This is a genomic window from Burkholderia sp. 22313, from assembly GCF_052045245.1.
Lineage (GTDB): Bacteria > Pseudomonadota > Gammaproteobacteria > Burkholderiales > Burkholderiaceae > Burkholderia.
On sequence record NZ_JBQEON010000009.1, the window covers coordinates 1 to 112,114 of the forward strand.

At 67.6% G+C, this 112,114-nt stretch carries 104 protein-coding genes, 1 tRNA gene, 1 other RNA gene, 3 pseudogenes and 1 riboswitch (1 of these 110 cut by a window edge); of the genes and pseudogenes, 67 read left to right on the plus strand and 42 right to left on the minus strand.

What is annotated here, in order from left to right; genetic code table 11:
- Positions 1–1,115 (minus strand): serine hydroxymethyltransferase (gene glyA / locus ACTJKF_RS09565; RefSeq protein ID WP_440623318.1); only part of this gene is annotated, 1,115 nt, incomplete at its 3' end.
- Positions 1,116–1,252: 137 nt separating this feature from the next.
- A riboswitch (ZMP/ZTP riboswitch) is annotated at positions 1,253–1,353 on the minus strand.
- 180 nt (positions 1,354–1,533) lie between these two features.
- On the opposite strand from glyA, the gene ACTJKF_RS09570 reads away from it, so the two are divergent.
- The 9 genes from ACTJKF_RS09570 to ACTJKF_RS09610 all read left to right on the plus strand — a co-directional run bounded on the left by ACTJKF_RS09570 (position 1,534) and on the right by ACTJKF_RS09610 (position 8,120).
- Complete coding sequence (locus ACTJKF_RS09570) at positions 1,534–2,280, plus strand: SDR family NAD(P)-dependent oxidoreductase (protein WP_440623319.1); 747 nt, start codon at positions 1,534–1,536, stop codon at positions 2,278–2,280.
- Between the two features lie 108 nt (positions 2,281–2,388).
- Positions 2,389–2,874 carry a tol-pal system-associated acyl-CoA thioesterase gene (gene ybgC, locus ACTJKF_RS09575; RefSeq protein ID WP_440623320.1) on the plus strand — a complete coding sequence of 162 codons (486 nt, stop codon included), beginning with the start codon at positions 2,389–2,391 and terminating at the stop codon, positions 2,872–2,874.
- 144 nt (positions 2,875–3,018) lie between these two features.
- The gene (gene tolQ, locus ACTJKF_RS09580) at positions 3,019–3,696 is read left to right on the plus strand and encodes a protein TolQ (RefSeq protein WP_021157170.1); all 678 of its coding nucleotides are present in this window, start codon (positions 3,019–3,021) and stop codon (positions 3,694–3,696) included.
- Positions 3,697–3,706: 10 nt separating this feature from the next.
- Positions 3,707–4,156 (plus strand): protein TolR, encoded by a 450-nt coding sequence (tolR, locus tag ACTJKF_RS09585; RefSeq protein ID WP_440623321.1) that lies wholly within the window; start codon positions 3,707–3,709, stop codon positions 4,154–4,156.
- The gene (gene tolA, locus ACTJKF_RS09590; RefSeq protein WP_440623322.1) at positions 4,153–5,223 is read left to right on the plus strand and encodes a cell envelope integrity protein TolA; all 1,071 of its coding nucleotides are present in this window, start codon (positions 4,153–4,155) and stop codon (positions 5,221–5,223) included. The genes tolR and tolA overlap by 4 nt, the downstream gene beginning before the upstream one ends.
- Before the next feature lie 109 nt (positions 5,224–5,332).
- The gene (gene tolB, locus ACTJKF_RS09595) at positions 5,333–6,628 is read left to right on the plus strand and encodes a Tol-Pal system beta propeller repeat protein TolB (RefSeq protein WP_440623323.1); all 1,296 of its coding nucleotides are present in this window, start codon (positions 5,333–5,335) and stop codon (positions 6,626–6,628) included.
- A gap of 17 nt (positions 6,629–6,645) precedes the next feature.
- On the plus strand, positions 6,646–7,155 hold the full coding sequence (gene pal / locus ACTJKF_RS09600) for a peptidoglycan-associated lipoprotein Pal (protein WP_006753270.1): 510 nt from the start codon (positions 6,646–6,648) through the stop codon (positions 7,153–7,155).
- A 24-nt stretch (positions 7,156–7,179) separates the two neighbouring features.
- Positions 7,180–7,929, plus strand: coding sequence for a tol-pal system protein YbgF (ybgF, locus tag ACTJKF_RS09605; RefSeq protein WP_440623324.1), 750 nt, complete (start codon positions 7,180–7,182; stop codon positions 7,927–7,929).
- A gap of 114 nt (positions 7,930–8,043) precedes the next feature.
- A tRNA-Lys gene (locus tag ACTJKF_RS09610) sits at positions 8,044–8,120 on the plus strand.
- 65 nt (positions 8,121–8,185) lie between these two features.
- On the opposite strand, the gene ACTJKF_RS09615 is transcribed toward ACTJKF_RS09610, so the two are convergent.
- On the minus strand, positions 8,186–9,133 hold the full coding sequence (locus ACTJKF_RS09615) for a cupin domain-containing protein (protein ID WP_440623325.1): 948 nt from the start codon (positions 9,131–9,133) through the stop codon (positions 8,186–8,188).
- 128 nt (positions 9,134–9,261) lie between these two features.
- Here ACTJKF_RS09615 and ACTJKF_RS09620 point away from each other — a divergent pair, with 128 nt between their 5' ends.
- The 3 genes from ACTJKF_RS09620 to ACTJKF_RS09630 all read left to right on the plus strand — a co-directional run bounded on the left by ACTJKF_RS09620 (position 9,262) and on the right by ACTJKF_RS09630 (position 11,623).
- Positions 9,262–9,591 carry a carboxymuconolactone decarboxylase family protein gene (locus ACTJKF_RS09620; protein ID WP_043189451.1) on the plus strand — a complete coding sequence of 110 codons (330 nt, stop codon included), beginning with the start codon at positions 9,262–9,264 and terminating at the stop codon, positions 9,589–9,591.
- Positions 9,592–9,733: 142 nt separating this feature from the next.
- Positions 9,734–10,567 (plus strand): class II glutamine amidotransferase, encoded by an 834-nt coding sequence (locus ACTJKF_RS09625; RefSeq protein WP_440623326.1) that lies wholly within the window; start codon positions 9,734–9,736, stop codon positions 10,565–10,567.
- Between the two features lie 243 nt (positions 10,568–10,810).
- On the plus strand, positions 10,811–11,623 hold the full coding sequence (locus tag ACTJKF_RS09630; RefSeq protein ID WP_440623327.1) for a mechanosensitive ion channel family protein: 813 nt from the start codon (positions 10,811–10,813) through the stop codon (positions 11,621–11,623).
- A gap of 77 nt (positions 11,624–11,700) precedes the next feature.
- Here the strand turns inward: ACTJKF_RS09630 and ACTJKF_RS09635 are convergent, their stop codons facing one another.
- A complete protein-coding gene (locus ACTJKF_RS09635) occupies positions 11,701–12,384 on the minus strand; it encodes a DedA family protein (RefSeq protein ID WP_440623328.1) in 684 nt (227 codons plus the stop codon).
- A 173-nt stretch (positions 12,385–12,557) separates the two neighbouring features.
- Here ACTJKF_RS09635 and mutL point away from each other — a divergent pair, with 173 nt between their 5' ends.
- Positions 12,558–14,558 carry a DNA mismatch repair endonuclease MutL gene (mutL, locus tag ACTJKF_RS09640; RefSeq protein WP_440623329.1) on the plus strand — a complete coding sequence of 667 codons (2,001 nt, stop codon included), beginning with the start codon at positions 12,558–12,560 and terminating at the stop codon, positions 14,556–14,558.
- The gene (gene miaA, locus ACTJKF_RS09645) at positions 14,555–15,532 is read left to right on the plus strand and encodes a tRNA (adenosine(37)-N6)-dimethylallyltransferase MiaA (protein ID WP_440623330.1); all 978 of its coding nucleotides are present in this window, start codon (positions 14,555–14,557) and stop codon (positions 15,530–15,532) included. The genes mutL and miaA overlap by 4 nt, the downstream gene beginning before the upstream one ends.
- 82 nt (positions 15,533–15,614) lie before the next feature.
- On the opposite strand, the gene ACTJKF_RS09650 is transcribed toward miaA, so the two are convergent.
- Together ACTJKF_RS09650 and purM are read right to left on the minus strand one after the other, a co-directional pair.
- Complete coding sequence (locus tag ACTJKF_RS09650; RefSeq protein WP_440623331.1) at positions 15,615–16,010, minus strand: YybH family protein; 396 nt, start codon at positions 16,008–16,010, stop codon at positions 15,615–15,617.
- Between the two features lie 109 nt (positions 16,011–16,119).
- Complete coding sequence (purM, locus tag ACTJKF_RS09655; RefSeq protein WP_057926698.1) at positions 16,120–17,175, minus strand: phosphoribosylformylglycinamidine cyclo-ligase; 1,056 nt, start codon at positions 17,173–17,175, stop codon at positions 16,120–16,122.
- A gap of 265 nt (positions 17,176–17,440) precedes the next feature.
- Between purM and hda the strand changes: the two genes are divergently transcribed.
- Genes hda through panB form a run of 6 tightly spaced genes read left to right on the plus strand, consistent with a single transcriptional unit; the run spans position 17,441 to position 22,524 of the window.
- The gene (hda, locus tag ACTJKF_RS09660) at positions 17,441–18,175 is read left to right on the plus strand and encodes a DnaA regulatory inactivator Hda (protein WP_060109377.1); all 735 of its coding nucleotides are present in this window, start codon (positions 17,441–17,443) and stop codon (positions 18,173–18,175) included.
- Between the two features lie 11 nt (positions 18,176–18,186).
- The gene (locus ACTJKF_RS09665) at positions 18,187–18,864 is read left to right on the plus strand and encodes an HAD family hydrolase (RefSeq protein ID WP_044844056.1); all 678 of its coding nucleotides are present in this window, start codon (positions 18,187–18,189) and stop codon (positions 18,862–18,864) included.
- 5 nt (positions 18,865–18,869) lie between these two features.
- A complete protein-coding gene (gene pcnB / locus ACTJKF_RS09670; protein ID WP_440623332.1) occupies positions 18,870–20,405 on the plus strand; it encodes a polynucleotide adenylyltransferase PcnB in 1,536 nt (511 codons plus the stop codon).
- A 35-nt stretch (positions 20,406–20,440) separates the two neighbouring features.
- Positions 20,441–20,983, plus strand: coding sequence for a 2-amino-4-hydroxy-6-hydroxymethyldihydropteridine diphosphokinase (gene folK / locus ACTJKF_RS09675; RefSeq protein WP_440623333.1), 543 nt, complete (start codon positions 20,441–20,443; stop codon positions 20,981–20,983).
- A complete protein-coding gene (locus tag ACTJKF_RS09680) occupies positions 20,980–21,666 on the plus strand; it encodes a deoxynucleoside kinase (protein WP_440623334.1) in 687 nt (228 codons plus the stop codon). The genes folK and ACTJKF_RS09680 overlap by 4 nt, the downstream gene beginning before the upstream one ends.
- A gap of 42 nt (positions 21,667–21,708) precedes the next feature.
- The gene (gene panB / locus ACTJKF_RS09685; RefSeq protein ID WP_440623335.1) at positions 21,709–22,524 is read left to right on the plus strand and encodes a 3-methyl-2-oxobutanoate hydroxymethyltransferase; all 816 of its coding nucleotides are present in this window, start codon (positions 21,709–21,711) and stop codon (positions 22,522–22,524) included.
- Between the two features lie 153 nt (positions 22,525–22,677).
- Here the strand turns inward: panB and ACTJKF_RS09690 are convergent, their stop codons facing one another.
- From ACTJKF_RS09690 to grpE, 5 genes are all read right to left on the minus strand, one after another.
- Complete coding sequence (locus tag ACTJKF_RS09690; protein WP_440623336.1) at positions 22,678–24,582, minus strand: chorismate-binding protein; 1,905 nt, start codon at positions 24,580–24,582, stop codon at positions 22,678–22,680.
- Between the two features lie 4 nt (positions 24,583–24,586).
- Complete coding sequence (gene dnaJ / locus ACTJKF_RS09695) at positions 24,587–25,723, minus strand: molecular chaperone DnaJ (protein WP_175686827.1); 1,137 nt, start codon at positions 25,721–25,723, stop codon at positions 24,587–24,589.
- 253 nt (positions 25,724–25,976) lie between these two features.
- A complete protein-coding gene (dnaK, locus tag ACTJKF_RS09700) occupies positions 25,977–27,929 on the minus strand; it encodes a molecular chaperone DnaK (protein WP_440623337.1) in 1,953 nt (650 codons plus the stop codon).
- A 147-nt stretch (positions 27,930–28,076) separates the two neighbouring features.
- Positions 28,077–28,517 carry a thioredoxin family protein gene (locus ACTJKF_RS09705; protein ID WP_440623338.1) on the minus strand — a complete coding sequence of 147 codons (441 nt, stop codon included), beginning with the start codon at positions 28,515–28,517 and terminating at the stop codon, positions 28,077–28,079.
- A gap of 10 nt (positions 28,518–28,527) precedes the next feature.
- On the minus strand, positions 28,528–29,073 hold the full coding sequence (grpE, locus tag ACTJKF_RS09710; protein ID WP_440623339.1) for a nucleotide exchange factor GrpE: 546 nt from the start codon (positions 29,071–29,073) through the stop codon (positions 28,528–28,530).
- A gap of 351 nt (positions 29,074–29,424) precedes the next feature.
- On the opposite strand from grpE, the gene ACTJKF_RS09715 reads away from it, so the two are divergent.
- Positions 29,425–29,586, plus strand: a complete 162-nt coding sequence (locus ACTJKF_RS09715) for a hypothetical protein (protein ID WP_175933006.1) — start codon at positions 29,425–29,427, stop codon at positions 29,584–29,586.
- On the opposite strand, the gene ACTJKF_RS09720 is transcribed toward ACTJKF_RS09715, so the two are convergent.
- The 3 genes from ACTJKF_RS09720 to hrcA all read right to left on the minus strand — a co-directional run bounded on the left by ACTJKF_RS09720 (position 29,558) and on the right by hrcA (position 32,278).
- Positions 29,558–29,965, minus strand: coding sequence for an RNA-binding S4 domain-containing protein (locus ACTJKF_RS09720; protein WP_440623340.1), 408 nt, complete (start codon positions 29,963–29,965; stop codon positions 29,558–29,560). The genes ACTJKF_RS09715 and ACTJKF_RS09720 overlap by 29 nt on opposite strands.
- Positions 29,966–30,043: 78 nt before the next feature.
- Positions 30,044–31,108 carry a ferrochelatase gene (hemH, locus tag ACTJKF_RS09725; RefSeq protein WP_440623341.1) on the minus strand — a complete coding sequence of 355 codons (1,065 nt, stop codon included), beginning with the start codon at positions 31,106–31,108 and terminating at the stop codon, positions 30,044–30,046.
- Between the two features lie 147 nt (positions 31,109–31,255).
- A complete protein-coding gene (gene hrcA / locus ACTJKF_RS09730) occupies positions 31,256–32,278 on the minus strand; it encodes a heat-inducible transcriptional repressor HrcA (RefSeq protein ID WP_027783618.1) in 1,023 nt (340 codons plus the stop codon).
- A gap of 142 nt (positions 32,279–32,420) precedes the next feature.
- Between hrcA and ACTJKF_RS09735 the strand changes: the two genes are divergently transcribed.
- Complete coding sequence (locus tag ACTJKF_RS09735; RefSeq protein WP_440623342.1) at positions 32,421–33,323, plus strand: NAD kinase; 903 nt, start codon at positions 32,421–32,423, stop codon at positions 33,321–33,323.
- Between the two features lie 19 nt (positions 33,324–33,342).
- Positions 33,343–34,992 carry a DNA repair protein RecN gene (gene recN / locus ACTJKF_RS09740; RefSeq protein WP_440623343.1) on the plus strand — a complete coding sequence of 550 codons (1,650 nt, stop codon included), beginning with the start codon at positions 33,343–33,345 and terminating at the stop codon, positions 34,990–34,992.
- A gap of 119 nt (positions 34,993–35,111) precedes the next feature.
- Here the strand turns inward: recN and glnE are convergent, their stop codons facing one another.
- Entirely contained in the window at positions 35,112–37,913 is a 2,802-nt protein-coding gene (gene glnE, locus ACTJKF_RS09745; RefSeq protein ID WP_440623344.1) for a bifunctional [glutamate--ammonia ligase]-adenylyl-L-tyrosine phosphorylase/[glutamate--ammonia-ligase] adenylyltransferase, read from the minus strand.
- A gap of 228 nt (positions 37,914–38,141) precedes the next feature.
- On the opposite strand from glnE, the gene ACTJKF_RS09750 reads away from it, so the two are divergent.
- The 7 genes and pseudogenes from ACTJKF_RS09750 to ACTJKF_RS09780 all read left to right on the plus strand — a co-directional run.
- A complete protein-coding gene (locus ACTJKF_RS09750; RefSeq protein ID WP_440623345.1) occupies positions 38,142–42,341 on the plus strand; it encodes a YhdP family phospholipid transporter in 4,200 nt (1,399 codons plus the stop codon).
- A 51-nt stretch (positions 42,342–42,392) separates the two neighbouring features.
- Complete coding sequence (locus ACTJKF_RS09755) at positions 42,393–43,220, plus strand: carbon-nitrogen hydrolase family protein (RefSeq protein ID WP_440623346.1); 828 nt, start codon at positions 42,393–42,395, stop codon at positions 43,218–43,220.
- Between the two features lie 93 nt (positions 43,221–43,313).
- Positions 43,314–44,780, plus strand: coding sequence for a metalloprotease TldD (gene tldD / locus ACTJKF_RS09760; RefSeq protein ID WP_440623347.1), 1,467 nt, complete (start codon positions 43,314–43,316; stop codon positions 44,778–44,780).
- Between the two features lie 4 nt (positions 44,781–44,784).
- A pseudogene (locus tag ACTJKF_RS09765) lies at positions 44,785–44,986 on the plus strand (hypothetical protein).
- A gap of 192 nt (positions 44,987–45,178) precedes the next feature.
- Positions 45,179–46,252 (plus strand): 3-deoxy-7-phosphoheptulonate synthase AroG, encoded by a 1,074-nt coding sequence (gene aroG / locus ACTJKF_RS09770; protein WP_059535397.1) that lies wholly within the window; start codon positions 45,179–45,181, stop codon positions 46,250–46,252.
- A 123-nt stretch (positions 46,253–46,375) separates the two neighbouring features.
- Positions 46,376–46,448 (plus strand): annotated as a pseudogene (locus ACTJKF_RS09775) (type II toxin-antitoxin system Phd/YefM family antitoxin); the annotation flags it as partial.
- Positions 46,444–46,612 (plus strand): annotated as a pseudogene (locus ACTJKF_RS09780) (type II toxin-antitoxin system VapC family toxin); the annotation flags it as partial. The pseudogenes ACTJKF_RS09775 and ACTJKF_RS09780, both read left to right, overlap by 5 nt.
- Positions 46,613–46,691: 79 nt before the next feature.
- On the opposite strand, the gene hmpA reads toward ACTJKF_RS09780, so the two are convergent.
- Entirely contained in the window at positions 46,692–47,900 is a 1,209-nt protein-coding gene (gene hmpA, locus ACTJKF_RS09785; protein WP_440623348.1) for an NO-inducible flavohemoprotein, read from the minus strand.
- A gap of 93 nt (positions 47,901–47,993) precedes the next feature.
- Positions 47,994–48,545 (minus strand): cob(I)yrinic acid a,c-diamide adenosyltransferase, encoded by a 552-nt coding sequence (locus ACTJKF_RS09790; protein ID WP_440623349.1) that lies wholly within the window; start codon positions 48,543–48,545, stop codon positions 47,994–47,996.
- A 140-nt stretch (positions 48,546–48,685) separates the two neighbouring features.
- On the opposite strand from ACTJKF_RS09790, the gene ACTJKF_RS09795 reads away from it, so the two are divergent.
- The 6 genes from ACTJKF_RS09795 (at position 48,686) to proC (ending at position 55,836) form a co-directional block, all read left to right on the plus strand.
- Positions 48,686–50,095, plus strand: coding sequence for an FAD-binding oxidoreductase (locus tag ACTJKF_RS09795; protein WP_440623350.1), 1,410 nt, complete (start codon positions 48,686–48,688; stop codon positions 50,093–50,095).
- A 20-nt stretch (positions 50,096–50,115) separates the two neighbouring features.
- A complete protein-coding gene (locus ACTJKF_RS09800) occupies positions 50,116–51,609 on the plus strand; it encodes an FAD-linked oxidase C-terminal domain-containing protein (protein WP_440623351.1) in 1,494 nt (497 codons plus the stop codon).
- A gap of 180 nt (positions 51,610–51,789) precedes the next feature.
- Positions 51,790–52,878 (plus strand): glycolate oxidase subunit GlcE, encoded by a 1,089-nt coding sequence (gene glcE / locus ACTJKF_RS09805; RefSeq protein ID WP_440623458.1) that lies wholly within the window; start codon positions 51,790–51,792, stop codon positions 52,876–52,878.
- 7 nt (positions 52,879–52,885) lie between these two features.
- Entirely contained in the window at positions 52,886–54,112 is a 1,227-nt protein-coding gene (gene glcF, locus ACTJKF_RS09810; RefSeq protein WP_440623352.1) for a glycolate oxidase subunit GlcF, read from the plus strand.
- A 162-nt stretch (positions 54,113–54,274) separates the two neighbouring features.
- Entirely contained in the window at positions 54,275–54,973 is a 699-nt protein-coding gene (locus tag ACTJKF_RS09815; protein ID WP_440623353.1) for a YggS family pyridoxal phosphate-dependent enzyme, read from the plus strand.
- Between the two features lie 50 nt (positions 54,974–55,023).
- Positions 55,024–55,836, plus strand: a complete 813-nt coding sequence (gene proC, locus ACTJKF_RS09820) for a pyrroline-5-carboxylate reductase (protein ID WP_440623354.1) — start codon at positions 55,024–55,026, stop codon at positions 55,834–55,836.
- 102 nt (positions 55,837–55,938) lie between these two features.
- On the opposite strand, the gene ubiA is transcribed toward proC, so the two are convergent.
- From ubiA to recG, 7 genes are all read right to left on the minus strand, one after another.
- Positions 55,939–56,811: a 4-hydroxybenzoate octaprenyltransferase gene (gene ubiA, locus ACTJKF_RS09825; protein WP_440623355.1), complete on the minus strand. Its 873-nt coding sequence runs from the start codon at positions 56,809–56,811 to the stop codon at positions 55,939–55,941.
- Positions 56,812–57,123: 312 nt separating this feature from the next.
- The gene (gene dpsA, locus ACTJKF_RS09830; RefSeq protein ID WP_440623356.1) at positions 57,124–57,612 is read right to left on the minus strand and encodes a non-specific DNA-binding protein DpsA; all 489 of its coding nucleotides are present in this window, start codon (positions 57,610–57,612) and stop codon (positions 57,124–57,126) included.
- Between the two features lie 95 nt (positions 57,613–57,707).
- Complete coding sequence (locus ACTJKF_RS09835; protein WP_440623357.1) at positions 57,708–57,863, minus strand: hypothetical protein; 156 nt, start codon at positions 57,861–57,863, stop codon at positions 57,708–57,710.
- Positions 57,864–57,976: 113 nt separating this feature from the next.
- A complete protein-coding gene (katG, locus tag ACTJKF_RS09840) occupies positions 57,977–60,163 on the minus strand; it encodes a catalase/peroxidase HPI (RefSeq protein ID WP_440623358.1) in 2,187 nt (728 codons plus the stop codon).
- Between the two features lie 230 nt (positions 60,164–60,393).
- Positions 60,394–60,531, minus strand: coding sequence for a hypothetical protein (locus ACTJKF_RS09845; protein WP_440623359.1), 138 nt, complete (start codon positions 60,529–60,531; stop codon positions 60,394–60,396).
- Positions 60,532–60,721: 190 nt separating this feature from the next.
- The gene (locus tag ACTJKF_RS09850) at positions 60,722–61,681 is read right to left on the minus strand and encodes a hydrogen peroxide-inducible genes activator (protein ID WP_009689274.1); all 960 of its coding nucleotides are present in this window, start codon (positions 61,679–61,681) and stop codon (positions 60,722–60,724) included.
- Between the two features lie 136 nt (positions 61,682–61,817).
- Entirely contained in the window at positions 61,818–64,148 is a 2,331-nt protein-coding gene (gene recG / locus ACTJKF_RS09855) for an ATP-dependent DNA helicase RecG (protein WP_440623360.1), read from the minus strand.
- A 167-nt stretch (positions 64,149–64,315) separates the two neighbouring features.
- Here recG and queA point away from each other — a divergent pair, with 167 nt between their 5' ends.
- From queA to ACTJKF_RS09885, 6 genes are all read left to right on the plus strand, one after another.
- Positions 64,316–65,383, plus strand: coding sequence for a tRNA preQ1(34) S-adenosylmethionine ribosyltransferase-isomerase QueA (gene queA, locus ACTJKF_RS09860; protein ID WP_440623361.1), 1,068 nt, complete (start codon positions 64,316–64,318; stop codon positions 65,381–65,383).
- A gap of 170 nt (positions 65,384–65,553) precedes the next feature.
- Positions 65,554–66,753 (plus strand): tRNA guanosine(34) transglycosylase Tgt, encoded by a 1,200-nt coding sequence (gene tgt, locus ACTJKF_RS09865; RefSeq protein WP_440623362.1) that lies wholly within the window; start codon positions 65,554–65,556, stop codon positions 66,751–66,753.
- 241 nt (positions 66,754–66,994) lie between these two features.
- Positions 66,995–67,318, plus strand: a complete 324-nt coding sequence (gene yajC / locus ACTJKF_RS09870; protein ID WP_440623363.1) for a preprotein translocase subunit YajC — start codon at positions 66,995–66,997, stop codon at positions 67,316–67,318.
- Positions 67,319–67,424: 106 nt separating this feature from the next.
- Complete coding sequence (secD, locus tag ACTJKF_RS09875) at positions 67,425–69,455, plus strand: protein translocase subunit SecD (protein WP_440623364.1); 2,031 nt, start codon at positions 67,425–67,427, stop codon at positions 69,453–69,455.
- Positions 69,456–69,473: 18 nt separating this feature from the next.
- On the plus strand, positions 69,474–70,424 hold the full coding sequence (gene secF, locus ACTJKF_RS09880) for a protein translocase subunit SecF (RefSeq protein ID WP_440623365.1): 951 nt from the start codon (positions 69,474–69,476) through the stop codon (positions 70,422–70,424).
- 199 nt (positions 70,425–70,623) lie between these two features.
- A complete protein-coding gene (locus tag ACTJKF_RS09885) occupies positions 70,624–70,767 on the plus strand; it encodes a hypothetical protein (RefSeq protein ID WP_440623460.1) in 144 nt (47 codons plus the stop codon).
- Positions 70,768–70,788: 21 nt separating this feature from the next.
- Here ACTJKF_RS09885 and ACTJKF_RS09890 read toward each other — a convergent pair whose 3' ends face one another.
- The 4 genes from ACTJKF_RS09890 to ACTJKF_RS09905 all read right to left on the minus strand — a co-directional run bounded on the left by ACTJKF_RS09890 (position 70,789) and on the right by ACTJKF_RS09905 (position 73,999).
- Entirely contained in the window at positions 70,789–72,066 is a 1,278-nt protein-coding gene (locus ACTJKF_RS09890) for an MFS transporter (protein WP_440623366.1), read from the minus strand.
- Between the two features lie 159 nt (positions 72,067–72,225).
- Positions 72,226–72,804: a YceI family protein gene (locus ACTJKF_RS09895; RefSeq protein ID WP_440623367.1), complete on the minus strand. Its 579-nt coding sequence runs from the start codon at positions 72,802–72,804 to the stop codon at positions 72,226–72,228.
- A 65-nt stretch (positions 72,805–72,869) separates the two neighbouring features.
- Positions 72,870–73,430, minus strand: a complete 561-nt coding sequence (locus ACTJKF_RS09900) for a YceI family protein (protein WP_440623368.1) — start codon at positions 73,428–73,430, stop codon at positions 72,870–72,872.
- 8 nt (positions 73,431–73,438) lie between these two features.
- Entirely contained in the window at positions 73,439–73,999 is a 561-nt protein-coding gene (locus ACTJKF_RS09905) for a cytochrome b (protein WP_440623369.1), read from the minus strand.
- 259 nt (positions 74,000–74,258) lie between these two features.
- Here ACTJKF_RS09905 and ACTJKF_RS09910 point away from each other — a divergent pair, with 259 nt between their 5' ends.
- The 8 genes from ACTJKF_RS09910 to ACTJKF_RS09945 all read left to right on the plus strand — a co-directional run bounded on the left by ACTJKF_RS09910 (position 74,259) and on the right by ACTJKF_RS09945 (position 83,504).
- Complete coding sequence (locus ACTJKF_RS09910) at positions 74,259–74,924, plus strand: paraquat-inducible protein A (protein ID WP_440623370.1); 666 nt, start codon at positions 74,259–74,261, stop codon at positions 74,922–74,924.
- Positions 74,921–75,550, plus strand: coding sequence for a paraquat-inducible protein A (locus ACTJKF_RS09915; protein WP_440623371.1), 630 nt, complete (start codon positions 74,921–74,923; stop codon positions 75,548–75,550). The genes ACTJKF_RS09910 and ACTJKF_RS09915 overlap by 4 nt, the downstream gene beginning before the upstream one ends.
- Complete coding sequence (locus ACTJKF_RS09920) at positions 75,543–77,162, plus strand: PqiB family protein (RefSeq protein WP_440623372.1); 1,620 nt, start codon at positions 75,543–75,545, stop codon at positions 77,160–77,162. The genes ACTJKF_RS09915 and ACTJKF_RS09920 overlap by 8 nt, the downstream gene beginning before the upstream one ends.
- Positions 77,159–77,884 carry a PqiC family protein gene (locus tag ACTJKF_RS09925; protein WP_440623373.1) on the plus strand — a complete coding sequence of 242 codons (726 nt, stop codon included), beginning with the start codon at positions 77,159–77,161 and terminating at the stop codon, positions 77,882–77,884. The genes ACTJKF_RS09920 and ACTJKF_RS09925 overlap by 4 nt, the downstream gene beginning before the upstream one ends.
- A 523-nt stretch (positions 77,885–78,407) precedes the next feature.
- On the plus strand, positions 78,408–80,531 hold the full coding sequence (locus ACTJKF_RS09930; protein ID WP_440623374.1) for a site-specific recombinase: 2,124 nt from the start codon (positions 78,408–78,410) through the stop codon (positions 80,529–80,531).
- A 164-nt stretch (positions 80,532–80,695) separates the two neighbouring features.
- Entirely contained in the window at positions 80,696–81,994 is a 1,299-nt protein-coding gene (locus tag ACTJKF_RS09935; protein WP_440623375.1) for a THUMP domain-containing class I SAM-dependent RNA methyltransferase, read from the plus strand.
- 351 nt (positions 81,995–82,345) lie between these two features.
- Positions 82,346–82,744 carry a VOC family protein gene (locus ACTJKF_RS09940; protein ID WP_440623376.1) on the plus strand — a complete coding sequence of 133 codons (399 nt, stop codon included), beginning with the start codon at positions 82,346–82,348 and terminating at the stop codon, positions 82,742–82,744.
- A gap of 73 nt (positions 82,745–82,817) precedes the next feature.
- Entirely contained in the window at positions 82,818–83,504 is a 687-nt protein-coding gene (locus tag ACTJKF_RS09945; RefSeq protein ID WP_166724773.1) for a helix-turn-helix transcriptional regulator, read from the plus strand.
- A 96-nt stretch (positions 83,505–83,600) separates the two neighbouring features.
- On the opposite strand, the gene ACTJKF_RS09950 is transcribed toward ACTJKF_RS09945, so the two are convergent.
- Complete coding sequence (locus ACTJKF_RS09950; protein ID WP_440623377.1) at positions 83,601–84,524, minus strand: carbon-nitrogen hydrolase family protein; 924 nt, start codon at positions 84,522–84,524, stop codon at positions 83,601–83,603.
- Between the two features lie 87 nt (positions 84,525–84,611).
- Here ACTJKF_RS09950 and ACTJKF_RS09955 point away from each other — a divergent pair, with 87 nt between their 5' ends.
- The 4 genes from ACTJKF_RS09955 to ACTJKF_RS09970 all read left to right on the plus strand — a co-directional run bounded on the left by ACTJKF_RS09955 (position 84,612) and on the right by ACTJKF_RS09970 (position 89,194).
- Complete coding sequence (locus ACTJKF_RS09955) at positions 84,612–85,532, plus strand: LysR family transcriptional regulator (RefSeq protein WP_440623378.1); 921 nt, start codon at positions 84,612–84,614, stop codon at positions 85,530–85,532.
- A 269-nt stretch (positions 85,533–85,801) separates the two neighbouring features.
- Positions 85,802–86,311 carry an NUDIX hydrolase gene (locus tag ACTJKF_RS09960; protein ID WP_440623379.1) on the plus strand — a complete coding sequence of 170 codons (510 nt, stop codon included), beginning with the start codon at positions 85,802–85,804 and terminating at the stop codon, positions 86,309–86,311.
- The gene (gene mnmA / locus ACTJKF_RS09965; RefSeq protein WP_440623380.1) at positions 86,308–87,456 is read left to right on the plus strand and encodes a tRNA 2-thiouridine(34) synthase MnmA; all 1,149 of its coding nucleotides are present in this window, start codon (positions 86,308–86,310) and stop codon (positions 87,454–87,456) included. Before ACTJKF_RS09960 ends, mnmA begins: the two co-directional genes overlap by 4 nt.
- A 118-nt stretch (positions 87,457–87,574) precedes the next feature.
- Positions 87,575–89,194 (plus strand): FMN-binding glutamate synthase family protein, encoded by a 1,620-nt coding sequence (locus ACTJKF_RS09970; protein ID WP_440623381.1) that lies wholly within the window; start codon positions 87,575–87,577, stop codon positions 89,192–89,194.
- Between the two features lie 120 nt (positions 89,195–89,314).
- On the opposite strand, the gene ACTJKF_RS09975 is transcribed toward ACTJKF_RS09970, so the two are convergent.
- Positions 89,315–89,929 (minus strand): glutathione S-transferase family protein, encoded by a 615-nt coding sequence (locus ACTJKF_RS09975; RefSeq protein WP_440623382.1) that lies wholly within the window; start codon positions 89,927–89,929, stop codon positions 89,315–89,317.
- 185 nt (positions 89,930–90,114) lie between these two features.
- Here ACTJKF_RS09975 and ACTJKF_RS09980 point away from each other — a divergent pair, with 185 nt between their 5' ends.
- From ACTJKF_RS09980 to ACTJKF_RS10020, 9 genes are all read left to right on the plus strand, one after another.
- On the plus strand, positions 90,115–91,512 hold the full coding sequence (locus ACTJKF_RS09980; protein ID WP_440623383.1) for an aminopeptidase P N-terminal domain-containing protein: 1,398 nt from the start codon (positions 90,115–90,117) through the stop codon (positions 91,510–91,512).
- Between the two features lie 89 nt (positions 91,513–91,601).
- On the plus strand, positions 91,602–92,780 hold the full coding sequence (locus tag ACTJKF_RS09985; RefSeq protein WP_440623384.1) for a UbiH/UbiF/VisC/COQ6 family ubiquinone biosynthesis hydroxylase: 1,179 nt from the start codon (positions 91,602–91,604) through the stop codon (positions 92,778–92,780).
- Between the two features lie 143 nt (positions 92,781–92,923).
- Entirely contained in the window at positions 92,924–93,991 is a 1,068-nt protein-coding gene (dusB, locus tag ACTJKF_RS09990) for a tRNA dihydrouridine synthase DusB (RefSeq protein ID WP_440623385.1), read from the plus strand.
- Positions 93,988–94,221 carry a Fis family transcriptional regulator gene (locus tag ACTJKF_RS09995; RefSeq protein WP_006476892.1) on the plus strand — a complete coding sequence of 78 codons (234 nt, stop codon included), beginning with the start codon at positions 93,988–93,990 and terminating at the stop codon, positions 94,219–94,221. The genes dusB and ACTJKF_RS09995 overlap by 4 nt, the downstream gene beginning before the upstream one ends.
- Positions 94,222–94,265: 44 nt before the next feature.
- A complete protein-coding gene (gene purH / locus ACTJKF_RS10000; protein WP_440623386.1) occupies positions 94,266–95,831 on the plus strand; it encodes a bifunctional phosphoribosylaminoimidazolecarboxamide formyltransferase/IMP cyclohydrolase in 1,566 nt (521 codons plus the stop codon).
- A 151-nt stretch (positions 95,832–95,982) separates the two neighbouring features.
- Positions 95,983–96,525, plus strand: a complete 543-nt coding sequence (gene ruvC / locus ACTJKF_RS10005) for a crossover junction endodeoxyribonuclease RuvC (RefSeq protein WP_440623387.1) — start codon at positions 95,983–95,985, stop codon at positions 96,523–96,525.
- Positions 96,526–96,643: 118 nt separating this feature from the next.
- On the plus strand, positions 96,644–97,225 hold the full coding sequence (ruvA, locus tag ACTJKF_RS10010; protein WP_021162490.1) for a Holliday junction branch migration protein RuvA: 582 nt from the start codon (positions 96,644–96,646) through the stop codon (positions 97,223–97,225).
- Between the two features lie 108 nt (positions 97,226–97,333).
- Entirely contained in the window at positions 97,334–98,401 is a 1,068-nt protein-coding gene (ruvB, locus tag ACTJKF_RS10015; RefSeq protein WP_440623388.1) for a Holliday junction branch migration DNA helicase RuvB, read from the plus strand.
- 36 nt (positions 98,402–98,437) lie between these two features.
- Entirely contained in the window at positions 98,438–99,391 is a 954-nt protein-coding gene (locus ACTJKF_RS10020) for an oxygenase MpaB family protein (protein ID WP_440623389.1), read from the plus strand.
- A gap of 153 nt (positions 99,392–99,544) precedes the next feature.
- Here the strand turns inward: ACTJKF_RS10020 and ACTJKF_RS10025 are convergent, their stop codons facing one another.
- Genes ACTJKF_RS10025 through tyrS form a run of 3 tightly spaced genes read right to left on the minus strand, consistent with a single transcriptional unit; the run spans position 99,545 to position 101,927 of the window.
- Positions 99,545–100,207, minus strand: coding sequence for a histidine phosphatase family protein (locus ACTJKF_RS10025; protein WP_440623390.1), 663 nt, complete (start codon positions 100,205–100,207; stop codon positions 99,545–99,547).
- 23 nt (positions 100,208–100,230) lie between these two features.
- Positions 100,231–100,689, minus strand: coding sequence for a D-aminoacyl-tRNA deacylase (gene dtd / locus ACTJKF_RS10030; protein WP_006751891.1), 459 nt, complete (start codon positions 100,687–100,689; stop codon positions 100,231–100,233).
- Entirely contained in the window at positions 100,686–101,927 is a 1,242-nt protein-coding gene (gene tyrS / locus ACTJKF_RS10035; protein WP_440623391.1) for a tyrosine--tRNA ligase, read from the minus strand. The genes dtd and tyrS overlap by 4 nt, the downstream gene beginning before the upstream one ends.
- Positions 101,928–102,069: 142 nt before the next feature.
- Between tyrS and ACTJKF_RS10040 the strand changes: the two genes are divergently transcribed.
- A complete protein-coding gene (locus tag ACTJKF_RS10040; RefSeq protein ID WP_440623392.1) occupies positions 102,070–103,218 on the plus strand; it encodes an anhydro-N-acetylmuramic acid kinase in 1,149 nt (382 codons plus the stop codon).
- Between the two features lie 106 nt (positions 103,219–103,324).
- Here ACTJKF_RS10040 and erpA read toward each other — a convergent pair whose 3' ends face one another.
- The 4 genes from erpA to rplM are packed head-to-tail and all read right to left on the minus strand — an operon-like array spanning position 103,325 to position 104,747.
- Positions 103,325–103,696 carry an iron-sulfur cluster insertion protein ErpA gene (gene erpA, locus ACTJKF_RS10045; protein ID WP_121858445.1) on the minus strand — a complete coding sequence of 124 codons (372 nt, stop codon included), beginning with the start codon at positions 103,694–103,696 and terminating at the stop codon, positions 103,325–103,327.
- A gap of 20 nt (positions 103,697–103,716) precedes the next feature.
- Entirely contained in the window at positions 103,717–103,905 is a 189-nt protein-coding gene (locus ACTJKF_RS10050; RefSeq protein ID WP_440623393.1) for a hypothetical protein, read from the minus strand.
- A 9-nt stretch (positions 103,906–103,914) separates the two neighbouring features.
- Positions 103,915–104,307, minus strand: coding sequence for a 30S ribosomal protein S9 (rpsI, locus tag ACTJKF_RS10055; RefSeq protein WP_011883283.1), 393 nt, complete (start codon positions 104,305–104,307; stop codon positions 103,915–103,917).
- Positions 104,308–104,318: 11 nt separating this feature from the next.
- Entirely contained in the window at positions 104,319–104,747 is a 429-nt protein-coding gene (gene rplM / locus ACTJKF_RS10060) for a 50S ribosomal protein L13 (protein WP_009687896.1), read from the minus strand.
- 313 nt (positions 104,748–105,060) lie between these two features.
- Here rplM and ACTJKF_RS10065 point away from each other — a divergent pair, with 313 nt between their 5' ends.
- Both ACTJKF_RS10065 and ACTJKF_RS10070 read left to right on the plus strand, forming a co-directional pair.
- The gene (locus ACTJKF_RS10065; protein ID WP_440623394.1) at positions 105,061–105,375 is read left to right on the plus strand and encodes a hypothetical protein; all 315 of its coding nucleotides are present in this window, start codon (positions 105,061–105,063) and stop codon (positions 105,373–105,375) included.
- A gap of 434 nt (positions 105,376–105,809) precedes the next feature.
- The gene (locus ACTJKF_RS10070; protein WP_098549748.1) at positions 105,810–106,274 is read left to right on the plus strand and encodes an OsmC family protein; all 465 of its coding nucleotides are present in this window, start codon (positions 105,810–105,812) and stop codon (positions 106,272–106,274) included.
- Between the two features lie 69 nt (positions 106,275–106,343).
- On the opposite strand, the gene rnpB is transcribed toward ACTJKF_RS10070, so the two are convergent.
- From rnpB to pyrC, 3 genes are all read right to left on the minus strand, one after another.
- Positions 106,344–106,755: RNase P RNA component class A (gene rnpB / locus ACTJKF_RS10075), an RNA gene on the minus strand.
- A 12-nt stretch (positions 106,756–106,767) separates the two neighbouring features.
- Complete coding sequence (locus ACTJKF_RS10080; protein WP_440623395.1) at positions 106,768–107,646, minus strand: DUF3025 domain-containing protein; 879 nt, start codon at positions 107,644–107,646, stop codon at positions 106,768–106,770.
- Positions 107,643–108,707: a dihydroorotase gene (pyrC, locus tag ACTJKF_RS10085; protein WP_440623396.1), complete on the minus strand. Its 1,065-nt coding sequence runs from the start codon at positions 108,705–108,707 to the stop codon at positions 107,643–107,645. The genes ACTJKF_RS10080 and pyrC overlap by 4 nt, the downstream gene beginning before the upstream one ends.
- Positions 108,708–108,909: 202 nt before the next feature.
- Between pyrC and ACTJKF_RS10090 the strand changes: the two genes are divergently transcribed.
- Positions 108,910–109,827 carry a class II glutamine amidotransferase gene (locus ACTJKF_RS10090; protein WP_440623397.1) on the plus strand — a complete coding sequence of 306 codons (918 nt, stop codon included), beginning with the start codon at positions 108,910–108,912 and terminating at the stop codon, positions 109,825–109,827.
- Positions 109,828–110,021: 194 nt separating this feature from the next.
- Here ACTJKF_RS10090 and ACTJKF_RS10095 read toward each other — a convergent pair whose 3' ends face one another.
- The 3 genes in view from ACTJKF_RS10095 to ACTJKF_RS10105 are tightly spaced (each overlapping or abutting the next) and all read right to left on the minus strand, a layout consistent with a single transcriptional unit that may run on beyond the window.
- Positions 110,022–110,747, minus strand: coding sequence for an amino acid ABC transporter ATP-binding protein (locus tag ACTJKF_RS10095; protein ID WP_011544587.1), 726 nt, complete (start codon positions 110,745–110,747; stop codon positions 110,022–110,024).
- Positions 110,744–111,421 carry a glutamate/aspartate ABC transporter permease GltK gene (gene gltK, locus ACTJKF_RS10100; RefSeq protein WP_310635251.1) on the minus strand — a complete coding sequence of 226 codons (678 nt, stop codon included), beginning with the start codon at positions 111,419–111,421 and terminating at the stop codon, positions 110,744–110,746. Before gltK ends, ACTJKF_RS10095 begins: the two co-directional genes overlap by 4 nt.
- On the minus strand, positions 111,421–112,114 hold the 3' portion of the coding sequence (locus ACTJKF_RS10105; protein ID WP_440623398.1) for an amino acid ABC transporter permease. It continues 47 nt past the right edge of the window; the window shows 694 of its 741 coding nt (coding positions 48–741); its start codon lies beyond the right edge, outside the window — the gene reads right to left on this strand; its stop codon occupies positions 111,421–111,423. The genes gltK and ACTJKF_RS10105 overlap by 1 nt, the downstream gene beginning before the upstream one ends.

The window sequence follows — 112,114 nt, forward strand, 5'->3', positions numbered from 1 at the left end:
AAGCCGCGCGTCGTCATCGCCGGCGAACCCAGGCGGATACCGCTCGTCACGAACGGCTTTTCCGGATCGTTCGGGATCGCGTTCTTGTTCACCGTGATGTGCGCCGCACCGAGCGCCGCTTCCGCTGCCTTGCCCGTGATCTTCTTCGCGCGCAGGTCCACCAGCATCACGTGGCTTTCCGTACGGCCCGACACGATGCGCAGGCCGCGCTTGACCAGCGTTTCAGCCAGCACGCGTGCGTTCTCGACCACCTTCTGCTGATATGCCTTGAACTCCGGCGACAGCGCTTCCTTGAATGCCACTGCCTTGCCGGCGATCACGTGCATCAGCGGGCCGCCCTGGATGCCCGGGAAGATCGCCGAGTTGATCTGCTTCTCGTACTCGGCCTTCATCAGGATCACGCCGCCGCGCGGGCCGCGCAGGCTCTTGTGTGTCGTCGTCGTCACGAAGTCCGCGTGCGGCACCGGGTTCGGGTACACGCCTGCCGCGATCAGGCCGGCGTAGTGGGCCATGTCGACCATCAGGTACGCGCCGACCGACTTCGCGATCTTCGCCAGACGCTCGAAATCGATCTTCAGCGCAAATGCCGATGCACCCGCGACGATCAGCTTCGGCTTGTGCTCGTTCGCCAGCTTCTCGGCAGCGTCGTAGTCGATGTCTTCCTGCTCGTTCAGGCCATAGCTGACGACGTTGAACCACTTGCCCGACATGTTGACCGGCGAGCCGTGCGTCAGGTGACCGCCGTGCGCGAGGCTCATGCCCATGATCGTGTCGCCCGGCTTGAGCATTGCGAAGAACACACCCTGGTTCGCCTGCGAACCCGAGTTCGGCTGCACGTTCGCCGCTTCCGCGCCGAACAGCTGCTTCACGCGATCGATCGCCAGCTGCTCGACCACGTCGACGTATTCACAGCCGCCGTAGTAGCGCTTGCCCGGATACCCTTCCGCGTACTTGTTCGTGAGCTGCGAGCCCTGCGCGGCCATCACGGCCGGGCTCGTGTAGTTTTCCGACGCGATCAGCTCGATGTGATCTTCCTGCCGGCGGTTTTCCTGCTCGATCGCTGCAAAGAGTTCGGGATCGACGTTCGCGATGGTGCTTTGGGCTCTGTCAAACATACGGTTTCCGTTAAGTGTGTACAGGTTGACCGGGGCGGCCGAGTACATTGCGGTGCTGGCGGAACCCGCTCGACGTGGCGGAAGAATCCGTATGACGCGAGACAGGACAGCCACCGGCGATGCACGCAACGGCGCACAACGGCTGCCCAGGCGAACGGCAAAAACGGCGCCCCGCGCTTCACGGTGGGATGCTCCACCTTGAACCCGAAGGGTTCTATCGCCAGTCACGCAGGGGTGATGAGCGCGTTAGTGTATTGGATGCGTCATGAATAGGCAACCGCGCGGCAGTGGCCCCCGAACAATAAGGGCCAGACTCTACGTGCCCGTGCCGACACGCTTCGCCGCCTTGCCGCGGTGCGGCATTCTCAGTAGGCTTGCGGGATACTATCCGCTACTTTGCAACCGACCAGGAGCAGCAATGATCGTGTTCGTCACAGGTGCGTCCGCCGGCTTCGGCGCCGCCATCGCCCGTGCCTTCGTCAAGGGCGGCCATCGCGTCGTCGCCACCGCGCGCCGCAAGGATCGCCTCGATGCGCTCGCGGCCGAACTCGGCGACGCGCTGCTGCCGTTCGAGCTCGACGTGCGCGACCGCGCGGCCGTCGAAGCCGTGCCGGCCGCCCTTCCCGCCGAATTCGCCGCGCTCGACGTGCTTGTCAACAACGCCGGCCTCGCGCTCGGCGTCGAGCCGGCCCAGAAGGCGAGCCTCGACGAGTGGCAGACCATGATCGATACGAACTGCTCGGGCCTCGTGACCGTCACGCATGCGTTGCTGCCCGGCATGATCGCGCGCGGTCGCGGCCATATCTTCAATCTGGGCTCGGTGGCCGGCACCTATCCGTATCCGGGCGGGAACGTATACGGTGCGACCAAGGCTTTCGTCAGACAATTCAGCCTGAACCTGCGCGCCGACCTGATCGGCACGCCGTTGCGCGTAACCGACATCGAGCCGGGCCTGTGCGGCGGCACGGAATTCTCGAACGTCCGCTTCCGCGGCGACGACGCAAAGGCGGCGAACGTGTACCAGAACGTCCAGCCGCTCACGGCCGAGGACATCGCCGACACGATCTACTGGATCGCCACGCGCCCCGCGCACGTCAACATCAACACGATCGAAATGATGCCGGTCGCGCAGGCCCCGGCCGGCCTCACGATCCATCGCGCCTGACCCGCAGCCCGCAGCCGCAGGCCCGCCTCCGGCCGGCCTGCGGCGTGCTACGGCGCACTACATTCCGTTACGAATCGGTTACGAATCGGGTTCCGCCGTTCCGGTAGAATGCGCGCCATGACTCAGCCTACCCGCTCTCCGGACACCCCCTCCGGCTTCACCTGGCCGGTACGCGTGTACTACGAGGATACCGACGCAGGCGGCATCGTCTTCTATGCCAACTACCTGAAATTCTTCGAGCGCGCCCGCACCGAATGGCTGCGCGCGTGCGGCATCGACCAGCGACGGCTCGCCGACGAAACGGACGCGATCTTCATCGTTCGCAGCACGTCGCTCGACTACCGCGCGCCGGCGCGACTCGACGATGCGCTGACGATCACGAGCCGGCCCGGACGCATCGGCCGCGCATCGGTGGAATTCACGCAGGAAGCCTGGCGTGGCGACACGCTGCTCGTCGCCGGGCACATCCGCCTCGGCTGCGTCGACCGAACCGGTATCCGGCCCGCGGCGATCCCGCCGGTCGTGCTCGACGCGCTGCATCGCGGGCCCGTCATCGACGCCGGGCAGACTTCATTGTCAACGAAGCTCGCATGAGCACCGTTTAGACAAAGCCTATGAACTTGCCTTCCTGAATCGATACTAAGCAAGGTTCGGCGCCAGGCCTGGCCGGCGCGCCGCGCCGCACGCACACCGCGCACCCTCGCCGGGCACCCCCGAAGGGACGTTACTCAAACCTCTATGAACACTTCTCAAGACCTGTCGATCATTTCCCTCGTCCTCAACGCGAGCGTGCTGGCCCAGGCTGTGATGGGGCTGCTGTTGCTGCTGTCGCTGATGTCGTGGACCTTCATCTTCCGCAAGTGGTTCGCGATCCGCCGCGCACGCGCGCAGACCGAACGCTTCGAAAAGGATTTCTGGTCGGGCGGCGACCTGCAGGCCCTGTATCAGAGCGCCGCCAACAACCGCCACACGATCGGCGCGCTCGAGCGGATCTTCGAATCGGGGATGCGTGAATTCCTGAAGGCGAAGGAAAAACGCATCAGCGACCCGGGCCTCGTGCTCGACGGGGCGCGCCGCGCGATGCGCGCGTCGTTCCAGCGCGAAATGGACGTCCTCGAAGCGAACCTCGCGTTCCTCGCCTCGGTCGGCTCGGTCAGCCCGTATATCGGCCTGTTCGGCACCGTCTGGGGGATCATGAACTCGTTCCGCGGCCTCGCGAACGTGCAGCAGGCCACGCTCGCGAACGTCGCACCGGGCATCGCCGAGGCGCTCGTCGCCACCGCGATCGGCCTGTTCGCCGCGATTCCGGCGGTGGTCGCGTACAACCGCTACGCACACGACATCGACCGCCTCGCGATCCGTTTCGAGACCTTCATCGAAGAGTTCTCGAACATCCTGCAGCGTCAGGCCCAGTAAGGAGCGCGCCATGGCAGGAAGTCCCATTCGATCCAGCATGCGCGGCGGCCGCGGGCGCCGTGCGATGGCCGACATCAACGTCGTGCCGTACATCGACGTGATGCTCGTGCTGCTCGTGATCTTCATGGTCACGGCACCGCTCGTCGCCCCGTCGATCATCAACCTGCCGACCGTCGGCAATGCCGCACCGCAGGAACAAACGCCGCCCGTCGTCGTCAACATCAAGGCCGACCGCACGATGAGCGTCAAGTACAAGGGTGACGCCGGCGCGACGCAGGAAGACACGATGACCAAGGCCGAGTTCGACAGCTTCATCTCGGCCCGGCAGGCCGATCATCCTGACCAGCCGGTCGTGATCGCAGCCGACAAGACCGTGCAGTACGATGCGGTCATGACCGTGATGTCGGATCTGAAGGCGCGTGGCGTCAAGCGCGTCGGCCTCCTCGTCAAATCGCAATGAACCGGCAGCAGCAATCCACGCGCAGCAACGCCTACCCGTCTCAGCCACCTCGCGAGCGCGGCACCTGGCGCGCGTTCGCGCTCGCCGCGCTGATGCACGTGCTGCTCGCGCTGTTTCTCTACCATGGCGTGCAGTGGCAGAACAGCACGCCGGCCGGCGCCGAAGCCGAGCTGTGGACCGAGGTGCCCGACGTCCCCGCGCCGCGGCCGGTCGTCGCACCCACGCCGCCAGCGAAGCTCGCGCCACCCCCTCCCCCGGTCCGGGACGAACAGGCGGACATCGCGCTGCAGCAAAAGAAACGGCAGCAGGAAGCGGCCGCACGCGAAGCGCTGCTCGAGCAGCAGCGCCGCGCGCAGCAACTGAAGGCCCAGGAAGAGGAAGCCCGGCGCGAACAGCTCGCGGCCCAGCAGGCCGCCGCGCTCGCCGCGCAGAAGGCCGCCGAGCGCGAAAAGCAGAAGCAGGCCGACAAGCTCAAGCAACAGCAGCTCGTGGAGCAGCAGAAGCTCGAACAGCAGAAACTCCAGCAGCAGAAACAGCAGCAACAGAAGCAGGCGCAGCTGGAAGCGCAGCAGGCGGCGAAGGCCAAGGCCGACGCGGCCGCGAAGGCAAAGGCGGAAGCCCAGGCCAAGGCGAAGGCTGAAGCAACGGCACGCGCGAAAGCCGACGCGGCGTCGAAGGCGAAGCTCGACCGGGAGCGCAGCGCACGCCTCGCGCAGATGCAGGGCATGTCCGGCGCCGGCGAAGGCGGCGGCGAAGGCCTCGCGCGCAGCGGCACCGGCTCCGGTTCCGGCGGCAATGCCGCATCGCCCGGCTATCCTGACAAGGTGCGTCGCCGCGTGAAGCCGAACATCGTCTGGGGCGGCGAACGCGCCGGCCTGACGACCGTCGTCGCGATCCGCTGCACGCCGTCGGGCGACGTAATGAGCGTTTCGATCCGCCGCTCGAGCGGAAATTCGGGGTGGGATCAAGCCGTGGTCAATGCGATCCAGGCGTCGGTCCCGTTGCCGCCCGATTCTAACGGTCGTACCCCATCCGACATTACGATTACCTTCAAGGCGGCGGAGTGAACGCAAATGCGCTTACACTCCGTGCGTCGCTGCCAGACGGGAACGAATCGGGTATTTTTACTGTCTCTGCGGTTGCGCAGCGATCCAAGTCACATGGGAAGCAAGAAGCATGAGTTTGATGACGAAACTAGGTTTCAGGGCACTCGTGGCCTCGTGTCTGATTGCGGCGGGCGGCGCCGCTAACGCGCAGGTCAACGTGCTGATCACCGGCGTCGGTTCGACCCAATTCCCCATCGCCACCGCGAACTTCACGAACGAGGCAGGCCTGCCGCAACAGGTCACGTCGATCGTCCGTGCGGACCTCGCCCGCAGCGGCAAATTCACCAACATCGATGCGGGCAGCACGCCCGTGCCCGAGACCGCATCGGTCGATCTCGGCGCATGGAAGGCCAAGGGCGCGAACGCGTTCGTCGCCGGCAGCGTGAACCGCGAAGCGAACGGCCAGTACAAGGTGAACTTCATCCTGTACGACACCGTGAAGCAGCAAAGCCTGGGCGGCCTGTCGCTGACGGCCACCGACACCACGCTGCGCACGGCCGGCCACAAGATCGCCGACTACATCTACCAGAAGCTGCTTGGCGTGCGCGGCGTGTTCGCCACGCGCCTGTCGTACGTGATCAAGACGGGCAACCGCTACCAGCTGCAGATCTCGGATTCGGACGGCCAGAACGCGCGCATCGCGCTGTCGAGCACCGAGCCGATCATCTCGCCGGCGTGGTCGCCGAGCGGGACGAAGGTCGCGTACGTGTCGTTCGAGCGCAAGAAGCCGATCGTCTATATCCACGACCTGCCGACCGGCCGCCGCTACATGGTCTCGGACCAGAAGGGCAACAACAGCGCGCCGGCGTGGTCGCCGGACAGCAACACGCTGGCCGTTGCACTGTCGCTGACGGGCAATACGCAAATCTATACGGTCAATGCAAACGGCGGCGGCCTGCGCCGGCTCACGCAGAGCAGCTCGATCGATACCGAGCCGTTCTACTCGCCGGACGGCCGCTGGATTTACTTCACGAGCGATCGCGGCGGCGCGCCGCAGATCTACCGGATGCCCGCGCAAGGCGAAAGCGCCGGCGCGGCACAACGCGTGACCTTCACCGGCAGCTACAACACCAGCCCGCGCATCAGCCCGGACGGCAAGCTGCTCGCCTACATCTCCCGCACGGGTGGGGGGTTCAAGCTGTACGTTCAGGATCTGCAGACCGGCGCGGCGAACGCCATTACGAATACCAATCGCGACGAATCGCCGAGCTTCGCGGCAAACGGCCAGTACCTTCTCTACGCGACCCAGTCGGGTGGCCGTAACGTGCTGGCAGCAGTGCCCTCCGACGGCAGCGCGCCGCCGCAGATCCTGTCCGTCCAGGGCGGCTCCGTTCGTGAGCCGTCGTGGGGGCCCTTCATGCAATGACCACAAGGAGAGTAACCATGATGTCGAATAAAGCTCGTCTGGCCCTGGCCGTGATGATGATCAGCGCGCTCGCAGCGTGCAAGTCGGGTGTGAAGCTCGACGACAAGGCCAACGCGGGTGCGGTCAGCACGCAGCCGAGCGCCGACAACGTCGCGCAAGTGAACGTCGATCCGCTGAACGATCCGAACAGCCCGCTCGCGAAGCGCAGCATCTACTTCGACTTCGACAGCTATTCGGTGAAGGACGAGTACCAGCCGCTGATGCAGCAACACGCTCAGTACCTGAAGAGCCACCCGCAGCGCCACGTGCTGATCCAGGGCAACACCGACGAACGCGGCACGAGCGAGTACAACCTCGCACTGGGCCAGAAGCGTGCGGAAGCTGTCCGCCGCGCGATGGCACTGCTCGGCGTGAACGACTCGCAAATGGAAGCCGTGAGCCTCGGCAAGGAAAAGCCGCAAGCATCGGGTCACGACGAAGCATCGTGGGCGCAGAACCGTCGCGCCGACCTCGTCTACCAGCAGTAAGAACCGTAACGGAAGAGTTGCCGTATGACGCACCGTGTATCCTGGCTGCGCGTAGCCGCAGCATTCTGCGTCGTCGGCGCGGCGTGGTCTGCCGCGCCGGCGCACGCCGGCATGTTCGACGACAATGAGGCGCGCCGCGCCGTGCTCGATCTACGCAGCAAGAGCGACAACCTGTCCAGTCAGTTGTCGGCCGCCCAGCGTACGATCCTCGATCAATCCGGCCGTATCGACCAGCTGAACCAGCAGGTCGCGACGCTGCGCGGCGAGAACGAGGACCTGACGAACCGGCTCACGACGCTCGAGCGCCAGCAGAAGGAGTACTACCAGGATCTCGACACGCGACTCAAGAAGTTCGAGCCGCAGCAGGCGACGATCGATGGCGTCGAAGGCACCGTGCAGCCGGGTGAAACGGATGCGCTCAGCGCGGCACAGCAGCAGTTCCGCAACGGCAACTTCAAGGCGGCCGCGGCGTCGTTCCGCAGCTTCATCGCGAAGTATCCGCAGAGCCCGTACCAGCCGACCGCGCAGTACTGGCTCGGCAATGCACAATACGCGCTGCGCGACTACCGCGGCTCGACTGCGACGTGGCAGGCGATCGTGAGCAAGTATCCGCAGCATCCGCGGGCGGCCGATGCCCTCGTGGCGATCGGCACGAACCAGCTCGAGCAAGGCCAGAAGGCGGCCGCGAAGAAGACGTTCGAGCAGGTCGTGTCGCAGTACGCGGGATCGAACGCGGCGCAGACGGCACAGGGCAAGATCGAGAGCATCAAATAAATTATCGTGACGGGTTGTTGACAGCCCTAAAACCCGTCGCTATAATCTTTTGCTCTTTGGGTCGTTCTACAAGTTGTTGTTGAAACAACGAACCAAAACAAGTTTCAAGAACGTGGGGTGGTAACTCAGTTGGTTAGAGTATCTGACTTTTAATCAGAGAGTCGAGGGTTCGAGTCCCTCCCACCCTACCAACTATCTTTGATAGTGCAAAAAAAGCCTCCCGAGTGGAGGCTTTTTTGCGTCTGCTTCCTGCCATCTACCCGCCCCGCTGCGCCCGCCGCCAGCGCCCCGGCGTCGTGCCGAGCACCGCGCGAAATGCCTTGCCGAAGGCCGCCTCCGACTGATATCCGACTGCCTGCCCGATCTCCGCCTGCCCGCGCTGCGTGTCCTGCAGCAACGCGCACGCGTGCATCATCCGGATCTGCGCGACGAACGCGCCGACGCTCATCCCCGCCTTCACACGGAAATGCCGTGCATAGGTCGCGCGCGACATCGCGGATGCCCCGCCGAGCGATTCGACCGTCCACGGTTTCTCCGGCGCCTGCAGCACGGCCTGGATCGACGGGCCAAGCCGCGCATCGGCCGCAAGCGCGAGCCAGCCGGCCGGCACGCGTGCATCGCGGCCATACGCGCGCAACGCATACGCGAGCAGCGCCTGCCCGAGCGCGTTCACGATCGCGCGCGCACCGGGCTGCGCATTCGATGCCTCGGCGCGCAACACGTTCGTCAGCAATTGCAGCGACGCGAGCCCCGATGCGTCGCGCAGCCCGACGTGCAGCACGCGCGGCAGCGTGCGCATCAGCAATTCACCGGCGCCGCGCGCATAGACGAAACGCCCGCAAAGCAGGTCCACACTCGCATCGGCCGGCTCCGCGCCAGCGCGATTCGACTTGACCGGCAGCACCGCGCCAGCGGCCGCGCCCGGCTCGCGCAACGGCGCGACCGACCGCACGCCGCCGCCGTCCGCATCGAACAAATCGTGCGCATCGCCGGCGGGCAGCAGCACGAAGTCGCCGTCGGTCAGCCGCAGCGTGCGCCCGGCGGCGGTGCGCAGCCGGCACGATCCCGCCAGCAACAGGTGAAACGCCGCCTCGCCCGGCGGTAACGGATCGTGCGGCATCGCGAAAGGACCGTCGAGCAGGCAGCGCACGTCGAGCTCGACGTGACTGCGGCCCAGCGACAACAGTTGACTCAATGCATCCATGAGACGTTTGCGCTAAAAATTGACACTCTAGCGTATCGAAACCCTCAGCGTGAACGCTCAGAATCAGTCCTGCATCGCCCGAGATCGCGGCATCCGCCGCCCAACCCCTCTGCTAGAAAGGACGCATCATGCTGAACTGGAACGAATACCGGAAGGAACTCTCGACGCGCATCGGCGAAATCGCCAAGCTGTCGCCCGACACGCTGGCCGGCTACAAGGCGCTGTCCGGCGCCGGTGCCAAGACGGGGCATCTCGATGCCAAGACCCGCGAGCTGATCGCGCTCGCGGTGGCCGTCACGACCCGCTGCGACGGCTGTATCGCGGTGCACACGGCCGAAGCCGCGAAGCATGGTGCGACCAAGGAGGAAGTGGCGGAAGCGCTGGGCGTCGCGATCGCGCTGAATGCGGGGGCGGCACTGGTCTACTCCGCACGCGTGATGGACGCGCTCGGCGACTGACGCGCACGCCGGACGCCAAGGTTGGAACCGTTGCATGACGATCGCGGCGGCCCCGGCCAATCGGCCGGCCGCTGCGAATCGCCTGCGGCTGCGCCATGAACTCGGCTACCATGCGCGGAGACGCATCGCGAAGGAGTGCTCCATGTGCCGCTGGCTCGCCTATACGGGTAATCCGATCCATCTCGAGACCGTCCTGTTTCGCGCGAAGCATTCGCTGATCGACCAGAGCCTGCATTCGGAGCTGGGTGCGACAACCACCAACGGCGATGGCTTCGGCATCGGCTGGTACGGCCATCCCGACGAACTCCCGTTTCGCTACCGCTCCGTGCATCCCGCATGGAACGACCGCAACCTCCGCGAAGCCGCCCGCGCGATCCGCTCGCGGATGTTCATCGCGCACATCCGCGCGGCCACCGATACCCCCGTCCAGGAAACCAACTGTCACCCGTTCCGCCACGGCCGCTGGCTGTTCGCGCACAACGGGCTGATCCGCGATTTCCACAAGCTGCGCCGCGACCTGACGCTGAAGGTCGACCCGGCATTGTTCCCGACGCTCGAAGGCTCGACCGACTCCGAGCTGATGTTCCGCCTGGCGCTGACCTACGGCCTCGAGCACACGCCGTTGCCGGCACTCGAGCGCATGGTCGGCGTGGTCGAGGAAACCGCCGCGCATTATCGCGTCGCCGAGCCGCTGAACATGACGATCTGCGCGACCGACGGCGACCGGATCATCGCGGTGCGCTACTCGAGCGAGCGGCAGTCGCGCTCGCTGTTTCACAGCACGTCGTTCAAGCATCTGCACGAACTCTATCCGCACAACCCGCGCATCGCGGAAGCCGGCGACGACGCGTTCATGGTCGTGTCGGAGCCGCTCGTCGATCTGCGCGGCGCATGGGAAGAAGTGCCCGAAAGCATGGCGATCGTCGCGCATGGCGCGGACGTCCAGCAGCGGCCGTTCACACCGCGGCACAAGTAGACGACCGACCGGCCGAGCGCCAACCGCCGTCATGCGATCGACGCGCGCTCGCTCGCTCGAGCGCGAACGCGCGCCGCATGCTTCCGGCATTCCGAACTCACGCACGCATGCCGCGAACCACCCTCGATTCCATTCGATGCAGCCCCGGCTTTAACACTCTTTCATCCTCGATCCTCGCCTGTTCGGTTATAACCATCGGTCGCCAAGCCGACTGCCGGCTCTCTTTCATTTCATGGAGTACCCATGCTGAATCTTGAAACCGCCCAGCAATTCCTGATGACCCGCGGCCTCGACTTCGGCCTCAACCTGCTCGCCGCGATCGCGCTGTGGTTCATCGGCCGCTGGGCAATCCGGATCGGTACCGGACTGCTCGGCAAGGTCGTGCGCCGCAGCGGCAAGGTCGACCCGACGCTCACCGACTACCTGACCTCGGTGGTCGGCGTGCTGCTGACGATCCTGCTGATCCTCGCGATCCTGCAGATCTTCGGCGTGCAGACCACGTCGTTCGCCGCACTGCTCGCGGGCCTCGGCCTCGCGATCGGCACCGCCTGGGGCGGCCTGCTCGCGCACTTCGCCGCCGGCGTGTTCATGCAGGTGCTGCGTCCGTTCAAGATCGGCGACGTGATCAGCGCGGGCGGCGTCACCGGCACGGTGAAGGAACTCGGCCTGTTCGGCACGACGATCATCACCGCCGACAACGTCGTGACGATCGTCGGCAACAACAAGATCTTCTCGGACAACATCGCGAACTACAGCGCGACGCCGCATCGCCGCGTCGACCTGACCGCGAAGATCGCGAACGGCGTCGACGCGGCCGATGCGATCAACCGCCTGAAGACGCAGATCCAGTTGATCCCGAACGTGATGAAGGTGCCGGCACCGGACGTCGGCGTGCTGCAGTTCACGCCGGAAGGCCCGCTGCTGTTCGTGCGCCCGTCGACGCAGCCGGAGAACTACTGGCAGGTGTACTGCGATACCAACCGCGTGATCCTCGAGACGTTCCGCGACGCGCAATACCCGACGCCCGAAACGCCGATCTCGCATCGCAACACCTGAACCGTACGGACGAAAAAAAGCGTGGCAGTTCACAACCGCCACGCTTTTCAATTGCGAAGAAGAGAAACCGCGCCGGCTCAGCGCCCGCCCGTCTTCTGCGTATCGCCCGATTGCCGCCCGCGCACCAGCTTCCACAACGCGCCGAGCGCGACCGGCACGATCGCCGCGCCGATCCCCGCCAGCACGATCACGTTCAGATACTGGCGAATGAACGGGATGTTGCCGAAGAAGTAGCCGAGCAGCACCAGCAGCAGCACCCAGAGCAGCGCACCGATCACGTTGAACAGCTGGAAGCGCGTGACGCTCATCGACGACGCGCCGGCAACGAACGGCGCGAACGTGCGCACGACCGGAATGAAGCGCGCGAGCACGATCGTCTTGCCGCCATGCTTGTCGTAGAACGAGTGAGTCTTCTGCAGCGCGGCCCGATCGAGGAAGCGCTCGAGCACCGGGATATGGGTGTTGAACACCTTCGGCCCGATCCAGCGGCCGATCAGATAGTTCACGGTATTGCCGGTAATGGCCGCGATCAGCAGCAGCACGATCAGCGCGCCGACGTTCATGTCGCCCGTCGCCGCGAACGCGCCGCCGATGAACAGCAGCGAATCGCCGGGCAGGAACGGCAACACGACGAGCCCCGTCTCGCAGAACACGATCAGGAACAGCACCAGATACACCCATGCGCCGTACTGCCGGATGAAGTCGCCGAGAAATGCGTCGATATGCAGGACCAGGTTGACGAAATGAAGCAGCGTATCCAAATGCAATTCCTCGAAGGCGAAAGGGCCGGAACGGCCGAAACAAGCGGAAGCGCCCGCCGGACAAGGCGACGCGCTGAACGGAGCCATGATACCGAAACTCCCTTAAGGCTCCGTGAAAAAACGTAACCGCCCGCGGCGCCGGCACGCCCCCGCCGCCTCGCTATAATTCGGCCATGTCCGAAATCACCGAAACGGCCGCGGGCGCCGCGCCCGCCCCCGCTGCGCGCCCGCTGCGCGCGATCCAGCCCCTGCCCGACCAGCTGATCAGCCAGATCGCCGCCGGCGAGGTCGTCGAACGCCCGGCGTCGGTCGTCAAGGAGCTGCTCGAGAACGCGATGGACGCCGGCGCGACGACGCTGCGCATCGTGCTCGAGGAAGGCGGCGTCAAGCGCATCTCGATCACCGACGACGGCTGCGGGATTCCGCCCGGCGAGCTGCCGCTCGCGCTGATGCGTCACGCGACGAGCAAGATCCGCTCGCTCGAGGAACTCGAGGCGGTCGCGACGCTGGGTTTTCGCGGCGAAGCGCTCGCGTCGATCGCGTCGGTCGCGGAGATGTCGATCACGAGCCGCACGGCCGACGTCGCGCATGCGACGAAGATCGACGCGACCACGGGCGCGCTGTCGCCGGCCGCCGGCGCGGTCGGCACGACGATCGAGGTACGCGAGCTGTACTTCAACACGCCTGCGCGCCGCAAATTCCTGAAAAGCGAACAGACCGAGTTCGGCCACTGCCTCGAAATGATCCGCCGCGCGGCGCTCGCGCGACCGGACGTCGCGATCTCCGTGCTGCACAACGGCAAGGCCGTCGAGCACTGGAACGCGACCGAGCCCGCGCAGCGCGTCGCGAAGATCCTCGGCGACAGCTTCGCGACCGCGCACCTGCCGCTCGACGAGCAGGCCGGGCCGCTCGCCGTCTACGGCTGCGCGGGCCTGCCGACCGCGAGCCGCGGCCGCGCCGACCAGCAGTATTTCTTCGTGAACGGCCGCTTCGTGCGCGACAAGCTGCTCACCCACGCGGTGCGCGCGGCGTATGAGGACGTGCTCCACGGCGACCGTTACCCGTCGTACGTGCTGTTCCTCGACCTGCCGCCCGAAGCGGTCGACGTGAACGTGCACCCGTCGAAGATCGAAGTGCGGTTCCGCGATTCGCGCTCGATCCACCAGTACGTATTCCACGCGGTGCAGCGCGCGCTCGCGCGCCATGCGGGCGCGTCGCCGGAAACCACCGCGGGCGGCCATGCCGCGCAACTCTCCCCGGCGCCGGGCAGCCCCGCATCGTTCCTGAATACGCCGCTCGGCCAGGGCGCCGCCACCGGCACGGGCGGCAGCGGCTTCTCGTCGCCGTCAGCGGCACCGTCATCGTCGTCGGGCAACACGTGGATGCGCCAGGCGCGCATGACGCAGGGCACGCTGCCGGTCGCGCAACCGCTCGCGCTCTACGACGCGCTGTTCGGCCGCAAGGACACGGGTGCGGGCACGCCGGACGGCACGACGATCGTCGCGCGCGACGCGGCGGATTCGGCCGATGCGCCGATCGCACCGCTGTCGGGTTTCGTCGCGTCGCCGCTCGCCGGCACCGCGCACGACGAGCAGCCGCTCGGCTTCGCGCTCGGCCAGATCCACGGAATCTACGTGCTCGCCCAGAATGCGTACGGCCTCGTGATCGTCGACATGCACGCGGCACACGAACGGATCCTGTACGAACAGTTCAAGAACGCGCTCGCCGACCGCACGGTCGCGGTGCAGTCGCTGCTGCTGCCGGTATCGATGACGGCGACGCCGGTCGAGATCGGCACGGTCGAGGAAGAACGCGACACGCTCGAATCGCTCGGCTTCGACCTCGCGGTGCTGTCGCCGACGTCGCTCGCGATCCGCGCGGTGCCCGCACTGCTGAAGGACGCGGATCTGCAGTCGCTCGCGCGCGCGGTGCTCGCCGACCTGCATGCGTTCGGCGGCTCGCGTGTGCTCACCGAGCGCCAGCACGAGCTGCTCGGCACGCTCGCGTGCCACCACGCGGTGCGCGCGAACCGGCGCCTGACGCTCGACGAGATGAACGCATTGCTGCGCCAGATGGAAGCCACCGAACGCGCGGACCAATGCAATCACGGCCGGCCGACGTGGTATCAGCTCACGCTGAACGATCTCGACCGCCTCTTCATGCGCGGGCAATGAGCGCATCCCCGCCCTCCCGTCCGAGGACGATCGCCTGCCTGCTCGGCCCCACCGCATCGGGCAAGACGGCCGCCGCGCTGGCGCTGGCCGCGCGCCGCCCGATCGAGATCGTCAGCGTCGATTCGGCGCTCGTCTACCGCGACATGGATATCGGCACCGCGAAACCGACGCGCGACGAGCGCGCGAGCGTGCCGCACCATCTGATCGACATCATCGACCCGGCCGATGCGTATTCGGCGGCCGAATTCCGTGCGGATGCGCTGCGCCTGATCGGCGAGATCGTCGCGCGCGGCCGCACGCCGTTGCTCGCGGGCGGCACGATGCTGTACTACAAGGCATTGACGCAGGGCCTCAACGACCTGCCGACCGCCGACCCGGCCGTGCGCGCGGAGCTCGACGCCGACGCCGCGCGCGACGGCTGGCCCGCGTTGCACGCGCGGCTCGCGCAGGTCGACCCCGCGACGGCCGCGCGGCTTGCGCCGAACGATTCGCAGCGGATCCAGCGTGCGCTCGAAGTGTTCCTGCTGAGCGGGCAGCCGATGTCGACCTTGCTCGCCGCGCCGCGGCCCACGGATGACGCGGCCGCCGCGTACCGCTTCGTGCCGGTCGCGCTCGAGCCGTCGGACCGCGCGGTGCTGCACGCGCGCATCGCGCAACGCTTCGACGCGATGCTCGACGCGGGTTTCATCAATGAAGTCGAACGGCTGCGCCGTCGCGAGGATCTGCATCTCGGCCTGCCGTCGATGCGCTGCGTCGGCTACCGCCAGGCATGGGAATTCCTCGACGGCGACACCGACTACCGGACCATGCGCGACAAGGGCATCTTCGCGACGCGCCAGCTGTGCAAACGGCAGATCACGTGGCTGCGCGCGATGCCGGAGCGGCTCGTCGTCGATTGCGTCGCGCCGGATTCGACCGCGCAGGCGCTCGACACGCTCGAACGCGTGCTCGATGGCCGTCTGCCGCCGGCCTGATACGGGCGCCGGTCACCCGCACGCGAACGTCACGTCGATCGACGCATCATCGACACGAGCGTCGGCGTGAACGGCAACGCGCTCAATGCGCGAGCGTCACGAGATTCGCGTCGCGCGTGAGTTGCCAGCGGCCGTCCAGTTTGCGGAAGATCGTCAGCGTATGGCCCGAGCGGCGCAGGGTGTCGCCATCCGGCGTCGTCACGTCGATCTCCAGGAAATTGCGCAGGTACGCCCAGTCGCCCATCACACGCAGTTCGTCGATCCGGTAACGGCCGTCGACTTTCGGCGCAGTGCCCGCCGCCGCATTGGCGTCGCGCGACGCGGCCGCGAACGCCGCCTTGTCGAACGGCGGCTGGCCGGCCACCATGAAAATCGCGTCGTCGGCGATCAGGTCGAGCACGGTCGCCAGATCGCCGCGCCGGCTCGACACGAACCAGGTTTCCACCAGATCGCGAATCGCACGTTCGTCTTCGGTCATCGTCGTTCCTCCTTCAATGGCGCGCCGATACGTGAAAGGGCGCGCCCGAAAAAAAACCGCCCGGATCGACTCCGGGCGGTTTTCCTTGCTGCATCCTGCTTGCGGTGTGTCAGACCACGACCGTCTGCGCCTCGCCTTCGCGGCTCGCACGCACGGTGCCGATCTTCCACACCTGCTCGCCGGCGGCCGTCAGGTCGGCGATCGCTGCGTCGGCATCGGCCGCCGAAACGATCACGGCCATCCCGATCCCGCAGTTGAACACGCGGTGCATTTCGGCATCGGCGACGCCGCCGTGCTCCTGCAGCCACTTGAACAGCGGCGGCAGCGGCCAGGCGTTCTGGTCGAGTTCGGCGGTGAGGCCTTCGCGCAGCACGCGCGGAATGTTCTCGACGAGGCCGCCGCCGGTGATGTGGGCCATGCCCTTCACCGACAGCTTCTGCATCAGCGCGAGCAGCGGCTTCACGTAGATGCGCGTGGGCGCCATCAGCGTATCGGCCAGCGAGCGGCCGTGGAAATCCGCCGACAGGTCGGGGTTCGCGCGCTCGATGATCTTGCGCACGAGCGAGAAGCCGTTCGAGTGGATGCCGCTCGATGCGAGGCCGAGCACCACGTCGCCTTCGGCGATCGTGCTGCCGTCGATGATCTTGCTCTTCTCGACCGCGCCGACCGCGAAACCGGCCAGGTCGTATTCGCCGTCCGGGTACATGCCCGGCATTTCAGCCGTTTCACCGCCGATCAGCGCGCAGCCCGACAGCTCGCAGCCGTGCGCGATGCCCTTGACGACGGTTGCAGCCGTGTCGACGTCGAGCTTGCCGCACGCGAAGTAGTCGAGGAAGAACAGCGGCTCGGCACCCTGCACGAGGATGTCGTTCACGCTCATCGCGACCAGGTCCTGGCCGACGGTGTCGTGTTTGTTCAGATGAAAGGCCAGCTTGAGCTTGGTGCCCACACCGTCGGTGCCCGACACGAGGACGGGCTCCTTGTACTTCTTCGGCACCTCGAACAGCGCACCGAACCCGCCGATGCCGCCGAGCACGCCGTCGCGCAGGGTTTTCTTCGCAAAAGGCTTGATCTTGTCGATGAGCGCGTCGCCCGCGTCGATGTCGACGCCTGCGTCGCGATAGGACAGACCCTGAGCGTCAGGAGCGGATTTCGGAGGATTCATGGGGGAATGCGAGAAGGTCGGTAAAATGCGATTTTACCCGAAGCCGGCCCGTTGGCCGGAATTCCCAGCACCGAATCGTCAGGGATTGCATCTTGGTCGACACGTCCCCGTTTTCCTCGCTACGCGAGCTGCGCCGAAACCCGCGCGCCGCCGTGCGTGCGGCCGCGTGTTCTGGCACCGCATCCCTCCCCTGCGCGTGCCCGGCATATCGCACGAACCGCACGTATCGCACGCGTTTTTTCAACCGACCCGCATTGTGACTGTTGTGTCCCGTCAACTGACGCTCGATCTCGGCACGCCGCCGCCCGCCACGTTCGACAACTTCATCATGAATGAAGAGAACGACGAGCTGGTCTCGCGGCTCCAGAAGCTCGACCTCGCGCTCGCGGCGGGGCCCGTGCCGGACCGGTCGTTCTACATCTGGGGCGAGCCCGGCAGCGGCCGCACCCACCTGCTGCAGGCGCTCGTGAGCGATGCGTCGTACGGCTACGCGCGCTACCTGACGCCGCAGAGCCCGCTCGGCGCGTTCACGTTCGACCCGCGCATCGGCATCTACGCGATCGACGACTGCGACAAGATGAGCGACACCCAGCAGGTCGCGCTGTTCAACCTGTTCAACGAAGTCCGCGCACACCCGTCGAGCGCGTTCGTCGCGGCAGGCCCCGCGGCGCCGCTCGCGCTCGACGTGCGCGAAGATCTGCGCACGCGCCTCGGCTGGGGGCTCGTGTTCCATCTGTCGCCGCCGTCCGACGCCGGCAAGATCGCCGTGCTGAAGCTCGCGGCGAAGGAGCGCGGGATCGCGCTCACCGACGACATCGCCGCGTACCTGCTGACCCATTTCCGCCGCGACATGCCGAGCCTGATGGCGCTGCTCGACGCGCTCGACCGCTTCTCGCTCGAGCAGAAACGCGCCGTCACGCTGCCGCTGCTGCGCCGGATGCTGGCCCGCCCCGGCGACGACATCGCACCACCGGGCACAGGCCCGAACCGCTTCGAGTAAAATGCCCTTCCATGACTAATCTGGCACTCTTTGACCTCGATCACACGCTGATCCCGACCGATAGCGACCACGAATGGGGCCGCTTCATGGTGAAGCTCGGCATCGTTGACGCGGAAAGCTTCTCGCGTCAGAACGATCAGTTCTTCGCCGACTACAAGGCCGGCAAGCTCGACATCCATGCGTACCTGTGCGCGATGCTCACGCCGCTCGCGAAGTATTCGCGCGCGCAGCTGGCCGAATGGCACGAGCAGTACATGCACGAGGTGATCCGCCCCGCGATGACGCCCGCCGCGCTCGAACTCGTGCGCAAGCACCTCGATGCCGGCGACCTCTGCTGCGTCGTGACCGCGACCAACGAATTCATCACGCGTCCGATCGCGACCGCGTTCGGCGTCGACACGCTGATCGCGTGCGAGGTCGAAACGACCGACGGCCACCCCGACTCGCCGTACACGGGCCGGCCGACCGGCACGCCGAGCTACCGCGAAGGCAAGATCGTGCGCACCGAAGCGTGGCTCGCGTCGCTCGGCAAGCACTGGGACGACTTCGAACACAGCTACTTCTACAGCGACTCGCACAACGACATCCCGTTGCTCGAGAAAGTCACCGACCCGATCGCGACCAACCCCGACGACACGCTGCGTGCGCATGCAAGCGACCGCGGCTGGCGCATCCTCGATCTCTTCTGAACGTCGTGATCAAAAAATTCATTCGCAAGCTGCTCGGCCAGGACGGCGCCGAACAAACGTCGCCCGCCCCGGCCCCCGTCGCCGAAGCGGCCCCTGCCCCGCGCCCCGCAAAGGGCCACCGCGGGGGCACCGCAAAGAAGCCCCGCAGCAATCATGAGCCGACCGTCGTGCCGGCCAGCGTGCATCGGATCGATCCGTCGCTGATCTCGAAGAACGCAGTGCGCGTGACCGACACGCTGCAACAGGCGGGCTTTCGCGCGTTCATCGTCGGCGGCGCCGTGCGCGACCTGCTGTTCGGCATCGCGCCGAAGGACTTCGACGTCGCGACCGACGCGACGCCGACCGAGGTGCAGCGCCTGTTCCGCCGTGCGCGCCTGATCGGCCGCCGCTTCCAGATCGTCCACGTGCAGTTCGGCCAGGAGCTGATCGAGGTGTCGACGTTCCGCGCCCTGGTCGACGCACCGCCCGAAGCCGCCGCGGCCGCGCCGCAGAGGCGCCTGAAGCGCGACGAGCTCGATCGCCGCACGCATGCGGTGGACGCCAGCGGCCGCGTGCTGCGCGACAACGTCTGGGGCGAGCAGCACGAAGACGCCGCGCGCCGCGACTTCACGATCAACGCGATGTACTACGATCCGTCGACGCAGACGGTGCTCGACTACCACGACGGGATGGCCGACATGCGCGCCCACCTGTTGCGGATGATCGGCGATCCGGCCACGCGCTTCCGCGAGGATCCGGTGCGGATGCTGCGCGTCGTGCGTTTCGCGGCGAAGCTCGGTTTCGAGATCGAGCCGCACACGCGCGAGCCGATCAACGCGCTGGCCGACCTGATCAACAACGTGCCGGCGGCGCGCCTGTTCGACGAAATGCTGAAGCTGCTGCTGTCGGGCCACGCGCTCGCATGCCTGAAGCAACTGCGCAAGGAGGGCCTGCACCACGGGCTGCTGCCGCTCCTCGACGTCGTGCTCGAACAGCCGCAGGGCGAAAAGTTCATCACGCTCGCGCTGAACAACACCGACGCGCGCGTGCGCGCCGGCAAGCCGGTGTCGCCGGGCTTCCTGTTCGCGACGCTGCTGTGGCACGACATGCGCCAGCGTTTCGAGCAATACACGGCGGAAGGCGAATTCCCGGTGCCGGCGCTCCATCGCGCGATGGACGACGTGCTCGACATGCAGACCGAGAAGCTCGCGATCCACAAGCGCTACTCGGCCGACATGCGCGAGATCTGGGGCCTGCAGCTGCGCCTCGAGAAACGCTCGGGCCGCAGCGCGATGCGGTTGCTGGAACACCAAAGGTTTAGAGCGGGGTATGATTTCCTCCTGTTACGCTGCGAATCCGGCGAGCTCGAAGCAGCTGTCGGCCAGTGGTGGACGGATTTCATCGAAGGCGACGCAGCCGCTCGTGAGGCACTCCTCACGCAGGGCGGCTCGAAGGAAAAATCGCCCCGCAAGCGGCGCCGCCGCGGCGGTGCGCGAAACCGCCAGCAGGGCGAAGGCGTGGCCGAGCAGGCGCCGGACACCGCGGGCGGTTCCGACGACTGACGCGCTCGCCGGCGAACGACGTAGGAAGTGATGCCATGACGGTTGCATATATCGGACTGGGGGCGAATCTCGGCGATGCGCGCCAGACCCTGAAGGACGCGGTGGTGTGCCTTGCGCAGCAGCGCACCATCTCGATCCTCGGCAAATCGAGCCTGTATCGCACGGCGCCCTTCGAAGCGGGCGGCGACGATTACTACAACTGCGTCGTCAAGCTCGACACGACGCTGTCGGCCCGGGAGCTGCTCGCGCTCTGCCAGAAGATCGAACATCACTTCGGGCGCGAGCGCCCGTATCGCAACGCGCCACGCACGCTCGACCTCGACATCCTGCTGTTCGGCACCGACTCGATCGACGAACCCGACCTGATCGTCCCGCATCCGCGCCTCACCGATCGCGCGTTTGCGCTCGTGCCGCTCGTCGAAATCGAGCCGGCGCTCGACATCCCCGCGCGCGGCCGCGCCGATGCCTTCCTCGCCGCGGTGGCAAACCAGCGCGTCGAGAAGGTGCAGACCTGTCAATGCCTGATGCAGAAGGCCCTTGCCGCCGGCGCAGACGCCGACAAGAACCGCTGCCGATGAACACCACTCCGCTGACCGTCACCGCGCCCGACCTGCGCGCCCCGCATCGCTATCTCGTGATCGAAGGCCCGATCGGCGTCGGCAAGACGACGCTCGCGCGCCTGCTCGCCGAGCGCTGGTCGATGCAGACGTTGCTCGAACGCCCGCAGGACAATCCGTTTCTCGAACGCTTCTATCGCGACACCGCGCGCTATGCATTGCCCGCGCAGCTGTCGTTCGCACTGCAGCGTGCGCAGCAGGCGCGCGAACTGATCGGCGCGCTCGAAACGGGTCGGCCGGTGATCGCCGATTTCATGCCGCAGAAAAACGACATCTTCGCGCGGCTGAACCTGCCGGAAGACGAATGGCAGCTGTACCGGTCGATCGCGACGCACGTCGACGTGCCGCAGGCCCCCGCGCCCGACCTCGTCGTCTACCTGCAGGCGAGCCCCGAGGTGCTGTTCTCGCGCATCCAGAAGCGCGGGCTGCCGATGGAGCTGCAGATCAGCGACGCATACCTGCGCGCGCTCGTCGACGCGTACAACGAATTCTTCTATCACTACGACCGCACGCCGGTACTGACGGTCGCAGCCGAACACCTGAACCCGCTGGATTCCCCCGAAGACCTTGCCCTGCTGATCGAGCGCATCGACACGATGCGCGGCCGCAAGGAATTTTTCGTCAAGGGCGAGACGACGCGCTGACGCGTCCTCGCCTGTCGTTTTCACCCTCGAACCGGATTTCCCATGACCTATCTCCAGGAATCGAGCCGGCCTGCCGTGACGGTCCCCAAGCTGCAGGCAATGCGCGACGCCGGCGAGAAGATCGCGATGCTCACCTGCTACGACGCGAGCTTTTCCGCGCTGCTCGACCGTTCGGGCGTCGACGTGCTGCTGATCGGCGACTCGCTCGGCAACGTACTGCAGGGCCACACGACCACGCTGCCCGTATCGCTCGACGACATCGCGTATCACACCGCCTGTGTTGCGCGTGCGCAGCCGCGCGCGCTGATCATGGCCGACCTGCCGTTCGGCACGTACGGCACGCCAGCCGACGCATTCGCGAGCGCCGTCAAGCTCATGCGCGCCGGTGCGCAGATGATCAAGCTCGAAGGCGGCGAATGGCTCGCCGAGACGATCCGCTTCCTCGTCGAACGCGCGGTGCCCGTCTGTGCGCACGTGGGCCTCACGCCGCAGTCGGTGCACGCGTTCGGCGGCTTCAAGGTACAGGGCAAGACCGAGGCCAGCGCCGCGCAACTGCTGCGTGACGCGCGTGCGGTCGAGGCGGCCGGCGCGCAGGTCGTCCTGCTCGAAGCCGTGCCGACCCTGATCGGGTCCGAGGTCACGCGCATGCTGCGCGTGCCGACGATCGGCATCGGTGCGGGCGACGATTGCTCGGGCCAGGTGCTCGTGCTGCACGACATGCTCGGCATTTTCCCCGGCAAGCGTCCGCGCTTCGTGAAAGATTTCATGCAGGGGCAGCCGAACATCCAGGCGGCCGTCGAAGCGTACGTAAGCGCGGTGAAAGACGGCTCGTTCCCCGGCCCGGAACACGCGTTCTGACGCGCGGCCGGCGGCGCATTCGCCACCGCCATGCCCTGTCGATGAAAAAAGCGCGGCGCCCTTTGCGGGGCGCCGCGCTTTTTCCTTGGATGCCGTATTGCCGGAGGCGGGCGGCACCGGTTCGTCGGGTACGTGGCCCGAACCGTCATCGCATCATTTCAACACCGCATCGAGCGCGCCGCGCAATGCATTGGTCAGCAGCAACGCTTGCGCGCGCGCCAGATCGTCGAGCGTGACGACGCGCTCCATCGCGCCGAACGCGCGGTCGTCGAGCAGCACGCCGCGCATCACGCCCGGCAGCACGCCGCTCGTCAGCGGCGGCGTCACCCACTGGCCGTCGAGCTTCACGAACAGGTTCGAGCGGCCGCCTTCCGTCACCTCGCCGCGCTCGTTCACGAACAGCATGTCGAAGCCACCGAGCGCTTCCGCCGCCTGCCATGCACGATCGTATTCGGCGCGGCGCGTCGTCTTGTGCAGCAACAGCGCGTCGTCCGTGCGGGTCGGCGCGAAGCCGTGCGCGGACGCGAGCATCACGCCGACCGGCCCCGCCGGCAGCGGCTTCAGCGCCGCGGCGGTGATCTCGAGCGTGCCGTCCTTCGCGAGCGCGAGCTTCATCCGGTACGGGCCGTCGCCGTCGAGCGCCGCGCAGCGCGCGTCGATCTCGCGGCGCAACGCATCGGTGTCGACGCGAAAGCCGAACGCCTCCGCGCTGCGCTGCAGCCGCCCGAGATGGCGCTCGCGATGCCGGATGCCATCCGCACGCGTCGCGGCAGTGGTTTCGAACAACTGGAAGCCGGGATCGGCGTCGGTCAGGAATCGCGCTTTCAATTCGCACTCCGCATATTCGTCGGCGGCGACGCTGTCGAGCACGATGCCCGCGCCGACGCCCATCGTGCCGCGCCGCCGGCCGGCAGCGGCTGGTGCCGCGTCGCGCGTGGCGATCGTTGCGCCGGCATCGAGCGTCAGCGTCCGGATCGCGACCGACAGGCAGAAATCACCGCAGCCGGTCGCGGCACCGGGCACCGCGCCGCCTGCCGACGCGCCCTCCTTCGGCGCCTCGAGCCAGCCAATCGCGCCGGTATAGAGCCCGCGCGGCGTCGACTCGATCACGTCGATCAGTTCCATCGTCTTGTGCTTCGGCGCGCCGGTGATCGATCCGCACGGAAACAGCGCGCGCAGCATCTGCGCGAACGTCGTGCCGTCGCGCCAGCCGGCCTCGACCGTCGACGTCATCTGCCACACCGACGCATACGGTTCGACCGAGAACAACGCCGGCACCTTGACCGTGCCCGTGCGCGCGATCCGCGACACGTCGTTGCGCAGCAGGTCGACGATCATCACGTTTTCCGCGCGGTTCTTCGGATCGTTCGCGAGGAACGCGGCGGCCGCCGCATCGTCGCGCGGATCGGCCGAGCGCGGCGCGGTGCCCTTCATCGGCCGTGCGCGCAGCACGTCGCCGTGCTTCTCGACGAACAGCTCCGGCGAGCACGACACGACCCACGCGTCGTCAGGCAGCGCAATCAGCGCGCCGTAACGCACGGGTTGACGCGCGCGCAGCCGCCGATACAGCGCGGGCGGCGTGCCGAACATGTCGAAATTCAGCCGGTACGTGTAGTTGATCTGGTACGAATCGCCGGCGCGCAGTGCGTCGTGCACCGCGGCGATCGCCGCGTCGAACGCATCGCGCGACACGCTCTTCGCGACGTGCGCGACGCCCGCGATCGACGGCGGACCGCCGCCGTCCTGCTGCGCGAGCCACGCATCGACTTCGTCACGCGACAGGCGCTCGCAGCGCGCATACAACAAAAAGCGCAGCGGGGCATGGCCCGGCTGCGCGCTGTCCAGATTGCGTCCGAATGCGTAATCGCCGACGACGACCGCATGCAGCCCGTCGCGCAGATCCTGCGCCACCGCCGCATCGACTTCGTCGAGCCGTGCCGGATCCGTGCACACGCGTTCGCGCACGAAACCGGAATACAAACGACTCGACCGCGCGGACGCGGTCGAGTCGCAATCGTCCAAGAGCGCGAACGACGCGCTCTCGTTGCCTTCAGTCATGCCGTTACTCGAAGAAGCTCTTCACCCGGTCGAACCAGCTCTTGCTCTGCGGGCTGTGACGCGCCCCGCCCTCGGCCAGCGACTTCTCGAACTGCTTGAGCAGATCGCGTTGCTGGTCGGTCAGCTTCACGGGCGTCTCGACCTGCACGTGCACGTACAGATCGCCCGCGATGCTCGACCGCAGACCCTTGATCCCCTTGCCGCGCAGACGGAACGTCTTGCCCGACTGCGTGCCTTCCGGCACCGGGAACGATGCCCGGCCGGCCAGCGTCGGCACCTCGATCTCGCCGCCGAGTGCGGCGGTCGTGAACGGAATCGGCATCTGGCAGTGGAGATCGTCGCCGTCGCGCTCGAACACCGAGTGCGGCTTGATGTGGATCTCGACGTACAGGTCGCCCGGCGGCCCGCCGTTGATGCCCGGCTCGCCGTTGCCGGCCGAGCGGATCCGCATCCCGTCGTCGATGCCGGCCGGGATCTTCACTTCGAGCGTCTTGGTTTCCTTCACCTTGCCCGACCCGTGGCAGTGCGCGCACGGTTCGGGGATGTAGGTGCCGGTGCCGTGACACTTCGGGCAGGTCTGCTGGATGCTGAAGAAGCCCTGCGACATGCGCACCGTGCCCTGGCCGTGACAGGTCGGGCAGGTTTCGGGCTTCGTGCCGGGCTTCGCGCCCGACCCGTGGCAGACTTCGCACGACACCCAGCTCGGCACGCGGATCTGCGTGTCGTAGCCGTGCGCGGCCTGCTCGAGCGTGATTTCCATGCTGTAGCGCAGGTCGGCGCCGCGATACACCTGCGGGCCGCCGCGGCCACCGCGTGCAGCACCGCCCGCGGCCTGACCGAAGATGTCGCCGAAGATGTCGCCGAACGCATCCGCGAAACCGCCGAAACCCTGACCGCCCGCACCGCCCATGTTCGGATCGACGCCCGCGTGGCCGTACTGATCGTACGCCGCGCGCTTCTGGTCGTCCGACAGCATTTCATAGGCTTCCTTCGCCTCCTTGAAATGCTCTTCCGCATCCTTGCTGTCCGGATTGCGGTCAGGGTGATACTTCATCGCAAGCTTGCGATACGCCTTCTTGATTTCGTCGTCGCTCGCATTCTTCGCGACGCCCAGAACCTCGTAGTAATCCCGTTTCGCCATATCGATTCACTGTGCCGTCGCGCATCACGCACGCGGCGGCTCCTTTCGCCCGCAGTAAAGTCTCTCGACTCGTCTGGCGCTGCACCGTCCGCGGACGGCTCGCGCAGCACCCGCCAAAAAACAAATGTGCCCGGAGGGCCGCGAAGCCCGCCAGGCGTGGAGTCGATCCGGCCATCCGGAAGGAAAGACAGACCGCTGTTCAGCCGCGCCGCGCGCGTGTCGCGCGCGGCGTGCGGTGCCATGGCAACCCGGCTTAGTCCTTCTTCACTTCCTTGAACTCGGCGTCGACGACGTCGTCGGCAGCCTGCTGCGCACCGCCCGCGTGCGCCGCGCCTTCCGCTGCACCCGCCGCGCCAGCGGCACCGGCCTGCTGCGCCTGCATGTCGGCGTACATCTTTTCGCCGAGCTTCTGCGAAGCCTGGCCGAGTTCCTCGACCTTCGCGTCGATCGCCGCCTTGTCGGCCGACGTGTCCTTCAGGACTTCCTCGAGCGACTTCAGCGCCGCTTCGATCTTGTCCTTCTCGCCGGCGTCCAGCTTGTCGCCGTACTCGGTCAGCGCCTTCTTCGTGCTGTGGACCAGCGCGTCGCCCTGGTTGCGCGAATCAGCCAGCTCGCGCAGCTTGTGGTCTTCCGCTGCGTTCGCTTCCGCGTCCTTGATCATCTGATCGATTTCAGCGTCGGACAGGCCCGAGTTCGCCTTGATCGTGATCTTGTTTTCCTTGCCGGTCGCCTTGTCCTTCGCGCCGACGTGCAGGATGCCGTTCGCGTCGATGTCGAAGGTCACTTCGATCTGCGGCACGCCGCGCGGCGACGGCGGGATGCCTTCGAGGTTGAACTCGCCGAGCAGCTTGTTGCCCGCTGCCATCTCGCGTTCGCCCTGGAACACCTTGATCGTCACGGCCGACTGGTTGTCGTCCGCCGTCGAATACACCTGTGCGTGCTTCGTCGGGATCGTCGTGTTCTTGTTGATCATCTTCGTCATCACGCCGCCGAGCGTCTCGATGCCGAGCGACAGCGGGGTCACGTCGAGCAGCAGCACGTCCTTGCGGTCGCCCGACAGGACCTGGCCCTGGATCGCCGCGCCGACTGCGACGGCTTCGTCCGGGTTCACGTCACGGCGCGGATCCTTGCCGAAGAACTCCTTCACCTTTTCCAGGACCTTCGGCATGCGGGTCTGGCCGCCGACCAGGATCACGTCGTCGATGTCCGACACCTTGACGCCGGCGTCCTTGATCGCGATGCGGCACGGTTCGATCGTGCGCTCGACCAGATCCTCGACCAGCGCTTCCAGCTTCGCGCGGGTGATCTTCAGGTTCAGGTGCTTCGGGCCCGATGCATCGGCCGTGATGTACGGCAGGTTGATTTCGGTCTGCTGGCTCGACGACAGCTCGATCTTCGCCTTTTCAGCGGCTTCCTTCAGGCGCTGCAGCGCGAGCACGTCCTTCGACAGGTCGACGCCCTGCTCCTTCTTGAACTCGCCGATGATGTAATCGATGATGCGCTGGTCGAAGTCCTCGCCGCCGAGGAACGTGTCGCCGTTGGTCGACAGCACTTCGAACTGCATTTCGCCGTCGACGTCCGCGATCTCGATGATCGACACGTCGAACGTGCCGCCGCCGAGGTCATACACGGCGATCTTGCGGTCGCCCTTCTCGACCTTGTCGAGGCCGAACGCGAGCGCGGCTGCGGTCGGCTCGTTGATGATCCGCTTGACTTCGAGGCCCGCGATGCGGCCGGCGTCCTTGGTTGCCTGACGCTGGCTGTCGTTGAAGTACGCCGGCACCGTGATCACGGCTTCCGTGACCGGCTCGCCGAGGTAGTCTTCGGCCGTCTTCTTCATCTTGCGCAGCACTTCAGCCGACACCTGCGGCGGCGCGAGCTTCTCGCCGTGCGCTTCGACCCATGCGTCGCCGTTGTCAGCCTTGACGATCGCGTACGGCATCAGGCCGATGTCCTTCTGGACTTCCTTCTCTTCGAAGCGGCGGCCGATCAGGCGCTTCACCGCGAACAGCGTGTTCTTCGGGTTCGTCACCGACTGACGCTTGGCCGGCGCGCCGACGAGCACTTCGTTATCGTCCATGTAGGCGATGATCGACGGCGTCGTGCGCGCGCCTTCCGAGTTCTCGATGACCTTGACCTGATTGCCTTCCATGATGGCGACGCACGAGTTCGTGGTGCCGAGGTCAATACCGATGATCTTTCCCATTTTTCCTAATCTCCAGAAATGCTTGTTTGCTGCGCGAAACCCCGCGTTTTTGGGTGGTTTCGCGCGCCAGAATTCAACTCTGTTCCCGAAATGCGTCCGGCCGGCCCGTTTTCAAGACCCGCGAAGCGATGCGGCGATTAAATTTTTTCAATCGCCGCCGGCAGCCGGATCGCGCGGGCCGACGCCGTCGCCCGACGGCACACCGGCCGCCGCGCCGATCTTCGCGCGCGCCGCCGACACCGCCGCCCGGAACTGCGCGAGGCCATGCCAGCCGGTCGCGCGGCCGAGCCGCTTGCCCCGGTGGAAGAAGAACCACGTCGGCACGCCGTGCAGCGCGAAGCGGCGCCCCAGCTCATGATGTTCGTACACGTTGCAATGGAACCACTTCAAGTCCAGCGCGCGGATCGCGTCGGGCTGGGCAAGCATCGCCTTCTTCGCGATCTCGCAGTTGAAGCAGTCGACGCCCCAGAAGAACACCACCGCGAGCGCGTCGCCCGCGCCGCCGATGCCCGCATCGAACGTGTCGGCCGACAGCGGCCGCATGCCGAACGTCTCGAACGCGGCCGGATCGACGCCGGCGGGAACCATCGCGGCAGCCTTACTTCGGCTGTGCGACCGTGACGAGCGCCGGGCGCAGCACGCGGTCGGCGATCGTGTAGCCCTTTTGCAGCACGGCGACGACCGTGTTCGGCTCCTGCTCGGCCGGCACCATCGAAATAGCCTGGTGCTGGTGCGGATCGAACTTCTCGCCGACCGGGTTGATCGCGACGACGCGGCCCTTCTCGAGCGCGCTCGTCAGTTGGCGCAGCGTCAGTTCGACGCCTTCGCGCACCTTCGCGATATCGCCGGACGTGTCGCTGACCGCGGCCTCGAGGCTGTCCAGCACGGGCAGCAGATGCTCGGCGAAGCTTTCGATCGCGAACTTGTGCGCCTTGGAGACGTCGTCCTGCGCGCGACGGCGGACGTTCTCGGTCTCGGCCTTCGCCCGGAGGTAGCTCTCCTGCAGCTCGGCGACCTTGGCTTGAGCCTCCGCGAGCGCCGCGTCGGCGGCTTCGGCGGCGGGAGCAGCGCCTTGCGCCGCCTGCTTCTCGCTGCCGATGTCTTCGGCCGATTGGGTTGCCGGGTTCTCTTGCGTGTTTTCCATGTCGCTGAAAGTCGATTAGAGGTTGAAGCCAAATCGGCAACCGCCGAATCGTATAACCGGCGGTACCGCACATTGTTGGTGCAAATAAGGGCGAAAACTGCAATTTCAAGAGGGTTATTCGCCGACATTCGCCAATGCCGCGAAACAACCGCGCCGCACGCCGCCCGATTGCGCGCATTTGCCGCCAAACCGGACGAAACGCCCGGTAACAACGCTTACCAGGCAAGTACTAGCTCGCCACAGGGGGCTGCACTACACTCCAACTCAAGCGTCGGAAAAGCGCGTTTACCCTAGCTGACCGCCGCCTGACATCCACCTGGCGCCACATTCACCGTCTTCGAGGCGAGTACCGTGAAACTGACCTTTGCCATATCGGTGGTCGCGCTGGTACTGATTGCCGGCACCACCACCATCTGCCTGTCCGGAGCCGTCACCGACCGCACGACCGAATACGGTAGCGCGCGGGCGACGTTCGACCAGATGTTCAGCGCCCACCAGAAAATCTGTCGATGATGCGCCGGTCGCGCTTGGTCGGCCGGCCGTGCAGTTCGGCCGCCGGCTCGCGATACGTGCGGCGCCGTTCCAGTTCGGCGAGCCGCGCGACGCGCCCCGCTTCCGTTTCGGCGTAAAGCGTCTGCGCGATGCTCGCGGGCCCGCGCACGTCGCAAATGCCCAGCACGGCAATGTGCCAGACGATACCGTCCATCGCAATCTCGACTTCGTCGCCGACGCGGACGTCCTTCGCCGGCTTGACCGCCGCGCCGCCGATCTTCACGTGACCCTTGTCGACCGCGTCGGACGCGAGCGAGCGCGTCTTGAAGAAGCGGGCCGCCCACAGCCATTTGTCGATGCGCAGCTTCGCGCCGGGTTCCGTCGAAATCCTGTAATTCATGCCAGCCTCCGCCGGGCCGTCCCGCCGCAACCGGCCGCACCGTCGCGGCGCAGCGAACGCAGGGGTCGTACCATCATTTCAGTTCACCGTTTCGGGCTGCGCGGCCTTCACCGGCCAGCCCTGCAGATTCTCGGCGACGATCTCGCCCACGGCGCCGATCCACGCGGGCGCGCCGTTCAGGCACGGAATCCGGTGGAAGGCCTGGCCGCCGCCCGCGATGAACTCGTCGCGCACTTCCATCCCGATCTCCTCGATCGTCTCCAGACAATCGGCCGTAAAACCGGGACAGAACACATCGGCGCGCCGCACGCCGGCCTCGCCGAGCTCGCGCAGCGTCGGCGCCGTGTACGGCTGCAGCCATTCTGCCTTGCCGAAGCGTGACTGGAACGTCACGCGGCATTCGAGCGGCGACAGCCCGAGTGCGGCCATCAGCAGCGCGCCCGTCTGCTGGCACTGGTCGTGATAGGGGTCGCCGAGATCGAGCGTGCGCTTCGGCACGCCGTGAAAACTCAGCACGAGCTTGTCGCCGGCCGCGAAGTCCGGCCGGCCGTGCTGCGCCCAGTACTGGCGCACCTGCTCGGCGAGCGCGTGGATATAGGCCGGATGGTCGGCATACTGCCGCACCGTGCGCACTTCCGGCTGGTTGCGCATCCGCGCGAGCGCGCCGAACGCGGCATCGAATGCGGTCGCCGTGGTGGACGCCGAGTATTGCGGATACATCGGCATCAGCAGCACGCGCTCGACGCCGGCACGCTTGAACTGCGCGAGCGCCTGCGCGATGTTCGGGCTGCCGTAGCGCATCGCGTAGTCGACCTTCACCTGGTAGCCGTTCGACGCGAGCAGATGCCGCACGCCGTCGGCCTGGCGCTCGGTGTACACGCGCAGCGGCGAGCCTTCGGGCATCCAGACGGCCGCATATTTCTTCGCGGACGCGCGGCCGCGCAGCGGCAGGATCAGCGTGCGCAGCAGCACCTGCCAGACGACCTGCGGGATTTCGACGACGCGGGGATCCGACAGGAATTCGGCCAGATAGCGCCGCACCGCGCGCGGCGTCGGGGCGTCGGGCGTGCCGAGATTGATCAGCAGCACGCCGATGCGATGGGCAGCCGCGACACTCGAAGGCGGCTCAAGATCGAAACGCATGGGCAGGAACGTGCTCGGGGCACGCAGTCGGACGGCTCTCAATTATAGCGGGCCGCCCCGATCGGGTCGGCTGGCCGTTCGACCGACTGGCGGCGCGCGCGGCGCCGCGGCACGATGGCGGAACGGTATTCCCGCCGGCGACGGTCGTTACTGCTGGCTCAGCGTGAGCGACAGCAGCCGCGCGGTGATGTCGACGATCGGGATCACGCGGTTGTAGGCCATGCGGGTCGGGCCGATCACGCCGAGCGTGCCGACGATCTGGCCGTTCACCTCGTACGGCGCGGTGACGACGCTCATTTCCTCGATCGGCACGAGCGTCGATTCGCCGCCGATGAAAATCTGCACGCCCTGGGCGTGGCTCGACACGTCGAGCAGTTGCAGGAGGCCCGTCTTTTGGTCGAACACGTCGAACAGTTTGCGCAGCCGCGCCATGTCGGACGACAGGTCCGCCACTTCGAGCAGGTTGCGCTCGCCGGAAATGAGCACGGTGTCCTCGGTATCGGGCACCTCGGTGCTGGCCGTCACCGCTGCATGCATCAGCGTGGTCATGTCGCCGCGCAGCTGGTCGATCTCGTCGCGCAGGCGGCGCCGCACCTCGTCGAACGACAGGCCGGCAAAGTGCGCGTTGATGTAGTTGGACGCCTCGGTGAGCTGCGACGGCGAATAGTCGCGCGGGGTCGCGAGCATCCGGTTCTGCACGTCGCCCTCGGGCGTGACGATGATCAGCAGGATGCGCTTGTCCGACAGGCGCATGAACTCGATCTGCTTGAACACGTGGCTGCGGCGCGGCGTCAGCACGACACCGGCGAATTGCGACAGGTTCGACAGCACGCTCGCCGCGGCCGCCACCACCCGTTGCTGCGGTTCGCCGGCCTGCAGCGTGTTCTGCACCTGCCGTGCGACGGCTTCGGCGTCGATCGGCGCCTCGACCGTCAGCATCGTGTCGACGAACAGGCGATAGCCGCGCGGCGTCGGAATGCGGCCGGCCGACGTGTGCGGGCTCGACACGAGGCCGAGCTCCTCCAGGTCGGACATCACGTTGCGGATCGTTGCCGGGCTCAGCTCGAGCCCCGAGTAACGGGACAACGTGCGCGAGCCGACCGGCTGACCGTCGGCGATATACCGTTCGATCAGGGTTTTCAGGAGGGTTCGTGCGCGAGGATCTAGCATGGTGGAAAATTTTAGCGCAACCGCGCGAGCACGGCGAGTGGGCGCGGCCACTGTCGCGCGGGCCGGCCGATCCGGCCCCGTGCGCGCACAGCCGGTTCCACAGCCGGTTCTTTTCGTCAACGAGCTATGGTGTAATGCCGGCATGAAAACCGGTAATCAGTTCAACACCGTCGCGCTCGTCGGCCGGAGCAACACGCCCGGCATCGCCGAGCCGCTCGCCACGCTGGCTGGCTGCATCGCGAAGCTCGGCTTCGAGGTCGTGTTCGAAGCCGACACGGCGCGCGAGATCGGCATCTCCGGCTATCCGGCACTCACCCCGGCGGAAATCGGGGCGCGCGCGGACGTGGCGGTCGTGCTCGGCGGCGACGGCACGATGCTCGGCATCGGCCGCCAGCTCGCGCCGTACAAGACGCCGCTGATCGGGATCAACCACGGGCGGCTCGGTTTCATCACCGACATCGCGGCGGCCGACATGCAGGCGCTCGTCCCGGTGATCCTGTCGGGCAAGTTCGAGCGCGAGGAGCGCTCGCTGCTCGAGGCCCGGATCATGCGCGACGGCGAACCGATCTACCACGCGATCGCGTTCAACGACGTCGTCGTGAACCGCAGCGGCTTTTCCGGGATGGTCGAGCTGCGCGCGTCGGTGGACGGCCGGTACATGTACAACCAGCGTTCGGACGGCCTGATCGTCGCGACGCCGACCGGCTCGACCGCCTATGCGCTGTCGTCGGCCGGCCCGATCCTGCATCCGCAGCTCCAGGGCATCGTGCTCGTGCCGATCGCGCCGCATGCGCTGTCGAACCGGCCGATCGTGCTGCCCGACGACTCGAAGATCGCGATCCAGATCGTCGGCGGCCGCGACGTCAACGTGAATTTCGACATGCAGTCGTTCACCGCGCTCGAACTGAACGACACGATCGAGGTGCGCCGCTCGAAGCATACGGTGCCGTTCCTGCATCCGATCGGCTACAGCTACTACGCGACGCTGCGCAAGAAGCTGCACTGGAACGAACACGCATCGAACGAAGACGACAAGGCGTCCTGACGCACCACCGCCCGACACCATGCTCCGCCACCTCTCGATTCGCGACTTCGTCATCGTCGCCGCGCTCGATCTCGAATTCGACAGCGGCTTTTCCGTCTTTTCCGGCGAAACCGGCGCCGGCAAATCGATCCTGATCGACGCCCTCGCGCTCGCGCTCGGCGAACGTGCCGACGCAAGCGTCGTGCGCGCCGGCTGCACCCGCGCCGACATCACCGCCGAATTCACGCCGCACGACCGCGTCGCGCGCTGGCTCGACGAACACGCGTTCGACACCGAGGACACCGTGATGCTGCGCCGCGTGATCGACGCGAACGGCCGCTCGCGCGCGTTCATCAACGGCACCAGCGCGACGCTCGCGCAACTGCGCGAGCTCGGCGAGATGCTGGTCGACATCCACGGCCAGCACGCGCACCAGCTGCTGATGCGGCCCGACGCGCAACGCGAGCTGTTCGACACGCACGCGGGGCTCGTCGCCGATGCCGCGAACGTCGCACGCGCGTGGCGCGTCTGGCGCGACGCGACGCAGGCGATCGACGCCGCGAAAGCGCACGAGCGCGAACTGCAGCTCGAACGCGAGAAACTCGCGTGGCAGCTCGCCGAACTCGACAAGCTCGCCCCGCAACCGGGCGAATGGGACGAAGTCGGCAGCGAGCACAAGCGCCTGTCGCATTCGGCGAACCTGATCGCCGGCGTGCAGGGCGCGCTCAACGCGCTGTCCGAGGCGGACGACGCGCTGCTCCCGCAGCTCGGCGCGATCGTGTCGAAACTACGCAGCCTGGCCGACTACGACACCGGGCTCGGCGACGCGCTCGCGTCGCTCGAACCGGCCGAGATCCAGCTGCAGGAAGCCGTCTATTCGCTGTCGCACTACGCGCAGCGCCTCGATCTCGACCCGGCCCGCCTCGTGCAGGTCGAAACGCGCCTCGACGCGCTGCACTCGACCGCCCGCAAGTTCCGCCTGCCGCCCGACACGCTGCACGAGGAACACGCGGCACGCCGCGCGCAACTCGCGGCGCTCGACGCGGCCGCCGATCTCGGCGCACTCGAAGCCGCGCAGGCGAAGGCATGGGAAGCCTATCTCGGCGACGCGAAACACCTGTCGAAAGCGCGCGCGCAGGCCGCGAAGGCGCTCGGCACGGCCGTCACCGCCGGCATGCAGGAACTGTCGATGGCGGGCGGCAGCTTCGAAGTCGCGCTCGTGCCGCTCGCCGACGGCGGCCCGCACGGGCTCGAGCAGGTCGAGTTCCGTGTCGCCGGGCATCCCGGCGTGCCGCTGCGGCCGCTCGCGAAAGTCGCGTCGGGCGGCGAACTCGCGCGGATCAGCCTCGCGCTCGCGGTGATCGCGAGCGCGGCCAGCCCGACGCCGACGCTGATTTTCGACGAAGTCGACACGGGGATCGGCGGCGGCGTCGCCGAAGTGGTCGGCCGCCTGCTGCACCAGCTCGGGCGCGACCGCCAGGTGCTGTGCGTGACGCACCTGCCGCAGGTCGCCGCGCGCGGCGACCATCACTTCCAGGTCGCGAAAGGCGCCGACGATCGCGGCGGCACCGTGTCGTCGGTCATCCCGCTCGACAAGGCGAGCCGCGTCGAGGAAGTCGCGCGGATGCTCGGCGGGATCGAGATCACCGCGACGACGCGCAAGCACGCGAAGGAAATGCTGGCGGCCTGACGCGCGCAGCGCATTGGCCGACGACGAGAAGACCCGCGCACGCGCCGGTCTTGTTTCACGGGCGGCCGCTCGAACGCGCCCCGCCCCGCTGATTCGAATACTCGATTCGAACGCCCGACTCAAACGCCCGTTTCGACCGCGCCGAACACCCGCTCCCACAGCGCCGTCACGGCCGCCCGCTCGTCGGCCACCACGGCCGGCTCGACGCGCGCCTTCTCCATCCCGTCGAGCCGCAGCTTGTGCTGCAGCTTCCGGTACTTGCGATACGCGGCGCCGACGCGCTCGGCTTCGTCCTCGCCCATCAGCCCGAAGCGCGCGACTTCGCGCAGCAGCGCGATGTTGCCGGTATTGCGGATCAGCTCGGCATCGCTCGACGCATGCAGCAGCACCCAGTACTGGACGATGAACTCGATGTCGACCATCCCGCCGCGATCGTGCTTCAGGTCGAACAGCTCGGTCTGGTTCGGGTGACCGGCGAACACCTTGCCGCGCATGTCGACGATTTCCTTCGCCAGCACCGCCCCGTCGCGTGGCGTCGTCAGCACCTGCTGGCGGATCGCCTCGAAGTCCGCGCCGATCTGTGTGTCGCCCGCGCTGTAGCGCGCACGCGTCAGCGCCTGGTGCTCCCACACCCACGCGGTGTTCGCCGCATCGCCCTCGCGCAGCTGGTAGCGGCGGAACGCATCGAGATCGGTCACGAGCAGCCCGGCCTCGCCGTTCGGCCGCAACCGCAGGTCGATGTCGAACAGCGCGCCCGCGCCGGTCGCGGTCGTGAGCCAGGTGATCAGCCGTCGCGTGAACGTCGTGTAGACGTCCGCCGAGCGGTCGTCCGGGTCGTCGTACAGGAAGATCAGGTCGAGATCCGACGCGTAGCCGAGCTCCTTGCCGCCGAGCTTGCCGTATGCGATCACCGCGAACTTCGGCGCGTCGCGATGGCGCTTCGCGAGCTGCGACCAGACCACTTCGATCGTCACGTCGAGCACCGCGTCGGCCAGTTCGGACAGGCGGTCGCTCACGTGCTCCACCGACAGCTTGCCCGCCAGGTCGATCAGCAGGATGCGGAACACCTCCGCGTGCTGCGCATGCCGCAGCAGGTCCATTTGCTGTTCGGGGCCGTCGGCGGCGGCAAGGCGCGCACGCAACGCATCCTTGAACGCGGGCCAGTCGAACGGGCTCGCGATCGCTTCGTCGTCGAGCAGTTCGTCGAGCAGTTGCGGATGGCGGATCAGGTAGCCGCCGCCCCAGCGCGTCGCGCCGAGCACCGACAGCACGCGATCGAGCGCGGCCGGATACTCGGTCAGCAGCGCGAGATAGACGCCGCGCCGGCTGACCGTCTCGAGCAGGTCGAACAGCCGCACGACGGTATCGTCGCGGCGCGCGGCGTCGATGCGCGGCGCGGCCTCCAGCGTGCGCTGCGCGACGCTGTCGAAGCGCTGCCGGCTCTTTTCCGGCAGGCCCGAATAGCGCGACGATTGCCAGATCGCGCGCAGCCGCGCGAGCACGGCCGCCGGATCGGTGAAGCCGAGGCTGTCGAGACGCGCGAGCAGCGCGTCGTCCTCACCGTCATCGGCGAGCGCGCCGCTCCAGATCCAGGTTGCGGCCGTGTCCTCGCCCGCCGCGCAGGGGCCGCCGCTCACCTTGTCGGCAAAGATCTGGTCGAACTGCGCCTCGACGAACGTGCGGTAGCCATCGAGCACCGTCATCAGCGCCGCGTAGTCGGCGAAGCCGAGCGATGCGGCCAGCGCCGCGCGCTCGTCCGGATCGACCGGCATCGCATGCGTCTGCGCGTCGTCGCGGTACTGCAGCCGATGCTCGAGCGTGCGCAGGAAGTTGTACGCGTCGGTCAGCCGCTCGCGCACGTCCTCGCCGATCAGCCCGCGCGCCTGCGCATGGCGCAGCACCGCGAGCGTCGGCCGCACGCGGAATTCCGCATCCTGGCCGCCGCGGATCAGCTGGAACACCTGCGCGCTGAATTCGATCTCGCGGATCCCGCCGCGGCCGAGCTTGATGTCGTCGGCCTTGTCGGGCCGCATCGATGCGCGGCGCGCGGCTTCCTGGCGGATCTGCTGGTGCAGCGAACGGATCGCGCCGATCACGCCGAAGTCGAGATAGCGGCGATACACGAACGGCTTCACGATCGATTCGAGCTGCGACTCGAGCCGCTGCGCCGCGTCGCTGCCGCCTTCCGACACGAGCCGCCCCTTGATCCACGCGTAGCGCTCCCATTCGCGCCCCTGCACGTAGAAATATTCCTCGAGCATCCCGAGGCTGCAGACGAGCGGCCCCGAATCGCCGTTCGGGCGCAGCCGCATGTCGACGCGAAACACGTAGCCGTCGGCCGTGACCTCGGACAGCACGCCGATCACGCGTCGGCCGAGCCGCGTGAAGTATTCCTGGGTGGACAGCGGCGAGCGCGTGCCGCCGGCCGTCTCGCCATCGTCCTCGTAGACGAAGATCAGGTCGATGTCGGACGACACGTTCAGCTCGCGGCCGCCGAGCTTGCCCATCCCGACCACGCCGAGCACGACACGCTGGCCGTCGGCGCCGCGCGGCTCGCCGTACATCGCCTCGAGCTCGGCCGACAGCAGCGCGAGCGAGCGCTGCACGGCCACTTCGGCGAGATCGGTCATCGCGGACGTCACCTCGGCGACGTCCGCGATGCCGCGCAGGTCGCGCTCCGCGACCGCGCCGATCACCTCGACACGCAGTTGCCGCAGCGCGCGCTTCAGTTGCTCGTCGCTCGGCGCGGCCGTGCCGGCCGGCGGCCCGAGCAATTCGGTCAGGCGCGCGTCGAGCTGCGCGCGGGTGAGCGGTGCGGCGGCCCACGCGGCGATCCGGTCGGACAACTCGGGGCGCGCGGCAGCCGCGCGGGCAATATAGCGGGAATAGGACGGGCTGATCAGGGCGGAAGCGTCGGTCATCGAAAAGCGGGCCTGGCGGTAAGGCCCGCCGCCGCGGGACAACGCGTGCGCGCCCCGCTGCCGACAGGCCCCATGGACTCGGCGCGGTGTCGCGACGCGGGTGCGCCGCCGCGAAAACCGCGCGCCGGAAAGCCCGTGCCGGAAAGCCGCAACGGCCGCCGGCACGAACCCGTGTGATACATTTCAACGTCAGTCTGCAAAACTACCATATCGCCGCCCTTCCGCCGCATGTCCGACCGTCAGGAATCCGCCGTAGCTGCGCCCGAAGCGGGACCTCCGAAGCACGATCATCCGGTCCTGCGTCGCGTGTTCAGGGTGACGCTGGCTGTCGGGATCGGCACCTACTTCGTCGCGTCCGGCGCGTTCCTCGGGCTGCGCTACGTGTTGCTGCCGCGCATCGACGAATTCCGCCCGCGCATCGAGCGTGCGGTGTCCGACAAGCTCCACGCGCAGCTTTCGATCGGCAAGCTGTCTCCCCACTGGTCCGGCATGCAGCCGGGCGTCGAAGTCGCCAACCTCACCATTCGCGGCCATGACGGCCAGATCGCGCTGTCGGTCCCGCACGCGACCGCCGCGCTGTCGTGGATGTCGCTGCTGCGGCTGTCGCCCGCGTTGTCGAGCCTGATCGTCGACCACCCGGACCTCGTCGTCGCGCGCGCGGCCGACGGCTCGCTGAGCATCGCGGGCGTCGGCGTCGCGACCACCCACGGCGGCAACGACACGTTCGGCACGTGGCTGCTGAAGCAGGAAGCGATCGTGCTGCGCAACGGCACGCTGCGCTGGCGCGACGCGCAGCACGACGCGCCGGAGCTCGCGCTGTCGGGCATCCGGCTCGCCGTGCTCAACCACGGCCGCGAGCACAAGGCCGCGCTGCAGGCACCCGCGAACGGCACGCTGCTGCTCGGCCCGCTCGATTTCCGCGCGCGCTTCAAACACAAGCCGCTCGCGCCGATCGGCAAGCCGGTCAACTGGACCGGCGACGCGTATCTGTCGACCGGCCCGGTCGACCTGCAGACGCTCGGCCGCTATCTCGACCTGCCGCTCACGGTCCACGCGGGCCGGATCGACAACGCGATCTGGGCGACCTTCCAGGACGGTCACCTGCGCTCCGCGGGCGGCGACCTGCAGGGCGCCGACGTCGTGCTGCGGGTGCGGCCGACCCAGCCGCGCCTCGACGTGCCGTCGGTCGGCTTCGGCTGGGACATGGCGCTGGACACCGGCCGCGACTACACGCTGCACCTGACGCGCTTCAACGCGGAGCTCGGCCAGCCGCCGTTGCCGGACGGCACGCCGCTCGCCCGCTCGCTTGCGCTGTCGACGCTCACCGCCCGCTACCGCGTGCCGACCGCCGACCAGGGGCAGTTGCTGAGCGTGGTCGGCGACCGCGTCGATCTCGGCATCCTCAGCGAGTTCATCCGCGGGCTGCCGCTGCCGGCGCGGCTGCGCAACGAGCTGGTCAAGCTCGACCCGCGCGGGATGGTGTCGAACTATCAGATCGAGGTCGAACGCGCGAAACCGGCGCGGCCCGAGCTCGCCGACGAAGAGCGGCGCATGGGCGCCGCCCCGATCGTCCGCTACCGCTTCCTCGGCGATCTGCAGGGCATCAGCGTCGCCGCGCAGGAGCCGCCGCCGGGCCTGTCCCCGCGCGGTCACCCGCGCGCCGGCTGGCCGGGCGTCGAGAACCTGTGGGGCCGCATCGACGCGAACGAAACCGGCGGCAGCGCGCACTTCGACACGGTCAACGCGGCCGTCACGGTGCCCGGCGAGTTCGACGAGCCGCGCCTGACCTTCGACCGGCTGCGCGGCAACGCGAAATGGGTGATCACGCCGGCGCCGGGCGAAAAGCACGCGCGCGTCGACGTGACGTTGCCCGACCTGTTCGTCGCGAACCCCGATGCCGAGATCGCGGTGTCGGGCTCGTACACGAACCCCGGCCACGGCCGCGGCTCGCTGGACCTGCGCGCGGATTTCGCCCGCGCGTCGGTGGCGCGCATTCCGCGCTACCTGCCGACCGGGATGTCCGAGCACCTGCGGGACTATCTCGGCCATGCGCTGCAGGACGGCCAGGTGATCAAGGGCGCGTCGATCGTCGCGCGCGGCCCGCTCGAGAAATTCCCGTTCGAACACGAGCCGGATGCCGGCGTGTTCCACATCGTCGCGCCGTTCACCGGCGGGCGCTTCGAGCCGACGCCGTACCCGCCGCGCAAGCTCGCGAACGGCACGCCGAGCGTGTGGCCGGCCCTCGACGGGATCGACGGCGTGTTCGAACTCGCGCAGAACAAGCTGCACTTCGACATCGCCCGCGCGCACTACAAGCGCGTCGCGCTGACGAAGGTCACGGGCCGGATCGACGATCTCGGCAACCCGCCGAAGTCGCCGCTCATCATCGACGGCCATGCACAAGGCCCGCTCGCCGACCTGATCGACTATGCGGACAACAGCTCGCTCGGCACGATGAGCGGGCACATCGGCCAGCGGATCGACGCGCAGGGGCCCGCGGCGCTCGCGCTCAGGATCACGATTCCGCAGCACGTTCCGCACCCGCATACGCACATCGAAGGCGGGCTCGCGTTCGGCGGCAACACGCTGTCGACCGACGGCGTGCCGCCGCTGTCCGCGCTGCGCGGCAGCGTGCGCTTCACCGAGGCCGGCGCGTCGCTGCACGACCTGTCGGGGCGCTTCCTCGGCGGCCCGGTGCGCGCGAGCGGCAACTTCCAGTCGCACGGCCCGTACGCGGTGGATGTCGACGGCAAGCTGGCACTCGACGCCGCCCGCGGCCTGAACCTGCGCGGCACGGCAGCGGCACTGCTCGAGCACGTGGTCGGCGACGCGCCGTACCAGCTCGCCGTGCGCGGCACGCCGGGGCGCCTGCCGCAGGTCACCGCGCAATCCGACCTGACGGGCGTCGCGCTGAACTTCCCGGCGCCGTTCGCGAAACCGGCCGGCACGCCGATGCCGTTCCGCTTCACGCTGCAACCGGCCGCCCCGACGGACGGCAAGGGCCTCGAGCATGCCGCCCTGACGCTGGGCCCCGTGTCCGCGACCTACGTGCTCGACGCGACGCGCGGCCAACCGCTGCGCGCGGTGCGCGGTGCGATGGGCATCCACCGGATGTCCGACCTGCCGCAGGACGGCGTGAGCGCGGCCGTCGACGTCGACGAACTGGACGCCGACGCGTGGCTCGCGCTGGCCCGCACGCTGCAGCCCGACACGCCGCGCGCGCCGGAACCGCAGGCCGCGCCGCGCATCGACGTCGCGAGCTTCACGCCGAAGCGCTTCGCGCTGCACTTCGGCACGCTGAAGCTGCTCAAGCGCAACTGGGAGAACGTGATCGTCGGCGCGTCGCACGTCGACGAGCTGTGGCAGGCGAACATCGCGTCGAACCAGGTATCGGGCTACCTGTCGTGGGCGCCGGGCGGCGGCCACAACGGCGCGGGCGTGCTGAACGCGCGGCTCGCAAAGCTCGTGATTCCGCAAAGCGCGCAGCACGACCTCGTCGGCCGCGCGATGAACCTGCCGACGCCGACCGACCGGCCAATGCCGTCGGTCGACCTGATCGTCGACCAGGTGGTCGCGCGCGACCATGACATCGGCAGACTCGTCGTCAACGCGCGCAACATCGACGAGGACGGCGCACCGGTGTGGCAGCTCGACAAGCTCGAGCTGGCGAACCCGGCCGCGAAGCTGACCGCGACCGGCAACTGGCGCACGTCGCACCGCGCGCTGGCCCGCGGCGTCGGCGAAAACGACGCGCCGCGCCGCAGCGTGTTCGACTTCAAGCTCGACATCGACAACGCGGGCGCGCTGCTCGATCGCGCCGGCCTGCCGCGCACGCTCGCGGGCGGCCACGGCACGGTGACCGGCAAGGTCGGCTGGCGCGGCGGCCCGACCGCGGTCGATTTCCCGTCGTTCGGCGGCCAGGTCGCCGTCGATCTCGCACACGGCCAGATCCTGAAGGTCGATCCGGGCGCCGCGAAGCTGCTCGGCGTGCTGAGCCTGCAAAGTCTCGCGCGCTTCCTGACGCTGAATTTCCGCGACGTGGTCGGCAAGGGGCTGCCGTTCGACAGGATCACGGGCACCAGCCGGATCTCGAACGGCATCGCCCGCACCGACGACTTCTCGATGACGACGGCGCCCGCGAACGTGACGGTGCGCGGCGCGGTCGACCTCGGCCACGAGACGCAGGACCTGCACGCGCACGTCGCGCCGAAGATCGGCGCCGGCACGGCGGCGATCGCGGCCGCGATCATCAATCCGCTGCTCGGCGTCGGCGTGCTGGCCGCGAACTACGCGCTGTCGGAGACGCTGTCGCACGCGTTTGCGATCGACTACGCGATCACCGGCTCGTGGGCGCATCCGCACATCGAGCGGGTGCGGGGCGATCAGGGTAAGATGAATCACGGTCCGGCCGATGCGGCGAGCCACTGATGCGCGCAACGTGCCGGGCCGCACCCCATTTATGACGCAACCGATCCCGCGATGACCGATCACACCCGTTCCGCCACGCCCTTTCGGGTCGCCGCGCTGCAGATGGTGAGCACGCCGGACGTCGCGCGCAATCTCGCCGAAGCCGGTCGCCTGATCGCGGAAGCGGCTGGCGACGGCGCGCAGCTCGTGCTGCTGCCCGAGTATTTCTGCTTCATGGGTCACCGCGATACCGACAAGCTCGCGCTCGCGGAACCCTATCGCGACGGTCCGATCCAGCGCTTTCTCGCGGAAGCCGCGCATCGTCACGGCATCTGGGTGATCGGCGGCACGCTGCCGCTGAAGGCGCCCGAACCCGATCGCGTGCTGAACACGACGCTCGTGTTCGACCCGAACGGCCAGGAAGCCGCCCGATACGACAAGATCCACCTGTTCAACTTCGAGAAAGGCGACGAATCGTTCGACGAGGCGCGCACGATCCGCGCGGGCGACACGGTCGTTGCGTTCGACGCGCCGTTCGGGCGGGTCGGCCTGTCGGTCTGTTACGATCTGCGCTTTCCGGAGCTGTATCGCAGGATGGGCGACTGCGTGCTGATCGTCGTGCCGTCGGCGTTTACGTACACGACGGGCCGTGCGCATTGGGAAATGCTGCTGCGCGCGCGGGCCGTCGAGAACCAGTGTTACGTGCTCGCGGCCGCGCAGGGCGGCAAGCACGAGAACGGCCGGCGCACCTGGGGCCACAGCATGCTGATCGACCCGTGGGGCGAGATCGTCGCGTTCCGCGACGAAGGCGCGAGCGTCGTGACCGGCGCGCTCGACCCGCAGCGCATCGCCGACGTGCGCCAGAGCCTGCCCGCGTGGCGGCATCGCGTACTGGCCTGACCCGCTGAACCGCCGCGGTGCTTGAAACGCCGCCCGGCCAACCCATCTGCCCAGAACGCACCCGACAACTTTTTGAGAACCCTCGATACCCGCATGAACATCATCGAACCCGGCATCCGCAATCTTGCGCTGGCGAAGGACATCCTCCTCACGCCGTACGGCCTCGACGAGAGCCTGCTCACGCGCACGATCGCCGACATCTTCACGCATCGCGTCGACTACGCGGACCTGTACTTCCAGGCGACCCGCAGCGAAGCGTGGAGCCTCGAGGAAGGCATCGTGAAGTCGGGCAGCTTCAGCATCGACCAGGGTGTGGGCGTGCGCGCGGTCGCGGGCGACCGCACCGCGTTCGCGTACTCGGACGACCTGTCGCCGGAAGCGATCGCGCAGGCGGCCGCGGCCACCAAGGCGATCGCGGCGGCCGGCGGCGGCCGCCAGAAGATCAAGGCGGCCTCGTCGTTGAAAGGCATCTCGGGCCGCGACCTGTACCTGCCGTCCGATCCCCTTGCGTCGCTCGACGCCACGGCCAAGGTCAAGCTGCTCGAGCGCATCGAGCAGATGGCGCGCGGCCGCGATCCGCGCGTCACGCAAGTGATGGCGGGGCTCGCCGGCGAATACGACGTCGTGCTGGTCGCGCGCAGCGACGGTGCGCTCGCGGCCGACATCCGCCCGCTCGTGCGCGTGTCGGTCACGGTGATCGCCGAACAGAACGGCCGCCGCGAGATCGGCTCCGGCGGCGGCGGCGGCCGCTTCGACTACGGCTACTTCACCGATGAAATCCTGTCGCGCTACGTCGACGACGCCGTGCACGCGGCGCTCGTGAACCTCGACGCGCGCCCGGCACCGGCCGGCGCGATGACGGTCGTGCTCGGGCCGGGCTGGCCGGGCGTGCTGCTGCACGAAGCGATCGGCCACGGCCTCGAGGGCGACTTCAACCGCAAGGGTTCGTCGGCATTCGCCGGCCGGATCGGCGAGCAGGTCGCCGCAAAGGGCGTGACGGTGGTCGACGACGGCACGCTGCCGAATCGCCGCGGTTCGCTGAACATCGACGACGAAGGCAATCCGACGCAGTGCACGACGCTGATCGAGGACGGCATCCTGAAGGGCTACATCCAGGACACGCTGAACGCACGCCTGATGAAGATGCCCGTGACCGGCAACGCGCGGCGCGAGTCGTACGCGGCGCTGCCGATGCCGCGCATGACCAACACGTACATGCTGAACGGCGACAAGGATCCGCAGGAAATCATCGCGTCGGTGAAGAACGGCCTGTACGCGGTGAACTTCGGCGGTGGCCAGGTCGACATCACGAACGGCAAGTTCGTGTTCTCGGCGTCCGAGGCGTACATGATCGAGAACGGCAAGATCACCTACCCGGTGAAGGGCGCGACGCTGATCGGCAGCGGCCCGGAATCGCTGAAGTACGTGAGCATGATCGGCAACGACATGTCGCTCGACTCGGGCGTCGGCGTGTGCGGCAAGGAAGGCCAGAGCGTGCCGGTCGGCGTCGGCCAGCCGACCCTGCGAATCGACAAGATGACGGTCGGCGGTACGGCATAACCGCATCGCCGCGCAGACAATCCGCGCATTTCGAATAAAACGCGCGGATTGTCCGCATTTTTGAACACCCCCAGTTGCCAGCCGCCCGGCGACGGGGTATAAATTCCGAATCAACTTTTTTGACGAACCGAATCTCCGTCATGTCCGCCAAGTTTTATTTTTACTTTTTTTGGCATCTCAGACCGCTGGCGGATCGAGAGGGTTGATAGCGCGTAAAGCGCAACCGAAATTCCCGAAAAAACCGCCGGCGAACCCGGCGGTTTTTTTTCGCCCTTCGCCACCCGGTCGCCGCCGCAGCGGATTCCGCAGCCCCGACCGCCACCACTGAATTGCCTGAATCGATGAATCTGCCGCACGCGCATTGACCGAACGGCGCCCCCAAAATTAGGAGAAACCGCATGCCCCCGCACAATACCGACGACGTCCGCATTCGCGAACTCAAGGAACTGACGCCGCCCGCCCACCTGATCCGCGAATTCGCGTGCTCCGAAGCCGCGTCCGAGCTGATCTACAACTCGCGCCAGTCGATGCACCGCATCCTGCACGGGATGGACGACCGGCTGATCGTCGTGATCGGGCCGTGCTCGATCCACGATACGAAGGCGGCGATCGAATACGCGGGGCGGCTCGTGAAAGAGCGCGAGCGCTTCAAGGGCGAACTGGAAATCGTGATGCGCGTGTACTTCGAGAAGCCGCGCACGACGGTCGGCTGGAAGGGGCTCATCAACGATCCGCACCTGGACAACAGCTTCAAGATCAACGAAGGGCTGCGCACCGCGCGCGAGCTGCTGCTGCAGATCAACGAAATGGGGCTGCCGGCCGCGACCGAATACCTCGACATGATCAGCCCGCAGTACATCGCCGACCTGATCTCGTGGGGCGCGATCGGCGCGCGCACGACCGAGTCGCAGGTGCACCGCGAGCTGGCGTCGGGGCTGTCGTGCCCGGTCGGCTTCAAGAACGGCACCGACGGCAACGTGAAGATCGCGGTCGACGCGATCAAGGCCGCGTCGCAGCCGCACCATTTCCTGTCGGTGACCAAGGGCGGCCACTCGGCAATTGTGTCGACGGCCGGCAACGAGGACTGCCACGTGATCCTGCGCGGCGGCAAGGCGCCGAACTACGACGCGGACAGCGTGAACGCCGCGTGCGCCGACATCGGCAAGGCCGGCCTCGCCGCGCGCCTGATGATCGACGCGAGCCACGCGAACAGCTCGAAGAAGCACGAGAACCAGATTCCCGTGTGCGCGGACATCGGCCGCCAGGTCGCGGCCGGCGACGAGCGCATCGTCGGCGTGATGATCGAGTCGCATCTCGTCGAGGGGCGCCAGGACCTGAAGGAAGGCTGCCCGCTGACCTACGGCCAGAGCATCACCGACGCGTGCATCGCGTGGGACGACAGCGTGAAGGTGCTCGAAGGCCTCGCGGAATCGGTGAAGGCGCGCCGCGTCGCGCGCGGCAGCGGGAACTGACGGACGCAAACGGGCTGACCGCGTGGAGCCGCCCGGCGGCGGATTGCCCATGCGGCCAGCCTGCGGTTGTCGTTTCGCCCTGCTAGACTGGCTAACATCATCTAGCTAACCAGGGGCGAGACCATGCCGACCGTCAACAGGCATGACGCCAAGTCGCGACTCTCGAGCCTCGTTGAAGCGCTTGAGCTGGGATCAGCCGCGATCACGTCGAAGGCGTCGTCGCGTTACCCGATTTTCCGGATGATGGCGATCCGTTCGATCGCGTGATGGTCGCGCAGGCACTCCATGAAGGCCATGCCGCTCGTCAGCGCGGACCCTAAAGTCTGGCGCTATCACGCCACGCGGATGCTGCGCGCATGACGCGCCGCCGCAACAAAAGCAAAGCCCGGCTCGCGCCGGGCTTTTGCATTTCCGTGGCCGAAACCGGTCCGTCAGCTCGTCACTCGAGCGCGCCCGAGCCAAAGATCTCGGTATTCACGCGCTCCGGCGCGACGCCGAGGGCGATCAGCGCATCGCGCTGCGCCTTCATGAACGCGATCGGGCCGCAGATGTAGTAGTCGGCATCCGGCACCAGCGCGTACTGCTTCACACGTTCCTGCGTGAGGCGGCCTTCGAGGTCGTGGTCGACACCGGCACGGTCGTTCGGGCCGACCAGCTCGTACAGCACCGTGCGCTTCACGTTCGCGTGCTCGCGTGCCGCATCGTTCAGCCAGTCGCGGAACGCGTGCACCGCGCCCGAACGGCATGCGTGGACGAACCGCACTTCGCGCTGGCTGCCTTCGGCGATCAGCGTCGACGCCATCGACATCATCGGCGTGATGCCGACCCCGCCCGAGATCAGCACGACCGGCGTATCGGCATCGCGCTTCAGCGAGAAGTCGCCCATCGGCGCGGTCACCTCGACGATCGCGCCCTCTTCCACGCCATCGTGCATCAGCGTCGACACCTTGCCGGCCGGAATCGCTTCCGGCTTGCCGGCTTCGCGCTTCACCGAGATGCGCAGCCACTTGCCGTGCGGCGCGTCGGACAGGCTGTACTGGCGCGGCTGGTCGACGCCCAGGTCGCCGACGAAGCGCTTCACCGAAAGGTACTGGCCCGGCTCGAACTTCGGCGCCTCGCCGCCGTCGGCGGGCGTCAGGTAGAACGACGTGATCTCGTCGCTTTCACGCACCTTGCGTGCGACCTTGAACGGGCGGAAACCGCTCCATGCGGCGTTCGCGTACAGGTCGGCTTCGGCGCCGATCATGATCTGCGCGAGCTGGCCGTAAGCGACGCGCCAGGCTTCGAGCGTTTCCGCATCGACCGCGTCGCCGAGCACCTCGACGATCGACGCGAGCAGGTTCTCGCCGACGATCGGGTAATGCTCCGGACGGATATTGAGACTCGCGTGCTTGTGCGAGATGCGCGACACCGCGCCGCCCAGCGCGCCGAGGTTGTCGATGTTCGCCGCATACGCGTAGACGGCCTTCGCGAGCGTTTCGGGCTGGCTGCCGGTCTTCTGGTGCGTCTGGTTGAACAGGTTCTTCAGTTCCGGATGACGCGCGAACATGCGCTGGTAGAAATGCTTCGTGATCGTCGCGCCGTGCTCGGCAAGGACGGGGGCGGTGGCCTTCACACGGGCCATCTGGTCAGCGGTGATGTGGGTCATGTTCGTTCTCCGTTAAACATGCACACACAATACATGTTTAAAAATCGGCGCCCCTCGGGCAAATTGTCGCAGTGCGGAAAAACGACGCCGCCGTCAGCGGACGCGCCCACGCTCCCACAGCACGTCCGAGCCGCCATCGGCGCGGTTCAGCACGCGCGCCAGCACGAACAGCAGGTCGGACAGACGGTTCACGTAACGCCGCGGCGCATCATTGAGCGTGTCGGTACGCCCGAGCGCGACGATCGAGCGCTCGGCGCGGCGGCACACCGTCCGGCACACGTGCGCGAGCGATGCCGCGCGCGAGCCGGCCGGCAGGATGAATTCCTTCAGCGGCGGCAGCGTCGCGTTGTAGTCGGCAAGCCACTGGTCGAGGCGCGCGAGATGCGTGTCGTCGAGCACCGTATGACCGGGAATGCACAGCTCGCCGCCGAGATCGAACAGGTCGTGCTGGATCGTGACGAGCGCCGTGCGCACGTCGTCCGGCAACGGCTCGGCGAGCAGCACGCCGAGGGTCGAGTTCAGTTCGTCGACGTCGCCGATCGCGGCGATCCGCGCGTCGTCCTTGCCGATGCGCCGCCCGTCGCCGAGGCCGGTGGTGCCGTCGTCGCCCGTGCGCGTGGCGATCTTGCTCAAGCGGTTGCCCATGCGAATGTCCTCTCGTGCGCGGCCGCGACGCGGCCCGGTTGCATTGGAATGCGATTATCGCAGCCCGCGGCGGGGGCCGCAGCGGACGTTGCAGCGTAGAATGGGCCGAAAGTTCGACAAGCAGCCGCCAGGAGACATTCGTGAATCACCCCGACACGCCGGCCGCCACGCGCCGCCCCCTCCCGCCCGCGATGCTCGATGCGCTGCGCGCCGCCTTCGGCGAGCGCGTGTCGACCGCCGACGCCGTCCGCGCCCATCACGGCCGCGACGAATCGCCGTTCGATCCGCAACTGCCCGACGCCGTCGTGTTCGCGCACGACACCGACGAAATCCGCCAGGTCGTGTCGCTGTGCGCGCTCTACAGCGTGCCGCTGATCCCGTACGGCGCGGGCTCGTCGCTCGAAGGCCATCTGCTCGCGGTGCGCGGCGGCGTCTCGCTCGACCTGTCGGAAATGAACCGCGTGCTGTCGATCAACGCGGAAGACCTGACCGTGACGGTCGAACCGGGCATCACGCGCAAGGCGCTCAACGAAGCGCTGCGCGACACCGGCCTGTTCTTCCCGATCGACCCGGGCGCCGACGCCAGCATCGGCGGCATGACCGCGACCCGCGCGTCGGGCACCAACGCCGTGCGCTACGGAACGATGCGCGAGAACGTGCTCGGCCTGACCGCCGTGCTCGCCGACGGCCGCGTCGTGAAGACGGGCTCGCGCGCGCGCAAGTCGTCGGCCGGCTATGACCTCACGCGCCTGTTCGTCGGCTCCGAAGGCACGCTCGGCGTGATCACCGAGATCACGCTGCGCCTGCACCCGCTGCCCGAAGCCGTGTCGGCCGCGATCTGCACGTTCCCGTCGATGGGCGACGCGGTGCGCACCGTGATCGAGACGATCCAGATCGGCGTGCCGATCGCGCGCGTCGAATTCGTCGATGCGCTCGCGGTGCGCTCGATCAACCGCCACTCGAACCTGACGCTCGCCGAAGCACCGACGCTGTTCTTCGAATTCCACGGCACCGACGCCGGCGTGAAGGAACAGGCCGAGCTCGTGCAGGCGCTCGCGGGCCAGAACAACGGCCAGGGCTTCGAATGGGCGACCCGCCCCGAGGATCGCACGCGGCTCTGGGCCGCGCGCCACAACGCGTACTTCGCGATGCTGCAGCTGAAGCCCGGCTGCCGCGCGGTGACAACCGACGTCTGCGTGCCGATCTCGCAGCTCGCCGCGTGCGTCGAGGAGACCGAAGCCGACCTGCGCGCGTCGACGCTGCCCTGCCCGATCGTCGGCCACGTCGGCGACGGCAATTTCCACGTCGCGATCCTGATCGATCCCGACAAGCCCGAGGAACTCGACGAGGCCGAACGCATCAACGACCGGATCGTCGAGCGCGCGCTGCGCCTGGGCGGCACCTGCACCGGCGAACATGGCGTCGGGCTGCACAAGATGCGCTTCCTGCCGAAGGAGCACGGCGACAACGCGATCGACGCGATGCGCGCAATCAAGCTCGCGCTCGATCCGCGCAACCTGATGAATCCCGGCAAGATCTTCACGTGCTGACGCCGCGCGCAGGAGACTGAATGAACGCTTCCGTCGAACTGTCGAGCGCGACCCGTGCGCAACGCCAGCGCGAAGTCGTGCAGGCGCTGATGGCCGTGCTGCCGACGCATTGCCTGCTGTTCCGCGACGAAGACACCGCGCCATACGAATGCGACGGCCTGTCCGCGTACCGCCGGCTGCCGCTCGCGGTCGCGCTGCCCGAAACCGAATCGCAGGTACAGCGGATCGTGCAGATCTGTCGCCGCATGGAAGTGCCGATCGTGCCGCGCGGCGCGGGCACGAGCCTGTCCGGCGGCGCGCTGCCGATCACGAACGGCGTGGTGCTGTCGCTCGCGCGCTTCACGCGCATCGTCGAAGTCGACCCGTACGCGCGCACGGCCACCGTGCAGCCCGGCGTGCGCAATCTCGCGATTTCGGAAGCCGCCGCGCCTTACGGGCTGTACTACGCGCCCGACCCTTCGTCGCAGATCGCCTGCACGATCGGCGGCAACGTCGCGGAAAATTCCGGCGGCGTCCACTGCCTGAAGTACGGGCTGACCGTGCACAACGTGATGCGCGTGCGCGCGGTCACGATCGACGGCGAGATCGTCGAATTCGGCTCGCTCGGGCTCGACATGCCGGGCCTCGACCTGCTCGCGGTCATGATCGGCAGCGAAGGGATGTTCGCGATCGTCACCGAAGTCACGGTGAAGCTGATCCCGAAACCGCAGACCGCGCAGCTCGTGATGGCGAGCTTCGACGATGTCGTGAAGGGCGGCGAGGCGGTGGCCGCGATCATCGCGTCGGGCATCATCCCGGCCGGGCTCGAGATGATGGACAAGCCGGCCACCCAGGCGGTCGAGGCGTTCACGCACGCGGGCTACGACCTCGACGCGAAGGCGATCCTGCTGTGCGAATCGGACGGCACGCCGGAAGAAGTCGCGGAGGAGATCGTCCGCATGACGGCCGTGCTGCGCGAGCATGGCGCGACGCGCATCCAGGTGTCGCGCAACGAAAGCGAGCGGCTGCGCTTCTGGTCGGGCCGCAAGAACGCGTTCCCGGCCGCCGGGCGCATTTCCGCCGACTATTACTGCATGGACGGCACCGTGCCGCGCCGCGCGATCGGCCCGCTGCTCGCCCGCATCGAGCAGCTCGAGACGCGCTACGGGCTGCGCTGCATCAACGTGTTCCATGCCGGCGACGGCAACATGCATCCGCTGATCCTGTACAACGCGAACGATCCGGACGAGTTGCACCGCGCCGAGCAGTTCGGCGCCGAAATCCTCGAATGCTGCGTGGAATTCGGCGGCAGCGTGACGGGCGAGCACGGCGTCGGCATCGAAAAGCTCAATTCGATGTGCGTACAGTTCTCGCCGCAGGAGCGCGATGCGTTCTTCGCGGTCAAGCGCGCGTTCGATCCGGCCGGGCTGCTCAATCCCGACAAGGGGATCCCGACCCGCGCGCGCTGTGCCGAGTACGGCCGCCAGCACGTGCGCGGGGGCTTGCTGCCGCACCCCGACCTGCCGCGCTTCTGAGCACCGCGCGGTCGCGCGACCCGTGCCGGGCACGGGCCGCGACGGTCCGCCCTGCCCGCGCCGGCCGCGCGCGCGGCGGGGCCTGCATGCCTTCGTGATACCGGGCTTAGGGATAGTCGCGATGTGGATTCGCGCCACCCCGGTACAATCGACCGGACAACAATGAGGCAGCAACAGAACATGGAAGAGGACGACATCGTCGCCGGATGGGCCGAACGCGTTCGCGCCGCCAGTGCCGACGGCCGGCCGCTGCGGATTCGCGGCGGCGGCACCAAGGACTGGTACGGCCAGATGCTGGACGGCGAAATACTCGACACGCGCGCGTTTCAGGGCGTCGTGTCGTACGACCCGGCCGAACTCGTCGTCACGGTCCGCGCGGGCACGCCGCTCGCGCAGCTTGAAACCGCGCTCGCCGAGTGCGGCCAGATGCTGCCGTTCGAGCCGCCCCACTTCGGCCGCGCGGCCACCGTCGGCGGCTGCGTCGCGGCCGGCCTCGCGGGCCCGCGCCGCGCGACCTGCGGCGCCCCGCGCGATTTCGTGCTCGGCGTCACGCTGATGAACGGCCGCGGCGAAGTGTTGCGCTTCGGCGGCCAGGTCGTGAAGAACGTCGCCGGCTACGACGTGTCGCGGCTGATGGCCGGCTCGCTCGGCACACTCGGGCTGATGCTCGACCTGTCGCTCAAGGTGCTGCCGGTGCCGGTCGCCGAAGTCACGCTGAAGTTCGAGATGACCGCGACCGACGCGGTGCGCAAGCTCAACGAATGGGGCGGCCATCCGCTGCCCGTCAGCGCGAGCGGCTGGCGCAACGGCACGCTGGTGCTGCGCCTGTCGGGCGCCGAAGCGGCCGTCAAATCGGCGAAGACGCTGCTCGGCGGCGAAGTGGTCGACGCGGTCGAGGCCGAACGCTTCTGGGCCGGCCTGCGCGAGCACACCGACCCGTTCTTCCACGGCATCCCGCCCGGCTATGCGCTGTGGCGCCTGTCGCTGCCGTCGATCACCGAACCGATGCACCTGCCCGGCACCCAGCTGATGGAATGGGGCGGCGCGCAGCGCTGGTGGATCACCGACGCCGATGCGCAAACGGTGCGCATGAGCGCGAAACAGGCCGGCGGCCATGCGACGCTGTTCCGCGCGGGCGATACCTACGACCGCAGCGCGGGCGTGTTCACGCCGCTGCCTGCGCCGTTGATGAAGATTCACCGCGGGCTGAAGAGCGCGTTCGATCCCGCACGCATTTTCAACCGCGGCCGGCTTTACCCTGATCTCTGAGGGCTGGATGCAAACGAATCTCGCCGATTTCATCCGCAACACGCCCGACGGCGACGAGGCCGACGCGATCCTGCGCAAGTGCGTGCATTGCGGCTTCTGCACCGCGACCTGCCCGACCTACCAGTTGCTCGGCGACGAGCTCGACGGCCCGCGCGGACGCATCTACCTGATCAAGCAGATGGTCGAAGGCGCGCCCGTCACGCGCAGCACGCAGCAGCACCTCGACCGCTGCCTCACCTGCCGCAGCTGCGAGACGACCTGCCCGTCGGGTGTCCAGTACGGCCGGCTCGTCGAAATCGGCCGCAAGCACGTCGAGGCCCAGGTGGAGCGCCCCGTGCAGCAGCGGCTCGTGCGCCGCCTGCTTGCGAGCGTCGTGCCGAATGCGGCGCTGTTCTCGCCGATCATGCGGCTCGGCCAGCACGTGCGGCCGCTGTTGCCGAAGCGGCTGCGCGACAAGGTGCCGCCGCGCACGCGGCTGCTCGAATGGCCGCAGCGCACGCACCCGCGCAAGATGCTGATGCTCGGCGGCTGCGTGCAACCGTCGATGCTGCCGAACATCAACATCGCGACCGCGCGCGTGCTCGACGCGCTCGGCATCGAGACGGTCGTCGCGCCCGACGCAGGCTGCTGCGGCGCGATCCGCCTGCACCTGAACTATCACGACGAAGCGCTCGCCGACGCGCGCCGCAACGTCGACGCGTGGTGGCCGTATGTCGAGCAAGGCGCCGAGGCGATCGTGATGAACGCATCGGGCTGCGGCGCGACGGTGCTCGAATACGCGCACCTGCTGCGCGACGATCCGGCCTATGCGGAAAAGGCGCAGCGCATCGTCTCCCTGACGCGCGACATCTCGGACGTGCTGCTCGCGTTCGAGGCCGAGATCGCGACGCTCGCGCGGCGCCGCGCGATCCATACCGTCGCGTACCACCCGCCCTGCACGCTGCAGCACGGCCAGCAGTCGCGCGGCAAGGTCGAACGCCTGCTCGAGACACTCGGCATCGACGTGCGCCTGCCGGCTGACAGCCACCTGTGCTGCGGGTCGGCCGGCACCTATTCGCTGACGCAGCCGTCGCTGTCGTACCGGCTGCGCAAGCAGAAGCTGCTGAAGCTGCAGGCGCTCGAGCCGCAGATGATCGTGTCCGGCAACATCGGCTGCATCGCGCATCTGCAGAGCGGCACGCAGATTCCGGTCGCGCACTGGATCCAGCTCGTCGAGCATTTGCTGTACGGCTAGCACGGACGGGCGGCCCGGCCGGCGCCCCGTCCGTATAATGGGCGAATCGATGCGGCGCGTATCGTGCCGCATCCGCTGCTGCATTCGTCACCGCGCTTATTACCGCGCTTGTCACCGTACTCGTCGCCGTACTCGCTTCCCGTGCCTGCTTTCGTGCCCGTCATGTCCGATTTCGCCGCCCGTCTCGACTCCGTTCACCGCCGCATCGCCGACGCCGCCCGCGCGGCCGGCCGCGATCCCGCCACCGTCTCGTTGCTCGCCGTGTCGAAGACGTTTCCCGCCGAGGACGTGCGCGCAGCGCACGCGGCCGGACAACGCGCGTTCGGCGAAAACTACGTGCAGGAATCGATCGACAAGATCGACGGGCTCGCGGATCTGCGCGCCGACCTCGAATGGCATTTCATCGGCCCGCTGCAATCGAACAAGACGCGCCCGGTCGCCGAGCGGTTCGACTGGGTCCATTCGGTCGACCGGCTGAAGATCGCGCAGCGCCTCGCCGAACAGCGCCCCGCGCACCTGCCGCCGCTCAACGTGTGCGTGCAGGTGAACATCAGCGGCGAGGCGTCGAAGAGCGGCGTCGCGCCGGCCGAGGTGGCCGAGGTCGCGCGCGCGATCGCCGCGCTGCCGACACTGCGTCTGCGCGGCCTGATGGCGATTCCCGAACCGGCCGGCGATACCGACGCGCAACGCGCGCCGCATCGCGCGCTGCGCGCGCTGTTCGACGCGTTGCGCGCCGAGGGCCTGCCGCTCGACACGTTATCGATGGGCATGTCCGCCGATCTCGAAGCCGCGGTGCTCGAAGGCGCGACGATCGTACGCGTCGGCACCGCGATCTTCGGCGCACGCGACTATTCGCACTGAGCGCCGCCCTTTTCCGTCTTCCCGTTCACTCACCTGCTCAATCCGACATCATGAAAATCGCATTCATCGGCGGCGGCAACATGGCCGCGGCCCTGATCGGCGGCCTGACCAAACGCGGCGTCGCCGCTGACGGCCTGTATGCCATCGACGTCAACGAAGACGTGCGCGCGCGCGCCGCACAGCAATTCGGCATCCGCACCGGTGCGGCCGTCGACGCGACGCTCGCGGACTACGACGCGATCGTGCTCGCGGTGAAGCCGCAGGTGCTCAAAAGCGTCGCGCAGGCACTCGCGCCGCATCTGAAGTCGCAGCTCGTGATCAGCATCGCGGCCGGCATTCGCGGCACCGACCTCGCCCGCTGGCTCGGCGACTACGCGCGCGTCGTGCGCACGATGCCGAACACGCCCGCGCTGGTCGGCATGGGCGTGACGGGCCTCGCCGCGCTGCCGGGCGTCGATGCAGCCGGTCGCGAGCTCGCATCGAACGTGCTCGGCGCGGTCGGCGAGATCGTGTGGTTCGACGATGAAGCGCAGCTCGACGCCGTCACGGCGATTTCGGGCAGCGGGCCGGCCTACGTGTTCTATTTCATCGAGGCGCTGCAGGAAGCCGCGCGCCGTCTCGGCATGAACGACGAACAGGGCCGCGCGCTCGCGGTCGCGACGTTCGCGGGCGCCGCGCAACTCGCCGCGCAATCGGGCGAGCCGGCAAGCGTGCTGCGCGAGCGCGTGACGTCGAAGGGCGGCACGACGGCCGCCGCGCTCGCGTCGTTCGACGCGCAGGACGTGAAGGAATCGATCGTGCGCGGCGCGCTGGCAGCCGAGGCGCGTGCGAAGGAAATGGGCGACGAGCTCGGCCGCGCGTAAGTGCGGCGACTTCCGCCGGGCTCGCCCGGCGGCGGCAACCAAAAAGCGGCCCCGGCCGCTTTTTTATGGTTCATCGCACGCTGGCGAAGTGCGCGTGCTGCGTCAGTTGGCCGCCGGCCCCGTCAGCAGGTAGTGCGCGGCGATCCCCGCGAACAGCACGCCGCCGAGCCAGTTGTTGTGCCGGAACGCCGCGAAGCACGGCATCCGCTCGCGGCCCTTGATCAGCGTGTAGTGATACAGCGCGCAGCCGAGCGCCGCGGCCCAGCCGGCCCAGTACACGAGGCCGAAACCGAGCGTCACGCCGATCCACACGTAGATGCCGAGCGTCACCGCATAGCACGCCATCACGGCCGCGACGTCGAAGCGGCCGAACGTCAGCGCGGACGTGCGAATGCCGATCTTGATGTCGTCGTCGCGATCGACCATCGCGTATTCGGTGTCGTACGCGACCGACCAGAAGATGTTCGCGATCAGCATCACCCACGCGAGCATCGGCACCGTGTCCTGCACGGCCGCGAACGCCATCGGGATGCCGAAGCCGAACGCGATGCCGAGATACGCCTGCGGAATCGCGAAGAAACGCTTCATGAACGGATACGAGCCGGCGACGAACAGCGCGACGACCGACAGTTCCTTCGTCAGCGTGTTGAGCGGCAGGATCAGCAGGAACGCGATGAACGACAGCCCCACCGCGATCGCGACCGCTTCCCATGCGCGAATCTTGCCCGACGTCAGCGGCCGGTCGGCCGTGCGCTTCACGTGGCGATCGAAATCGCGGTCGGCGTAGTCGTTCATCGCGCAGCCGGCCGAGCGCATCAGCAGCGTGCCGAGCGTGAAGATCACGAGCAGCGGCCAGCGCGGATGGCCGTCCGACGCGATCCACAGTGCGTTGAGCGTCGGCCACAGCAGCAGCAGGCTGCCGATCGGCTTGTCCATCCGGACGAGCCGCAGATACAGGGGAAAGCGGGCAAGCATGGCGAAGCACCGGGAAGAGAATCCCGGCATTTTAGAGCCGAGCGGCGGTCCACGTCATGTCGGAACGGCCCGCGGCCGGGTGCCACGGCGCGCGTCGGCCGCGCAAGCCTGCCGCGAGGGGCCGGACGGCCGCCCGCATCAATCAAGGGACAGATACATGTGCAGTGCGTAATCTGCCCTGCCCGGCATTCGCCGCCGATGCGGGCAGCCCGGCCCCGGGTCGACGTCGGGACACCCGCTGACTATCCTCCGACCATTCGCCGATCGCCCGCGGAAACCGGCCGGACGGCGCACGACCCGGCCACACCTGATTTACGCGAGTAGCGACCGCAGCATCCACGCGGTCTTTTCATGCGTCTGCAGACGCTGCGTCAGCAGGTCGGCGGTCGGCTCGTCGCTCGCCGCGTCGGCGATCGGGAAGATTTCGCGCGCGGTGCGCACGACCGTCTCGTGCCCTTCGACGAGCTCGCGGATCATCGCTTCGGCCGCCGGCACGCCGTTCGCTTCCGGCACCGACGACAGCTTCGCGAACTCCGCGAACGTGCCCGGCGCGACGACGCCGAGCGTGCGAATGCGCTCCGCGACCGAGTCGACCGCGAGCCACAGTTCGTTGTACTGCTCCTCGAACATCAGGTGCAGCGTATTGAACATCGGACCCGTGACGTTCCAGTGGAAGTTGTGGGTCTTCAGGTACAGCGAAAACGTATCGGCAAGCAGGCGCGACAGGCCGTCCGCGATCTTCTTGCGGTCCTTGTCGCTGATGCCGATGTTGATCTGCGTGGCGTTGCCTTTCCTGGCCATCTTCGGGACTCCTCATTCGAAATGTTGAACCGGCGAAAATGCGGCGAGCAATCCGCATGCCGCATCGCTCGGCATGCGTTCGCGCAGCGCCGCGCTCAGCCGCCGGCGCTCGACACGAGGGGCGCGAGCGCGTGCAGCGCCTGCGCACCCAGCTCGGCCGCACCGCCGATGACGATCGCGAAACCGGCGATGCGCCGTGCCAGCTCGGCCGGTGTGAATGCGGCGCGCATGTTCAGCATCATTTGCGTCATGGTCGTCACTCCTTCAACAAAACCTTGAACCGGAAGAAAAAACGGCCGGTCGTGCGACCGGCCGTTTCACGTTGCAACGTGACTGCGCTAGTGCGTCACGCCATTCACGCCACTCACGCGAGGTCGAAACGGTCGAGGTTCATCACTTTGTTCCAGGCCGCGACGAAATCGCGCACGAACTTCTCGTTCGCGTCCGCGCTGCCGTACACCTCGGCCAGCGCACGCAGCTGCGAATGCGAGCCGAAGATCAGGTCGACGCGCGTGCCGGTCCACTTGACCTGGCCCGTCGCGCGGTCGCGCCCTTCGAACACGTCGTTCGCGGCCGACACCGGCCTCCACTCCGTGCCCATGTCGAGCAGGTTGGCGAAGAAGTCGTTCGACAGCGTGCCAGGACGGTCGGTGAACACGCCATGCTTCGAATCGCCGACATTCGCGCCCAGCACGCGCAGGCCGCCGACCAGTACGGTCATCTCGGGCGCCGTCAGCGTCAGCAGTTGCGCCTTGTCGACCAGCAGCGCCTCGGCCGGCGTCTTGTACGCGCGCTTCAGATAGTTGCGGAAGCCGTCCGCAACCGGTTCGAGCACGGCCATCGCGTCGACGTCGGTCTGCGCCTGCGACGCGTCCGTGCGGCCCGGTGCGAACGGCACCGTCACCGCGACACCGGCGCGCTTCGCGGCCTGTTCGACGCCGGCCGCACCGGCCAGCACGATCAGGTCGGCGAGCGACACCTTCTTGCCGCCCGTTTGCGCGTCGTTGAACGCCTTCCGCACACCCTCGAGCGTCTCCAGCACCTTGGCGAGCGCGGCCGGCTGGTTCACGTCCCAGTCCTTCTGCGGCGCGAGGCGGATGCGCGCACCGTTCGCGCCGCCGCGCTTGTCCGAACCGCGGAACGTCGAGGCCGACGCCCAGGCGGTCGAGACCAGCTGCGCGACCGACAGGCCGGACGCAAGCACCTTCGCCTTCAGCGCCGCGACGTCCGCGTCATCGATCAGCTTGTGATCGACGGCCGGTACCGGGTCCTGCCACAGCAATTGCTCGGCCGGCACTTCCGGGCCGAGATAGCGGGCACGCGGACCCATGTCGCGGTGCGTGAGCTTGAACCACGCGCGTGCGAACGCGTCGGCGAACTCGGCCGGATTCTCGTAGAAGCGGCGCGAGATCTTCTCGTAGGCCGGGTCGAAGCGCAGCGACAGGTCGGTCGTCAGCATCGTCGGGCGATGCTTCTTCGACGCATCGAACGCATCCGGAATCACCGCGTCGGCATCCTTCGCGACCCACTGGTGCGCACCGGCCGGGCTCTTCGTCAGTTCCCATTCGTAGCTGAACAGGTGCGTGAAGAAGTCGTTGCTCCACTGCGTCGGCGTCGACGTCCACGTGACTTCGAGGCCGCTCGTGATCGCATCGCGGCCCGTGCCCGATGCATAGGCGCTCTTCCAGCCGAGGCCCTGCTGCTCGATGCCCGCCGCTTCCGGTTCCGCACCCACGTTCGATGCGGGGCCCGCGCCGTGCGTCTTGCCGAACGTGTGGCCGCCGGCGATCAGCGCGACGGTCTCTTCGTCGTTCATCGCCATCCGCGCGAACGTCTCGCGGATGTCGCGTGCCGCCGCGACCGGGTCGGGGTTGCCGTCCGGGCCTTCCGGGTTCACGTAGATGAGGCCCATCTGCACCGCGGCGAGCGGGTTCTCGAGATCACGGTCGCCCGAGTAACGGCTGTTCGGGCCGCCGCTCAGTTCCAGCCAGATCTTTTCCGAACCCCAGTAGACGTCGTCCGGTTCCCATGTGTCCGCACGGCCGCCCGCGTAGCCGAAGGTCTTGAAGCCCATCGATTCCAGCGCGACGTTGCCGATCAGGATCAGCAGGTCGGCCCACGAGATGTTGCGGCCGTACTTCTGCTTGATCGGCCACAGCAGCCGGCGCGCCTTGTCGAGGTTCGCGTTGTCCGGCCAGCTGTTCAGCGGCGCGAAGCGCTGTTGCCCGCCGCCCGCGCCGCCGCGGCCGTCAGCGGTCCGGTACGTACCGGCGCTATGCCAGGCCATCCGGATGAACAGGCCGCCGTAGTGGCCGAAGTCGGCCGGCCACCAGTCCTGCGACGTCGTCATCAGCGCCTGCAGGTCGCGCTTCACCGCCGCGAGGTCGAGCTTCTTGAATGCTTCCGCGTAGTCGAAATCCGGGTCCATCGGATCCGACAGCGCCGAGTGCCGGTGCAGGATGTCGAGGTTCAGCTGGTTCGGCCACCAGTCCTGGTTCGACGTGCCGCCGGCCGCCGTATGGTTGAACGGACATTTCGATTCGGTCGACATGCTTTTTCTCCTTTGCTTGCTCGTAAGCCCCCACTTGCCGGGCGCGGTTCGTGGAGCATTGCGGGGGGATGAAACGGAACCGGTTGGTCCTGTCGTGCTACGGGGTGTCAGGCGCGGCCGTCGATGCGGGCCTCCGCACTTCGGCCATGCATGGCTCCCTCAAGGCTGAACGGCGGGTAAATCGGAACGAACGCGGTCGGGACGTACACGACGCCGGCATGCGGCGGCACTCATCCGCCGTACACGCGGTCCGCCAGATACGCGAACGCAATCGGGCGCAGGCTGCGGGCCGCGGCCCTGGCACGATTTACGACCACGTCGCGCGACGGGATGTTCCGCTGCGCACGCTGCAGTACCGACCGCATCATGACATCCTCCTTTGACGCTTGCATTTACCGTGCGGACCGGGCTTGTCGCCATGACGCCGACCCATGGGAAAGATTCTAGATTCATCTATCGAATATTTGAATTTGATTAATTTAATCTATGTGATAGATAAAAATAAACGGGGTCGCAAGACCCCGTTCATCAGCCATCTTCAAGCGCGCCGCACGCGGCTCAGTTCATCGTCGCCGGCATGTCGAGCTTCGCGACGCCCGGCAGTTCGCACGCGGCGATCGCCTCGCTGATCGCATCGATCGCGGGCATCCGCGTGAAGCTCTTGCGCCACACCAGCACGACGCGCCGATCGGGCACCGGTTCGTTGAACGGCACGTACGACAGCAGCTCGGCGTCGGGGCCGTTCGCGCGCGGGCCGACCTCGGCGACCGACATCCGCGGCAGCACCGTGATGCCGACACCGCTCGCGACCATGTGGCGAATCGTTTCGAGCGACGAGCCTTCGAACGTCTTCTGGATGCCGTCGGCCGTCTGCGAGAAGCGCATCAGTTCCGGGCACACGCCGAGCACGTGATCGCGGAAGCAGTGGCCGTTGCCGAGCAGCAGCATGGTTTCCTGCTTCAGGTCCTCGGCGTCGATCTCGTCGCGCTTCTCCCACGGATGGCCGGCCGGCAGCGCAACGACGAACGGCTCGTCGTACAGCGGCCGCACCATCAGGCCCGTTTCGGGGAACGGCAGCGCCATGATCGCGGCGTCGATCTCGCCCTGCTTCAGCAGTTCGAGCAGCTTGAGCGTGTAGTTCTCCTGCAGCATCAGCGGCATCTGCGGCACCCGCTGGATCATCTGCTTGACGAGCGTGGGCAGCAGGTACGGCCCGATCGTGTAGATCACGCCGAGACGGAACGGGCCGACGAGCGGGTCCTTGCCCTGTTTCGCGATCTCCTTGATCGCGAAGGTCTGCTCGAGCACGCGCTGCGCCTGCGTGACGATCTGGTCGCCGATCGGGGTCACGCTCACTTCGCTCGCGCCGCGCTCGAAAATCTGCACGTTCAGCTCGTCTTCCAGCTTCTTGATCGCCACCGATAGCGTCGGCTGGCTCACGAAGCATGCTTCGGCCGCGCGACCGAAGTGCCGCTCGCGCGCGACCGCGACGATGTATTTCAATTCAGTCAGGGTCATTGTGGGTCAATCAGAGATATACAGGCGATAGGTTTAATTTATACACCCACTGGCACCGGTTCGCCAAGTTTCTCTGCATCGCGCTACGCGAACGAGTATCGAATGGCGATTTTAAATCCGGCCCCGAATGCGCGGATCAGGCCTTCAGATACTGCTCCCGCGCGCCGAGCCAGCGCGCGAGGTGCTGCGTGACGACGTCGGGATACGCGGCGATCAGACGCGCCGCCGCGTCGCGGGCCGGATCGATCAGCCAGCCGTCGGTCTCGAGGTTCGCGAAGCGCAGCATCGCCGCGCCCGACTGGCGCGCGCCGAGGAATTCGCCGGGACCGCGGATCTCGAGGTCGCGCCGCGCGATCTCGAAGCCGTCGGTCGTCTCGCGCATCGTCTTCAGCCGCTCGCGGCCCGTGAGCGACAGCGGCCCGGTGTACAGCAGCACGCACACCGACGCCGCGGTGCCACGCCCGACGCGGCCGCGCAACTGGTGCAGCTGCGCGAGGCCGAAGCGCTCCGCGTGTTCGATCACCATCAGCGACGCATTCGGCACGTCGACGCCGACCTCGATCACGGTCGTCGCGACGAGCAGTTGCACGTCGTTGCGCGTGAAGGCTTCCATCACGGCCGCCTTGTCGGCCGGCGACAAGCGCCCGTGCACGAGCCCGACCTTCAGTTCGGGCAGCGCCGCGGCCAGCGTCTCGTAGGTCTCGACGGCCGTCTGCAGCTGCAGCGTCTCGCTCTCCTCGATCAGCGGGCACACCCAGTACACCTGGCGGCCGGTCAGCGCGGCCTCGCGCACGCGGGCGATCACCTCCTCGCGCCGCGCGTCGCCGACGACGCGCGTGAGCACCGGCGTGCGACCCGGCGGCAATTCGTCGATCGTCGACACCTCGAGATCCGCGTAATACGTCATCGCGAGCGTGCGCGGAATCGGCGTGGCCGACATCATCAGCTGGTGCGGCTGGAAATCGCGCGCGCCGTTGGCCGCGTTCGCCGCCTTCGCGCGCAGCGCGAGACGCTGCTCGACGCCGAAGCGGTGCTGCTCATCGACGATCACGAGGCCGAGCCGCGCGAATTCGACCGTGTCCTGGATGATCGCGTGCGTGCCGATCACGAGCTGCGCGGTGCCGAGCGCCGCGGCCTCGACCGCCGCGCGCTTCTCCTTCGCCTTCAGGCTGCCCGCGAGCCAGGCGACCGACACGCCGAGCGGTTCGAGCCACGCGCGCAGCTTGCGCGCGTGCTGTTCCGCGAGGATTTCGGTCGGCGCCATCAGCGCGGCCTGGTAGCCGGCATCGATCGCCTGCGTGGCCGCCAGCGCCGCGACGACCGTCTTGCCGCTGCCGACGTCGCCCTGCAGCAGGCGCTGCATCGGGTGCGCGAGCGTGAGGTCGTGCGCGATCTCGTCGACGACGCGCGACTGCGCGCCGGTCAGCGTGAACGGCAGCGCCGCGTAGAGGCGCGTGGTGAGCGCGTCGGGATCGGCCGGGGTGCGGCGCGGCATCGCGGGCGCCGCACGCGTGCGGCGCTCTTCGTGCGCGCGCTTGAGCGACAGCTGCTGCGCGAGCAATTCCTCGAACTTGATGCGCGTCCACGCCGGATGCGAGCCGTCCATCAGCGCGGCTTCGTCGGAATCGACGCCCGGGTGGTGCAGGATCCGCACGGCCTGCGCGAGCGTCGGCACGCCGAGCGGCTTCAGGTAGTCGCGCTCGATCTCGGGCGGCAGCAGCTCGGGCAGCGGCGTGCGCTCGACCGCGTTCTCGATCGCCTTGCGCAGGTATGCCTGAGACACGCCGGCCGTGCTCGGATAGACGGGCGTGAGCACCTGCGGCAGCGGCGCATCGGCTTCGACGACGCGCACCGCCGGATGCACCATCTCCATCCCGAAGAAGCCGCCGCGCACGTCGCCGCGCACGCGCAGCCGCTGGCCGACGGCCATCTGCTTGACCTGCGAGCCGTAGAAATTCAGGAAGCGCAGGACGAGGTGCTCGCCGTCGTCGTCCTGGATCTTCACGACGAGCTGGCGACGCGGCCGATACGCGACCTCGTTGTCGAACACGACGCCTTCGGTCTGCGCGATGCCGCCGGGCAGCAGTTCCCCGATCGGCGTGAGCGTGGTTTCGTCCTCATAGCGCATCGGCAGATGCAGCACGAGATCGATCGAGCGCGTGAGGCCGAGCTTCGCGAGCTTGTCGGCGGTCTTCACGGGTTTGTCGGCAACCGGCTTTTTCTTGCGCTTCGTACCGGATGCGCCCGCTTCGTCGCCGCCCGCGGCCGGCTCGACGTCGGGCGCGGCGGCCGCCGGCTGCGCGAGCCGCCCGTCGGCGCCGCGCTTCGGGCCCGCGCGACGCGATGCCGCACTGCGCGGCACCGCGCGCTCCCCCGCGTTTTGCACGGGTGGCGCGGCATCGTCCGCGTCGAGCGGATCGGCGGAATCGGCAACGGCGGCGGTGGAACGGCGTGGTGACACTGGCATCGGATCGTCTGGGTGCTTCGCAAGGCAAGTACAATAGCGGCTTTCACGTCGTCCGAACGAACGACGCCGGCCAGGCCGCGCATCCCGCCATCATAGCGGCTCGCGCGCCCCATTTACGCGTTTCCGCCTTGTCGGCGGCGCCCGCCGGCCGTTTCGAACCAGCCCGCATGTTCACGCTTTCCGATTTCGATTTCAATCTGCCGCCCGAGCTGATTGCGCAAACCGCGCTGCCCGACCGCACCGCGAGCCGCCTGCTCGAGGTCGACCGCACCGTCGAGCCCGCGCGCCTCGTCGACCGCCGTTTCGCCGAGCTGCCGTCGTGCATCGCGCCCGGCGACCTGCTCGTGTTCAACGATACCAAAGTGCTGAAGGCACGCTTCTTCGGCCAGAAGGCCAGCGGCGGCAAGATCGAGGTGCTGATCGAGCGCGTGACCGGCACGCACACGGCGCTCGCGCAGATCCGCGCGAGCAAGTCGCCGGGCGCCGGCACGACGCTGCGCCTGGCCGACGCGTTCGACGTGACGGTCGGCGAGCGCGTCGAGCCGTTCTTCACGCTGCACTTCCCGCAGCCGTGCCTCACGCTGATCGAGCAGCACGGCCGCCTGCCGCTGCCGCCGTACATCGAGCACGACGCCGATGCGAACGACGAGACGCGCTACCAGACCGTGTACGCGAGCAATCCGGGCGCGGTCGCGGCGCCGACGGCCGGGCTCCATTTCGACCAGCCGCTGCTCGATAAGCTCGACGCGATGGGCATCGAGCGCGCGACACTGACACTCCACGTGGGCGCCGGCACGTTCCAGCCGGTGCGGGTCGAGAACATCGCCGAGCACAAGATGCACAGCGAGTGGTACGACCTGCCGCAGTCGCTCGTCGACAAGATCGCCGCGACCCGCGCACGCGGCGGCAACGTGATCGCCGTCGGCACGACGTCGATGCGCGCGCTCGAAGCCGCGGCCCGCAGCGCCGACGCAGCGGGCCGCCCGCTCGCGGCAACGCAGGCCGAGACCGACATCTTCATCACGCCCGGCTACCGTTTCCGGGTCGTCGACCGGCTCGTCACGAACTTCCACCTGCCGAAATCGACGCTGCTGATGCTGGTGTCCGCATTCGCGGGCGTCGAGACGATCCGCGCCGCGTACCGGCACGCGATCGACGAACGCTACCGCTTCTTCAGCTACGGCGACGCGATGCTGCTCACGCGGCGCGACACGCCGGAGGCGCCGCGCGCGTAAGCGTCGCAGGCCCGACATGCACGACGGCCGGCGCACCGCATCGCCGTCGTGCGCCGAATTTCCGCTGCGCGCGCAACGATGGCGCGCGCCCGCTTTTCCCCGTCGCCGGGTTCCCGGCGGCGCTTCCAACATGCGCCGGACTGTTTTCCGGTTGCAAGGAGAATGACGCGATGACCGAAGGCTCATCCCACGATACGCACGCTCACACGCACGCTCCCGTGCAGGACCGCCCCGCGAACGGGCTCGAGTTCGAACTGCTGACGACCGACGGCCATGCGCGCCGCGGCCGCGTGAAGCTCAACCACGGCGTGGTCGAAACGCCGATCTTCATGCCGGTCGGCACGTACGGCACGGTGAAGGCGATCCAGCCGCGCGAGCTGCACGAGATCAAGGCCCAGATCATCCTCGGCAACACGTTCCACCTGTGGCTGCGCCCGGGCCTCGACACGATCGACGCGCACGGCGGCCTGCATGGCTTCATGGGCTGGAACAAGCCGATCCTGACCGACTCGGGTGGCTTCCAGGTGTTCTCGCTCGGCGACCTGCGCAAGATCACCGAGGACGGCGTCACGTTCGCGTCGCCGATCAACGGCGACAAGCTGTTCCTGTCGCCGGAAGTGTCGATGCAGATCCAGAAGGTGCTGAACTCCGACATCGTGATGCAGTTCGACGAATGCACGCCGTACGCGACCAACGGCGTGCCGACCACGCACAAGGAAGCGGCCGACTCGATGCGCATGTCGCTGCGCTGGGCGAAGCGCTCGCTCGACGAGTTCGACCGGCTCGGCAACCCGAATGCGCTGTTCGGGATCGTCCAGGGCGGGATGTTCGAGGACCTGCGCGACGAGTCGCTCGCGGGCCTGTCGGAGCTCGGCTTCCACGGCCTCGCGATCGGCGGGCTGTCGGTCGGCGAGCCGAAGGAAGACATGATGCGCGTGCTGCGTCACGTCGGCCCGAAGCTGCCGGCCAACAAGCCGCACTACCTGATGGGCGTCGGCACGCCGGAGGACCTGGTCGAGGGCGTCTCGAACGGCATCGACATGTTCGACTGCGTGATGCCGACCCGCAACGCGCGCAACGGCTGGCTGTTCACGCGTTTCGGCGACGTGAAGATCCGCAACGCGACGCACAAGAACTCGCTGAAGCCGCTCGATGCAAGCTGCACCTGCTACACGTGCCAGAACTTCTCGCGCGGCTACCTGCATCACCTGCACCGCGTCGGCGAAATCCTCGGCGCGCAGCTCAACACGATCCACAACCTGCACTACTACCTGCAGCTGATGAGCGAGATCCGCGACGCGATCGAGACCCATACGTTCGACGCGTTCCGCCAGCGCTTTGCGGAGGATCGGGCGAGAGGGGTCGACTGACGGGCGGGCCGCACCGCTGCCCGCACCGCGACAAGTCACATAGGACTCGTACTAAATAACGCGTTCAAGGTGCCAGTCGCAACCGCCAAATATTACAATTACCTTTCCAGACGCGTCGCAATGGTGACGTTTCATGCTTTAACAGCTTGATCCGAAAGCGCATTTGCTGCGCCGTTTGCGGATGGGGCCGGTGGTAGAATAACCGGCTTATTTTTCGATCTTCCCCTACGGAGAGACCAACGTGCCGTTCATTTCCAATGCCTTCGCGCAAGGTGCCGGTGGCGCCGAATCGAGCCTGATGAGCTTCCTGCCGCTCATCCTGATGTTCGCCGTGCTGTACTTCATCATGATTCGTCCGCAGATGAAGCGCCAGAAGGAACACCGCAACATGCTGTCGGCCATGGCGAAGGGCGACGAAGTCGTCACGAGCGGCGGCCTCGTCGGCAAGGTGACGAAGGTCACCGAAGGCTACATCGGCGTCGAAATCGCCGCAGGCACCGAAATCACCGTGCAGAAGGCTGCCGTCACGACCATTCTGCCGAAGGGCACGATCAAGTCGCTGTAAGGCTTTCACCGAGCGTCCGGCTCCCCGCGCCGTGCCCGCCTGAGAGAGCGGGCCGCCGCGGCGCCGGACGCGACGCTTTCACGCCAACCACCCGTTCGGCCCCCTCATGAATCGTTATCCAATCTGGAAATATGTCGTGATGGTCGTGGCGCTCGCCATCGGCTTTCTGTACACATTGCCCAACTTCTTCGGCGAAGCGCCGGCGGTGCAGGTGTCGAGCGGCAAGGCCACGGTCAAGCTCGACTCGACCACGCTGACCCAGGTCGAATCCGCGCTCGCCTCCGCGCAGATCACGCCGGACGACGTCACCTTCGAGAACACGGCGTCCAACGCGAACATCCGCGTGCGCCTGAAGGACACCGATACGCAGCTGCGCGTCAAGGACCTGCTGCAGAAGTCGCTGAACGCCGATCCGAACGATCCGCAGTACGTCGTCGCACTGAACCTGCAGAGCGCGTCGCCGCGCTGGCTGACCGCGCTGCACGCGCTGCCGATGTATCTCGGCCTCGACCTGCGCGGCGGTGTGCACTTCCTGCTCCAGGTCGACATGACGGGCGCGCTCACGAAGAAGCTCGACTCCGACGCGTCCGACGCCCGCACGCTGCTGCGTGACAAGAACATCCGCGACGGTGGCGTGAGCCGCGTCGACCAGTCCGTCGTCGTCAACTTCAGCGATGCGCAAACCGCCGAAGACGCGCGCAAGGTGCTCGCCGCGTCCGTCACCGAACTGCAATGGGCGACCCAGCCCGGCGGCGGCGGCACGCAAGTCGTCGGCACGTTCACGCCGGCCGTGCAGAAGTCCGTCGAGGACGCCGCGCTCAAGCAGAACCTGACCACGCTCCACAACCGCGTGAACGAACTCGGCGTGTCGGAGCCGATCCTGCAACAGCAAGGCAACGACCGTATCGTCGTCGAACTGCCGGGCGTGCAGGACACCGCGAAGGCGAAGGACATCATCGGCCGTACCGCGACGCTCGAGGCTCGCCTCGCCGACCCGCTCAACACGCACCCGAACCCGAGCGACCCCGTGCCGCCGGGCGAGGAGCTGTTCACGCAGGGCAACCAGGTGCCCGTGCTGCTGAAGAAGGACGTGATCTTCACCGGCGACCGCATCATCGACGCGTCGGCCGGCTTCGACGAACACCAGCGTCCGTCGGTCAACATCCGCCTCGACTCGGCGGGCGGCCGCGCGGTGCGCACGGTGTCGCGCGACAACATCGGCAAGCCGATGGCGATGGTGCTGTTCGAGAAGGGCAAGGGCGAAGTGCTGACGGTCGCGACGATCCAGTCCGAACTCGGCGACCGCTTCCAGATCACGGGCCAGCCGACGCCGCAGGCCGCGGCCGACCTCGCGCTGCTGCTGCGCGCCGGTTCGCTCGCCGCCCCGATGGACATCATCGAGGAACGCACGATCGGCCCGAGCCTCGGCGCGGACAACATCAAGATGGGCGTCCACTCGGTGATCTGGGGCTTCTGCGCGATCGCCGTGTTCATGGTCGCGTACTACATGCTGTTCGGCGTGGTCTCGGTGATCGGCCTGTCGGTGAACCTGCTGCTGCTCGTCGCGGTGCTGTCGCTGATGCAGGCGACGCTGACGCTGCCGGGTATCGCGGCAATCGCGCTCGCGCTCGGCATGGCGATCGACTCGAACGTGCTGATCAACGAGCGCGTGCGTGAAGAACTGCGCGCCGGCCAGCCGCCGCAGCTCGCGATCCAGTCCGGCTACGCGCATGCGTGGGCGACGATTCTCGACTCGAACGTCACGACGCTGATCGCCGGCCTCGCGCTGCTCGCGTTCGGCTCGGGCCCGGTTCGCGCGTTCGCGATCGTGCACTGCCTCGGCATCCTGACGTCGATGTTCTCCGCGGTGTTCTTCTCGCGGGGGATCGTCAACCTCTGGTACGGCGGCCGCAAGAAACTGAAGTCGCTCGCGATCGGCCAGGTGTGGAAGCCGGAAGGTGCCGCAGCCGGTGCCGCCGGTGCAGCGTTCGACGCGGCCGACGCATCGACCGACACCGCGCGCGCCGCAAAGCTCGCCGCGCCCGCGAAGGGCAACGCACCGCGCGCCGGCAAGCCGCAACTGCGCAACCGCGCGCAGCAAGGCGTGTCGCCGAAGAAACCGGGCTCGACCCAATAAGGCCCCGGAGACGAAGCCATGGAATTTTTCCGCATCCGTAAAGACATTCCGTTCATGCGGCACGCGCTGGTGTTCAACGTGATCTCGCTGGTCACGTTCCTCGCCGCCGTGTTCTTCCTGTTCCACCGCGGGCTGCACCTGTCCGTCGAATTCACCGGCGGTACGGTGATCGAGGTCCAGTATCAGCAGGCCGCGCAGCTCGAACCCGTGCGCGACACGCTCGGCAAGCTCGGCTACGCCGATGCGCAGGTGCAGAACTTCGGCACGTCGCGCAACGTGCTGATCCGCCTGCAGCTGAAGGAAGGCCTCACGTCCGCGCAGCAGAGCGACCAGGTGATGACCGCGCTGAAGGCGCAGAGCCCCGACGTGTCGCTGCAGCGCGTCGAGTTCGTCGGCCCGCAGGTCGGCCGCGAACTCGCGACCGACGGCCTGGCCGCGCTCGCGTGCGTCGTGATCGGCATCGTGATCTACCTGTCGTTCCGCTTCGAATGGAAGTACGCGGTCGCCGGCATCATCGCCAACCTGCACGACGTCGTGATCATTCTCGGCTTCTTCGCGTTCTTCCAGTGGGAGTTCTCGCTGGCGGTGCTCGCGGCCATCCTCGCGGTGCTCGGCTACTCGGTCAACGAGTCGGTCGTCATCTTCGACCGGATCCGCGAAACGTTCCGCCGCGAACGCAAGATGAGCGTGCAGGAAGTGATCAACCACGCGATCACGACCACGATGTCGCGGACGATCATCACGCACACGTCGACGGAAATGATGGTGCTGTCGATGTTCTTCTTCGGCGGCCCGACGCTGCACTACTTCGCGCTCGCGCTGACGGTCGGCATCATGTTCGGCATCTACTCGTCGGTGTTCGTCGCGGGCTCGCTCGCGATGTGGCTCGGCATCAAGCGCGAAGACCTGATCAAGGAAAAGAAGGGCGCGCACGATCCGGACGATCCGAACGCGGGCGCGCAGGTTTAAGCGCCGCGCCGTTTCGGCTGCTTCCAGAAGGCCGGTCCCTCGTGGGCCGGCCTTTTTTCATGGGCGTGACCCGTCCTGAAATAGGTTGATACTTCTTCGCCGAAGCGAAGCGGTGCAAAGTGGAGCAAGGGATCAAGCGAACGCAGCGGGACGACAGCCTGGCTTTAAAATTGTCGATGGTGGCGCGGGCCGCCACACGATGCTGACCTTCACGCCGGCACGGGCGATCGTCAAGCCGCGTCCGGCGGGCGCGAAGCGGCTCGCCGGACGCCCGGTGCAAACGATCGATGCACCCGCGCAGCTGATGCCGGCGCAGCCGGTCTGCAAGCGCGGCGAGCCCTGACGCGCCGCCGCGCCCCGCCTCTCACCGAAACCCGAACCGCCGGCGCAGCACGATCAGCGCCGCGAGGCTCAACACGGCCGCGAACATCAGGTAGAAGCTCGGCGCGGTCTTCATCCCGGTCGCGCGGATCAGCCACGCGATGATGAACGGCCCGAAGCCGCCGAAGATCGTGACCGCGACGTTATACGCGAGCGACATCCCGGTCGTGCGCGTCTGCACCGGAAACACCTCGGACAGCAGCCCCGGCAGCGCCGCGAAATAGCCGGTCATCAGGAACGCGAGCAGCACCTGCAACGCGATCAGCGTGCCGAAGCCCGGATGCGCGATGAGATACGCGAACGCGGGATAGATCAGCACGAGGATGCCGACCGCCGGCGCGAGCATCACGCGCACGCGGCCATAACGATCCGACCAGTGGCCGACGAGCGGCGCGAACGCCATCTGGATCACGCCGACGACGAGGATCGCCGCGAACGCGGCCGACGGTGCGAGGCCAAGCTGCTTCACGCCGTAGGTCGGCATGAACAGCACGAGATAGGTCGCGACGGTGCCGAGCACGACCACGCCCATCGCGGCGACGAGCCGCGCCTTGTGCGACGCGAACGTGTCGCGCAGCGGGCTCGCGGTGCTTTCGGCCGCGAGGAATTCGGGCGTCTCGTCGACCTTCGAGCGGATGTAGTACGCAACCGGCCCGAGCAGCAGCCCGAAGAAGAACGGGACGCGCCAGCCCCACGCGGCCATCTGGTCGGCCGTGAGCTGCGCGTTCAGCACGGTGCCGAAACCGGCGGCGAGCAGTGTCGTGAGCCCCTGGCTCGCGACCTGCCAGCTCGCGAAGAAGCCGCGCCGGCCGGGCACGTGCTCGGCGAGGAACGCGGTCGCGCTGCCGAATTCGCCGCCGGCCGAGAAACCCTGCATCAGTCGCGCGGCGACCAGAATCAGCGGCGCCGCGACGCCGATCGTCCGGTAGGTCGGCAGCACCGCGATGACCAGCGTGCCGGCCATCATCAGCAGGATCGACAGCGTGAGCGCGGCCTTGCGGCCCGCGCGGTCGGCGTATGCGCCGAGCACGATCGCGCCGAGCGGGCGCATGAAGAACGACACGCCGAACGTGCCGAGCGTGAGCAGCAGCGACACGGTGTCGTTGCCGGCCGGAAAGAACAGCTTCGAGATCGTCACCGCGAAGAAGCCGTACACGACGAGGTCGAACCACTCGAGCGCGTTGCCGATCGACGCGGCGACCACCGCACGCCACACGCGCGGCGACGAGGCGACGGAGCTGGACTGCGTGACGACATGCATCGGCGATCTCCTTGTCGTTATCCATTTTGTCGGGCGCGTCCGCTCCCGCGCCGCGCGCCGTGCCGCCGATTATAGGCGCGCAAAAAAACCGCCGCGCCCCCGGTCACGGGAGCGCGGCGGTTCGCACGCGGCGGGCCGGCACGACGCCGGCCGGGCACGTTACTGCTTGACGGCTTCAGCCGTGATCAGCAGCTTCGTCTTCATCTTGAAGCCGTACGTCTTGCCGTAGTCGAGACCGAAATCGTCGCGGCTGAATTCGCCGACTGCGTCGACGCCGCACACTTCACGCTTGAGCATCGGGTGCGGCATGCACTTGAACGAATCGATCTTCAGCGTCAGCGGCTTCGTGACGCCATGCATCGTCAGGTTGCCGACGACCGACACCGGCTTGTCGCCGTCGAACTTGATCGTGCCCTTGTAGTTCGCTTGCGGGAACTTGGTCGCGTCGAAGAACTCGGCCGTCTGCAGGTGTTCGTCGAGCTTCGCGCTGCCCGTGTGGATCGACGCGATGTCGGTCGTCACGTCGACCGTACCGGTCTTCGCCGCGCGGTCGAGCGTCACGCTGCCGCTCGACTTGTCGAACTTGCCGCGCCAGACCGACAGGCCGCCGAAGTGGTCGGCCTCGAAGCTCGGGTACGTATGGCTCGGGTCGAACTGGTACGTCGCGCTGTCGGCGAATGCCGAGAACGACAGCGAAGCGGCCAGCGCGCCTGCGGCGATGATCAGATGCTTTTTCAAATCCTTTCTCCTGGAAACAGCGCCGCGCCCTCGCGCGGCATTCGGGTGATGCGACAGCCCGCCGCTTACTTGGTGGCGACGAGATGGAACTTGATCTGCACTTCGTCGGCGACGATCGACGTGTCCTTCCACTCGCCGGTGCCGACGTTGAACGCCGAACGCTTGATCGGCAGCACGCCGTCGAAGGTCTGCGTCGCGCCGCTCTGCGTGACGGTGACGGGCACCGTGACGATCTCGGACTTGCCCTTGACCGTCAGCTTGCCGGTCACGTTGTACTTGTTGCCACCGGCCGGCGCGATCGCCGACGACGTGAAGGTCGCCTGCGGATACGCCTTCGCGTCGAACCAGTCCTTGCCCGCGACCTGGTCGTTGTACATCTTGTCGCCGAGGTCGAAGCTCGCGATATCGATCGACATTTGCGCGCTGCCCTGCGCGGCCTTCGCCGGGTCGAACTTCACCTGCGCGGAGAACTTCCTGAAGGCGCCTTCGGTCGGCACGTTCATCTGCTTCGACACGGCGGACACCTTGCTCTTCGCGAGATCGACGTCGGCATGCGCCGCGGCCGATGCGACAAGCGACACCGCGGCGAACGCGGTCAGCATGGAGCGGGAGAAAGACACTTTCATGGGATCCTTCATTTGGCAAAGGGAAGCATTCGCGACAGCAGGCCGTCGCGGTCCAACGCCTGGTGCTTGAGCGCCGCAAGGACATGCAGCGAAACAAGCGCAAGCAAAATGTAATTCAAAGACACGTGCAGCGTCTTGAAGGTTTCCTTCAGCACCGGATCGGGATCGATCAGGCGCGGCAGCGGCACGATGCCGAGGTAGACGACCGGGATGTTCGACGCCGAGCTGTACAGATAGCCGGTGACCGGAATCACGAGCATCAGCACGTACAGCAGCCCGTGCACGCCGTGCGACACCACGCGCTGCCACGCCGGCGTATTGCCCGGCAATGCGGGCGATGCGTGCGTCGCGCGCCACAGCACGCGCACGACGGCCAGCGCGAACGCCGTCACGCCGATCCACTTGTGCCACGAGAAGTACTTCAGCTTGGTCGGCGTGAAACCGGGAATGTCGGTCATCACCCAGCCGAGCGCGAAGCCGCAGATGATCAGCAGCGCGATCAGCCAGTGCAGCGCGATCGCGGTCTGCGTGTAACGTACCGGCGTGGCCGGCGGCGAATTCGATGCCATCTTGGAATCCTCAGTTGAGCGAACGGCCAGGCCGGAAAATTCGACCGACGCTTGTCACGGGCGCCATGCTACCGCAACCTTTTGACGCGCGCGGACTCTGAGGACAGGCGCGTCAGCCGGCCGTCACGTTCGCGCCATGTTACCGGCCGGTCACGAAATAACCGGACGTTGACACGCCGAAAAAACCGTTTTGGTAAGATTGGCGCGGGTTCCGGCCCCGTCGACGCGTCCCCCCGCCCGTCGCACAACCGCTTTTCCCATGCAACGATACGACCTGATTGCCTGTCACGAATGCGACGCACTGTTGCGTAAACCGCGCCTCGCCCGTCGCGAAATCGCGCGCTGTCCGCGCTGCGACGCGCTGCTCTATCGCAACAGCACCACGCAGATCGAGCGCATCAGCGCGCTTGCGGTTGCGGCGCTCGTGACATTCATCATCGCGCAGACGTTCCCGATCCTCGAAATGGACCTGAACGGCACGCGCGTGCAGACGACGCTGATCGGCGCGATCGACACGCTGTGGAACCAGGACATGGCGATCGTCAGTGTGATGGTGTTCTGCTCGACCGTCCTGTTCCCGCTCGTCGAGATGGCCGCGCTGCTTTACGTGCTGCTGCCGATCCGCCGCGGCGTCGTGCCGCCCGGTCTCGACCTGGTGCTGCGCACGATCCAGCTCGTGCGGCCGTGGGGCATGATCGAGGTGTTCATGCTCGGCATCGTCGTCACGATCGTGAAGATGGTGAGCCTCGCGCGCGTCGTGCCCGACGCGGCGCTGTTCGCGTTCGGCGCGCTCACGCTGATGACCGCCGTCGTGCTGATGTTCGACCCGCGCACGCTGTGGGACATCGCCGACGACCTGCGCGCCGGCCGCGCGCCCGAGCGGCCCGACGCCGCCGCACCGCTGCCGGAAGCCCCCCGCCAATGACGATGCCGACCGCCGCCCGCGAGGGCTACGCCAGCTGCCACGCATGCGGGCTCGTGCAGACGATCGACCATCCGCACGCGCATTGCACGCGCTGCGGCAGCACGCTTCACTTCCGTACGCCGAACAGCGTCATGCGCACGTGGGCGCTGCTGATCGCCGCGGCGATCCTCTATATTCCGGCGAACCTGCTGCCGATCATGCGCACGTCGTCGATCGTCGGCTCGCAGGAAGACACGATCATGAGCGGTGTCATCTATTTCTGGACGTCCGGCGACTGGCCGCTCGCCGTCGTCGTGTTCGTCGCCAGCATTCTCGTGCCGATGCTCAAGCTCGGCGTGCTGACGATCCTCGCCAGCAGCGCGCAGCGGCGCACCGCGTGGCGGCCGCTGCAGCGCACCCGCCTGTACCGGATCGTCGAGCGGATCGGCCGCTGGTCGATGCTCGACATCTTCGTCGTGACGCTCACCGTCGCGCTCGTCCATTTCCGTTCGCTCGCCGTCATCACGGCCGGCCCTGGCGCGCTCGCGTTCGGCTCGGTCGTGATCCTGACGATGCTCGCGTCGATGCAGTTCGATCCCCGCCTGATCTGGGATCCAGTCGAAACCTCAGGGAAACACCATGAATAGTCCACAAGGCCCGCAGCACGACGCGCCCCGGCCGCCCGATCCGACGATCTCGACGAAAAGCGGCTGGCTGCCGTCGCTCGTCTGGCTCGTGCCGCTGATCGCCGCGCTGATCGGCATCGGCCTCGTGATCAAGTCCGTGCGCGAGCGCGGCCCGGAAATCTCGATCAGCTTCCACACCGCGGAAGGCCTCGAGCCGGGCAAGACGCAAGTGAAGTACAAGGACGTCGAAATCGGCATGGTCAAGACGATCAAGCTGTCGAAGGACCTGTCGCGCGTGCTCGTCCAGGTGCAGCTGAAGAAGGAAGCCGAGGACTTCGCGATCAAGGGCTCGCGCTTCTGGATCGTGCGGCCGCGCATCGGCGCGACCGGCGTGTCGGGGCTCGGCACGCTGCTGTCCGGCGCGTACATCGGCGTCGACGCCGGCCACGGGCAGGACACGCAGACCGACTTCACCGGCCTCGAGACGCCACCGGCCGTGACCGGCGACCAGAAGGGCACGCAATACGTGCTGCGCGGCGATTCGCTCGGCTCGGTCGACATCGGCTCGCCCATTTACTACCGCCGTGTGCAGGTCGGCCAGGTGGTCGGCTTCTCGCTCGACAAGGACGGCACGGGCGTCACGTTCAACGTGTTCGTGAACGCGCCGTACGACCAGTACGTCGGCGTGAACTCGCGCTGGTGGCAGGCGAGCGGCGTCGACCTGCGGCTCGATTCGAGCGGCCTGAAGCTGAACACGCAATCGCTCGCGACAGTGATTCTCGGCGGCATCGCGTTCCAGACGCCGCCGAACCAGAGCGGCGGCGCCACGGCACCGAACAACACGACGTTCCGCCTGGGCTCCGACGAGGCCGACGCGATGCGCGATCCGGACGGCCAGCCGCTGCAGGTCGTGATGAACTTCAACCAGTCGCTGCGCGGGCTTGCGGTCGGTGCGCCGGTCGACTTCCGCGGCATCGTGCTCGGCGAAGTCACGAACATCGGCATCGACTTCGATCCGCAGACCAAGAACTTCCTGATGCCGGTGACGATGAACGTGTATCCGGAGCGGCTCGGCCCGCGCTTCCGCGAAACGATCGAGCGCAAGGGCGAACCGGGACGCCGCGAGATCGTCGAGCGCCTCGTCAAACACGGGCTGCGCGGCCAGTTGCGCACCGGCAACCTGCTGACGAGCCAGCTGTACGTCGCGCTCGACTTCTTCCCGAAGGCGCCGGCCGCGAAGGTCGACACCGCGCGCCAGCCGCTCGAGCTGCCGACCGTGCCGAACACGCTCGACGAACTGCAGTTGCAGGTCGCCGACATCGCGAAGAAGCTCGACAAGGTGCCGTTCGACCAGATCGGCGCGAACCTGAACAGCGCGCTGTCGAACGCCGACAAGCTGTTCAAGCAGCTCGACACGCAGGTCGCGCCGGAAGCGCGCGACACGCTGTCGGCCGCGAAGCAGACCTTCTCGACCGCCGAGGCGACGCTGCAGCAGGATTCGCCGCTGCAGTCCGACGTGCGCGGCGCGCTGAAGGAGCTCACGCGCACGCTGCAATCGCTGAACGCGCTCGCCGACTATCTGGAGCGCCATCCCGAATCGCTGCTCAAGGGCAAGCCAGGAGATCAACCATGACGACGACACGCGTGAACGTGCTCGCGAGCGGCGCGGCGGCAGTCTTCGCCGCGCTCGCGCTCGCCGCGTGCAGCTCGCCGCCCGCGCGGTTCTATACGCTGAGCCCGGCCGACGCCGCCGCGCCCGTGCGCACCGCGCCCGCCAACCCTGCGTTCCTGATCGAGGTGCCGTCCGTCGGCGTGCCCGAACAGGTCGCGAAGAACCAGCTCGTCGTGCAGAAAAACGCCGCGCAGGTCGACGTGCTCGAGCAGGAGCGCTGGGCCGCGCCGCCCGCCGACGAGATTCGCCGCGCGCTGTCGGACGATCTCGCCGCGCAGCTCGGCACGATCGACGTCGCGAATTCCGCGTATCCGGCCGGCGTGCCGGTCTACCGGATCAGCGTGAACGTGCAGCGCTTCGAGTCGTGGCCGGCCAAGCGCGCGGCGATCGATGCGGTGTGGAGCGTGCGTTCGCTCGCTACCCAAGCCGTGATGACGTGCCGCACGAGCGTCGCGGAACCGGTCGCCGATGGCTACGACGCGCTCGTCGCCGGCCACCGCCGCGCGCTCGACGTGATTGCGTCGCAGGCGGCGGCCGGCGTGCGTGCCATGGCCGCACGGCGCGGTGCGACGGCTGCATCGACCGCATCCGGCAACAAGACGGGCACCGCGGCCGTCGTGCCCTGCCCGGCCAATCCGGCGCCCGGCGGCGACGCCGGCGCGACGGGCAAGTCAGGCGCATGAACGTGCGACGCGCGGGCCGGCGTCCAGCGCGATCGCGGCTGCGGCCGCGGCTGCTGTCGGCACGCACCGCGCGATAGCACGCGCCGGCATCGATCCGCGTGCGCGCGCCACCGCGCACGCGAGCTCGCCGCGCTCCCTGCCCTCGCCGCGCTCGCCGATATGGCCGGCGCTGCACGGCACGCGTCGACTGGACGGCCGCTTTGCATTGTTTGTCAAAATCGGCCGGAACCGGCGCCATGCAACGCGGTCGGCTTGCGTTTTCGCGCACGATTGACGATCCTACGCACTTTCAGGCTCGCGCCGCCCGTCGTGCGCGCCAGCCGGCGGTGATCTGCCCGCGTCCGGTCGCCGCCTCTCCCGGGGCTCGCATGTGTGTCCGCATGCACCGCATCGGGGCAGCCGCATCGCGGGTCGCCGCGCATCGTCCGGCCACCCGACCAGCGTCACCGCTCTCCCCTGCGCCGCGCCGCGTTTCCGGCCGGCATCCCGAACCCGCCCGTCCAGGGCTTTCGCTATTCCGTTTATGTTTCGTTCCCTGACGACCCTGATCAAGAAGTGGCGCGCGTCGCGCAATGCGGGCCACCAGCTCGATGCACTGCTCGCGCACGCCGACGCGGACGCATCGTACGCCGAGCGCTGCGAATGGCTGATCGAGCTCGCGCACTGGCTGCGCCGCAACGGCGCGATGCAGGCCGCGCAGGATGCGCCGGCCGAACGCGACGCGAGCGCGCGCGCGTATCCGGCGCATGCGCGGCTGCGCTACCTGTTCCACGTGCTCGAGCGCAATCCCGCGTGGAAATCGCACGCCGCGCGCATCCTGCGCGGGATCCTGCGCGAATGCGACGGCATCTCGCTGCTGTGCGACGCGGGGATGCCGGTACATTCGGGCTTCTTCGGCGCGCTGTTCGAGCGGATCGACTCGTCGCTGATCCCGCCCGCGCCAAACCGCCGCGAGCTGACGGCGCTGTTCACGCTGATGTTTCCGGCGCAGGAAGACGCGCAGTGGATCGATGCACTGCCCGACGACCTGCTCGCGCGCCTCGCCGAGCTGATCGCATTCGACGTCACCGACGAAGAGCGCCACGAACCCGGCTCGTTCTCGCGCGACCTGCTGGCCGCGCTGCACAACCTGACCTGCCAGATCAGCTCGACCGGCCTGTCGCAGACGGTGCGCAGCCGCCTGTCCGACGACGACGCGCGCAAGCCGCTCGAAACGCAGCCGTTCTACCGCCTGACGCGCGCGATGCTCGCGGTCGAGACCGCGCACGCGGCCGTCGAGGACGGCGGCGACCCGAGCAAGCTGCTGCACGAGGTGAACTACCTGCGCGTGCTGCTCGACGAATGCCGGATCGCGGTCGACGACGTGTTCGCGCACCTGTACCGCAACGGCGTGTCGGTCGACATCGTGTTCCAGGTCGAACGGATGCGCATGCGCATCGTGCGCGCGGAAATGCTGCTCAACGCGTGGATGGCACGCGACGACCTGCGCGGGATGGCGCGCCTGACGGCCGAGCTCGTCGATGCGAACCAGAACAGCCAGAGCGTGTCGCACCTCGTGCGCAGCAACTTCTCGCTGTTCGCGCGCAAGCTCGTCGAGACCAACGCGGACACCGGCGAGCACTACATCTCGCGCGGCCGCGCCGAATACCTGAAGATGCTGCGCATGGCCGCGGGCGGCGGCCTCGTCACCGTCGCGACCGTGTGCGTGAAGTTCGCGATCACGGGCGCGCACCTGCAGTCGATGCTCGAAGGGCTGCTCGCGGGCGTCAACTACGCGGCGAGCTTCATGCTGATGCACTTCCTGCACTTCACGCTCGCGACCAAGCAGCCCGCGATGACCGCGCCGACGCTCGCGCGCGAGCTCGACGACACGGGCCACGACGAAGGGGTGAAGACGTTCGTCGCATCCGTGATCGCGCTGATCCGCACGCAGGCCGCGGCGATTTCCGGCAACGTGCTCGTCGTGCTGCCCGTGTGCCTGCTCGTGCAGCTGTTCGCCAGCAACCTGCTGCACGCGAACCTGATCTCGCCGGAGAAGGCGCACGCGACGCTGCATTCGTTCTCGCTGGTGGGTCCGACGCCGTTCTACGCGGCGCTCACGGGCGTGCTGCTGTGGGCGTCGAGCCTGCTCGCGGGCTGGGCCGACAACTGGTTCGTGCTGCACCGGGTCGGCGACGCGCTCGCGTACAACCGCCGGCTGCGGCTCACGCTAGGCGTCGCCGGCGCCGCGAAGCTCGCGCACTTCTGCCGGTCGAACGTCGCGGGCGTGGTCGCCAACGTCGGCCTCGGCCTGATGCTCGGACTGATCCCCGCGATCGTCACCGTGTTCCTGTTCCCGTTCGAGGTGCGGCACGTGACGCTGTCGGCCGGCTCGATCGGGATCGCGCTCGGCGTGCTCGGCAAGGGCGCGCTGAGTATGCCCGAACTCTGGTGGGCCTGTGCCGGCGTGCTGAGCATGGCGATCCTCAACGTGCTCGTGAGCTTCGCACTCGCGTTCACGATGGCCGTGCGCTCGCGCAGCCTGCGCCGCACCAAGGTGCGCGCGCTGGTCGGTGCGATCGTCCGCACGGTGCTGTCGAAGCCGTCCGCGCTGTTCTGGCCGACCGGCGGCGCGGCCGCGCGCGCCGGCCAGCCGGGCTCGCACTGACCCTTCGACGGCGGCGCGCCGCCCCGGCGGGCGCCGCCGCGCGAGCCGGGGCAGCGCGCCCGGGCGGCACAGCGGGGCGCCAGCGCGTCGAATCCGACACAACGCCGGCCCCGGCCGCGCGCGCCGCGTACAATAGTGGACTTTTGCACGTCCTCGCCCGCCTTATGTCCTCGCCCACCCTGTACGAATTCTTCGCTCCCTGCCCGCGTGGCCTCGAAGCGGCGCTTGCCGCCGAGCTGGCCGAAATCGCCGGCCGCCATCTGAACGGCGCGCCGTTCACCGCGGGCGCGCAGGTGCCGGGCGGCGTCCATTTCAGCGGCGGCTGGGCCGCCGGCATGGCCGCGAACCTCCATTCGCGCATTGCCAGCCGGATCCTGCTGAAGATCGCGCACCGCCCGTACCGCAACGAACAGGACGTCTACGCGCTCGCGCTCGAGCAGCAGTGGGAACGCTGGTTCGCGTCGACGCAGACGCTGCGCGTCGACATCACCGCGATCAAGTCGCCGCTGAAGAGCCTCGAGTTCGCGACGCTGCGCGTGAAGGACGCCATCTGCGACCGCATGCGCGACAAGACCGGCTCGCGGCCGAGCATCGATACCGGCGCGCCCGACGTGCGCGTGTTCGCGTTCCTGACGGCCACCGAGTGCACGCTGTACCTCGATACGTCGGGCGAGCCGCTGTTCAAGCGCGGCTGGCGCCTCGACAAGGGTGCGGCGCCGCTGCGCGAGAACCTCGCGGCCGGCATCCTGCGCCTGACGGGCTGGACGCCCGGCACCGCGCTGTACGACCCGATGTGCGGCAGCGGCACGTTCCTCGCGGAAGCCGCGCAGATCGCGCTCGGCGTTGCGCCGGGCGTCGAGCGCCGCTTCGGCTTCGAAAAGCTCAAGCAGTACGACATCACCGCATGGCAGGGCCTGAAGGTCCCGGCGCTCGACGCGAAACGCGCGGCGCGCGGCAAGCGCGATGCGCTCGGCGTGTACGGCAGCGACATCTCGGGCGACATGCTCGAGAAGGCGCGCGCGAACCTCGAACGCGCGGGCGTGCCGTCGGTGTGGCTCAAGCAGGTCGACGCGCGCGGGATGACGCCGCCGTGCGACGGCCCGGGCATCATCCTCGCGAACCCGCCGTACGGCGAGCGGATCGAGGTCCGCGGCCGCAGCGCGCGCGGCGAGGTGCGCGAAACGGGCCGCAACCGCGGCAACGACGACGCGTTCCGCCGCACGCACACCGACGCACCTGACAGCGAGTTCTTCAACGCGCTCGGCGATGCGCTCAAGCAACGCTTCACGGGCTGGCAGGCGTTCCTGCTGACGTCGGACCGCTCGCTGCCGGGCCAGCTGCGCCTGCGCGAATCGGCGAAGACGCCGCTGTTCAACGGCGCGCTCGAATGCCGGCTGTTCCGCTTCGACCTGATCGCCGGCAGCGTGAAGGCACGCCCGGCCGCGCCGGAAGGCGACGCCTGACGCACCCGCACCTCATACCTCGCTCCGGCCGCCGCGGCCGCCTGCTGACACCCTGACGACGCCCGGCACCCGCCGGGCGTCGTGCTGTGCGCGGCCTCGATGCAGATGCTGCCGCGCCGGCCTCCTGCCGCCCCGCCTTCCCGCCTTCCCGCCTTTCCGCCTTTCCGCCTTTCCGCCTTTCCGCGCGCCGCCGCCCGGCCGGACGCCACCGCGGTCGCCCACCGAAGTCACCTTTTGTCAGTACCGCCATCACTACTGACAGCACGCTGTCAGCAGCCCCCGATCACACTGCAATCCCGGCGCAATGCAAGGCTGGTTTCCATCAAGAACCCGAACAACAAGGAGCTCGTCATGACGTCCGCAACTGCAACCCTGGAACGCGCGATCGCGTGGTTCGACATACCGTCCCTCGATTTCGACCGGGCGATCCGTTTTTACGAAACCGTGCTGCAGACGACGCTGCAGCGCGACGTCATCGGCGGCGTGCCGATGGCCGTGTTCGATCACGAAGCATCGAGCACGGGCGGCAGCATCGTGTTCGATCCGCAGCAGATGAAGCCGAGTGCGAACGGCGTGCTCGTGTACCTGAACGCCGGCGAATCGGTTGTCGCGGCACTCGAACGCGCGAAACGCGCGGGCGGCGTCGTGCAGGGCTCGGTCGTCGAGCTGCCGAACAACTACGGCTACGTCGGCTACCTGATCGATACCGAAGGCAACCGCGTCGGGTTGCACGCGCCGAAATGCCACTGAGTGCGTCCACGATCCGGCCGGCGCGGCGCTATCATCGCGAAGTCCCCGTAGCCGTTGGAGTCGAGGTGCCGTCATGACGCGCCGTGCCGACCGCCTGTTCCAGATCGCCGAGCTGCTGCGCGGGCGGCGCCTCACGACCGCGCAGCAGCTCGCCGACTGGTTGTCGGTGTCGCCGCGCACGGTCTATCGCGACGTGCGCGACCTGCAACTGTCAGGGGTGCCGATCGAAGGCGAAGCCGGCATCGGCTATCGGCTGAACCGCAACGCGAGCCTGCCGCCGTTGACGTTCACGGCCGAGGAACTCGCGGCGCTCGCGGTCGGCGCGCGGATGCTCGAGACCTGGGGCGGCGCGCGCTTCGCGGGTGGCGCGCGTTCGGCCCTCGCGAAGATCGCGTCCGCGATGCCGGCCGACAAGCGCACGGCGCTCGATCGCCTGCCGGTGTTCGCGCCGTCGTTCCATATCGACGAGACGTTCTGCGCGAAGGTCGACGCGATCCACCAGGCAGTCGACACGCACCACATCGTCAGCTTCGACTACCGCGACCGGCTCGGCGCGCACACGCAGCGCCGCGTGTGGCCGCTCGGGCTCGTCTACTGGGGCGGGCGCTGGACGATCGGCGCGTGGTGCGAGCTGCGCGGCGACTTCCGCACCTTCGACATCGCGCGGATGGGCGACATCACCGTGCACGAGCAGTTTCCGGACATGGAAGGCCGGCGGATCGCCGACTACATGCGGATCGCGGAAGCGCCGATGCGTTGATGCGTGCGGCCGCGGCCCGCGCGTGGCGCACCACCGTCCAGCCCCCCCCCCCGCCGCCATTCGCGCGCCGGGGCGTCCGCGCCCCGGCAGCCGCCGTCACGCCCCGAACACCACCGACCGCTTCGGCCGCTCGTCGACGTGCAGCGAAAACACGTCGGCGCGCGCATAGTGCCCGACCACGTCGAAGTCGTAACGCGCCCGCACGAGTTCGTCGGTATCGATGCGCGCGGTGACGAGCCCGGCCTCGCCGATCAGCGGTTCCGTCAGCAGGTCGCCGAGCGGCCCGACGATCACGCTGCCGCCGCGGATCAGCGGCCGCTCGGGATCCCAGCCCGGCACGTCGATGCCGAGCGCGCGCGGCGACGGCTGCACCTGGCACGCGCTCACGACGAAGCAACGGCCCTCGTGCGCGATGTGGCGCATCGAGCTTTGCCACAGGTCGCGCTCGTCGACGGTCGGCGCGCACCAGATCTGCACGCCTTTCGCATACATCGCGCAGCGCAGCAGCGGCATGTGGTTCTCCCAGCAGATCGCGGCACCCGCGCGGCCCGCCGCCGTGTCGACCACCGGCAGCGTCGAGCCGTCGCCCTGGCCCCAGATCAGCCGTTCGGTGCCGGTCGGCATCAGCTTGCGGTGCTTCGCGACGAGCCCGTCGCGCGGATCGAAGAACAGCGCCGTGCAATACAGCGTGCTGCCGCCGCGCTCGATCACGCCGACCACGAGGCTCGCACCGGTGCGCTGCGACAGCGCGGCGAGCTCGTCGGTTTCCGGCCCCGGCACGTCGATCGCCTGCGCGGCGTAACGCGCATACGCGTCGCGGCCTTCGGGCAGCCGGTAGCCGAGCCGCGTGCCGAAGATCTCGCCTTTCGGATAGCCGCCGAGCACGGCCTCGGGCAGCACGACGAGCGACGCGCCGCTGTCGCGGATCGCGGTTTCGTAGCCGAGGATCGTGTCGAGCGTGGCGCGCGTGCCGGCGGGCGATGCGCCGATCTGCAGCGCGGCGATGACTGAGGTGGACATGAAGGCGTCTCCGATCAATACGATGAGGGGTGACGCCATCTTTATCGATATCATTTCATCGATCAAATCGATACAACGATAACTGACATGAATGTGGATGATATCGCCGGACTCGACCTGAACCTGCTGAAGGTGTTCGAGGCGCTGTACGAGGAAGGCGGCGCGAGCCGTGCGGCGCTGCGGCTCGGCCTCACGCAATCGGCCGTCAGCGCGGCGCTCGCGCGGCTGCGCGTGATCTACGCCGATCCGCTGTTCGTGCGCACCGGCCGCGGGCTCGCGCCGACGCCGCGCGCGGACGAACTGAAGCCGATCCTGTCCGACGCGCTCGACCGCTGCCGCGAGAGCCTCGCGATCGCGGCCGACGGTGGCGAGCGGGTCGGCCGCACGATCTCGATCGGGCTGTCGGACGACTTCGAGATCGCGCTCGGCCGCGCGCTGATCGACGCGGTCGCGCGGGGCGCCGCGGGCATCCGGCTGATCTTCCGGCAGACGCACAGCGGCATCGCGGGCGACGCGCTGCTGCGGCACGGCGTCGATCTCGCGATCGCGTCGGGCGGGTTTTCGGCGAACGGCCTCAGCCGGCGCGCGGTCGCGACGGGCGGCTACGCGTGCCTGGTCGATCCGGGCGGCCGTGCGCGTTCGCCCCGCACGCTCGCGCTCGCCGATTTTCTCGCGCGCGAACACCTGCTCGTGTCATCGGGCGGCGTGATCGGGATCGTCGACGAAGCGCTGGCCGCGCTCGGCCACAAGCGGCGCGTCGCGGCCTCGACCACGCATTTCGCGGCGCTGCCGTACCTGCTCGCCGGTTCCGACGCGGTGGCGACGATTCCCGCGCACGCGGCACGCGCGATCGCGCAGTCGACGTCGCTGCGCGCGCTTGCGTGCCCGGTCGAGTTGCCGCGCTATCCGGTGGAAATCGGCTGGCGGACGAGCACGCAGCGCGACCCGGCGATCGTGCGCGTGCGGGACACGATCGCCAGCTGCGTCGCGCAGATCGTCACACCGTGAAAAACGGGGGTTGATCCTGCTCGAGGCGTGCCGGCCCCCTCTGCTCGCACGCGCCGCGCCGCCCGTGCGGGTCGCGCGGATCGTCGCGCCATGAAAGGCGGGGCGCCCGGGCCGGTTGCCACGGCCGCCCGCCGCGCGACCCAGGCCGCGCCAGCCGGGCGTGTCGCGGCGAATGCGGCGCCCCGCCGCCAGCGCATGAACGACCGGGGTCGGATTCGTCTAACCACATGGCCGGCAGCGTCCGGGCGCAACCGGTAAAATGCCGAACCATGAAACCCGAAATCTGGACCCCGCATGTGACCGTCGCGGCGCTCGTCGAGCGCGCCGGCCGCTTTCTCATGATCGAGGAAGAAACCTCGACGGGCCTGCGCATCAACCAGCCGGCCGGCCATCTCGAAGCCGGCGAGACGCTCGCCGACGCCGTGATCCGCGAGACGCTCGAGGAAACCGCGCATCCGTTCGTCCCCGCCGCGCTCGTCGGCGTCTATCTCGCGCACTACGACCGCCCCGGCAGCGCCGGCGCGACCTACCTGCGCTTCACGTTCTGCGGCACGGCCGGCGAGCCGCTGCCGGGCCACGCGCTCGACGACGGCATCGTCCGCACGCTGTGGATGAGCGCCGACGAACTGCGCGCGTGCGGCGAGCGCCACCGCTCGCCCGCGGTGATGCGCTGCGTCGACGACTATCTCGCCGGGCGGCGCATTCCGCTCGATTTCGTGCACACGCATTCGGTCGCGCCGCGCCCGGAAGCATTCGACCGTCAGGCGGTAGGCAAATGAGCAAGCGCCGTGTAGTAGTGGGCATGTCGGGCGGCGTCGATTCGTCGGTGACCGCGTGGCTGCTGAAGGAACAGGGCTACGACGTGGTCGGCCTGTTCATGAAGAACTGGGAAGACGACGACGACGGCGAATACTGCTCGACGCGCCAGGACTGGATCGACGTGGTGTCGGTCGCCGACCTGATCGGCATCGACGTGGAAGCGGTGAACTTCGCGGCCGAATACAAGGACCGCGTGTTCGCCGAATTCCTGCGCGAATACTCGGCCGGCCGCACGCCGAACCCGGACGTGCTGTGCAACGCCGAGATCAAGTTCAAGGCGTTCCTCGACCATGCGATGTCGCTCGACGCGGAAATGATCGCGACCGGCCACTACGCACGCGTGCGCGAGCGCGACGGCCGCTTCGAGCTGCTGAAGGCCTTCGACCACACGAAAGACCAGTCGTACTTCCTGCACCGGCTGAACCAGGCGCAACTGTCGAAGACGATGTTCCCGCTCGGCGAGATTCCCAAGACGAAGGTGCGCGAGATCGCCGCGCAGATCGGCCTGCCGAACGCGAAGAAGAAGGATTCGACCGGCATCTGCTTCATCGGCGAACGGCCGTTCCGCGATTTCCTGAACCGTTATCTTCCGACGAAACCCGGCCCGATGAAGACGCCGGACGGTAAGGTCGTCGGTGAGCACATCGGCCTCGCGTTCTATACGTTCGGCCAGCGCAAGGGCATCGGTCTCGGCGGCAGCAAGGACGGCAACGGCGACCCGTGGTTCGTCGCCGCGAAGGACATCGCGTCGAACACGCTGTACGTCGTGCAGGGCCACGATCATCCGTGGCTGCTGTCGCACCAGCTGGTCGCCGGCAACGTGAGCTGGGTCGCGGGCGAGCCGCCGGCCGACGGCTTCGCGTGCGGTGCGAAGACACGCTATCGGCAAGCCGACGCGGCCTGTACGTTCGCCCGGGCCGCGGACGGACGCTTCTCGCTCGCGTTCGCCGGCGCGCAATGGGCGGTCACGCCCGGCCAGTCGGCCGCGCTGTACGACGGCGAGATCTGCCTCGGCGGCGGGATCATCGAGTTCGCGGCCACCGGCCAGCCCGGCCAGACGGCACCGGCCGCGGCCCCCGCCGGCGCACTTGCCGAAGCACGCTGACATCCATTCGGTTTAGACTTGCGGCACGCCGCGCCCGGCGGAACACGATTCCGCCGCGGCCGGCGCGCCGCCGCGCAGCGAACGCATGGCGGCATTTCAAGATGCTTATGGAGTCCCCATGCTTTCTCGACGCTACCTCGCGATGTGGTGTGCCGTCCTGCTGCTCATCGCGGCGGCCGCACTCGCGTCGATCCACGTGCTGTCCTGGCTGTGGATCATCATCCCCGTCGCCCTCGTCGGCCTCGGCGTGTACGACCTGAAGCAGGACCGCCACGCGATCCTGCGCAACTACCCGCTCTGGGGCCATCTCCGCTTCCTGTTCGAGTTCATCCGCCCCGAAATCCGTCAGTATTTCGTCGAGGACGACACCGACGAGAAGCCGTTCTCGCGCGCGCAGCGCAGCCTCGTCTACCAGCGCGCGAAGAACGTCGCCGACAACCGCCCGTACGGCACCGAACTGAACGTGAAGGCGGTCGCGCACGAATGGATCAGCCACTCGCTCGCGCCGACGAAGCTGCCGAACCACGACTTCCGCATCCGGGTCGGTGCAAGTCGCGCGCAGCCGTACGACATCTCGATCTTCAACATCTCGGCGATGAGCTTCGGCTCGCTGTCCGCGAACGCGATCCGCTCGCTGAACCTCGGCGCGAAAAAAGGCGGGTTCGCGCACGATACCGGCGAAGGCTCGCTGTCGAAGTACCACCGCGAGAACGGTGGCGACATCATCTGGGAAATCGCGTCCGGCTACTTCGGCTGCCGCAACGACGACGGCACGTTCAATCCCGACAAGTTCGCGAAGCAGGCCGCCGATCCGCAGGTCAAGATGATCGAGGTCAAGCTGTCGCAGGGCGCGAAGCCGGGCCACGGCGGCGTGCTGCCGGCCGCGAAGATCACGCCCGAGATCGCCGAGACGCGCGGCGTGCCGATGGGCAAGGACTGCATCTCGCCCGCCACGCACTCGGAATTCTCGACGCCGCGCGGGCTGCTCGAATTCGTCGAGCGGCTGCGCACGCTGTCGGGCGGCAAGCCGACCGGCTTCAAGCTGTGCATCGGCCATCCGTGGGAATTCTTCGGGATCGCGAAGGCGATGGTCGAGACGGGCATCGTGCCGGACTTCATCGTCGTCGACGGCGCGGAAGGCGGCACCGGCGCGGCCCCGCTCGAATTCACCGACCACGTCGGCGTGCCGCTGCAGGAAGGACTGCTGCTGGTGCACAACACGCTCGTCGGGATCGGCGTGCGCGACCGCGTGAAGATCGGCGCGAGCGGCAAGATCATTACCGCGTTCGACATCGCGCGCACGCTCGCGATCGGCGCGGACTGGGTGAACTCGGCGCGCGGCTTCATGTTCGCGGTTGGCTGCATCCAGGCGCAGCACTGCCACACCGACCGCTGCCCGACCGGCGTCGCGACGCAGGACCCGGTGCGCCAGCGCGCACTCGTCGTGCCGGACAAGGCCGAGCGCGTGTACAACTTCCACCGCAATACGCTGCATGCGCTGCAGGAACTCGTGCAGGCGGCTGGCCTCGGCCATCCGTCCGAACTGCGCGCGCATCACATCGTGCAGCGCGTCGCGCCGCATGAAGTCCGGCTGATGTCGCAACTGCTGAAATACCTGAAGCCCGGCGCGTTGCTCGACGGCCAGACCTGCGGCTACACGCTGTACGACAAGTGGTGGCCGATCGCGCGCAGCGATTCGTTCGTGCTCGGCGAGAGCGTTTACGCGTCGATCGAATAACGCGGTCCGTTTGATACGTGCGATACGTGCGATCGCCGCGCGCCGCGGCGATCCGCCAAAAGGAAAAGCGCCCCGCGGGGCGCTTTTCCTTTGTCTGCCCCATTCGCGGCCGGCGGCCGGTCAGGCTTGCGGCAGCGTATCGGCGAACGTCTGACGCTGCGACAGCTTCGCGAAATGCTTGTCGAGGTTCGGATGGCGGTCGCGCCAGTTCAGCTCGGGCATCCGGAAGTCGAGGTAGCCGAGCGCGCAGCCGAGTGCGATGTCGGCGAGCGTGTAATGATTACCGACGCACCACGTCTTGCCGCCGAGGCCCTGCGACATCGCGACGAGCGCATCGTCGATCTTGCGCTGCTGGCGCGCGATCCAGCTCGCGCTGCGCTGCGCTTCGTCGCGCAGCGTGTGTTCGAGACGAATCGCCACGGCCGCGTCGAGCACGCCGTCGCCCAGCGCTTCCCAGCAACGCACTTCGACCCGTTCGCGCCCCGACGGCGGAATCAGCTTGCCGACCGGCGACAGCGTGTCGACGTATTCGCAGATCACGCGGGAATCGAACACCGCGGCGCCATCTTCCATCACGAGGCACGGGACCTTGCCGAGCGGATTCGATGCATGAATGTCCGTCTCCGGCGCCCACACGTTCTCGAGTTCCAGCTTGTAGTCGATCTTCTTTTCAGCCAGCACGATCCGCGCCTTTCTGACGTACGGGCTGCTGAGCGAACCGATTAATTTCATCATCTGCCTTTTTAAGGGAACCGCCGGGAGTATACGTTGTCGCCGATCATAACCGGCCGGCGTGGCCGGGTAGAAAATCGTCCGTCCGGCCTGTGGATGGTTTGCAACAGCCGTCGCCGAGCCCCGTCCGGCGTGGCTTGCAGCCCCCGGTTTCACGCGCCGCGTCCGGCGGCGCTACAATCGCACGAATGAATGCGCCCCTCGATACCGCCATCGCCGTCGACGTCTACCGCCAGCGCCGCGAACGCGTGCTTGCCGCACTGCGCGCCGCCGGCGGCGGCGTCGCCATCGTCTCCACCGCGCCGGAACTGCTGCGCAACCGCGATACGGCCTTCCCGTACCGGCATGACAGCTACTTCTACTACCTGACGGGCTTCACCGAGCCGGATGCCGTGCTCGTGCTGAACGCGGCCGGGTCGCATGGCGCGCCGGAATCGATCCTGTTCTGCCGCGCCAAGAATGCCGACCGCGAGATCTGGGAAGGTTTTCATTACGGGCCCGAGGCCGCGCGCGACGCGTTCGGCTTCGACGCGGCCTATGCGGTCGACGTGATCGACACCGAAATGCCGCGCCTGCTCGCCGATGCGGGCACCGTGCACTACCGGTTCGGCGCATCGGCCGAGTTCGACCGCCAGCTGGCCGGCTGGATCGACGCGGTGCGCACGCAGGCACGCGCGGGCATCGCCGCGCCGGACGCGCTGCTCGACCTCACGCCGCTCGTCGACGACATGCGGCTCGTGAAGGACGAACACGAACTCGCGATCATGATGCGCGCCGCGCACATCTCCGCGCTCGCACATCGCCGCGCGATGCAGGTGTGCCGCCCGGGGATCCGCGAATACGAACTCGAGGCCGAGCTGCTGTATACGTTCCGCAAGCATGGCGCGCAGGCGCCCGCGTACGGCTCGATCGTCGCGGCCGGCGCGAACGCGTGCGTGCTGCACTACCCGGCCGGCAACGCGGCCGCGCAGGACGGCGACCTGATCCTGATCGATGCCGCGTGCGAGCTCGACGGCTACGCGTCGGACATCACGCGCACGTTCCCGGCCAACGGGCGCTTCTCCCCCGCACAGCGCACGCTGTACGACATCGTGCTCGCCGCGCAGCAGGCCGCGATCGACGCGACGCGCGCGGGCGTGGCGTTCGAGGCGCCGCACGATGCGGCCGTGCGCGTGCTCGCGCAGGGGCTGCTCGATACCGGCATCATCCCCAAGACGCGCTTCTCGAACGTCGACGACGTGATCGCCGAGCGTGGCTACGCGCGCTTCTACATGCACCGCACCGGCCACTGGATCGGGATGGACGTGCACGATTGCGGCGACTACCGCGAGCGGCTCGCCGCGCGCGACGCCAACGGCGCGCTACCGTGGCGCACGCTGAAGCCCGGCATGACGCTCACCGTCGAGCCGGGCCTGTACGTGCGGGCCGCCGACGACGTGCCGCCCGAATACTGGAACATCGGCATCCGCATCGAGGACGACGCGATCGTGCGCGAGCAGGGTTGCGAGCTGATCACGCGCGACGTGCCGGTGGCTGCCGCCGAGATCGAGGCGCTGATGCGCGCGGGCTCGGCGCACGGCGCGTGAGCCGGCCGCAGGCTGCCAGCGACCCGCGCCGACGCGCCGGTGCCCGCCGTTGATCCGCCGTTGACCGTTACACCGTTTCACGAACACTGATGACGACCGCTTCCTCTCCGGCCACGCCGGACTACGACCTCGCCATCGTCGGCGCGGGCCCCGTCGGGCTCGCGCTCGCCGGATGGCTCGCACGACGCAGCGCGACGCAGCACGCGTCGATCGCGCTGATCGACGCGCGCGAGCCGGCCGCGAGCGCGAACGATCCACGCGCGATCGCCGTGTCGCATGGCAGCCGCGTGCTGCTCGACACGCTCGCCTGGCCCGCCGACGCAACGCCGATCGAACACATCCACGTGTCGCAGCGCGGTCATTTCGGCCGCACGCTGATCGATCGCGACGAACACGACCTCGCCGCGCTCGGCTACGTGGTGCGCTACGGCTCGATCGTGCAGGCACTCGCGCAGGCGGTGCGCGGCACGCGCGTCGACTGGCTCACGTCGACCACCGCGCGCCCGCCGCGGCAGGATGCCGACGGCGTCACGCTGACGCTCGACGGCCCGCAAGGCGAACGCTCGCTGCGCGCGCGCATCGTCATCAACGCCGAAGGCGGGCTGTTCCACGAACAGCACGCCGACACCGGCAATCATCGCCGCGACTACGGCCAGACCGCGATCGTCGGCACGGTCACGGTGTCGGCGCCGCGTCCGAACGTCGCGTGGGAACGCTTCACGCACGAAGGCCCGCTCGCGCTGCTGCCGCTTGGCGGCGCCGAGTATTCGCTCGTGTGGTGCTGCACGCCCGACGAGGCCGCGCGCCGCGCCGCCCTTCCCGACGACGCGTTCCTGCGCGAACTCGGCGCGGCCTTCGGCGAGCGCATGGGCCAGTTCGTCGCGATCGCGGGGCGCGCATCGTTCCCGCTCGGCCTGAACGCGGCGCAAACGCTCGTCAGCGGACGCATCGCGATCGTCGGTAACGCCGCGCAGACGCTTCATCCGGTCGCGGGCCAGGGGCTCAACCTCGGGCTGCGCGATGCGCACACGCTCGTCGACACGCTGTCCACGCAAGGCTTCGAAGCGACCGCGCTCGCGACCTTCAACGCGCGGCGCACGCTCGACCGGCGCTTCACGATCGGCGCCACCGACACGCTCGCACGCCTGTTCACGATCGACGCCGGCCCGCTGCCGCTGCTGCGCGGTGCGGCGCTCACCGCGCTCGAGTTCGTCCCGCCGCTCAAGAAGGCGATCGCGCGCCAGATGATGTTCGGCCAGCGCAACTGACGCGCTGCGCGCCGCGCTTGGCGCGCAGCCGGGCCACGCAAACCGGGTCAAATCGGCGGGGCATGGGAATACGGTAAAATGCGCGTTTTCCCTCCGCCCTTTTTTGCCCGCGACGCCCGGCGCCCGCGGGCGGTGCCATTGCGATGCCCGTTATCGGCTCTCACGTTTTGCGTAACAACCTGTTCGTCGCCCCGATGGCCGGGGTGACGGATCGTCCGTTCCGCCAGCTGTGCAAGCGGCTGGGGGCCGGATACGCCGTGTCCGAGATGGTCGCGTCAAACGCGCAGCTGTGGAAAAGCGCGAAGACGATGCGGCGGGCAAACCACGAAGGCGAAGTCGAACCGATCGCGGTGCAGATCGCCGGCGCCGATCCGGCGATGATGGCCGAAGCGGCCCGCTACAACGTCGACAACGGCGCGCAGATCATCGACATCAACATGGGCTGCCCGGCGAAGAAGGTCTGCAACGTCGCGGCCGGCTCCGCGCTGCTGCAAAACGAGCCGCTCGTGCAGCGGATCGTCGAGGCCGTCGTCGCGGCGGTCGGCACGGGGCCGGATGCGGTGCCCGTCACGCTGAAGATCCGCACCGGCTGGGATCGCGACCACAAGAACGCGATCACGGTCGCGCGCCTCGCCGAAGCGGCCGGCATCTCGATGCTGACCGTGCACGGCCGCACGCGCGCCGACCTCTACCGCGGCGACGCGGAATACGACACGATCGCGGCCGTGAAGGCGGCCGTTCGCATCCCGGTCGTCGCGAACGGCGACATCACGTCGCCGGCGAAAGCGAAGGCCGTGCTCGACGCAACCGGCGCCGACGCCCTGATGATCGGTCGCGCCGCGCAAGGCCGGCCGTGGCTGTTCCGTGAAATCGATCATTTCCTGCAAACCGGCGAGCTGCTGCCCCCGCCGCTGATCGACGAGATCCAGCACGTGATGAACGAACACCTGGAAGACCACTACGCGTTCTACGGTGAATTCACGGGTGTCCGTACTGCGCGCAAGCACATCGGCTGGTACACTCGCGGCCTTTCCGGTGCCAACGGGTTCCGGCACAAGATGAACACGCTCGATTCCACCCGCGAGCAGCTCGCCGCCGTCAATGCCTTCTTCGACGCGCAAAAGGCGCTGTCGGACCACCTCGTCTACGTCGATGACGAAGCGGAAAACGGCCAGGGCGAGTCGGACGACCATAACCAGTTAGCAGCATGAGCAAGCACAACATCGAACAATGTGTCCGCGAGAGCCTGGACGTGTATTTCCGGGATCTAGACGGCTCCAATCCGCACGACGTCTATGAAATGGTGATGTCCTGCGTCGAAAAGCCGATGCTCGAGGTCGTGCTCGTACAGGCCGGCGGCAACCAGTCGCTCGCCGCCGAGTACCTCGGCATCAATCGCAATACGCTGCGCAAGAAGCTGCAGCAGCACGGCCTGCTGTAGGCAGCCGTCCCGTCCCCGTTTCCCTGGCTATTGGTGGTTCCATCATGATCAAGCAAGCGCTCATTTCCGTTTCCGACAAGACCGGCATCGTCGACTTCGCGAAGTCGCTGTCCGGCCTTGGCGTCAAGCTGCTGTCGACCGGCGGCACCGCGAAACTCCTCGCCGACGCGGGCCTGCCCGTGACCGAAGTGGCCGACTACACGGGCTTCCCGGAAATGCTCGATGGGCGCGTGAAGACGCTGCACCCGAAGGTGCACGGCGGCATCCTCGCCCGCCGCGACCTGCCCGAGCACATGCAGGCGCTCGAGCAGCACGGCATCCCGACGATCGACCTGCTGGTCGTGAACCTGTACCCGTTCGTCGCGACGATCGCGAAGGACGACTGCACGCTCGCGGACGCGATCGAGAACATCGACATCGGCGGCCCGACGATGCTGCGCTCGGCCGCGAAGAACCACCGCGACGTGACGGTCGTCGTCGATCCGGCCGACTACGCGGTCGTGCTCGACGAAATGAAGGCGAACGGCAACGCGATCGGTTACGCGACCAACTTCCGCCTCGCGACGAAGGTGTTCGCGCACACCGCGCAATACGACGGCGCGATCACGAACTACCTGACGAGCCTGACCGACGAGCTGCAGCACGCATCGCGCAGCGCGTACCCGGCCACGCTGAACATGGCGTTCGACAAGGTGCAGGACCTGCGCTACGGCGAGAACCCGCACCAGAGCGCCGCGTTCTACCGCGACCTCGCCGCGCCGGCCGGCGCGCTGGCGAACTACCGCCAGCTGCAGGGCAAGGAACTGTCGTACAACAACATCGCGGATTCGGACGCGGCATGGGAATGCGTGAAGACGTTCGACGCGCCGGCCTGCGTGATCATCAAGCACGCGAACCCGTGCGGCGTTGCCGTCGGCAACGACTCGGCCGACGCGTACGCGAAGGCATTCCAGACCGACCCGACGTCGGCGTTCGGCGGCATCATCGCGTTCAACCGCGAAGTCGACGAGACGGCCGCGCAGGCGGTGGCGAAGCAGTTCGTCGAAGTGCTGATCGCACCGTCGTTCTCGGACGCCGCGAAGCAGGTGTTCGCCGCGAAGCAGAACGTGCGTCTGCTCGAGATCGAACTGGGCGACGGCCATAACGCATTCGACCTGAAGCGCGTGGGCGGCGGCCTGCTCGTGCAGTCGCTCGATTCGAAGAACGTGCAGCCGAGCGAGCTGCGCGTCGTCACGAAGCGCCAGCCGAGCGCGAAGGAAATGGACGACCTGCTGTTCGCGTGGCGTGTCGCGAAGTACGTGAAGTCGAACGCGATCGTGTTCTGCGGCAACGGCATGACGCTCGGCGTCGGCGCCGGCCAGATGAGCCGCGTCGATTCCGCTCGCATCGCGAGCATCAAGGCGCAGAACGCGGGCCTCACGCTGGCCGGTTCGGCCGTCGCGTCGGATGCGTTCTTCCCGTTCCGCGACGGTCTCGACGTCGTCGTGGCAGCCGGCGCGACCTGCGTGATCCAGCCGGGCGGCTCGATGCGCGACGACGAAGTGATCGCGGCAGCCGACGAGCACGGCATCGCGATGATCCTGACGGGCGTGCGGCACTTCCGTCACTGATCGCACGCGGCCCGCGCGGCCGCGGCACGCAAACCCGGCGGCATCGCACCCGCCGGGTTTTTTATTGCGCGACGCCGGCGCACGCGAGCGTGCGGCCAGTGCCGCGCACCATTCGTTGTAGTATCGCTGCATCAGGTTTTTCTCCTCACTCATGCGAATTCTCGGCATCGACCCCGGCCTGCGCGTCACCGGCTTCGGCGTCATCGACGTCAGCGGCCACCGGCTCGCCTATGTCGCGAGCGGCGTGATCCGCACGCCCGCGGCCGACCTGGCCACCCGGCTCGGCACGATCTTCCAGGGCGTCTCGACGCTCGTGCGCGAGCACGCGCCCGACCAGGCCGCGATCGAACAGGTGTTCGTCAACGTGAACCCGCAGTCGACGCTGCTGCTCGGGCAGGCGCGCGGCGCCGCGATCTGCGGGCTCGTCTCCGGCGGCCTGCCGGTGGCCGAATACACCGCGCTGCAACTGAAGCAGGCCGTCGTCGGATACGGCCGCGCGACCAAGTCGCAGATGCAGGAGATGGTCACGCGGCTGCTCAACCTGAGCGGCCAGCCCGGCAGCGACGCGGCCGACGCGCTCGGGATGGCGATCTGCCATGCGCACAGCGGCAATACGCTCGGCACGATCAGCGGCCTCGCGCCGGCGCTCGCGAAAAAGGGGCTGCGCGTGCGGCGCGGCCGGCTCGTCGGCTGACGCAGCGGCGCGCACCACGCACGATGCCCGATGCGGCGCCTCGACCTGACGGCCAACCCATCGGCATCGCGCCGCACCTGCGCTACACTCGCGCTTTCTTCCTCGCATCCCGCCATCCATGATCGGTCGCATCGCCGGCATCCTGCTCGAAAAGAATCCGCCTCACCTGCTCGTCGACTGCAACGGCGTCGGCTACGAAATCGACGTGCCGATGAGCACCTTCTACAACCTGCCGCAAACGGGCGAACGCGTCGTGCTGCTCACGCAGCAGATCGTGCGCGAGGACGCGCACCTGCTGTACGGCTTCCTGACGCCGCAGGAGCGTACGACCTTCCGCGAACTGCTGAAGATCACCGGCATCGGCGCGCGCATGGCACTGGCCGTGCTGTCCGGCATGAGCGTGCAGGAACTCGCGCAGGCGGTGACGATGCAGGACGCCGCGCGCCTCACGCGCCTGCCCGGCATCGGCAAGAAGACTGCCGAGCGCCTGCTGCTCGAGCTGAAGGGCAAGCTCGGCGCGGATCTCGGCGCACTCGCCGGTGCCGCATCGCCGTCCGACCATGCAACCGACATCCTCAACGCACTGCTCGCGCTCGGCTATTCCGAAAAGGAAGGCCTCGCCGCGATCAAGAACGTGCCGGCCGGCACCGGCGTGTCCGAAGGCATCAAGCTCGCGCTCAAGGCACTGTCTAAGGCGTAACGGCGGCCCGGGCAGGCTGTCGAAGCCAGTGTCGCGCCGCCGTGCGGCGCGCGCCAGTCGGCCGTTCGGCCAGTTCGGCCGCGCGACGGTGCGCGGTACAATGGCCGCATGATTGAAACCGACAAACTCGCCACCGAGCGGATCATCGCCGCCACGCCCGCCTCGTCGCACGAGGAGGTGTTCGAACGCGCGCTGCGGCCGCGCCAGCTCGACGACTACGTCGGCCAGGAAAAGGTGCGCGGCCAGCTCGAGATCTTCATCGAGGCCGCGAAGCGCCGCGCCGAGCCGCTCGATCACGTGCTGCTGTTCGGGCCGCCGGGCCTCGGCAAGACCACCCTCGCCCACATCATTGCGCGCGAGATGGGCGTGAACCTGCGCCAGACGTCGGGCCCCGTGCTCGAGCGTGCGGGCGATCTCGCCGCGCTGCTGACCAACCTCGAAGCGAACGACGTGCTGTTCATCGACGAGATCCACCGGCTGTCGCCGGTCGTCGAGGAAATCCTGTATCCGGCGCTCGAGGATTACCAGATCGACATCATGATCGGCGAAGGGCCGGCCGCGCGCAGCGTGAAGCTCGACCTGCAGCCGTTCACGCTGGTCGGCGCGACCACGCGCGCGGGGATGCTGACCAACCCGTTGCGCGATCGCTTCGGGATCGTCGCGCGCCTCGAGTTCTACGATGCCGAGCAGCTGTCGCGCATCGTGCGGCGCTCGGCGTCGCTCTTGAACGCGCAGATCGATCCGCACGGCGCGCTGGAGATCGCGAAGCGCTCGCGCGGCACGCCGCGGATCGCGAACCGGCTGCTGCGCCGCGTGCGCGACTATGCGGAAGTGAAGGCCGACGGCCAGATCACCGCGGCCGTCGCCGATGCCGCGCTCGCGATGCTCGACGTCGATCCAGTCGGCTTCGACCTGATGGACCGCAAGCTGCTCGAGGCGATCCTGCACAAGTTCGACGGCGGCCCGGTCGGCATCGACAACCTCGCGGCGGCGATCGGCGAGGAGCGCGACACGATCGAGGACGTGCTCGAACCGTACCTGATCCAGCAGGGCTTCCTGCAGCGCACGCCGCGCGGGCGCATCGCGACGCTGCTCACGTACCGCCACTTCGGGCTCTCCGCGCCCGATGCCGGCAACGCCGAACGCGGCACGTGGGATACCGCCGACGGGAAGTAGCGCGCTGCCCGCGCCACGCCAGCCGCCAAGCCAGCCATGACCACGCCGCCCAGCCCTCACCCCGCCGCGCCCGCACCGGGCCCACGCTGGGCCGAGCCGATCCGCAAGCGGCTCGTGGCCGGCATCACGCACTTGACGGCAGGCGGCGGCGGTCCGTCGATCGATCTCTCGTCGCCGCCCGGCGACCCGGGGCTATTCGGCCCCGACGCCATCTGCTGGCGCGTGCATGCCGATTTCACGTCGATGATGACGGGCGGCATTGCCGCGCTGCTGCTGCAGGCGCTCCATCCGCTCGCGCTCGCGGGCGTCTGGGATCATTCGTCGTTTCGCACCGACATCCTCGGCCGCTTGAGGCGCACCGCCACGTTCATCACGGGTACGACATTCGGCAGCCGCGCGGACGCACTCGCGCTGATCGCACGCGTGAAGGCGATCCACGCGCGCATCTCGGGTACCGCGCCCGACGGCCGGCCCTACCGGGCCGACGATCCGGCGTTGCTGACCTGGGTGCATGTCGCGGAAGTATCGAGCTTCCTCGCCGCGCATGTGCGCTATGTGAATCCATCGCTGTCAGGCGAGCTGCAGGACGTCTACTACGCCGAAACTGCGTTGATCGCCGAGCTGCTCGGCGCCCGTGACGTTCCCCGGTCACGGGCCGAGGTAGCGGCCTATCTCGCGCGCATGCAGCCCGAACTCGCGGCCGGGCCGCACACCTTCGACGTGATGGACATCCTGCTGAATGCGCCGGTTGCATCGCCCGCGCTGCGGCCGGCCGCGTCGCTGATAATGCACGCGGGAATCGACCTGCTGCCGCCATGGGCGCAGCGCCTGCTTGGCGTGTCGACGTTCGCACCGCTGCGACGTGCGGTGGTCCGGCCGGGCGTGCGCGCGGTCGCGCCCGTGCTGCGCTGGGCGCTCGTCAACGGCGCGTCGAAACGCGCCCGCCGCCGCGCGAGCGCAACGCCCCACGACGACACCCCGCCCGCCTGACGATTCTTCCAATCATTGGCTTCTGACTGGCGGACGGGCTGGCACCCAGGCACGGTCGCCCGCCCTGCTCGTCCCGCCTGTCCGTGACCCGCGCGGTGTCCCGCTCACCCGACCGACATCCGATGCCAGTGCTGCCAGGCCTGCACGATCGGATCAGAGAACCTTGCGGTACCCGTCGTCGTCGCTCGCGTCATCGAGATGTGACACGTCGGCCCATTGCACGACCCGCGCGCGGTCATTGACGTAATCGACGACGTTGATGCTCGTGTTGAGCAGTGGATAGCTGCGCGGCGCCGACAGGTCGAGACCGTTTGCGAAGCGGTACACGCAGTCGAGCACGCCGCCGTGCGCGACGCATGCGATCCGGCCGCCTGGATGCGCGGCGACGATCGGCTCGAGTGCATGCAGCACACGGTGATAGAGCTCACGCTGCGACTCGCCGCCGTCGGGTGCGAAACCCGGGTCGCGGGTCTGCCACGCGGCGTAGGCGTCCGGAAACAGCGTCTCGATCTCGGTGCTGTCATGCCCCTGGAACACGCCGTACGAGCGTTCGCGCAGCCCTTCGCGCAGCTGCAGCGGCAGCCCGAGCGCATCGGCAAAGGGTTGCGCGGTCTGTTGCGCGCGCATCAGGTCGCTCGAATAGACGGCATCGAGCCGCTGCCCTTCGCGCGCTTCCCGCGCGAGCCGCACGGCCAGCCGCTGCGCCTGCGCGAGCCCCGTATCGGCCAGCGGAATGTCGATATGGCCCTGGATGCGCTTGATGCGGTTCCAGGCCGTCTCGCCGTGGCGAATGAACAGAATCTGGGTGGTGGCCATCGCGGCGCGCCTCCGGGAAAGAATCAGGGCCGCACTTGCAGCCAGAACGTCACGGGGCCGTCGTTGACGAGCGACACCTGCATGTCGGCGCCGAACTCGCCGGTTTCGACGACCGGATGGCGCTCGCGCGCGGCCGCGACGAAATAGTCGAACAGGCGCGCGCCTTCGTCAGGCGGCGCGGCCGGCGTGAAGCTCGGCCGCAGCCCGCTGTTGGTATCGGCCGCAAGCGTAAACTGCGACACGAGCAGCAAGCCGCCTGCGCCACCCGCGCCATCGATGTTCGACACCGGCAGGTTCATCTTGCCCGCCGCGTCGCTGAACACGCGATAGCCGAGCAGCTTCGCGAGCAGCTTGTCGGCCGCGGCCTCGGTGTCGCCGCGCTCCGCGCAGACGAGCGCGAGCAAGCCCGCGCCGATCTCGCCCGTCGTGCGGTCGCCGACGCGCACGTCGGCGCGCTTCACACGCTGGATCAGCGCGATCATGCGGTCAGCGTGACGCGCGCGAAGCGGCGCTTGCCGACCTGCACGACGAACTCGCCGGCCTCGACCTTCAGGCCCTTGTCGGACACCGTCGCGCCGTCGATCTTCACGCCGCCCTGCTCGATGTTGCGCAGCGCTTCGCTGGTCGACGGCACGAGGCCCGCCTGCTTCAGCAGCTGGCCGATCGCGAGCGGCGCGCCCGCGAGCGTGACCGACGGGATGTCGTCCGGCACGCCGCCCTTCGCGCGGTGATTGAAGTCCTCCAGCGCACGCTCGGCGTCGGCCTGCGAATGGAAGCGCGCGACGATTTCCTGCGCGAGCAGCACCTTGAAGTCGCGCGGGTTGCGGCCGCCTTCGGCGTCGCGCTTGAAGCCGGCGATTTCTTCCAGGCTGCGGAACGACAGCAGTTCGAAGTAACGCCACATCAGCGTGTCCGAGATGCTCATCAGCTTGCCGAACATGTCGGTCGGCTTCTCGCTGATGCCGACGTAGTTGCCCTTCGATTTCGACATCTTCTCGACGCCGTCGAGGCCTTCGAGTAGCGGCATCGTCAGGATGCACTGCTGTTCCTGACCGTACTGCTTCTGCAGTTCGCGGCCGACGAGCAGATTGAACTTCTGGTCGGTGCCGCCGAGTTCGAGATCGGCGTTCAACGCGACCGAGTCGTAGCCCTGCATCAGCGGGTACAGGAATTCGTGGATCGAGATCGGCACGCCGCCCTGGAAGCGCTTCGTGAAGTCCTCGCGTTCGAGGATCCGCGCGACCGTGTAGCGCGACGCGAGCTTGATCATCCCGTCCGCGCCGAGCGGCATCGACCACTCGCTGTTGTAGCGGATCTCCGTCTTTTCGCGGTCGAGCACGAGCGCGGCCTGTTCGAAGTAGGTCTTCGCGTTCGATTCGATCTGCTCGCGCGTGAGCGGCGGACGCGTCGCGTTGCGGCCCGACGGATCGCCGATCAGCGACGTGAAATCGCCGATCAGGAAGATCACCGTGTGGCCGAGGTCCTGCAGCTGACGCATCTTGTTCAGCACGACCGTATGGCCGATGTGGATGTCGGGCGCGGTCGGATCGAGGCCGAGCTTGATGCGCAGCGGCGTGCCGGTGGCCGCGCTGCGCGCGAGCTTCTGCGCGAACTCTTCCTCGATCAGCAGTTCGTCGACGCCGCGCTTCGTGACGGCAAGTGCATGGCGGACTTCGTCGGTGATCGGGAAAACAGGCTTGGAACTGGGTTCGGTGCTCATCGGGGCCAGGAAGAATGTCGCAAAGACAGGGATTTTCCCATAACTTGCGCGTGCATCGCTTAACGACGCGTCAGGTTGCGCGGATAATCGGGCGCAAGGCGCGCGGCACCGGCCCGCGCCGCTCGATCCAGGAGAACCCAACGTGCCGCAACGACATCCGCAACCCGCCCATCCGGCCGACGGCATCTACTTCGGGCTGATGTCGGGAACCAGCATGGACGGCGTCGACGGCGTCGCCGTGCGTTTCGAGACCGGCCGCGCACCGGTCGTGCTTGCGGAAGCATTCGTCGGCTTCGCGCAATCGCTGCGGGACGCGCTGTTCGCGCTGCAGCAGCCCGGCGACAACGAGATCGACCGCGAATCGGTCGCGGCGAACGCGCTGGTCGCACGCTATGCGGTGTGCTGCCACGAGCTGCAGCGTACGGCCGGGCTGTCGCGCGACGAGATTCGCGCGATCGGCGTGCATGGCCAGACGGTCCGGCACCGTCCGGAGCGCGGCTACACGCGCCAGCTCAACAATCCGGCGCTGCTCGCCGAGCTTGCCCACCTCGACGTGATCGCCGATTTCCGCAGCCGCGACGTCGCGGCCGGCGGCCACGGCGCGCCGCTCGCGCCGGCGTTCCATGCAACGGTGTTCGGCGCGCCGGGCGAAACGCGGGTCGTCTGCAACCTCGGCGGCATCAGCAACATCACGATCCTGCCCGGTGAGGGCGGCGACGTGCGCGGCTTCGACTGCGGGCCCGCGAATGCGCTGATCGACGAATGGGCGACGCGCCACCTCGGCAAGCCGTACGACGACGGCGGCAAGTTCGCCGCCCGCGGCACCGTGCATGCGCCGCTGCTCGACGCGCTGTTCGACGAGCCCTACTTTGCCGCGCCGCCGCCGAAAAGCACGGGCCGCGACCTGTTCAATCCCGCGTGGCTCGACGCGAAGCTCGCCGGTTTCGCACAGGTCGCACCGGAAGACGTGCAGGCGACGCTGACGGCGCTCACCGCCGTCTCCGTCGCCCGCGAGATCGCGCGGCATGCGGCGGATTGCAAGGCCGTGTTCGTCTGCGGCGGCGGGGCCCGCAATCCGGTGCTGCTCACCGCGCTGAGGGACGCGCTGCAGAAGGCCGGCGTGCCGGCGACGGTGGACACGACGGCCGCGCTTGGCGTGCCGCCGCAGCAGGTCGAGGCGCTGGCGTTCGCGTGGCTCGCGTACCGCTTCACCGCGCGCCAGCCCGGCAATCTCGCGAGCGTGACGGGCGCCGCGGGCGAGCGCGTGCTTGGCGCGCTTTATCCGCGCTGATGCCGCGACATCGCGGCGCGCGGTTCGCGCCGCGCACGGACGTAAAAAAACGGGGCATCAAGCCCCGTTTTTTATTCCAGCGAACCGGACAGGATCCGTCGTGCGCTCAGACCGAGAACGACGAGCCGCACCCGCAGGTAGTCGATGCGTTCGGGTTCTTGATCACGAACTGGGCGCCGTTGAGGTCGTCCTTGTAGTCGATCTCGGCGCCGACCAGGTACTGGTAGCTCATCGAGTCGATCAGGAGCTGGACGCCGTTCTTGTTCATCACGGTGTCGTCCTCGTTGACTTCCTCGTCGAACGTGAAGCCATACTGGAAGCCCGAGCAGCCGCCGCCTTGCACGAATACGCGCAGCTTCAGGTCGGGATTGCCCTCTTCGTCGATCAGTTGCTTGACCTTGTCGGCCGCGGCGTCGGTGAAGACGAACGGAACCGGCATTTCGGTGGTCGTTGCTGCGGATTCGGTAACAGCGTTCATTGCGAACTCTCCAAAAAGCTTTAGCCGCTATTGTAGGGCCGATCAGAAGATCGTGCTGAAGTCCATGAAATCAATAGGTTCTTGTTGATTTCATCAAGCACGCCCGCGCGGGCTGCCGCGGCACGCCCCTGCCAGCGGACATAAAAAAACCGCCAGCGCGAACGCTGGCGGTTTTTCGGGCGGACGCCGCCGGAAAGCGGCGCGGCCATGAAGCGGAATTAACGCTTCGAGAACTGCTTTGCGCGACGTGCCTTGCGCAGACCAACCTTCTTACGCTCGACTTCACGTGCATCGCGCGTGACGAAGCCTGCGTTCGACAGCGACGGCTTCAGCGTCGCATCGTAGTCGATCAGTGCACGCGTGATGCCGTGGCGCACTGCACCTGCCTGACCCGTTTCGCCGCCGCCGTTGACGTTGACCTTGATGTCGAACGTCTGGCCGTGGTTCGTGAGTTCCAGCGGTTGACGCACGATCATCAGCGACGTTTCGCGCGAGAAGTAGTCAGCGATGGGCTTGCCGTTGACGATGATGTCGCCCTTGCCAGCCTTGATGAAGACACGTGCGACTGCGCTCTTGCGGCGGCCCGTACCGTAGTTCCAGTTACCGATCATGTGGGCTCCCCTTAGATCTCGAGCGCCTTCGGCTGTTGAGCCGAATGCGGATGCGTAGCTTCAGCGTAGACCTTCAGCTTCTTGATCATCGCGTAGCCGAGCGGGCCCTTCGGCAGCATGCCCTTGACCGCCTTCTCGAGCGCACGGCCCGGGAAGCGTTCTTGCATCTTGCCGAACGTCGTTTCATAGATACCGCCCGGGTAGCCCGAGTGACGGTAGTACTTCTTGTCCAGAGTCTTGTTGCCCGTGACCTTCAACTTGCTTGCGTTGATGATGATGATGAAATCACCAGTGTCGACGTGCGGGGTGAACTCAGGCTTGTGCTTGCCGCGCAGACGGCGTGCCACTTCGCTGGCAACACGGCCGAGAACCTTATCCGTCGCGTCAATCACGTACCATTCGCGCGTCACCTCATGGGCTTTTGCGGAAAACGTCTTCATGATCGATCCAAAAAAAATGCTTTGCCCGATGTGTTCTTCCTGCTTGTCTGTGTGCGCTTCGAGGCGCGGTGCAGGCTCTCCCTGTTCTTTTTCCGTGGGCATGAAAGCGGAAAAGCCCTGAATTATAAAGGAAATACCGCAGCACGGTCAAAGAGAATCCACGTCTCGCGCCGGCGGCGCCCGAAATGGGCCAGAATCCGGTCGTGCCCCAACCTAACCAGGCGAACCGAGCGCCTGGAGCGGCACCCATCGACGCGCGGCACCTGACCTTGCCGCGCCAGACCGGCCGACCACGAAAAAACAACAAACAAGCATGATGAAACAACGACTTACGCCCCTGCTGGCCGCCGCGTTGCTGGCCGCCGGCACGCCCGCCGCCGCTGCCCGCACCGGCTGCGAGGCCAAGCTCGACGCACTCGACGCCCGCATCGCCGACGCCCGCGCCACCCATGCCGAGGATCGCATCGCGCGCCTGCGCGCGGTGCGCGAACGCGTCCGCCACTTCTGCGCGCGCGGCCACGGCCATGCGTCCGCCGCAGGTGCGCCCGCGCCTGCCGCACGATCGACGGACGCCACGAACTCACCGCCCGGCGCGGCGTCCCGGCCGGCCGCACGACAGCCCGCGTAACCGGGTTCGGCAAGCGGTATCGGGGCGCGCAAAGTGCGCGCCAATGTTTGCATGGGACGAAAAAAAGCCCGAACGACTGGTTCGGGCTTAATCCACCTTTGGAGGAGGGTGGAGGAGACATGCGGAGGTTGCCGCAGCGCGACAACCAATGAGGCTCATTATACGAACGCGTCGCCGACTCCACAAGAAAATTTGCATTGCGAAATCGCAATCCATAATGCGAAATTAAGAGACGCCCGTCAGACAATCCCCTTTCCTCTTTAAAATCAATCAGCTGGATGGCGGGCGCACGACGAAAAACGCACCGCATCTAGAGTAAAACCCCTAAAGAGAACAGGGAAATCGACATTCCACACGTCGCCAGGCGGCGTCCACGCAGGCGCGATGTTTCGCGTCGTGCAGCGCGTCAGCCGACCGTTGCGCAGCGGGCTACAATGCCGGATCGAATCCGAATCAGGCAACGCTGGAGCGCAAGCATGGAATGCAAAGTAAGCTGGATGGGTCAGGACGGCATGGCGTTTTCCGCCCAGACCGGAAGCGGGCACCTCGTCGCGATGGATGGTGCGCCGGAAGGCGGCGGCCACAACCTCGCGCCGCGCCCGATGGAAATGGTGCTGGTCGGCACCGGCGGCTGCACCGCGTACGACGTCGTGCTGATCCTGAAAAAAAGCCGCCAGGAAGTCACCGGCTGCTCGGTCACGCTGAAGGCCGAACGCGCGAGCGAAGATCCGAAGGTGTTCACGAAGGTCCACTTCCACTTCACCGTCACGGGCCGCAACCTGAACCCGGCCACGGTCGAGCGCGCGATCAACCTGTCGCACGACAAGTACTGCTCCGCGTCGATCATGATCGCGAAGACGGCCGAACTCACGCATTCGTTCGACATCGTCGCGGGCTGAGCCGCCGCGGGCCAACCCGAAAAAAAGGGCCGGCGCTCCTGACGGAGCGCCGGCCCTTTCACATTCGAACGGCAAAGCAGGCCGATAAGCCGGATTCTGTGCACGCCGCACGCCGAAGCGCACAACGCGTGGCAGCCATTCCTCTAGGCGCGCCATTGCTGACGCGCTCAAGCTTCCTACCCGCAGACGAGACGGGGGCCCCGTCCTGCATCCGAAAATGCGCGCCTGCCTACTTGGAATTGCTCCGGGTGGAGGTTACCGTGCCGGCGAACGTCGCCGTCGCCGCGGTGCGCTCTTACCGCACCGTTTCACCCTTACCTGATCCCGGCTTGCGCCGGGCCATCGGCGGTTTGCTTTCTGTTGCCCTGTTCCGCGTGTCGCCACGGATGGCCGTTAGCCATCACCCTGCCCTGTGGAGTCCGGACTTTCCTCGCCCCCGCCTGCCCGAAGGCGGCGAGGCCGCGACTGCCTAGCCTGCTTTGCGACGCGCATTCTAGCACTGCGCGCCGCCGCCGGCAGCACGCGCGCGACGACCGCTGCGGAACACTGCCGGATCGTCGTAGAACGCGGGCGCGGCATTCGCCTCGCACCAGCCCGGCACGCCGAGCACCGGCAGCGGCGCGAAATCGCGGCTCGTCAGGTCGCGGGTCGCGAGTTCGCCGGCAATCCGCGCATCGACATGCGCAGCCCGCTGCGCGTCGGGCCACGAGAAATAGTCGTCGCTCACTTCGACGATCCACGTGTGCGCGGTGCAGGACTTGTAGGGCGCGACCAGTTGCTCGAGCAACGCATGGCCGACGACCCGCGCCTCGCAGCGCTTGCCCCACGCGCCACGCGCGGCCACCAGCAGTTGCTGCCAGTTGAAGCCGCGCAGCGCGTCGGCAAGCGTACGGTCGGCCGTCACGAACAGCGCGGCGTTCTCGTCGAACAGCGTCAGCGCATCGCGCAGCGTGCCGCGCACCGGACCGACGCCGCCCGCGGCATCGATCGCTGCGGCCTGGCGTGCGTTCAGCGCGGCCTTGGTGCGCGGATACGCGAACCAGACGAGCGCATTGAAGAAGTCGTGGAGATTGTGGCGGGTCGGCACGCCGCCCGTGTCGGCGATATGGGTTTCGTACGCGATGCCGGGCGGCAGCTCGGCTTGCGGCACGAACCGCAGCGGCCTGCCGCGACCGCACACATGCGTACCGTCGCGCAACGCGCCGTTCAGCGCATCGAGCAGCGCCGCCTCGCCCGCGAGTGCGGCCGCCTGCAGCGTACGACCAGGCGCCGCGTAAGGCGCGAGCCACGGCGCGGACCAGTCGATCCGCGCGAACACCACCGCCCCGTCGCCGGCCGTCTGGCCGGCAACGCGCGGCGGCGAGCCGGTCACGCGAACTTCCAGCCGATCGATTCGCCGGCGCGCAGCGGCACGACCGGCGTATCGCCCGCGAAGACCTCGCGCGGCAGTTCCCAGGTCTCGCGACGCAGCGTGATCGTATCGGTGCTGTGCGGCAGCCCGTAGAAATCGGCGCCGAAGCGGCTCGCAAAATTTTCCAGCTTGTCGAGCGCGCCGGCCTTGTCGAACGCTTCCGCATACAGCTCGAGCGCGTGCAGCGCCGTGTAGCAGCCCGCGCAGCCGCACGCGGTTTCCTTCGCGTCGCGTGCGTGCGGCGCGCTGTCGGTGCCGAGGAAGAAGCGCGGATTGCCCGACGTGGCGGCTTCGACGAGCGCGACGCGGTGCGTCTCGCGCTTCAGCACCGGCAGGCAGTAGTAATGCGGGCGGATCCCGCCGACGAACAGCGCGTTGCGGCTGTACAGCATGTGCTGCGGCGTGATCGTCGCGCCGAGCAGACCCGGCGCCGCATCGGCGTCGCGCACGTAGTCGGCCGCGTCCTTCGTCGTGATGTGCTCGAACACGACCTTCAGCCCCGGGAAATCGCGGCGCAGCGGCGTCATCACGCGGTCGATGAACACCTTCTCGCGATCGAACATGTCGATCGCCGGATCGGTCACCTCGCCGTGCACGAGCAGCGGCATGCCGGTTTCCTGCATCACCTCGAGCGTCTTCGCGCACTTCGCGAGATCGCTGACGCCATGGTCGGAGTTCGTCGTCGCGCCGGCCGGATACAGCTTCACGCCGTGCACGAAGCCGCTGTCGCGCGCGCGGCGGATTTCGTCGGGCGCCGTGTTGTCGGTCAGGTACAGCGTCATCAGCGGCTCGAACGCCAGGCCTGCCGGCAGCGCGGCCAGGATCCGCTCGCGATAGGCCTGCGCGTGCGCGGTGGTCGTGACGGGCGGCTTCAGGTTCGGCATGACGATTGCGCGCGCGAACTGGCGTGCGGTGTGCGGCAGCACCGCAGCCAGCATGTCGCCGTCGCGCAGGTGCAGGTGCAGGTCGTCGGGACGGGCGAGCGTGAGCGTCGCCGGAGAGGAAGCGTTCGAGGCAGTCATAGGAGGCGTCGTGAGGAACGGGCTGGCCATCTGCGGGGCCGGAACGCGCGTGCACGGGCCGACTGACGGCAAACCGCAACACGAGGCCTTCGGCCGGCGGAATCCGCTTTTTACCGCTCAAGGCTCGGTGATATGCTAGAAGCCACATTGTACCGGGGTTCACCCGGTTGGTTACCCTGCTTCCGCCCCCGCCCCACGTAAAATGTGCCAACTCCTTGGAATGAACTGCGCCGCGCCGACGGACGTCACATTCTCCTTCACAGGTTTCGCGGCCCGGGGCGGCCTCACCGATCACCATGCCGACGGCTGGGGAATCGCGTTCTTCGAGGACAAGGCCTGCCGCCTCTTCATCGACCAGCAAGCGTCTGCCACGTCGCCGATCGCCGAAATGGTCAAGCGCTACCCGATCAAGTCGAAGAATACGATCGCGCACATCCGCAAGGCCACGCAGGGTCACATCCTGCTGGAGAACAGCCACCCGTTCATGCGCGAGCTGTGGGGGCGGCACTGGATCTTCGCGCATAACGGCGATCTGCAGGACTACGAACCCGACCTCGACGGCAGCGTCTACCATCCGGTCGGCACGACCGACAGCGAGAAGGCGTTCTGCGTGCTGATGCAGGGGCTGCGCGAAGCGTTCCCCGGCGCGCAGCCGCCGTTGCCGGAACTGTTCGAGCGCGTCGGCGAGCTGACGCGCGACATCACCGATCATGGCGTGTTCAACTTCCTGATGTCGAACGGCCAGGCCCTCTTCGCGCACTGCTCGACGCGGCTGCACTACCTCGTGCGGCGCTGGCCGTTCTCGACCGCGCACCTGGTCGACGAAGACCTGTCGATCGACTTCGCGAAATACACGACGCCCGAGGATCGCGTCGCGGTGATCGCCACGCAGCCGCTGACCGACAACGAAATCTGGACCTCGTTCGAACCGGGCGAGCTGATCATGTTCCAGTGCGGCGACGTCGCCGCGCGGATGCAGATTCCGGTGCCCGAGCGCGTGCTCGAGAAATTGCGCAATCCGGCGCTCGACGCATCGGCGTCCGCGCCGTGCGGCGCGGCGCGTCGCGAGGCGCTGGCAGCCGGCGCCGCGGACGAAGCCGACGATCCGATCGATTTCTGAGCCGCGCAACGCGCACCGGTTCCCTTACCCCTGCCCATCGCCACGCGGCGGCACACATCGGCGGCGATTACCGGTACGGCTGGTAACGTCCGGCGCGGAAAGCCCGTCGGCGGACGGCGCACGAAAAAAAACCGCCCGGCGGACAGCCGGGCGGCTTTTCATCGGCGTGCACGAGGCGCGCCGGACACCGTCGCTCAGTGCAGGATTTTCGCGAGGAAGTCCTTCGCACGATCCGACTTCGGATTCGAGAAGAAATCGTCCTTGCGGTCGTCCTCGACGATCGCACCCTTGTCCATGAAGATCACGCGATGGGCGACCTTCTTCGCGAAGCCCATTTCGTGCGTGACGACCATCATCGTCATCCCTTCCTGCGCGAGTTCGACCATCACGTCGAGCACCTCGTTGATCATCTCGGGATCGAGCGCGGACGTCGGTTCGTCGAACAGCATCGCGATCGGGTCCATCGACAGCGCGCGCGCGATCGCGACCCGCTGCTGCTGGCCGCCCGACAGCTGGCCCGGGAACTTGTGCGCATGCGCCTTCAGGCCGACGCGATCGAGCAGCTTCATGCCCTTCTCGTTCGCCTCGTCCTTGCCGCGGCCGAGCACCTTGACCTGCGCGAGCGTCAGGTTCTCGGTGATCGACAGGTGCGGGAACAGCTCGAAATGCTGGAACACCATCCCGACCTTCGAGCGCAGCTTCGACAGGTTCGTCTTCTTGTCGCCGACCGACTGGCCGTTCACGAGGATCTCGCCCTGCTGGAACGGCTCGAGGCCGTTCACGGTCTTGATCAGCGTGGATTTACCCGAGCCCGACGGACCGCACACGACGACCACCTCGCCCTTCTTGACCTCGGTCGTGCATTCGGTGAGGACCTGAAACTGGCCGTACCACTTCGAAACGTTCTTGATGGAAATCATCTTGTGACCTTTTTCTGGAGACCCTTGACGAGAGCAGACGCCAACGAGCAAATCACGAAATAGCATGCACCCGCGAACAGGACCATCTCGACGGTCGTGCCGTCGCGATCGCCGATGTTCGCGGCCGTGCGGAAGAAGTCCGCGAGACTGATCACGTACACGAGCGACGTATCCTGGAACAGGACGATCGCCTGCGTGAGCAGCAGCGGCACCATCGCGCGGAACGCCTGCGGCAGGATCACGAGGCGCATGGCCTGCGCGTAGTTCATGCCGAGCGCGAACGCGGCGTTCACCTGCCCGCGCGGCACCGCCTGGATGCCGGCACGGATGATCTCGGAATAATACGCGGCTTCGAACAGCGAGAACGCGACCATCGCCGACGCAAGCCGGATGTCGATCGTCGGCGACAGCCCGAGCACACCCTGCAGCACCTGCGGCACGATCAGGAAGAACCACAGCAGCACCATCACGAGCGGGATCGAGCGAAACACCGTCACGTACGCTTTCGCGAACCAGGCGAGCGGCTTCACGCCGGACAGCCGCATCAGCGCCAGCAGCGTGCCCCACACGATGCCGACGACAATCGCGATCAGCGTGATCTTGAACGTGACGATCGCACCTGACCACAGCGTCGGTATCGCGCCGGGAATACTACTCCAGTCGAACTGATGCATCACTTGCCTCCGATGTAGCCGGGCAGCCGCGAGCGGCCTTCGATCCAGCGCATGAACGCCATCACGACGAGGTTGATGAGCACGTACGCGAGCGTGACCGCGATGAACGACTCGTAAGTCTGCGCGGTGTAGTCGACGAGCTGGCGCGCCTGCGCGGACAGGTCGAGCAGGCCGATTGTCGATGCGACCGCCGAGTTCTTGAAGATGTTCAGGAATTCGGACGTGAGCGGCGGCACGATGATCCGGTACGCAACCGGCAGCAGCACGTAGCGGTACGTCTGCCATTGCGTGAAGCCCATCGCGAGGCCGGCCGCGCGCTGGCCCTTCGGCAGCGCGTTGATCCCCGAGCGCACCTGTTCGCATACGCGAGCGCCCGTGAACAGGCCGAGACAGATGATCGACGCGGTGAAGAACTGCGTGGTCGGCGGCAACTGCTTGATCCAGGTGCCGATCGATGGCGGCAGCAGCTCGGGCACGACGAGGTACCAGACGAAGAACTGCACGATCAGCGGGATGTTCCGGAAGATCGACACGTACACCGTGCCGAGCGCGGACAGCCATTTGTTCGGCACCGTGCGCAGCACGCCGAACAGCGAACCGACGATCAGCGCGATGACCCAGGCGGCGAGCGACACTTCGATCGTCACCCAGAAGCCGGACATCAGCCATCCGAAGTAAGTCGTCGGCTCGCCG

Coding starts and splice junctions, on each gene's coding strand:
- ACTJKF_RS09755 (WP_440623346.1), top strand. CDS start 42,393: ATGACCGATCACACCCGTTCCGCCACGCCCTTTCGGGTCGCCGCGCTG.
- ACTJKF_RS09980 (WP_440623383.1), top strand. CDS start 90,115: ATGAATGCGCCCCTCGATACCGCCATCGCCGTCGACGTCTACCGCCAG.
- ACTJKF_RS09945 (WP_166724773.1), top strand. CDS start 82,818: ATGACGCGCCGTGCCGACCGCCTGTTCCAGATCGCCGAGCTGCTGCGC.
- ACTJKF_RS09935 (WP_440623375.1), top strand. CDS start 80,696: ATGTCCTCGCCCACCCTGTACGAATTCTTCGCTCCCTGCCCGCGTGGC.
- grpE (WP_440623339.1), bottom strand. CDS start 29,073: ATGGAAAACACGCAAGAGAACCCGGCAACCCAATCGGCCGAAGACATC.
- glcE (WP_440623458.1), top strand. CDS start 51,790: ATGGAAGAGGACGACATCGTCGCCGGATGGGCCGAACGCGTTCGCGCC.
- mnmA (WP_440623380.1), top strand. CDS start 86,308: ATGAGCAAGCGCCGTGTAGTAGTGGGCATGTCGGGCGGCGTCGATTCG.
- ACTJKF_RS09960 (WP_440623379.1), top strand. CDS start 85,802: ATGAAACCCGAAATCTGGACCCCGCATGTGACCGTCGCGGCGCTCGTC.
- tolR (WP_440623321.1), top strand. CDS start 3,707: ATGGCAGGAAGTCCCATTCGATCCAGCATGCGCGGCGGCCGCGGGCGC.
- ACTJKF_RS10065 (WP_440623394.1), top strand. CDS start 105,061: ATGATGAAACAACGACTTACGCCCCTGCTGGCCGCCGCGTTGCTGGCC.
- ACTJKF_RS09735 (WP_440623342.1), top strand. CDS start 32,421: ATGAAAACCGGTAATCAGTTCAACACCGTCGCGCTCGTCGGCCGGAGC.
- glcF (WP_440623352.1), top strand. CDS start 52,886: ATGCAAACGAATCTCGCCGATTTCATCCGCAACACGCCCGACGGCGAC.
- ACTJKF_RS09705 (WP_440623338.1), bottom strand. CDS start 28,517: ATGGTTCCCGCCGGCGTCGATCCGGCCGCGTTCGAGACGTTCGGCATG.
- ACTJKF_RS09665 (WP_044844056.1), top strand. CDS start 18,187: ATGACTAATCTGGCACTCTTTGACCTCGATCACACGCTGATCCCGACC.
- dpsA (WP_440623356.1), bottom strand. CDS start 57,612: ATGGCCAGGAAAGGCAACGCCACGCAGATCAACATCGGCATCAGCGAC.
- ACTJKF_RS09930 (WP_440623374.1), top strand. CDS start 78,408: ATGTTTCGTTCCCTGACGACCCTGATCAAGAAGTGGCGCGCGTCGCGC.
- panB (WP_440623335.1), top strand. CDS start 21,709: ATGACCTATCTCCAGGAATCGAGCCGGCCTGCCGTGACGGTCCCCAAG.
- ACTJKF_RS09985 (WP_440623384.1), top strand. CDS start 91,602: ATGACGACCGCTTCCTCTCCGGCCACGCCGGACTACGACCTCGCCATC.
- ACTJKF_RS09970 (WP_440623381.1), top strand. CDS start 87,575: ATGCTTTCTCGACGCTACCTCGCGATGTGGTGTGCCGTCCTGCTGCTC.
- ybgF (WP_440623324.1), top strand. CDS start 7,180: ATGACGCACCGTGTATCCTGGCTGCGCGTAGCCGCAGCATTCTGCGTC.
- secF (WP_440623365.1), top strand. CDS start 69,474: ATGGAATTTTTCCGCATCCGTAAAGACATTCCGTTCATGCGGCACGCG.
- ubiA (WP_440623355.1), bottom strand. CDS start 56,811: ATGCTTGCCCGCTTTCCCCTGTATCTGCGGCTCGTCCGGATGGACAAG.
- katG (WP_440623358.1), bottom strand. CDS start 60,163: ATGTCGACCGAATCGAAATGTCCGTTCAACCATACGGCGGCCGGCGGC.
- ACTJKF_RS10095 (WP_011544587.1), bottom strand. CDS start 110,747: ATGATTTCCATCAAGAACGTTTCGAAGTGGTACGGCCAGTTTCAGGTC.
- ACTJKF_RS09940 (WP_440623376.1), top strand. CDS start 82,346: ATGACGTCCGCAACTGCAACCCTGGAACGCGCGATCGCGTGGTTCGAC.
- ACTJKF_RS09905 (WP_440623369.1), bottom strand. CDS start 73,999: ATGGCATCGAATTCGCCGCCGGCCACGCCGGTACGTTACACGCAGACC.
- dusB (WP_440623385.1), top strand. CDS start 92,924: ATGCCCGTTATCGGCTCTCACGTTTTGCGTAACAACCTGTTCGTCGCC.
- ruvA (WP_021162490.1), top strand. CDS start 96,644: ATGATCGGTCGCATCGCCGGCATCCTGCTCGAAAAGAATCCGCCTCAC.
- ACTJKF_RS09800 (WP_440623351.1), top strand. CDS start 50,116: ATGAACGCTTCCGTCGAACTGTCGAGCGCGACCCGTGCGCAACGCCAG.
- tolQ (WP_021157170.1), top strand. CDS start 3,019: ATGAACACTTCTCAAGACCTGTCGATCATTTCCCTCGTCCTCAACGCG.
- tyrS (WP_440623391.1), bottom strand. CDS start 101,927: ATGAGCACCGAACCCAGTTCCAAGCCTGTTTTCCCGATCACCGACGAA.
- ACTJKF_RS09910 (WP_440623370.1), top strand. CDS start 74,259: ATGCAACGATACGACCTGATTGCCTGTCACGAATGCGACGCACTGTTG.
- recN (WP_440623343.1), top strand. CDS start 33,343: ATGCTCCGCCACCTCTCGATTCGCGACTTCGTCATCGTCGCCGCGCTC.
- ybgC (WP_440623320.1), top strand. CDS start 2,389: ATGCGCGCCATGACTCAGCCTACCCGCTCTCCGGACACCCCCTCCGGC.
- ACTJKF_RS09615 (WP_440623325.1), bottom strand. CDS start 9,133: ATGGATGCATTGAGTCAACTGTTGTCGCTGGGCCGCAGTCACGTCGAG.
- ACTJKF_RS09835 (WP_440623357.1), bottom strand. CDS start 57,863: ATGACGCAAATGATGCTGAACATGCGCGCCGCATTCACACCGGCCGAG.
- ACTJKF_RS10090 (WP_440623397.1), top strand. CDS start 108,910: ATGTGCCAACTCCTTGGAATGAACTGCGCCGCGCCGACGGACGTCACA.
- ruvB (WP_440623388.1), top strand. CDS start 97,334: ATGATTGAAACCGACAAACTCGCCACCGAGCGGATCATCGCCGCCACG.
- tolA (WP_440623322.1), top strand. CDS start 4,153: ATGAACCGGCAGCAGCAATCCACGCGCAGCAACGCCTACCCGTCTCAG.
- folK (WP_440623333.1), top strand. CDS start 20,441: ATGACGGTTGCATATATCGGACTGGGGGCGAATCTCGGCGATGCGCGC.
- ACTJKF_RS09790 (WP_440623349.1), bottom strand. CDS start 48,545: ATGGGCAACCGCTTGAGCAAGATCGCCACGCGCACGGGCGACGACGGC.
- ACTJKF_RS09890 (WP_440623366.1), bottom strand. CDS start 72,066: ATGCATGTCGTCACGCAGTCCAGCTCCGTCGCCTCGTCGCCGCGCGTG.
- ACTJKF_RS09845 (WP_440623359.1), bottom strand. CDS start 60,531: ATGATGCGGTCGGTACTGCAGCGTGCGCAGCGGAACATCCCGTCGCGC.
- tldD (WP_440623347.1), top strand. CDS start 43,314: ATGAACATCATCGAACCCGGCATCCGCAATCTTGCGCTGGCGAAGGAC.
- ACTJKF_RS10025 (WP_440623390.1), bottom strand. CDS start 100,207: ATGGCCACCACCCAGATTCTGTTCATTCGCCACGGCGAGACGGCCTGG.
- purM (WP_057926698.1), bottom strand. CDS start 17,175: ATGAATCCTCCGAAATCCGCTCCTGACGCTCAGGGTCTGTCCTATCGC.
- ACTJKF_RS09750 (WP_440623345.1), top strand. CDS start 38,142: ATGTCCGACCGTCAGGAATCCGCCGTAGCTGCGCCCGAAGCGGGACCT.
- miaA (WP_440623330.1), top strand. CDS start 14,555: ATGAGCGCATCCCCGCCCTCCCGTCCGAGGACGATCGCCTGCCTGCTC.
- ACTJKF_RS09975 (WP_440623382.1), bottom strand. CDS start 89,929: ATGATGAAATTAATCGGTTCGCTCAGCAGCCCGTACGTCAGAAAGGCG.
- ACTJKF_RS09630 (WP_440623327.1), top strand. CDS start 10,811: ATGCTGAATCTTGAAACCGCCCAGCAATTCCTGATGACCCGCGGCCTC.
- pal (WP_006753270.1), top strand. CDS start 6,646: ATGATGTCGAATAAAGCTCGTCTGGCCCTGGCCGTGATGATGATCAGC.
- ACTJKF_RS09720 (WP_440623340.1), bottom strand. CDS start 29,965: ATGAATTACAGGATTTCGACGGAACCCGGCGCGAAGCTGCGCATCGAC.
- ACTJKF_RS09570 (WP_440623319.1), top strand. CDS start 1,534: ATGATCGTGTTCGTCACAGGTGCGTCCGCCGGCTTCGGCGCCGCCATC.
- rpsI (WP_011883283.1), bottom strand. CDS start 104,307: ATGATCGGTAACTGGAACTACGGTACGGGCCGCCGCAAGAGCGCAGTC.
- secD (WP_440623364.1), top strand. CDS start 67,425: ATGAATCGTTATCCAATCTGGAAATATGTCGTGATGGTCGTGGCGCTC.
- ruvC (WP_440623387.1), top strand. CDS start 95,983: ATGCGAATTCTCGGCATCGACCCCGGCCTGCGCGTCACCGGCTTCGGC.
- hemH (WP_440623341.1), bottom strand. CDS start 31,108: ATGCGTTTCGATCTTGAGCCGCCTTCGAGTGTCGCGGCTGCCCATCGC.
- ACTJKF_RS09620 (WP_043189451.1), top strand. CDS start 9,262: ATGCTGAACTGGAACGAATACCGGAAGGAACTCTCGACGCGCATCGGC.
- ACTJKF_RS10050 (WP_440623393.1), bottom strand. CDS start 103,905: ATGGCCGCGCCGCTTTCCGGCGGCGTCCGCCCGAAAAACCGCCAGCGT.
- ACTJKF_RS09680 (WP_440623334.1), top strand. CDS start 20,980: ATGAACACCACTCCGCTGACCGTCACCGCGCCCGACCTGCGCGCCCCG.
- ACTJKF_RS09885 (WP_440623460.1), top strand. CDS start 70,624: ATGCTGACCTTCACGCCGGCACGGGCGATCGTCAAGCCGCGTCCGGCG.
- glnE (WP_440623344.1), bottom strand. CDS start 37,913: ATGACCGACGCTTCCGCCCTGATCAGCCCGTCCTATTCCCGCTATATT.
- tolB (WP_440623323.1), top strand. CDS start 5,333: ATGAGTTTGATGACGAAACTAGGTTTCAGGGCACTCGTGGCCTCGTGT.
- proC (WP_440623354.1), top strand. CDS start 55,024: ATGAAAATCGCATTCATCGGCGGCGGCAACATGGCCGCGGCCCTGATC.
- queA (WP_440623361.1), top strand. CDS start 64,316: ATGTTCACGCTTTCCGATTTCGATTTCAATCTGCCGCCCGAGCTGATT.
- ACTJKF_RS09950 (WP_440623377.1), bottom strand. CDS start 84,524: ATGTCCACCTCAGTCATCGCCGCGCTGCAGATCGGCGCATCGCCCGCC.
- purH (WP_440623386.1), top strand. CDS start 94,266: ATGATCAAGCAAGCGCTCATTTCCGTTTCCGACAAGACCGGCATCGTC.
- ACTJKF_RS10070 (WP_098549748.1), top strand. CDS start 105,810: ATGCCGGATCGAATCCGAATCAGGCAACGCTGGAGCGCAAGCATGGAA.
- dtd (WP_006751891.1), bottom strand. CDS start 100,689: ATGATCGCGCTGATCCAGCGTGTGAAGCGCGCCGACGTGCGCGTCGGC.
- erpA (WP_121858445.1), bottom strand. CDS start 103,696: ATGAACGCTGTTACCGAATCCGCAGCAACGACCACCGAAATGCCGGTT.
- pyrC (WP_440623396.1), bottom strand. CDS start 108,707: ATGACTGCCTCGAACGCTTCCTCTCCGGCGACGCTCACGCTCGCCCGT.
- ACTJKF_RS09920 (WP_440623372.1), top strand. CDS start 75,543: ATGAATAGTCCACAAGGCCCGCAGCACGACGCGCCCCGGCCGCCCGAT.
- ACTJKF_RS09915 (WP_440623371.1), top strand. CDS start 74,921: ATGACGATGCCGACCGCCGCCCGCGAGGGCTACGCCAGCTGCCACGCA.
- mutL (WP_440623329.1), top strand. CDS start 12,558: ATGTCCGAAATCACCGAAACGGCCGCGGGCGCCGCGCCCGCCCCCGCT.
- dnaK (WP_440623337.1), bottom strand. CDS start 27,929: ATGGGAAAGATCATCGGTATTGACCTCGGCACCACGAACTCGTGCGTC.
- ACTJKF_RS09650 (WP_440623331.1), bottom strand. CDS start 16,010: ATGACCGAAGACGAACGTGCGATTCGCGATCTGGTGGAAACCTGGTTC.
- ACTJKF_RS09900 (WP_440623368.1), bottom strand. CDS start 73,430: ATGAAAGTGTCTTTCTCCCGCTCCATGCTGACCGCGTTCGCCGCGGTG.
- ACTJKF_RS09815 (WP_440623353.1), top strand. CDS start 54,275: ATGTCCGATTTCGCCGCCCGTCTCGACTCCGTTCACCGCCGCATCGCC.
- ACTJKF_RS09925 (WP_440623373.1), top strand. CDS start 77,159: ATGACGACGACACGCGTGAACGTGCTCGCGAGCGGCGCGGCGGCAGTC.
- dnaJ (WP_175686827.1), bottom strand. CDS start 25,723: ATGGCGAAACGGGATTACTACGAGGTTCTGGGCGTCGCGAAGAATGCG.
- ACTJKF_RS09850 (WP_009689274.1), bottom strand. CDS start 61,681: ATGACCCTGACTGAATTGAAATACATCGTCGCGGTCGCGCGCGAGCGG.
- ACTJKF_RS09955 (WP_440623378.1), top strand. CDS start 84,612: ATGAATGTGGATGATATCGCCGGACTCGACCTGAACCTGCTGAAGGTG.
- ACTJKF_RS09690 (WP_440623336.1), bottom strand. CDS start 24,582: ATGACTGAAGGCAACGAGAGCGCGTCGTTCGCGCTCTTGGACGATTGC.
- hmpA (WP_440623348.1), bottom strand. CDS start 47,900: ATGACCCACATCACCGCTGACCAGATGGCCCGTGTGAAGGCCACCGCC.
- ACTJKF_RS09625 (WP_440623326.1), top strand. CDS start 9,734: ATGTGCCGCTGGCTCGCCTATACGGGTAATCCGATCCATCTCGAGACC.
- aroG (WP_059535397.1), top strand. CDS start 45,179: ATGCCCCCGCACAATACCGACGACGTCCGCATTCGCGAACTCAAGGAA.
- gltK (WP_310635251.1), bottom strand. CDS start 111,421: ATGCATCAGTTCGACTGGAGTAGTATTCCCGGCGCGATACCGACGCTG.
- ACTJKF_RS10020 (WP_440623389.1), top strand. CDS start 98,438: ATGACCACGCCGCCCAGCCCTCACCCCGCCGCGCCCGCACCGGGCCCA.
- ACTJKF_RS09995 (WP_006476892.1), top strand. CDS start 93,988: ATGAGCAAGCACAACATCGAACAATGTGTCCGCGAGAGCCTGGACGTG.
- rplM (WP_009687896.1), bottom strand. CDS start 104,747: ATGAAGACGTTTTCCGCAAAAGCCCATGAGGTGACGCGCGAATGGTAC.
- hrcA (WP_027783618.1), bottom strand. CDS start 32,278: ATGCTAGATCCTCGCGCACGAACCCTCCTGAAAACCCTGATCGAACGG.
- recG (WP_440623360.1), bottom strand. CDS start 64,148: ATGCCAGTGTCACCACGCCGTTCCACCGCCGCCGTTGCCGATTCCGCC.
- tgt (WP_440623362.1), top strand. CDS start 65,554: ATGACCGAAGGCTCATCCCACGATACGCACGCTCACACGCACGCTCCC.